Here is a 114,575-nt window from a genome sequence, read left to right on the forward strand (position 1 = left end):
CGAAGACAAACTCAACCGAGTGCTCAAGGAAATCGACAACGGCTTCCGGCCGATGGTGGTCGGCGACGGGATCAACGATTCGCTGGCGCTCAAGGCGGGCGTGGTCGGAGTGGCGATGGGCGCGGGCGGCGCAGACATCGCGCTGGCGTCCGCCGACATTGTGCTGATTGGCAGTGACCTGCGTCGGCTCGGCACCTGCGTGCGCCTGAGTCGTCAGTGCCGACGGACTTTACAAGTTAACGTAATCATCGGTCTGGGCTGGACGCTGGCCATCGTGGTGTTCGCTGCTTTCGGCTGGCTCGGTGCGGCGGGGGCGATGATCGCCGCATTGCTGCACAACCTGAGCACGCTGTTGGTGCTGGGCAATGCCGGACGCCTGCTGCGTTTTCAGGAACCACTGCTGAAGCTGAAAGCGTCGGACTGATCAATTTTCGAACTGTGCGCCGCTCTCGCAGTCATTTGAGAAGGCGCACTGAACCAGGGATGACAGCGCCATTACAGCCACTGCGGCTGATAGTCGGCGACTATCAAATCGATAGCCTGCTAATTTTCAAGGATGGTCTACCCTCAGATCAGACGTCTGAAACCAGGGGGATATTCCATGCTCGCGCAACTTCCACCGGCCTTACAGAATCTGCAGCTTCCGCTTCGCCTGCGACTCTGGGACGGCCATGAATTCAATCTGGGCCCGACGCCCAGCGTCACCATCGTGGTCAAGGACCCGTTGATGGTGTCCCAGTTGACCCATCCAAGTCTCGACGCGTTGGGGGCGGCGTTCGTCGAGGGCAAACTCGAACTGGAGGGCTCGATCAGCGAAGTCATCCGGGTGTGCGATGAGCTGAGCTCCGCGCTACTCGATGAAGACGATGACAGTCAGCCGGTGCGCACGCTCCACGACAAGGAAACCGACGCCAAAGCCATTTCCTACCATTACGACCTGTCCAACGCGTTCTACCAGCTGTGGCTGGACAGCGACATGGCGTATTCCTGTGCGTATTTCGAAACCGGCAGCGAATCCCTGGAGCAAGCCCAGCAAGCCAAGTTCCGGCACCTGTGCCGCAAGCTGCGTCTGCAGTCCGGCGACTATCTGCTGGACGTGGGTTGCGGTTGGGGCGGACTGGCGCGTTATGCCGCCCGTGAGTTCGGCGCCAAGGTCTTCGGTATCACCCTGAGCAAAGAGCAACTGGCGCTGGCCCGCGAGCGTGTCAAAGCCGAGGGGCTGGAAGATCAGATCGAATTGCAACTGCTCGACTACCGAGATCTGCCCCAGGACGGGCGTTTCGACAAAGTGGTCAGCGTCGGCATGTTCGAACACGTCGGCCACGCCAACCTCGCCGAATACTGCAAAACCCTGTTCGGCGCGGTGAAAGAGGGCGGTCTGGTGATGAACCATGGCATCACCGCCAAGCACACCGATGGCCGCCCGGTGGGACGCGGTGCCGGGGATTTCATCGAGAAGTACGTGTTCCCCAACGGCGAGTTGCCGCATTTGGCGATGATCTCGGCTGAGATCAGCGAAGCGGGTCTGGAGATTGTCGACGTCGAGAGTTTGCGCCTGCATTACGCACGCACGCTGGACCACTGGAGCGAACGGCTGGAGGACAACCTTGAAGCCGCCGCGAAACTGGTGCCGGACCAGGCGTTGCGTATCTGGCGTCTGTACCTGGCGGGCTGCGCTTATGCATTCGCTCGCGGCTGGATCAACCTGCACCAGATCCTCGCCGTGAAGGCCCATGCCGACGGCAGCCATGAACTGCCATGGACCCGGGACGACATCTACAACCCTTGAACCTATAGAATCGGTGAAATCAGCCGGGCGATCCGCATGCCGACCTGTTGCAGGCGGTGGATCTCCCGGCTTTCTTCTTTGGCGACCTCGTAGGCCTGGGCGAAGTCGTCGTTGAGCATCTGTTCCACGCTGGCGGCGAATTCGCTGTCGACGGTCAGCAGCATCACCTCGAAATTAAGCCGGAACGAACGATTGTCCAGATTGGCGCTGCCGATGGCGCTGATTTCACTGTCGATCAACACCACCTTCTGATGCAGAAAACCCGGTTCATAGCGGAATACCCGCACGCCGGCGCGTACCGCTTCGAAGGCGTACAGGCTGGAGGCTGCGTAGACGATGCGGTGGTCGGGACGCGAAGGCAGCAACAGGCGCACGTCGACCCCGCGCAAAACTGCGAGGCGCAACGCCGCGAACACGGCTTCGTCAGGAATGAAGTAGGGGCTGGTGATCCACACGCGTTCGGTGGCGGCGTGGATGGCCTCAACGAAGAACAGCGAGCAGGTTTCGTAAGCATCCGCCGGGCCGCTGGCGAGCAATTGGCAAAGCACGCCGTCCTCTGGGTACGCGTCCGGCAGGATCAGCGGCGGCAATGACCGCGCGGCCCAGAACCAGTCTTCGGCAAATGACTCCTGCATGCACGCCACCACCGGGCCGCGCACCTGAACGTGAGTGTCGCGCCACGGTGCCAGCGGTGGCTTTTCACCCATGTATTCGTCGCCTACGTTGTGCCCGCCGACAAACCCGATCAGCCCGTCGACCACCACGATCTTGCGGTGGTTGCGGAAATTCACCTGGAAACGATTGAGCCAGCCGCTGCGGGTGGCGAACGCCTTGACCTCGACGCCGCCGTCGCGCAGCGCCTGAACGTAGCTGTGGGGCAGGGCGTGGCTGCCGATACGGTCGTAGAGCAAATGAATCACCACGCCTTCGGCCGCTTTCTTCAGCAGCAAGTCACGCAGGCGCTGACCGAGACGATCGTCGTGAATGATGAAAAACTGGATCAGCACCGCTTCCCGCGCCTGGTCGATTGCATGGAAAATCGCCTCGAAGGTGGCTGCGCCATTGATCAGCAATCGCACTTCATTGTTGGCCAGGCACGGCATGCGCCCCAGCTTCGGCATCGCCCGTAACGAGTCATAAGCATTCGAGGCGCGGGCAGTCAGGGCTTCTTCCACCCACGGCCGCCAGTTGAGTTCGGAAATCGCCTGGCGCATCTGTTCGTTGGCCTGGCGGCGGGCCTTGATGTAGCCATCGAAGGTGCTGCGGCCGAACACCAGATAAGGGATGAGGGTGAGGTAGGGAATGAAGATCAGCGACAACGCCCAGGCGATCGAGCCTTGAGCGGTGCGTACGGTCAATACGGCATGGATCGCGGCGATCGAGCCGAGGGTGTGTATCAGGGCGATCAGATAACCGAAAATGTGCGGTCCGAAATAATCCATGGGGCAACCTTGCTCCTGAAGATTCAATGCTTAACAGACCATGTTCCATGGCGATTGTCGCTATTTGTTTTCAAGCTGCCAGCGCCGGTCATGAACCGAAACAGACGGCCGGCGTCTAACGGCCACTACTGATCAGGAGTTTTTCAATGAACGTTCGTCTGCTGGGTTTAGCGCTGGGCCTGGGTTTGGCCTTGCCGGTGGTTGCTCAGGCGCAAATGCTGCAGCCGGGATTGTGGGAAATGACGTCGAGCAATGTGAAGGTCGACGATCAGGTGATGGATGTGCAATCGATCCTCGGTCAGATTCAAGGCCAGATCACCCCGCAGCAGCGGGCTGAACTGGAGAAGCAGGGGATCAACATCGGCGGCAAGGGCATCCGCGCCTGCCTGACGCCGCAGCAGGTGGCGACCAACGATATTCCGCTGGCGGATCCGCAGTCGGGCTGCAAACAGCAGATCACCGAGCGTGTCGGCAACCAGTGGAAATTCCGCTTCAGTTGCCCGAAAGCCCAGGGCACCGGCGTCGCGACGTTCCTCAGTGACCGTGAGTTCACCACCGTCGCCAACGGTACTTTCAATGCCATCGGGATCAACCAGAAGGGCAGTCTGGAAACCCGGGCAGTCTGGTTGGGTCAGGATTGCGGCACAGTCAAACCGCGAGCGTAACGTCACTGTCGAAACCGCCTCCACATCGAGTGGAGGCGGTTTTTTTTCAGCGCATGAACCGCAGCGGCAATCCCTGGCAATTGTCATGGATCCGTTGGTCATGCCATGCAATCTGCCCCGACACTATCGTCGTGCTGACCCTATGCCGAAAGCTGCGCTGAGCGAACGGCGTCCAGCCGCATTGCGACAGAACCAGCTGGCGTGAAACCGCGACACCTTTTGGCTCCGGTTGAATCAACACCAGATCCGCCCAATACCCCTCACGCAAATAGCCTCGATCCGGAATGGCAAACAGATCCGCAACCCGGTGACTGATCTTGGCCACCAGCGTGGTGATCGGCAGCACGCCATCCGCCACCAGTTCCAACAACGCCGGCAGAGCGTGCTGCACCAGTGGCAGCCCGGACGGTGCCTGCTCATACGCTTGCTGTTTTTCTGCCCAGGTATGCGGTGCGTGATCGCTGCCGATCACGTCCAGTCGATTGCTCAGCAGTGCCTGGCGCAGAGCGTCACGATCGCTCTGGGATTTGATCGCCGGGTTGCATTTGATCAGGTTGCCGAGGTTCGGATAGTCACGGTCATCGAACAGTAAATGGTGCAGGCAGACTTCGGCGGTGATGCGTTTTTGCGTCAGCGGTTTATCTTCGAACAGGGCCAGCTCGCGGGCCGTGGTCAGGTGCAGGACGTGCAGGCGAGTGCCGTGACGTCGGGCCAGATCCACCGCCAGAGACGATGAACGAAAGCAGCTGTCGGCATTGCGGATCTGCGCGTGGGCATCGGGCGGCAGTTGGTTGCCGAAGCGTTCGCGCAGGTTTGTGGCATTCGCCTCGATGCTCGGTGTGTGTTCACAGTGGGCCAGCAGAACCGTCGGCACTTCAGCGAACAGGCGCTCGAGGGTGTGCGGGTCGTCCACCAGCATGTTGCCGGTGGACGCGCCCATGAACACTTTGACCCCGGCCACTTCGCTCGGGTTGAGTGCTGCGACCGTGTCCAGATTGTCGTGACTGACGCCAAAGTGAAAACCGTAGTTGGCCACCGAGCTGATCGCTGCCCGGCGCTTTTTGTCGGCCAGCGCGTCAAGGGTCAGGGTGGCAGGGTTGGTGTTCGGCATGTCCATGAAACTGGTGATGCCCCCGGCCACGGCTGCACGGGATTCGGTGTGGATACTGCCCTTGGCCGGCGCACCCGGCTCACGGAAATGCACCTGGTCGTCAATCATTCCCGGCAGCAGCCATTGGCCGTTGGCGTCGATTTCCCGGGTCGCGTTTTCACCTTCGATGCTGCCGGCGATCTTGACGATGCGCCCGTTGCTGACCAACAGATCGGCGTCGAACTCACGCCCCTCGTTCACCAGCCGCGCATTGCGAATCAGCACACTGCTCATGATTCAGAACTCGTTCTGCAGGGCTTTGTAGCCGCGCACCAGGTCGACGTTGGTGCGCGCCACGTCTTCGGAAAACTCCGAAGCGCTGACGCTCACTGGCGGGAATTGTGAGAGGTCGGTGCCCGGGCCGATGCGGGTGGTGGAGGGCACGTAGAACGCGTCCGGCAGATCCCGACCGTCGACCACCGAGTTGTGGCGCACTACGCAACCGTTGCCGACCACGCAGTTGAACAGAACGCTGTTGAAACCGATGAACACCCGGTCGCCGACCGTGCACGGGCCATGCACGATCGAGCGGTGGGCGATCGAGCTGAATTCGCCGATGGTCACCGCCGCGCCGGATTTGGAGTGGATCACCACGCCGTCCTGGATGTTCGAATTGGCGCCGATGGTGATCGGTTCCATCTCGCCCGTGGCGTCCACTTCATCAGCGCGGATCACCGCGTACGGGCCGACGAACACGTTTTCGCCGATCACCACTTTGCCGCAGATGATCGCGGTTTTATCGACGTAGGCAGACTCGGCAATCTGTGGCAAATCACCGGAAGGATTTTTACGGATCATGGTTGGCTCAGGGCTTGGTAAAGGGTGTTGAGGTTGTATTCGAACAGCCCGGTGAAGGTGCTGGCCGGGCCGCTGGCGGCGAGGGCGTCGGAGTACAGCGTGCCGCCGATGTGTGCGCCGCTTTCGTCGGCAATCTGTTTCAGCAGGCGCGCGTCCTTGATGTTTTCCATGAACACCGCTTTGACCTTGGCCTGGCGAATCTGGGTGATCAGCGCGGCGACTTCGGCAGCGGAGGGTTCGCGTTCGGTGGACAGACCTTGTGGCGCCATGAAGTCGATGCCGTAGGCCTGACCGAGATAACCGAAGGCGTCGTGGCTGGTAACGATCTTGCGGTTGCCCGGCGGCAGTGAACCGAGCTTGGCTTTCGCTTGGGCGAGGAGGGCGTAGATCTGTTTCAGGTAAGCCTGGCTGTTGCGCTCGTAGTCAGCTTTGTTGGCCGGGTCAGCAGCGATCAGCGCTTTGGTGATGTTGGCGACGTACAGCTCGGCATTCGCCAGGTTGTGCCACGCGTGAGGGTCGGGGACGGTTTCGCCGTCCTCATCCAGCGAGCGCGGAATCACGCCGCGACTGGTGCTGATCACCGGGGCTCTGGTGTCGGTGCTGGCGACCAGCCGATCCAGCCAGGGCTCGAAACCCAGCCCGTTCTTTACGATCAGTTTCGCCTTGAGCAGGGCCTTGGCGTCATCCGGCGTCGGTTCGTAAGTGTGGGCATCGGCGTCAGGGCCGACCATGTTGGTGATCTGGATATGCTCGCCGCCGACCTGATGCACCATGTCGGCAAGGATACTGAAACTGGTGACCACCGGCAGTTTTTCCGCCGCCGATAACGACATCGACAGCATCAGGCTGAACAGCACGAGTAGAGCGCGCATCGGGAAACACCTCATTGGGATGTGAGCAAAGGCGGGCGGCGCAACAGACCGTGAACCGGTCCGAACACCACGGACAACAAGTAGCCGGCACCGGCGACCAGCACGATGGCCGGGCCACTGGGCAGCGAGTAGTAGAACGACAGCAACAGTCCAAGCCATACCGAGGCGCAACCGATGAGCGCGGCGATGGCGATCAGGATCGGCAGGCGTCGGCTCCAGAAGCGAGACGCGGCGGCGGGCAGCATCATCAGGCCGACCACCATCAAGGCACCGATCGCCTGGAAACCGATTACCAGATTGAGCACCACCAGCGTCAGGAACACGCCATGGGCGACGGGGCCGAGTCGGCTGACCGTGCGCAGGAAAAACGGATCGAGCGTGTCGAGCAGCAACGGTTTATAGATCAGCGCCATGGCCATCAGGCTGAGCGCCGATACCCACAACATGCCGTGGAGGGTCGCGCCGTCCACCGCCAGTGCGGAGCCGAACAGCAGGTGCAGCAAATCGAGTCGCTTGCCGGCGATCCCCAGAATCAGCACACCGCTGGCCAACGAGATGGGATAGATCGCGGCGAGGCTGGCGTCTTCGCGCAGGCCGGTGCGTCGGGTAATCCACGCGGCGAGTCCGGCCATGCTCAGACCGGCACCGAGTCCGCCGAGGGTCAGCGCCGGCAGACTCAACCCGGCGAACCAGAACCCCAACGCGGCGCCGGGGAGGATGCCGTGGGCGACGGCGTCGCCGATCAGGCTCATCCGGCGCAGGATCAGAAACACGCCCAGTGGTGCCGTGCTGCACGCCAATACCAGACCGCCGAGCAGGGCGCGACGCATGAAGACGAACTCGTGGAACGGTTGCCATAAATGGCTGAGCGTCAGCATCAGGCTACCTGCGTGTGAGGCGTTTGCTGGATGAGATTGATGCTGCTGCCGTATGCGCAGCCGCTCGGTTTGATCAGCAAGGTCTGTGGAATGTGTTGGCGCACGGCGGCGAGGTCATGGCAAACCACGACCAGGGTTCGTCCTTGTTCATGCCAGGCGTGCAGGTGTTGCCACAACAATGTCTGACCCAGTTCGTCGAGCGCGGCATGGGGTTCGTCGAGCAGCAGCAACGGTGTGTCTGCCAGACTCAGTCGAGCGAGCAGGGCGCGTTGCAGTTCCCCGCCGGAGAGGGCCATCAGGGGACGATGTTCCAGTCCGCTCAGGTGCCAGTCTTCCAGTGCGGATTCGAGACGTTGGGCTCTCAGTTGCGACGACAGTCGGCGTCCCCAGAAACCGGCTGCCACCAACTCTTGAAGACTGATCGGGAACTGTCGATCCAGATGCTGTTGCTGAGGCAGGAAGGACAAACCGCTTTGGCGTGGGACACCCAACTCGACCTTGCCGGCCAACGGTCGCTGTAAACCTGCGATGACTTTGAGCAGGCTGCTTTTGCCACTGCCGTTGATGCCGATGATTGCCGTCATGCTGCCGCTTTCCAGCCTTAGGCTGAGCGGTGCAGTGAGCGGTTGGCCGGGTATTCCCCAGCTCAGGTTGTGGCAGCGAATCATGGCTGCTCCCGGCGCCAATGACTCTCGGCGACGGCGTCGTGAGCATGAAGGCTTTCGGCGTGGATGACTCGTACGTGGAATTGGCTGATACCGGGTGAGCCACGCAGTGCCAGGTTCAGGCGTCGTGCAGCGTCTTCGCAGAACATAAGGTTCTGGCCGTTGGCGAGGGCGAAGGCTTGTTCGTCGGCGCGTTTCACAGCGGTTTGCACGGCGGTGCCGAGGGCTGCTTCGGCGTCGTTGATGATGGACGTCAGCGGTAGTTCGTCGACGAATTCATCCAGGTGCAAATGTAGCTGGGCAGTACTGCGCTGGCTGTGAGGTGTGGCCACGATGCCTTGGGTCGAACCGAGCCACGCCAACACATCGGCGTGTTGCAGTGGTTTGTTGGCGAAGTCGTCGACGAATTGTTGCTGGATCAACTGCCTCGCCAATGCCGCAGAGCACGGGCAAGTTGAGGAATACGCGACGTCGATTTTCAGTTCCACGTGGAACACTTTGTTTTTTAGCTGGGCTGAAACAGTGACGGGATAGTTTTTCCATCCCGCCAAAGGGCTGACCAACGCGGGCCTTCTGAGGAGCAAATCAATATGGATATTAAGATAGGCGGCTTCGGACAGATCTTCGTGGCTGTCGAGAAAGCGCTGCAAAACTTGTCGTAAAAGGGCAGGAGAAAGGTTCTGCTGCTCCATCGCTTCCAGCCCCAGATAGAGCCGCGACATGTGAATGCCGCGTGCGTCTCCATCATCCAGGCTGACGCCTGCATCCGCTTTGGCAGCCAAGCGTTGGCCTTCGATAAACACAGGTAATGCGATGCCGCACATCCCCACCCATTCGAGAGGCAGGGCCTGGCGGGCGGCTTGAGCCGCGACATCCGGCAAAGTCAGCGCGTTCATGAGCAGTTCCATCATGGTAATTGAATTTGATGTTACATTATAACAATTCAAACCACGATGCCTTTTTCATGAACAGGCTTTCATATGCACAGACGTCACTTGCTCAACCTGATGCTGGCCAGCGCGGCCTTTGTTTTGCCTTTTTCGGTGTCCGCTACGCAGATACGCAATGCGCGGCTTTGGCGTTCGGATGACAAGCTTCGGCTGGTGTTCGATCTGAGTGGTTCCGTGAGCTACGAGACGTTTACCTTGAGTGCACCAGAGCGGTTGATCATCGATTTGAACGGCGCCAGCCTGATTGGGGACTTCAGCCAATTGACGTTATCCGGCACCCCTATTCATTCGATCCGCTCCGGCCATTTTGGCCAAGGGAACACACGGATCGTGCTGGATTTAAGCAGTCCGGTTCAGCTCAATTCATTCTTGTTGGCGCCTCAGGATGGGCAAGGACATCGCCTGGTTTTGGACTTGATGAGCGCATCAGCAGGAGTCCCGGCGAGCGTTCCACGTGAAACACTCCAGGAAAAATCTCACCCCAAGCGCGACATCATGGTGGTGGTCGACCCAGGTCATGGCGGGAAAGATCCGGGTGCAATCGGCGCCAAAGGCGAGCGAGAAAAGGATGTGGTGCTGTCCATCGCGCAACTGCTCGCACGTCGGCTTAAACGTGAGAAAGGCTTTGATGTGAAGCTGGTTCGTAACGAAGATTTCTTCGTCCCGTTACGCAAGCGTGTGGAAATCGCGCGTCAGCACAAGGCTGACATGTTCATCTCGGTGCACGCCGATGCTGCGCCGCGTCTGACCGCTTCCGGGGCGTCGGTGTATTGCCTGTCGGAAGGCGGCGCGACGTCCGCCACCGCGCGGTTCATGGCGCAGCGTGAGAACGGTGTGGATCTGCTCGGTGCAACCAGCCTGCTCAATCTCAAAGACAAGGATCCGATGCTCGCTGGCGTGATCCTCGACATGTGGATGAACGCAACCATCGCCGCCAGCTTGCAACTCGGAAACACAGTGCTGAGCAGTCTGGCTGGCATTACCACGCTGCACCAAAAGCGCGTGGAACAGGCTGGATTTGCCGTTCTGAAATCGCCGGATGTGCCGTCAATCCTGGTGGAAACCGGGTTTATTTCCAACGCACGGGACAGTCAGCGCTTGGTGACCGCGCGTCATCAGCAGGCCGTGGCGGACGGTTTGTTTGAGGGCTTGCAGCGTTACTTCCAGAAAAACCCGCCTGTCGACAGCTATATGGCCTGGCAACAAGAGCAAGAAGGATATCGGGTTTAGCAGCCGGTGATCCGGCTGCAGGTGAACTTTGCACTGCTGCCGCCTGAGCTGGAGAACCGATTGATCGTCGTCCAGCCCACACGGCGGTTGTAGCCAACCCAGGCTTCACCATCGGAAGCGATGCCGGTGAAAAAGGTCAGTTGCCCGTAGCGGCTGTTGGTTTGCGCCCAATAGCGGTTTCCCGCTTTCTCGAATCCGCGCAGGTAAATCGTGCTGCCGACGGTGTTGACGCTATACGCGTTGCCGTTGCCATCAATGCACGCCAACAGGTTTGCGCTGCGCGTGCAATTGGCGAGTCCCGGCACTTGTGCTTCGGCTTTCAGCGTCAGTAATGCCAGGCAGATAAACGAGTATTTCAGCGCGGTTTTCATGATGTGACTCGGCGATGAATTGATTGCAGCTTCCAGCCCTTTGTCACTTTGAGCAAGAAGAGAGTGGATTGATTTTGTTGTTATACTATAACATTAGTCGGACAAGGCTTTCCGTGGCTTCCATTTCAAGCGTCCGTTTCCCTGGTGACCCCATCGAAGCCCAAGAACGCTCGCCTCGAGAGCCTCCTGCGCTGTTTAGCGACCGTCTGATGAGGTTTATCCAATGTCTTCCCGACTTCCCGTGACCGTTTTGTCCGGCTTTCTCGGTGCCGGAAAAAGTACACTTTTGAATTACGTACTACGTAACAGAGATGATTTGCGCGTCGCCGTTATCGTCAACGATATGAGCGAGATCAACATCGATGGCAGCGAAGTCCAGCGTGATGTCAGCCTGAACCGTGCCGAAGAGAAGCTCGTGGAAATGAGCAACGGCTGTATCTGCTGTACGTTACGCGAAGACCTGCTTGAAGAGGTCAGTCAGTTGGCCCGCGAAGGCCGCTTCGATTACTTGCTGATCGAATCCACGGGAATCTCCGAGCCGTTGCCAGTCGCCGAGACGTTCACTTTCCGTGATGAACAGGGGCAAAGCCTTACCGACATCGCTCGCCTCGACACCATGGTCACTGTAGTCGACGGTATGAATTTCCTGCCGGACTACCAGGCCGCCGAAAACCTCGCCTCCCGTGGCGAATTTCTTGGTGAAGAAGATGAGCGCTCGATCACCGATCTGCTGATCGAGCAGATCGAATTCGCCGACGTCCTGTTGATCAGCAAGATCGACCTGATCAGCAGCCGCGAGCGGGAAGAGCTGATGGCCATTCTCAGACGCCTCAACGCTCAGGCCGAGATCATCCCGATGGTCATGGGTGAGGTACCGCTGGAGAAAATTCTCAACACCGGTCGTTTCGATTTTGAAAAGGCCGCCCAGGCCCCAGGCTGGTTGCAGGAATTGCGTGGCGAACATGTGCCGGAAACCGATGAGTACGGCATCGCATCCACGGCCTATCGGGCGCGCCGGCCCTTTCATCCGCAGCGTTTCTTCGACTTCATCGATCGTCCTTGGGTAAACGGCAAATTGCTGCGCTCCAAAGGCTTCTTCTGGCTGGCCAGCAAACCCACCGACGCCGGTAGCTGGTCTCAGGCAGGTGGCCTGATGCGCCACGGTTTCGCCGGGCGCTGGTGGCGCTTCGTGCCAAAGGAACAGTGGCCGCAGGATCAGGAAAGTACCGCCGCGATCATGGAAAACTGGATCGCCAGCGTAGGCGATTGTCGCCAGGAGCTGGTGTTTATCGGACAGAACATCGATTTCGCACAGCTGTCGTCGGAACTGGATGATTGCCTGCTGACCGATGACGAAATGGCGCTCGGTACTCAAGGCTGGCTACAACTACGCGATCCGTTTGGCTCATGGCACGACGAGGTCGCCTGATGCTCGCCCTGACATCGCTGCCAGGCAGCATTCGTCATCAGTCTTTCGGCAAGACCCCGCAGGCACTGGCGAACATTCTCGACGACGAGACCAACCTCGCGGTCTGGCAGCGCCAGCTTCCGATGCACATTGCCGAGTTCGCTGACTTGTTGTTGTCTCTGAACGAGCCTTACGCCGAGGCGCTTTGCCTGGAATTGCTGGACGAAGACGCCGAACCGGATCTCACTGGGCTGGCCAGCGGCTTTCGCGATCTGGAAGGCTACGAAGGGTTTATCAGCGACTTGAAATGGCTGGTCAGTGCCTTCGCCTGCTTGCTCGGCGCGCGGCGGATCGGCTTGCGCCTGCGTGTGCTGGACAAGGCCATGTGTCCGCGTTTTCACGTCGATCATGTGCCGGTGCGGTTGATCACGACCTATTCAGGCGTTGGCAGCGAATGGCTCAGGGAAGGGGAAATGGACCGTCGGCAACTGGGACAGCCGCAAGCCGAGCCGCAGGAAACTTCACGGATTCAGCAATTGAATCGGGGCGAAGTGGCGTTGCTAAAGGGCGAGAAATGGCACGGCAACGAAGGTTTCGGCCTGATCCATCGCTCGCCGCAACCGGCGCCGGGTGAGCGGCGGCTGATGCTGACCCTCGACTGGCTCGGATAGCGCCTCAGGGCTTGAGCCATTTCCCCTGGCTCTGAGTCTCGCAATAGGGCTGCAAATACGCCGCATCGGTGGCCACGCCGTAATAGTGGATATCTTGGCGATAAGGCATATTGGCGACTTGCGCGTTGCTGCACACGCCGAACGCGCCGGCGGGGCACTGCTCGACGTATTGAACCTCGACTTTCTGCCCGGCCAGGGTCGGCTGGCAGAAGCCGTCGCTGAACAGTTTTTCCGGGATGTTGCGGTTCTGCTGGCAGACCTTCACGTCGAGCCGCTCCGCCTGGCTGTGCACCACGCAGGCCTGTGCCAATGCCTGGCCAGATACCAGCGTCAGCAGCAACGACCATCCCATCCACCGCATCTTTGACCTCCAGAAACCTTGATCATGTTGCAGAACATTCCCACCCACGTCATCGCCGGCCCCTTGGGCGCGGGCAAGACCAGCCTGATCCGCCAGCTCATGGCCCAGAGACCGGAGGGCGAACGCTGGGCGGTGCTGATCAACGAGTTTGGCCAGATCGGTCTCGACGCTGCGCTGTTGACCTGCGAAGCCGATGGTATCGCACTGGGCGAAGTGGCCGGGGGCTGTTTGTGTTGCGTGAACGGTGCGCCGTTCCAGATTGGTTTGGGGCGATTGTTGCGCAAGGCACGGCCGGATCGCCTGTTCATCGAGCCCTCGGGGCTCGGGCATCCGGCGCAGTTGCTGAAGCAACTGAACGAGGCGCCGTGGCAAGGCGTACTCGCCGTACAACCTTGCGTGCTGGTGCTGGACGCCCAGGCCCTTTCCGAGGGCAAACCGCTACCGGACGCGCAGCAGGAAGCCTTGTCCAGCGCAGGCCTGCTGCTGTTGAACAAGGCAGAAAACCTCGACGAGCCCACGCGTGAGCGAATCGCCCGACAGTTGCCGCCTGTCCGACTGATCTGGACGCAGCAGGCGATGTTGCCGCTCAGCGAATTGCCGGGGCTGGCAGTACAGGCGCAGGCCGGTGTGGATAAGTTGATCGTGCCTCAGGGGCTGGCACAAATGCCGGCCATCTGGAGCGATCCGGCATTGCCGATCTGCCTGAGCCAGGCGCAGGAGAGTGGCTGGAGCATCGGTTGGCGCTGGCATCCGAGCCAGGTATTCGATGTATCGGGGATTACCCAATGGCTGAAAAGCCTGAACTGGCGCCGGGCCAAACTGGTGATTCACCAACCGGACGGCTGGCAGTCAGCCAATGCGCTGGATAATGCCGAGCTCAGCTGGCTGCCCAGTGAATGGCGCAAGGATTCCCGGATCGAGCTGATTTTCGACGAACCGCAGGCGGTCAGTGAATTACAGGCCGGTCTTGCCAGGTGTCGGCTTCACACAGGCTGATTCAAGGCTTCCACTTGGTGTGTTCCTGGCGCCACTGGCTCAGCTCGATCACTTCACCACGTGGCTTGGTCACTTCCACCACGGGCGGTGTGTCATCGAACGGTGCCGGGTAGGGCGCCAGTTCGATCTGCGCGCTGTGCGCACCGAACTGGGTGATGGTGCCGTTGTGCCGGGTTTCTCCGGTCACGGTAAATTCGAAATTGTAGACCCGGGCCAGGCGTCGCCGACCGCTGGCGTCCTTGATCAGGCCGATCTTCTTCAGCGCCACGTTACCGTCGAGCAACTCGACGCCGACATTCGCGCAATGTTGTTTGACCCGCTCCAGTGCCCGCTCGCGCAAGCCGTGGTTGTGCCAGAGCCACGCACCGGCGACGGCGAACAGCATCAGCACGAAAATGTTTTCCAGGGTGAGCATCAACACGAAACTCCAAATGATGGCGTCAGCTTAACTGCGTCGCCGGTCTGTCGTACAGGCTGCGTTTCGTCGCATACTGCGCGGCTTGAATTTCAATCGTTTTACGGAAAAACCCGAATGAAACGTACGCCTCATCTGCTCGCCATCCAGTCCCATGTGGTGTTCGGCCACGCCGGCAACAGCGCTGCGGTTTTTCCGATGCAGCGGGTCGGGGTGAATGTCTGGCCGCTCAATACGGTGCAGTTTTCCAACCATACGCAGTACGGTCAGTGGGCCGGCGAAGTGCTGGCGCCGCACCGGATCCCCGAACTGGTCGAAGGCATTGCCGCCATCGGTGAGCTCGGTAATTGCGATGCGGTGCTGTCAGGTTATCTCGGTAGCGCGGCGCAGGGCCGGGCGATTCTCAGTGGCATCGAGCGGATCAAGGCGGTCAACCCGAAAGCCCTTTATCTGTGCGACCCGGTGATGGGGCATCCGGAAAAGGGTTGCAGCGTTCCCGCCGAGGTCAGTGACTTCCTGCTGGAAGAAGCCGCTGCCGTTGCGGATTTCATGTGCCCGAACCAGTTGGAGCTGGACAGCTTCTCCGGGCGCAAGCCGCAGTCGCTGTTCGATTGCCTGGCGATGGCGCGGGCGCTGCTGGCGCGTGGGCCGAAAGCGGTGCTGGTCAAACATCTGGATTATCCGGGCAAACCGGCGGATGGCTTTGAAATGTTGCTGGTAACGGCCGAGGGCAGCTGGCATCTGCGGCGTCCGCTGCTGGCGTTTCCGCGTCAGCCGGTCGGTGTGGGCGATCTGACGTCCGGCCTGTTCCTGGCGAGAGTGCTGCTCGGTGACAACCTGGTGGCGGCGTTTGAATTCACCGCAGCAGCGGTGCATGAAGTGCTGCTGGAAACCCAGGCCTGCGCCAGTTACGAGCTGCAGCTGGTGCGAGCGCAGGACCGGATTGCGCACCCGCGGGTGAAGTTCGAGGCTACGCCGATCAGCCTCTGATCATTGCAGCACTCGCGGACCACGTCCGCGAGCGTGCTTTCACTCAGGCGTCGCCCTTGATTTCCTGATAGCGCTTTTCCAGCTCCTGACGGATCTGCCGGCGTTGTTGTGCCTGCATGTAGCGGCGCTTGTCTTCGCTGTTCTGCGGTTGCAGCGGCGGTACGGCGGCGGGTTTGCGTTGATCGTCCACCGCGACCATGGTGAAGAAGCAGCTGTTGGTATGGCGCACCGAGCGCTCGCGGATGTTCTCGGTCACCACTTTGATGCCGACTTCCATCGAGGTGTTGCCGGTGTAGTTCACCGACGCCAGGAAGGTCACCAGTTCGCCGACATGGATCGGCTCGCGGAAAATCACCTGATCCACCGACAGGGTCACCACGTAGCGGCCGGCATAACGGCTGGCGCAGGCGTAGGCCACTTCGTCGAGGTATTTGAGCAGGGTGCCGCCGTGGACATTGCCAGAGAAGTTGGCCATGTCAGGGGTCATCAGTACCGTCATCGACAGCTGGGCGTTTCCGGGTTCCATAACGTTCTCACGGGTCAAGGCAGGGTTGCTGGAAGAAACACCTCTGCGGGTGCCTGGTCGCTTTTCAAAAGCACCGATATCGGGACGCCAGGCAGCTGGTCGCCGTCACGCCCGAAGCGATCTGTTTCCATATATTGCACCGCCTTTCAGCCGGAAGTCGCGGTGTTACCCTGCAAAAGCGCCTCCCCAAGGGCGATTCCTACACCCAAAGCGGATTTTTACTCAGCTCGCCCAGACATTTCCCATGCCTGCGTGAGCCTCGTCATTCAAGGAGCCCACACCATGCATGCCATCAGCTTTATTCAGGATCTGGCGGTGATCATGCTGGTCGCAGGTGTGGTGACCGTGCTGTTCCACCGCTTCAAGCAGCCGGTAGTGCTCGGCTACATCGTCGCCGGTTTCATCATCGGCCCCCACACGCCGCCGTTCGGCCTGATCCACGACGAAGAAACCATCAAGACACTCGCCGAGCTGGGGGTGATTTTCCTGATGTTCTGCCTGGGTCTGGAGTTCAGCCTGCGCAAGCTGTTCAAGGTCGGCGCCACGGCCTTCATCGCGGCGTTCCTCGAAATTGTCCTGATGATCTGGATCGGCTACGAAATCGGCCGCTGGTTCGACTGGAACACCATGGATTCGCTGTTCCTCGGCGCGATCCTGGCGATTTCCTCGACCACCATCATCGTCAAGGCGCTCAACGACCTGAAGATGAAAAACGAGCGCTTCGCGCAGCTGATCTTCGGCGTGCTGATCGTCGAGGATATTCTTGGCATCGGCATCATCGCCTTGCTGTCGAGCATTGCGGTCAGCGGCACGGTGAGCTCCGGCGAAGTGTTTTCCACGGTCGGCAAGCTCTCGCTGTTCATGATCGTCGCCCTGGTAGTCGGCATTCTGCTGGTGCCGCGTCTGTTGGCTTACGTCGCCAGGTTCGAAAGCAACGAGATGCTGCTGATCACCGTGCTGGGCCTGTGTTTCGGTTTCTGCCTGCTGGTGGTCAAGCTTGAGTACAGCATGGTGCTCGGCGCGTTCCTGATCGGCGCGATCATGGCCGAGTCGCGGCAACTGCTGAAAATCGAGCGCCTGATCGAGCCGGTTCGCGACCTGTTCAGCGCGATCTTCTTCGTCGCCATCGGCCTGATGCTCGACCCAATGATTCTTCTGCAGTACGCGTGGCCGATCGCGGTGATCACTGTGGCCGTGGTGCTGGGCAAGATGCTGTCCTGCGGTCTGGGTGCCTTTATCGCGGGTAATGACGGACGCACCTCACTGCGGGTCGGGATGGGGCTTTCGCAGATTGGCGAATTCTCCTTCATCATCGCGGCGCTGGGGATGACCCTGCAGGTCACCAGCAACTTCCTGTATCCGGTGGCCGTGGCGGTTTCGGTGATTACTACGTTGCTGACGCCGTACCTGATCCGGGCTGCCGATCCGCTGTCGATCAAGCTGTCAGCCGCGATGCCGCAGCGCCTCGGTCGAGTGTTCGGAATGTACGGCGAATGGCTGCGTAGCATTCAGCCGCAGGGTGAGGGCGCGATGCTGGCGTCGATGATCCGGCGGATCCTGCTGCAGGTCGGGGTCAATCTGGCGCTGGTGATCGCGATCTTCTTTGCCGGCGCTTTCTTTGCCGGGCGCCTCTCGATCTGGATGCAGGAATGGATCATCGACCCAAGCTGGCAGAAGGCGTTGATCTGGGGCGGGGCGTTGCTGGTGTCGTTGCCGTTCCTGATCGCGGCCTATCGCAAGCTCAAGGCGCTGTCGATGTTGCTGGCGGAGATGGGTGTGAAGCCGGAAATGGCCGGGCGTCACACACAGCGAGTGCGCCGGGTGATCGCCGAAGTGATCCCGATCATCTCGCTGCTGGTGATTTTCCTGCTGCTGGCAGCCTTGTCGGCCAGTATCTTGCCGACCAACAAGTTGCTGGTGCTGATCGCCGTGGTCGCGGCCGCCGTGGCGGCGCTGCTCTGGCGCTGGTTCATCCGGGTGCACACGCGGATGCAGGTGGCCCTGCTGGAAACCCTCGACAACCACAAGGAGCCGTCGGGGCACTGACCACCCATGGAAGTGGGGCGTTTCAGCTTTCCAGCCAAACGTCCCGCGCCCAGTGCCAGACCGATTCCCAGGACTCTTCGGTGATCAGTTCTTCTTCGCCCGACCACAGCACCACGGTGCCGTCTTCTTCGACGCAGTAGTAGTCGTCACCGTCCTGGCAGATCGGGATCAGGTCCCGCGGCACGCCGGCATCCCAGGCGTTGGCAGCGACGTCCGGCAGGTAGGTGTGGGATTGCGGGTCGGTGACGGTCACTGGCTCCAGGCTGCCGTAAACCACGTCGCTGACGGTCAGCAGAAACTCTTTGAAGACGAACGGGATGTTGATGAAGAGTTCTTCTTCGATTTCCACCAACTGGTCTTCGTCGGGCAACTCCAAAGGAACCGGTACGGGTTCGTTGGCTTCGCGCAGTTGTTCGATGATTTCTTCCACGTCCGGGATCCTCTTGCTTGAATGGCGCGGTTTATATGGGGCGGTTTATACAGTAGCTCGCTATAGATGCAACCGCGAAATAGAAAACCCCGGCCGAGGCCGGGGTTTTCATTGCTACACGTAAAACGTCGTAGGTGATCAGCCGTTCTGGCGGATACCGGCGACCAGCCAAGGCTGGTTGTCGCCCTGTGGACGTTCCATGTTCCAGCTTTCGCTGAACACTTCGCCCTGCTGGTCGAAACGCGAGGTCTTCGACACGCCGTTGAAGGTCAGGGTGGCGATGGTCTTGTCCGCACGGTCATCCACGCCATCCAGTTGCACCTGGAGATTGTCGATGTAGGTGGACTGGAAGGCGTCACCCAGCTCCGCGCGTTCGCGCTTGAGGAACTCGAACATCTGCGGAGTCACGAACTCGGCGATCTTGTCCATTTCGTTGGCGTCCCAGTGCTGCTGCAGCGCCTGGAAGTGGCTGCGGGCAGCTTCGAGGAAGCGCTGTTCGTTGAACCAGGCCGGCGCGTTGATCACCGGACGGGTGGCAGCAGGCGCGGCCGAACCACCGAAGATCGAACCCATGGCTGCCGGTTTCTGTTCGAACACTTCACGCTGCATCGGCGCGCCGGCCGGAGCGAACTGCTCCTGCTGCTTGCGGCGACGGGCGGCGATGAAGCGGAAGATCACGAACGCGATCACGGCCATGATCAGGATGTCGAAGAACTGCATGCCTTCGAAGCCGCCGCCCATGAACATGGAAGCGAGCAGGCCACCGGCCGCGATGCCGGCCAGAGGGCCGAGCCATTTCGAAGCACCGCCGGCCTTGGCCGCAGCGCCCGCGGCACCGGCAGCACCAGCGGTCGCCGCAGCGCCGCCCATGCCTGGGGAAGAAGGAGCCATCTGGCTGGTCTGGTGCGTCGGCGCAGCGCCGGCGCTTTTGCCACCACCAAAGCGCTTGGCGTTGGCGTCGAGGCTCATCGTCAGGCCGATGCACAACGCCATGGCGATGCTAAGAAAACGTTTCATAAAGGGAATTCCCGTTTGTGGAGACACGCGCGCCATGTTGCACAGCTGAAGTGTTACTGGCTAGCGAGAGAGTGTTTCGGGCTTTTGCCTGACAGGTTACGTTCAGCTCGGTCAGGACAATAAGGCCATGTACTTTTGTCTGTAGGAAAAGGAGATAGGTTCAGCAGGAAATGGATCAGCGCCGCAAGGCCAGCATCACCACACCGGCGGTGATCAAGCCGATGCCGCCCCACTGGCGCAGGTCGAGTTTCTCGCCCAGCAGGATCACACCGAGCACCGCCACGAAGACCACACTGAGCTTGTCCACCGGGGCGACCAGCGATGCCGGGCCGACTTTCAACGCCCGGAAGTAGCACAACCATGAAGCGCCGGTGCCCAGGCCCGACAACAGCAGGAACAGGTAGCTCTTGGCGGAGATCGATCCCAGGGACTGATATTGGCCCGTGGCGTACAAAATCAAGGCCAGACTGACCAATACGACGATTGTGCGCAGCAGGGTGGCGAAGTCGGAGTTGACGTTTTCGATGCCGATCTTGGCGAAGATGGCCGTCAGTGCGGCGAAGGTGGCCGAGAGCAGGGCCCAGAATGTCCAGGAGGAAAAGAAGCCAGTGCCCATCGACGTTGCCTCCAGTGTTCGTTCCCGCGCCGGGGGCGGGAACGAACGGTGACTTATATGGCTTCCAGCTTCGCGTACCCGAGCATCAGCCACTTGCTGCCTTCGGCGAAATTCACCTGCACCCGGGCCTGGGCGCCGGCGCCTTCGAAGTTGAGGATCACGCCGTCGCCGAAGATCGAGTGACGGACAGCCTGGCCAAGGCTCAGGCCGGTTTCCGGAATCTCGCTGCCGCTGAACAGGTTGCTGCCGCCCATCGACTGGTTACCGCCGAACGGCCGGCTGACGCTGTTGGACAGGCGTACTTCCTGAATCAGGCCTTTCGGTACTTCCCGTACGAAACGCGACACCTTGTTGTAGGTTTCGCTGCCGTACAGGCGTCGGGTTTCAGCATAGGTCATCACCAGATTCTGCATCGCCCGGGTAATGCCGACATAGGCCAGGCGCCGTTCTTCCTCAAGGCGTCCCGGCTCTTCCAGGCTCATCTTGTGCGGGAACAAGCCTTCTTCCATGCCCACCAGGAACACGTAAGGGAATTCCAGGCCCTTGGCGCTGTGCAGGGTCATCAACTGAATGCTGTCTTCGTGCTCGTCGGCCTGGGTGTCACCGGCCTCCAGTGAAGCGTGGCCGAGAAATGCCGCCAGTGGCGTCAGTTCTTCGTCTTCTTCGGTGTTCTCGAAGTTGCGCGCAGCGCTGACCAGTTCCTCAAGGTTTTCCACCCGGGCCTGGCCTTTCTCGCCTTTTTCCGCTTCGTGGTAGGCGATCAGTCCGGATTGCTCGATGACGGTCTGGGTCATCAGGTGCAACGGCATCTCGGCGCACTTGGCAGCCAGGTTTTCGATCAGTTCGATAAACGCGCCCAGCGCACCGGCGGCGCGACCGGTCAGGCCTTTGTTGGCCACCAGCTGGCGCATGGCTTCCCACATCGACACATCGCTGTGACGGGCATGGTCGCGGATCGCTTCGACGGTTTTCTCGCCGATGCCGCGCGCCGGGACGTTGATCACCCGCTCCAGGGCCGCATCATTGCCGCGACCTTCCAGCAAACGCAGGTAAGCCATGGCGTTCTTGATTTCCGCCCGCTCGAAGAAGCGCTGGCCGCCATAGATGCGGTACGGAATGCGTTCACGCAGCAAGGCTTCTTCCAGAACGCGCGATTGGGCGTTGGAGCGGTAGAGAATCGCGATATCGCTGCGGGCCAAGCCGGTTTTCAGCGCGCTTTCGATGGTTTCGACAACGTAGCGTGCTTCATCGTGCTCGTTGAAGGCGGCGTAAAGATTGATCGCTTCGCCATCGCCGCCATCGGTCCACAGCTCTTTGCCCAGACGCCCGGTGTTGTTGGCGATCAGGGCGTTGGCGGCCTTGAGGATGCCGGCCGTGGAGCGGTAGTTCTGCTCCAGACGGATGGTCACCGAGTCCGGGAAGTCCGAAGAATACTGGTGGATGTTCTCGATTTTCGCGCCGCGCCAGCCGTAGATCGACTGGTCGTCGTCGCCGACCACCATCAGGCTGTCGCCGCCCTTGCCCAGCAGACGCAACCAGGCGTACTGCACGGCGTTGGTGTCCTGGAATTCGTCCACCAGAATGTGTCGGAAGCGCTTCTGGTAGTGCGCCAGCAGGCCCGGGTGGTCGCGCCACAGGTCGAGGGCGCGCAGCAGCAGTTCGGAGAAATCGATGACGCCGGCACGCTGGCATGCGGCCTCGTACGCTTCATAAATGCCGCGCATGGTGGCCAGGAACAGATCGCCGCTGGCTTGAATGTGTTGCGGACGCAGACCTTCGTCTTTCTGCCCGTTGATGAACCATTGGGCCTGACGGGCCGGCCAGCGTTGCTCGTCCAGCCCCAGCTCGCGGATCACCCGCTTGACCAAGCGTTGCTGGTCGTCGCTGTCGAGAATCTGGAAGGTCTGGCTCAGCCCGGCTTCCTGCCAGTGCGCCCGCAGCAGGCGGTGCGCCAGGCCGTGGAAGGTGCCGACCCACATGCCGGCCGGATTGATGCCCAGCAATTGTTCGATGCGGTGACGCATCTCGGCAGCGGCCTTGTTGGTGAAGGTCACCGACAGAATCGAGTGGGGCGAGGCGTTCTCGACCTGGATCAACCAGGCGATACGGTGCACCAGCACTCGGGTTTTGCCGGAGCCGGCACCGGCCAGGACCAATTGACGACCAACGGGAGCCGCTACGGCCTGGCGTTGGGCATCGTTGAGGGAGTTCAGCAGAAGGGAGAGATCATCGCGCATCGGGGCATTCTAGGGTGCGCCGCAGGCCCGGGCAAACCGAGCTTTGCATTAGCCGATGAAAGTGCTGCCGATGACGACCGGTCGGTCACCGGCTACAGGCGTTGGCCCGCCTGGCATCGGGGCTTTGGCGGGTGACGAGCGGTGGAAAAGTTTCGGTGAAATTATGATCTGGGGCAGTTTGGCAAGTGGTTCGGCTTGTGTATGCTCCGTCCACGTTTCCGGGCGCATGCTCACACTTATAAGAACAAGAACGTTGCCTATGACCCTCAGCTTCGACCTGTCGGGCCCCTCCTTGGAGCCTCGGGTGATCCGCAAGCTTTACGCCACCCAGATGGCGGTCGAGCGCACGCGCCTTCTTTATCAGGGTTCGCTGTTGCCCACCCTGTTCATGTTGATCAATGGTCTGGTCTGCGCCGGCCTGCTCTGGAGCCCGCAGCGTTACTTTGTGGTCAGCGTCTGGCTGGTGTGGCTGTTGTCGCTGGTGGCGTTGCGGGTGATTCAGGTCGCTGCGTTCGACTCGGCGATTCCCGATCGCCAGGCCCAGCCGATCTGGGGGCGGATGTTCCTGCTCGGCTCGACCATGACCGGTCTGACCCTGGCCGGTGCCGGCATCGCTTTGGTTCCGGCCGACAACTTCATGCAGCAGGCCTGGGTGTTCGGCCTGATCGGCGCCGCGACCCTGTCGGCCAGCGTGGCCTACGCCGTGAGCATTCCGGCCTTTCTTTCCTTTACCTTGCCGTGCCTGTTGCCGGCCATCGGCTATCTGTTCTGGGGCGGTGACGAACTGGCGCGCGGCTGGGGCTGGCTCGGGCTGATCCTGCTCGGCTCGCTGAGCGTGGTGGCGTGGCAGGTCAATCGGCTGATCGATCGCGGTTTGCTGCGGCGCTTCCAGAACCAGCACCTGATCGAACACCTGCAACAAGCGCAAACCCGCAGCGAACAGCTCAATCAGGAGCTGGCGAAGGAAATCGAACACCGGCGCTGCGCCGAGAGCAAGCTGCGCGAAGCCCAGGTCGAACTGGAAGACCGGGTCGCCCAGCGCAGCCGGGAACTGGACGTCGCCAACCAGGCCCTGAGCAAGAGCGAGGCGCGCCTGGCCCTGGCGTTGAAGGCCAGTGAGCTGGGGCTGTGGGACTGGAACCTGCAAACCGACGAAGTTCACCACACGCAGATTCAGGAACTGTTCGGTATTGATCCGGAATACGTCACCGGGCTGCTCAGGCACCTGCGGCCACGCCTGCACCCGGAAGACGTGCCGCCGCTCAAGCGAGCGTTGATCGAGCACTTGAAGGGGCGCACCGAGGACTATCAGATCGAGTACCGCGTGCGCCACGGCGACGGCCACTGGGTCTGGATCGAAGACCGTGGGCGGGCGGTAGAGCGCGACGAGAACGGTCGGGTCATCCGCATGGTCGGCACCCGCCGCGACATCAGCGTCAGCAAAAGCCTGGAAGCCCAGCAGCAGCTGGCTGCGACGGTGTTCGAGGCCGCCAGCGAAGGCATCGTGATCCTCGACCCGAATTATTCGCTGATCGCCATCAATCAGGCCTTCAGTCGGGTCACCGGCTATGACATCGGCGACATGCTCGGGCGCAACGTCGTCGAATTGCCTTGCAGTCGCGACGCCCGTCGGCACTACGTCGCGATCCGCCACGCGCTGGAGCAGCACGGCAGCTGGCAGGGCGAACTGGTGGAAACCCGCAAGAACGGCGAGCTGTATCCGCAGTGGCTGCAGCTGAATGCCGTGCGCGACAGTCGGGGCAATGTGAGCCATATCGTCGGCTTCTTCGCCGATCTGTCGGCGCGCCGCGAATCCGAAGAGCGCATGCGCTACCTGACCCACTACGACGAGCTCACTGGCCTTGCCAATCGCTCGCTGTTTCGCGAACGCCTGCACGAAGCCCATCAGCGCGTGCGACAGGGCGGGCGTCGGAGTCTGGCGTTGCTGCACATCAATCTGGATCGCTTCAAGCTGCTCAACGACAGCCTCGGTCACGAGATCGCCGACCAGTTGCTGCAAAAGATGTCCCGGCGTCTGGTCAATGCTCTTCCGGAAGCCGACACCATCGCCCGGCTGTCCGGCGATGAGTTCGCGGTACTGTTCGACGCCTACGGCAACCTGTCGAGCCTGGCGCGGGTCGCTACCCGGTTGTCGAGCAAGCTGCGACTGCCGTTGACGGTCGAAGGGCATGAACTGGTGGTCAGTGCCTCGATGGGCATCAGCATGCTGCCGGACAATGCGCGGGAGATTTCCGCGCTGGTCAGCCAGTCGAACATGGCCATGCAACATGCCAAGCACCTGGGCGGCAACAACTTCCAGTTCTACACCGACAGCCTGCAGGCCAGCACGCTGGAACGCCTGCAACTGGAAAACCAGCTGCGCAAAGCCATCGAGGACAAGCAGCTCAACGTCTTCTATCAACCGAAACTGTGCCTGGCGACCGGCCGTCTCAACGCGGCGGAAGCGCTGGTGCGTTGGGATCACCCGACCATGGGCCGGGTACCGCCGGGGGATTTCATCGGTCTGGCGGAGGAGACAGGGCTGATCGGGCCGATCGGTGAGTTCGTGCTGCGCCAGGCCTGCTGGCAGGCGTGCGAATGGCAGCGTCAGGGGCTGGCGCCGATCCGGGTTTCGGTGAACCTGTCGGTGCATCAACTGCGTCAGGGCAAACTGGTCAGTCTGGTGCGCCAGGTGCTGGAGGAAACCGGGCTGGCGCCGCACTACCTCGAACTGGAGCTGACCGAAAGCCAGTTGCTCGACAGCGTCGAACACATCATCGCCACGTTCCAGCAGTTGCGGGATCTGGGGGTGAAGCTGGCCATCGACGATTTCGGTACCGGCTATTCATCGCTGAGCTATCTGAAACGGATTCCGGTGGACTACGTGAAGATCGATCAGGCCTTTATCCGTGGATTGGGCGAGGGCAGCGAAGACGCGGCGATCACCCGGGCGATCATTGCGATGGCTCACGGGTTGTCACTGAAAGTTGTCGCCGAAGGTGTCGAGCGTTCCGAGCAACTGGCGTTTCTGAAAGCTGAAGGTTGCGACGAGGTGCAGGGCTATCTGATCAGCCGTCCGGTGGAGGCGGTCGGCCTTGCCGCGTTGCTGCGTGAACAGGAAAAACCGCTGTAAAGGGCTACATGCAGCGCATGTCGCCTGATCCGGGGGGATCCAGTTACGCATTGAGCAGGCAAAAAGCCGATTCATGTAGTATAACTACAAGCTTGCTACATCCCCGGCATCTGGCCAAAGCACATCTTTCCATAACAAGAGTCCAGCCCCTTGAATCTGCTGCAACACATCGCCCAGTCACGTCACCTGTTACGCAAGTCGGAGCTCAAGGTCGCCGACCACGTGCTGCTTGACCCTGCGGCGGTGATGCACAGTTCCATGGCCGACCTGGCCCACAGCGTCGGCATCAGCGAGCCGACCATCGTGCGCTTCTGCCGGGCCATTGGTTGCTCCGGTTTCCAGGATCTGAAACTCAAGCTCGCGCAAAGCCTCGCGGCCGGCGCCAGCTTCGGTCAGTTCGCGATCCATGAAGACGATTCCGTCGCCGACTACAGCCTGAAAATCTTCGACACCACCTTGCACACGCTGATGGAGGTTCGCGAAAAGCTCGATCCTCTGGAGCTGCAACGGGCGGTGACGCTGATGTCCCAGGCCCAGCGCGTCGAGTTCTATGGTTTTGGTGCGTCGGGCGCGGTGGCGGCGGATGCGCAGCACAAGTTCTTCCGTCTGCTGCTGACGGCAGCGGCGTATTCCGACCCGCACATGCAGGCGATGTCGGCGGTGACGCTGAAGCCCACCGACGTGGCGATCTGCATTTCCCAGTCCGGCCGCTCCAAAGACCTGCTGATCACCGCCAACCTCGTTCGCGAGAGCGGGGCGTCGCTGATTACCTTGTGCCCGAGCCAGACGCCGCTGGCCGAGCTGTCGACCGTCAACCTGGCGATCGACGTTCACGAAGACACCGAAATCTACACCCCGTTGACTTCGCGTATCGCTCACCTGGTGGTGATCGACGTATTGGCGATGGGCGTGGCCATGGCGCGCGGGCCGAGCCTGGTCAACCACCTCAAGAGCGTCAAGCGCAGCCTGCGCAGCTTGCGGCTGTCGCCAAAATCGGTAAAAGCGCTGGACGACTGATTGTCTTGGGGTGACGGCAATCTTCATCTGCCTGTAACCCCGACGAAGCTAAACCGTCATCCCCCAAGCCTATCGTGAAACTCCCGTAATCGCCTTGGGAGACTCGAAATGGCTCAGCCTTACGAAGAACGCAACAGCGCCGCGAAAACCCGTCGTCAGCAGGAAGACCAGCGCCGCATGGAGTTTCGCCGCGCTATCGAAGATCGCTTCGAACTCCGCCAGCTTCAGGCCGAAATCGGCGATTTTCCCGAGGACATCAATCACTGGCAGGCAGCACCGGCAGCTTCCCGTCGAAGCGCTCAACCAGCGCGCTGATCTGCACCCGTTCGCTGCGGATAAACGCCAGGAAGGCGTGCGCCACCGGTGACAGCCGTTTGGCTTTGGCTTGCACCAGGCACCAACTGCGAAACAGCGGCAACTCTTCGACTGGCAGCTCGACCAGGCCGCCGGTCGCCAGCTCCAGGTTCAGGGCGTGGCGTGTCAACAGCGCCAGGCCCAGACCCGCCACCACGCATTCACGCTGGGCTTCGGCTGACGCCACTTCCTGGGTCTGGGTGAAGTGCACGCGCTTCTCTTTGAAATACTCCTCGCAGGCCAGTCGCGTGCCCGAGCCGGGTTCGCGGATCAGCAAGGTATACGGTTCGAGATCCTGCAAGCGCAGCGGGCCCATGTGTGCCAACGGATGATCCGGACGCGCCACGGCGACGATCGGATTGTTGAGGAACGGCAGGAACTCCAGGCCCATGTCCTGTGGCACCATCGACATGATCACCAGATCGTCGCGGTTGTCGGAGAGCCGGCGGATGACCTGGCCACGGTTGACCACCGTCAGTTGCAGGTTTACTTCGGGATGCTGGCGCTTGAACGCCGCGAACAGGTGCGGCACGAAGTATTTGGCGCTGGATTCCACCGCCAGCTTCAACTGGCCCTGCAGTGAGCCCTGCATGTCCGACAGTTGCATGTCGAGGTTTTCCAGGCGGCCGAAAATGTCCCGGCTGGCGCGCTGAAGTGCTTCGGCCGCTTCGGTCATGTAGAGCTTTTTGCCGACGTAATCGAATAATGGCTGGCCGATCAGCTCTTCTAGCTGACGAATCTGTAGGCTGACGGCCGGTTGTGTGAGCGACATTTCTTCGGCAGCGCGGCTGTAGGAGCGCAAATCACACACTTCGTTGAAGATCTGCAATTGACGCAATGTCATACGCATCAAGGACTTACGCATTTTCTACCGACTCTGGCCGTTGGCTGATGCGCTGACTATAAGTCTTTACTTATGCCTGACCCAATTTTTATTCATTTTTGTTAATCCCTTGGCAGCGCTAGTGTGGAGCCGAGACCAGATTGAAACATTTGGTCACGTGCCGACCTGGTCTAGCAGGTCGTGGTGCCACCGGCTCAAGGGAACCTCCAAGTGATAACAAAGATCCTGATCGCCAACCGTGGTGAGATTGCCGTACGAATCGTGCGTGCCTGCGCCGAGATGGGCATCCGCTCGGTCGCGATCTACTCCGACGCCGACCGGCATGCCTTGCATGTGAAGCGTGCGGACGAGGCCCACAGCATTGGTGCCGAGCCGCTGGCCGGTTACCTGAACCCGCGCAAGCTGGTGAACCTGGCCGTGGAAACCGGTTGCGATGCGCTGCACCCCGGCTACGGTTTCCTCTCGGAAAACGCCGAGCTGGCAGACATCTGCGCCGAACGCGGGATCAAATTCATCGGCCCGTCGGCGGAAGTCATCCGCCGCATGGGCGACAAGACCGAAGCGCGCCGCAGCATGATCAAGGCCGGCGTGCCGGTCACGCCGGGCACCGAAGGCAACGTCTCCGGCATCGAGGAAGCATTGAGCGAGGGCGACCGCATCGGTTACCCGGTGATGCTCAAGGCCACTTCCGGTGGTGGCGGTCGCGGTATCCGTCGCTGCAACAGCCGCGAAGAACTCGAACAGAACTTCCCTCGCGTCATTTCCGAAGCCACCAAGGCCTTCGGTTCGGCGGAAGTGTTCCTGGAAAAATGCATCGTCAATCCCAAGCACATCGAAGCGCAGATACTCGGCGACAGCTTCGGCAACGTCGTGCATCTGTTCGAACGTGACTGCTCGATCCAGCGCCGTAACCAGAAGCTGATCGAAATCGCCCCGAGCCCGCAGCTGACCCCGGAACAGCGCGCCTACATCGGCGACCTGTCGGTGCGTGCGGCCAAGGCCGTGGGTTACGAGAACGCCGGCACCGTGGAGTTTTTGCTCGCCGAGGGCGAGGTGTACTTCATGGAGATGAATACCCGGGTGCAGGTGGAACACACCATCACCGAAGAAATCACCGGGATCGACATCGTCCGCGAACAGATCCGCATCGCCTCCGGGCTGCCGCTGTCGGTGAAGCAGGAGGACATCCAGCATCGCGGTTTTGCCCTGCAATTCCGGATCAACGCCGAAGACCCGAAGAACAACTTCCTGCCGAGCTTCGGCAAGATCACCCGTTACTACGCCCCCGGCGGACCTGGCGTGCGTACCGACACGGCGATCTACACCGGCTACACCATTCCGCCGTTCTACGACTCGATGTGCCTGAAACTGGTGGTCTGGGCACTGACCTGGGAAGAGGCGATGGACCGTGGTCTGCGCGCCCTCGACGACATGCGCCTGCAAGGCGTGAAGACCACCGCCGCGTACTACCAGGAAATCCTGCGCAACCCGGAATTCCGTAGCGGCCAGTTCAATACCAGCTTCGTCGAAAGCCACCCCGAACTGACCAACTACTCGATCAAGCGCAAACCCGAAGAGCTGGCCCTGGCCATCGCCGCCGCCATCGCCGCCCACGCAGGCCTGTGAGGAATAGAACAATGACTAAAAAGATTTTCGTAACCGACACCATCCTGCGCGACGCCCACCAATCGCTGCTCGCCACCCGCATGCGCACCGAAGACATGCTGCCGATCTGCGACAAGCTCGACAAAGTCGGCTACTGGTCACTGGAATGCTGGGGCGGCGCAACCTTCGACGCCTGCGTACGTTTCCTGAAAGAAGACCCGTGGGAGCGCCTGCGCCAGCTGCGCGCCGCGCTACCCAACACCCGTCTGCAAATGCTCCTGCGCGGGCAGAACCTGCTGGGCTACCGCCACTACAGCGATGACGTGGTCAAGGCGTTCGTCGCCAAGGCCGCGGTCAACGGCATCGACGTGTTCCGCATCTTCGACGCGATGAACGATGTGCGTAACCTGCGCGTGGCGATCGAAGCGGTGAAAGCTGCCGGCAAACACGCCCAGGGCACCATTGCTTACACCACCAGTCCGGTGCACACCATCGACGCGTTCGTTGCCCAGGCCAAGCAAATGGAAGCCATGGGTTGCGACTCGGTGGCGATCAAGGACATGGCCGGTCTGCTGACCCCGTACGCCACCGGTGAGCTGGTGCGTGCACTGAAAGCCGAGCAGTCGCTGCCAGTGTTCATCCACTCTCACGACACCGCCGGCCTGGCAGCGATGTGCCAGCTCAAGGCCATTGAAAACGGTGCCGACCACATCGACACCGCGATCTCCAGCTTCGCGTCGGGCACCAGTCACCCTGGCACCGAATCGATGGTTGCTGCGCTGAAAGGCACCGAGTTCGACACCGGTTTGAATCTGGAGCTGCTGCAAGAGATCGGTCTGTACTTCTACGCCGTGCGCAAGAAGTACCACCAGTTCGAAAGCGAATTCACTGCCGTCGACACTCGTGTTCAAGTCAACCAGGTGCCGGGCGGGATGATTTCCAACCTGGCCAACCAGTTGAAAGAGCAGGGCGCTCTCAACCGCATGGGCGAAGTGCTGGCGGAGATCCCGCGCGTACGTGAAGACCTCGGCTTCCCGCCGCTGGTGACCCCGACTTCGCAGATCGTCGGCACCCAGGCGTTCTTCAACGTGTTGGCCGGCGAGCGCTACAAGACCATCACCAACGAGGTGAAGCTCTACCTGCAAGGCGGCTACGGCAAAGCGCCGGGCACCGTGAACGAGAAGCTGCGTCGTCAGGCCATTGGCAGCGAAGAGGTGATCGACGTACGCCCGGCCGATCTGCTCAAGCCGGAAATGACCAAGCTGCGTGCCGATATCGGCGCATTGGCCAAGTCCGAAGAAGACGTGCTGACCTTCGCGATGTTCCCGGACATCGGCCGCAAGTTCCTCGAGGAGCGTGCCGCCGGCACCCTCACCCCGGAAGTGCTGCTGCCGATCCCGGAAGCGGGCAAGGTGGCTTCGGCCGGTGGCGAAGGCGTACCGACCGAGTTCGTCATCGACGTCCACGGCGAAACCTACCGCGTGGACATCACCGGTGTCGGCGTCAAGGCTGAGGGCAAGCGTCACTTCTACCTGTCCATCGACGGCATGCCGGAAGAAGTGGTGTTCGAACCGCTCAACGAATTCGTCGGCGGCGGCAGCAGCAAGCGCAAGCAAGCCTCTGCACCGGGCCACGTCAGCACTACCATGCCGGGCAACATCGTCGATGTGCTGGTCAAGGAAGGCGACACCGTCAAGGCCGGCCAGGCTGTGCTGATCACCGAAGCGATGAAGATGGAGACCGAAGTCCAGGCGGCGATTGCCGGCAAGGTCACCGCCATCCACGTTGCCAAGGGCGACCGGGTCAACCCGGGCGAAATCCTGATCGAGATCGAAGGCTGAGATAACAGCATCGATACAACGCTTTAAACCTCGGGGGAGCATGTGCTCCCCTTTTTTTATTCAGGTATCTGAAGTGCGGACTTGCACTGTTCCCAAAACGCGTTCTTCCGGCAGAGGGGAAGTCGTGCTGGCATACTTGCCTATGACTTCGTAGGCTCCCTTTGCCATGACTTTAGGAACGCTAAAGAACATTGTATCTGGCTCGAATCTACAGACCGAAACCGAATTCTCGACCTCTCCATTTTTGAAAAGAACGCGAAAAATCCCCGTCAGCGAGTGCGTATTTTCATTTTTCAGAACCAGAGCTTGCCCAGGTGTTACTTCCCCAGGAAGCGTGGGGTTTGCATCAGTGGCGTCGGAAGGTTTCATCGTCTGAACTCCTTGTGAGTGGAGCGGAATCTGCACCTTCAGCAGCGGATTCCACTCACTCAGGCTAAGTCTGCCCCTGACATCCGGTCTACTGTCAGATCTGACAGGTGCCATCGCCAAGTTGTATCAGAACGTCATTTGCCACCTGCCTGAGATGCTGTGGTTTCGGCTGTCGGTACCGATCTCGCCCGACAAGCCAATGCCGAATGTGTGGCTGGACGAGACGGCCAGATCAAGCCCGGTGTCCAGCGTCAGGCTATTGCGATCCAGCTCTGCGCCGTAAACGGTGTAGCCATGGCCGCCGGTGACCAGACGTTGTCGGGTGCTGGTGTAGGTCTCGCCGTAAACGTGTTTCCATCCCGCGCTGAATCGTGGCGTGAGGCGCATACCGTTATCCAGTGTGCTGACGTTCGCCATGCGCAGACCGACGGTAGTGTTGAAGTTACCCTGGGATTGAGCGTGAACCTTGAGTGCCGCCGCTCCGCCTTTCTCGGTGTAGCCGTTGCGCTGGTAGCGTTGGTAGCCGAGGCCGACAAAGGGCTCGATGCTGACGTTGGCCCGCCCCAGGTTGTATCCCGACTCGATGAACACTTGCTGGGTGCTGGCCTGGTAGTTGCCTTTGAGTCGGTCATGGAAGCGGCCGAACGCGACTTCGCGACGGGTACTGCCTTCATGGTTGCTCCAGGCTGCGCCGAGCCGAAGTGCCAACGGACCGGTCTGGCGCATGGCGTAGGCGCCGAGGTGCCAACTGTCGAGATCGCCGTCCAGTTCCTTGCTATCAATACGTGTGTCGGAGGTGCCGCCCATCAAGCCCAGTCGCCATTCTTCGTTGAGGCGCCAGTCCGCACCGAGCAGCAGTCCTTTGGTGGAATGCTGCATGGGCTCCACATCGCGATCCAGTTTGCCGCTATGACCGAGGGCTTGCAGCCAGATCCTGCCGCTCTCGGCGTTTCCGGCCGCGTGGCGGGGTGCGCTTGGCTGGTTGTCATGCTGGTCGTCGAGCTGAAGCATGGCCGACAGCAGGCTGGCGCTGACCGGTGTGACGCTGCTCAAGGTGGCCTTGGCGAGGTTGGCGTTGCTGCCGCCGGACAATTGATTGAGGGCGAGTGCTGCGGTGGTTTCGTCGGCAGCGAGCAGAGCCGCAATGGCTGAGTTGCCTGCTGGTGAAGGGGAGTCCGTTGACGGTGGCTGGTCAGCCAATGAGGCTTGTTGAGTCGCAGGCGTTTCGGCCAGAACCGGTTCCGGTAAGGGCGCTGGTTTTTCCAGGCTTTCTTTGAGTGCGCTGCCGCTCTCTGTCGTGGCAATTTTTTTGGATGAAATGTCGTCGGCTGTGTGAGCGGGGACCACGGGAATCTCAGTGCTGACGGGGATTTTTTCCAGGGGGGGAGCGATCTTTTCCTCACGCGTTGTTTCTTCAGCGAGCTTGAGCGGAGCAGGTTTGTCCTTAGGTTTGCGCGGGTTCTTGGGTTTCACCTCTTTCACGACAGACGTGTCTGGCTCAGTCTGCTCCGCAAGAGAAAACTCTACGCAACCGACTGCCAGCGCAACCGCGAGGACAAGATGTTGGAGCTTGTATTTGCATTGAATGGGCATTCCGTTTGCCTCAGGTGAAATGAGGCCAAACTGTAAAAGTCGATGCCGGTCCACCGATGCCGGGCAATTCCGAGCCACATGCAGGTGATCGCGTCTGCTTTTGTAGCCCGGTCGTCGGCGGGAGGCGAGCCCGCCATGATTACCCAACCATCCAGACGCCTTTACCTACAACTTCCGCTGAAATCCAGATTGGCGAAATCTCAAAAACTCATCTGCCATTGCCCGATCAACCCGTGATTACGGCTGTTGCTGCCAATCTCGCCGCTGTATCCCAGGCCCAGCGTATGCCGCGCGGAAATACCAAGATCCAGCCCTGCTTCCAGCACCAGACTGTCACGATCCAGCGAGCTGCCATCGACACTGAACGCCGTGCCGCCGACCACAAACGCCTGACGGGTCGAGCTGCTGACATCGCCGTAGGTGTGCTTCCAGCCGGCGGCCATTCGCGGGGTGAAGCTCATGCCATTGTCCAGCGAGCCGAGGTGCGCCAGGCGCAGGCCGAAGGTGCTGCTGAAGTTGTCCTGAGTCTGACTGTCAACTTGTAACGCCGCCGCACCGCCCTTTTCCTGATAGCGCTCGCGGTGATAACGCTGATAGCCGAGGCTGGCGAACGGTTCGGCGCTGAGCCGGCCAGTGCCCATGGCGTAGCCGAGTTCGGCGAAGGCTTGCTGGCTGTCGGCATCGTAATCGCCTTTGGGGCGGTCGCTGAAACCGTTGAACGCGATGGTGCGCTTGCTTTCGCCCTGATGACCGCTGTAAGCCGCGCCCAGGCGCAAGGCCAGCGGGCCGTTTTGATGCTGCGCATAAACACCGGCGTGCCAGCTCTCGACATTGCCGTCGACGCCGGTGGCATCCAGATCGGTCTTCGAATAGCCACCGAGCACACCCAGACGCCATTGCGGATTCAGTGCCCAGTCGGCACCGAGCACGCTGCCTTTGGTGCGTTGTTCCAGGCCGCTGCTGCCGTGTTCGCCATCGAGCTTGCCGTAGCCGCCGATGGCCTGCAGCCAGAGCCGGCCCCGGGCGTTCGGATCATTCAGGTTTCGCGCTTCGGACGGTACGCCGTTGGCTGCGAGGATCGGCGTATCACGCTGATCGAGGCCGACCATCAAGCCTGGGCTGCCACCCGTTTGCTGCATCGCCGAGAGCATGCTGCTGCCGATCTGGCTGCTGGCGCCGAGGGTGGCGCTGGTCAGGTTGGCGTTGCTGGCACCGGCCAGTTGCTCGATGGCCGCGCCTGCACTGCTTTGAGTGGTGTTGAGCAAGGCGTTGTACAGCGCATTGTTCTTGCCGATCGAGGCCAGGCTGTTGGCGGCGTTGCTGCCGTTGCCGGTGGCGGCGAATTCATTGAACGCCACGTCATTGCGGGTGTAGGTCAGATCGACCTGAGTCGGCGTGTAAGCGAGGGTCGGCGTGAGGAAGGCGTAGTCGCTGGTGACTGCACCGAATGTGCCGTTGACCCGCGCAGCCTGCAGCACCGTGTAATGGCTCTGCCACGGATAGGTGCCGCTGCCGGGATTGACCGCCAGCGTCGCGCCGTTGAGGTTGGCCGTGCCGCCGACCTGAACCGGCGCGCTGCTGCCATCGGCGTTGACGCCGTAGGCGAGGGTGGATGTGCTGCTCATGTTCAAATCGTGCACGACGGTCGCGGTGCCGAAGCGGGTGTCGGTGCGCAACGTGCCATTGACGCTGAGGTTGCCCACTGAACCACCCCCGGCGTACACACCACCGGCGTCCACGGTCAGATTGCCGGCGATGCCGCCCTGGTTGACCAAAGTGGCGCCTTTGCGCACGGCACCGCCGTCGCTGAAGTCGCCGCTGCCGGTGAGCGTCCAGGCGCCTTGTTTGATCTCGAGCCATTCGAAATTGCGGCTGGCACCGAAGCTGCCGCCCGCCGCGTCGTCCATCACCACGCGGTCATATCCGCTGCCACCGTCGACCACGCCGACAAAGCGGCTGCCGTTGCGCAGGGTCAGGCTGTCATCGCCGCCGCCCAGGTCAAGCGCCAGACCGTTGCTGCCGCTGATGGCGCCGCCGTTGATCACGCTGTCGGCGAATTCACCGACGAACTTCACGCCGAAACCGTCGAGGCCCTGGATCGTGCCGTAGTTCTCCAGCGTGGTGGCCGCCAGCCCTGAACCACCGCTGCCGTCGTCCACCAGAATCGCGCTGTTGGCGCCGCTGACCAGCGCATCCTTGGCGTTGAGAATGTAACCGCCGCCCAGCGCGATGCCTTCACTGCCATTGGCGAAACCGCCCTTGTCCACACCGCCGGCGCCGACGCCCTGAATGGTGCCGTAGTTTTCGATGTGAGCGATGTTGTCGATGTCTACGCCGTCACCGTCGCCATTGGCTTGCAACCCTGAATAGGCGCCGGTGATGGTGCCGTGATTGATCACCGTGCCGTCGCCGTCGGAACCGAAACCGGAGCCGTTGCGCCCGATGATCTGCCCGTAGTTGACCAGCGTTGCTCCGAGGTCGGTGGTGATGCCATGACGGCCGCCGGAAATCACGCCGTAGTTGGTCACGGTGACGCCGGTCGCGGTGTCGATATCGATGCCGTCGAACTTCTGATCGGCGTTGTGCGAGTCGCCAGTGGAAATCTCGCCGTAGTTGCTGATGGTCGCGTTGGCGCCGGTTTTCATGCCGTCGCTGGCGTCGCCACGAATCAGCCCGCTCGCGCGGTTGATGATCGTGGTTTTCACCCCGTCACTGCGCAACGCATCCAGATCCAGCCCCTGGCCGGTGGTTGAGCGAATGGTGCCGCTGTTGTCGATCAACAGACTGCCGCTGACGAAGTTGCTGTCGATGCGAATCGCGTCGTTGGAACCGAGAATCTGCCCGCCGCTGCGGTTATAGATGGCGTAGTTGCGTGCCTGGGTCAGGTCGCCGCTGCTGTCGATGGCCCGGCCGCCGCTGGAAATGATCTTGCCGGCGTTATCGATGATCACACCGACGCCGCTGGTGCCGTCCTTCAGGCTCACAGCCTTGCCGCTGTTGGTGATGCTGCCCGGCGCCGAAATCGTCAGTGTGTCTTTACCGCCCAATGTTTGCGACGCGGTGGTGGCGGTGTCGATCTGCACGGTCTTGCCGTGGGCGGCGCTGGTGGCGATCAGCAGGGCAATGGCAAACGACAGGCGCTGGGGCGGGAAGGGCATGGGCAGAACGTCCTTTTTGTTATAAGCGGGGCGTCCTGTATAGCGGAGGGTTTTTACAGAATGATGTACGGCCTATGTGCATTCTTTTGCAGTTCAGGCCTCAGATTTGGACGTTCATCTGCAATTCATTGCAGATCCGACGGTGGTGCAGAGTCGAAATCGCAGCCTTGGACATCGCTTGAATGAGATGCCGCAGGCTGCGCTCTTTTACGTTCACTGGCTCAACCGCGGCACTCAACCAACCCCTTCACCTGCCCATTCGCCGTCTGATTCTCATCGCTCAACCAGCGCTCGAACCCCGCCGCAATCGCCGGCCATTCCGAGTCCAGAATCGAGTACCACGCGGTGTCACGGTTCTGGCCCTTGACCACCATGTGCTGGCGGAACACGCCTTCGAAGCTGAAGCCCAGGCGCTCGGCAGCGTATTTGGAGCGGGCGTTGCCGTTGTTGCATTTCCATTCGAGGCGGCGGTAGCCGAGGGCGAAGGATTCTTTGGCCAGCAGGTAGACCGCCTCGGTGCTTTTCGGCGAGCGCTGCATCGGCGCGCCAAAGGTGACGTGGCCGATTTCGATGCGGCCCTGGGCCGGGACGATCGACATCAGGCTGAGGATGCCTTGCACCTGGCCGCTGGCGCGGTCGATGACGCTGAAGAAATAAGGATCGCTGTGGGCGGCGTGGTTGTTCAGCCAGTCATTGAAGGCGCTGCGCTCGGGAAACGGGCCGTAGGGCAAGTAATCCCAGAGTTTCGGGTCTGCGCCGGGGCCTTGCAGAGCGTTGAACAGGTCGTCGCCGTGCCGCGTCGGGTCGAGTTTTTCCAGGCGGATGAAGCGGCCTTCGATCAGGGTGGTGGAGGGCGGCGGTACGCCTTTCCAGTCAGCAAGAGAATTCGTCATGCACGTGGCTCCTTAAATGGCTTTGCGAAACTGGATGAAACCCGGGCGTTCGGCGATGCGCTCGTAGAGCTGGATCGCCGTGGCATTGGTTTCGTGGGTCAGCCAGTGCACTTTGCAGCAACCGTCGGCCTTGGCCGTGGCGTACACGTGTTCGATCAGCAGGCGGCCGACGCCGGTGCCACGGGTTTGCGGCTCCACCAGCAGGTCTTGCAGGTAGCAGGAGTTTTCGATGCTCCAGTTCGAACGATGGTAGATGAAATGCACCATGCCCACCGCTTTGCCGTCGGCCCAGGCGAGGGCGGCGTGGGTCGGCTCGTTCGGGTCGAGAAATCGCTGCCAGGTACTTTGGCTGACGGCGTCCGGCAATTCCGTGTTGTAGAAGCGCAGGTAGGCCTGCCACAGCGGTAGCCACGCCGCGTGATCGGCGGCGCTGACCGGGCGGATGTCGATCTGACTCATGGTGATTTCCTTAACGCATCAAGTGAGCGAGGGTTTGATCGTTGATGTCGGGGCTGGCGGCCAGGCCTTCGCGTACGCCGGCGATATCTTCGGCGCTGCGGTTCTGGCTGAGCTTGCGCTTGCCTTCGAGGCGGTCGATCGGAATGGCGAACCCGACGATGGCCTTGAGCATGCCGTCGATGTAATCCGCCGGAGCATCGTCGACCGACCAGGGCTGGTCGCGACCCGCTTCATGGCGGTCGGTGAGGGTGCTGACGATGTCCAGCAACCGACCGCCATCGCTGAAGGTTTCGGCGTGACCGTAGGCGTGCACAGCGACGTAGTTCCAGGTCGGCACGACTTTGCCGTGCTCGGCCTTGCTCGGGTAAAAGCCCGGGCTGACGTAGGCATCGGCACCGGGAAAAATCACCATCGCCTCGGCGCCGTCGCGCAGGTCTTTCCACTGCGGATTGGCCTTGGCCAGATGCCCGTACAGCGTGCCGTTCGGACCTTGTTCACGATGCAGCAGCACTGGCACATGACTGGCCTGCAAGCCTTGTTCGCCATGGGTGACCAATATGGCGAGGCGGGTGGCGAGGATCAGTTCGTGCAGTTGGGACAGGTCGTCGATGGCAAAGGCGCGGGGCGTGTACATGGAGAAAATTTCCTTGGCGAATGCCTGCATCGTAGGCAGGCTATTGGTCTGTTGTAAGAGCCATTGATGACCAATTTCATAGGTCCATTGTCATGCCCGATTCGACCACGCTGTCGCTGCCGTTCAACCCTGCCGGTATCGAGCTCGACCGCCGCAAAGGCCTGAGCCGTCAGCTCTATCAGGCCTTGCGCCTGCGGGTGCTCGACGGGCGCCTGGCCAGCGGCACGCGCCTGCCGGCCAGCCGCGATCTGGCGGCAGCGTTGGGGATTTCCCGCAACAGTGTGGTGCGTGCCTACGATCAACTGTATGCCGAAGGTTTCATTGAAGGCCGGGTCGGGGATGGCACTTATGTGGCGCAGTTACCGCAATCGGTGGCGCCCGCGAAAAAATTATCCACAAAAGTATCCACAGGGTTTTCAACAGGCTTACCCACAGCCTTATCCACAATTTCGGCCAATTCCACTGGGGATTTATCCAGCAAAGTTATCCACAGTGGTGCCTTGCAGCGGCTTGAGCAGAACCATTTACCGACGCCACCGAGCGGTCCGCCGCGAGCATTCCGGGTCGGGGTTCCGGCGTTCGATCTGTTCCCGTTCGACGTCTGGGCCAAGCTCAACGCGGCGTTCTGGCGCAAACCCGATTTGCAGCAACTGTGTTACGGCGACCCGGCGGGCGATGCGCGCCTGCGCGGGCTGATCGCCGCTTATTTGCGCAGTTCGCGCGGCATGCAGTGCTCGGCTGAGCAAATTGTGATCACCAGTGGCGCGCAACAGGGAATCAGCCTTTGTGCACAGTTGCTGGTGGAGCCGGGCGCCGGCGTGGGCATCGAGAATCCCGGTTATCGCGCAGCGGGTCATGCGTTCGCGCTGGCCGGCGGTCGATTGCACGGCATTGCGGTGGATGAGGAGGGCATCGACTGCGCGGCACTGGCGGCCGCCGAAGATTGCCGGGTGGCGTATGTCACACCGTCTCATCAATACCCGACCGGTGTGGTGATGAGCCTGGCGCGACGTCTGGAACTGCTGGCCTGGGCCGAGCGCACCGGCGGCTGGATCGTCGAGGACGACTACGACGGCGAGTATCGCTACACCGGCGCACCCTTGGCCCCGCTGGCGGCGCTCGACCGCCAGGGCCGCGTGTTGTATGTCGGCACCTTCGGCAAAGTCGCGTTCCCGGCGCTGCGCCTGGGGTATCTGGTGTTGCCGCCGACACTGGTGGAGGCGTTTGCGCAGCGGCGGGCGGTGGATGTCCGGCATTCCGAAGTGAGCACTCAAGCGGTGATGGCCGAATTCATGGCGGCCGGGCACTTCCAGCGGCACATCCGGCGGATGCGTCGGGCCGCACTGAGCCGGCGCAATGTACTTCTCAATGGCTGGCCCGAGGGGCTGGCGGGTGTCGGCGAACTGCCAGCCGTGTCGGCCGGACTGCATCTCACCGTGGCGGTCGACAGCGTGGCCCGTGAACAGCAATTGATCGAACAGGCCGCCAGGGTAAAGGTGGAAGTCAATGGCTTGAGCAAATATTGGCTGCCGGACTCGACGACGCCGCTCGATCAGCGCGCCGGTCTGGTGCTGGGTTTTGCGGCGGTGCCGGAGCCGGCGATCGAGTCGGCCCTGGCCCGTTTGCGGCAAGCCTGGGGTGAGTGAAGACGCAGTGTCGGTATCCAAAGACCCGCCGGGGCGGGTCTGGGTTGGATGAGCAGGTCTCAGGTGCCGGATTTGATCTTCGTCCACGCGCGCGTGCGTGCCCGTTCCGCATCGCGCGGCAATGGCTGCAGGGTGTACAGCGTATTCATCGCCGCATCGGTCGGGTACAGATTCGGATTGTTGCGAATCGCCGGGTCGACCAGTTCGGTGGCGTCCTTGTTCGGGTTCGGATAACCGACAAAATCGCTGACCGGCGCGATCACCTGCGGTTGCAGCAGGTAGTTGATGAAGGTGTAGGCGTCCTGCGGGTTCTTCGCGCCTTTCGGGATCGCGAGCATGTCGAACCAGATCGGCGCGCCTTCTTTCGGCAGACGCATGTCCACCACCACGCCATTCTTCGCTTCCTTCGCACGGTTGGCCGCTTGCGAGAAGCTGCCCGAATAACCGACCGCGACGCAGATGTCGCCGTTGGCGATGTCGGCCATGTACTTGGACGAATGGAAGTAGGTCACGTACGGGCGAATCTTCATCAACAGCGCTTCAGCCTTGGCGTAGTCCGCCGGGTTCTTGCTGTTGGGATCCAGGCCGAGGTGTTGCAGGGCCAGCGGCAGGATCTCCGACGGCGAATCGAGCAGGGCCACACCGCACTGCTTGAGCTTGCTGATGTTCTCTTCCTTGAAGATCAGGTCCCAGCTGTCCACCGGCGCGTTGTCGCCCAGCGCGGCCTTGACCTTGGCCGGGTTGAAGCCGATCAGGATGGTGCCGTACATGTACGGCACGGCGAACTGGTTGCCCGGATCGTTGGCTTCGATCAGCTTCATCAGTTTCGGGTCGAGGTGGTTCCAGTTCGGCAACTGGCTGCGATCCAGCGGCTGGAATACCCCGGCCTCGATCTGCTTGGCGAGGAACACGTTGGACGGCACCACCACGTCGTAGCCGGAGTTGCCGGTCAGCAGCTTGGCTTCCAGTGCTTCGTTGGTGTCGAAGATGTCGTAGACCAGTTTGGTCTGGCTGTTCTGCGCCTTGAAATCTTCCAGCGCCTTGGGGGTGATGTAGTCGAACCAGTTGTAGACGCGCAGGGTGCGTTCTTCGGCGTGTGCGGCGCCGCTCAGCAGCGCCGCGCACAACGCCGGCGCGATGAATTGCTTGAGTCTGCTCATTGTTCGAAACCTTCAAGCACGTTCACCGCGTTGATGCCGATTTCTTCCACCGCGTAGCCACCTTCCATGACGAACAGGGTCGGTTTGCCGAGGGCCGCGATGCGCTTGCCCATGGCCAGGTAGTCCGGGCTGTCGAGCTTGAACTGCGAAATCGGATCGTCCTTGAAGGTGTCCACACCCAGCGACACGACGATGATGTCGGCGCCGTAGTTGTCGATCTCCTGGCAGGCCTGATCCAGTGCCGCACTCCAGATATCCCAGCCGGAACCGGCTGGCAGCGGATAGTTGAAGTTGAAGCCTTCCCCGGCGCCTTCCCCGCGTTCGTCTTCGTAGCCGAGGAAGAACGGGAATTCCGCTTCCGGGTGGCCATGGATCGAGGTGAACAGCACGTCGCTGCGCTCGTAGAAAATCGATTGGGTGCCATTGCCGTGGTGGTAGTCGACGTCGAGGATCGCGACCTTCTTGTGGCCCTGATCGAGGAATGCCTGCGCGGCGATGGCGGCGTTGTTGAGGTAGCAATAACCGCCCATCAAATCACCGGCAGCGTGGTGTCCCGGCGGACGGCACAGGGCGAAGGCCCCACGGGCGCCACGCTGGATTTCCGCTTGTGCGGTCAGTGCCACTTGCGCCGCGCTGTACGCCGCTTGCCAGGTGCCGGCGGTGATCGGCGCGCCGCCGTCGAAGCTGTAATAACCGAGCTGGCCGTGCAGGCTGGTCGGCTTGACCTGACGCAAGGTGCGCGCCGGCCAGGTGTAAGGCAGCAAGTCGCCGTCGGTGTTGAATTCGGTCCAGCGTGCCCAGGCGCCTTTGAAAAAGTCGAGGTAGTCGCGGCTGTGAATGCGCTCGATCGGCCCGAGGCCGAAATCCTTCGGTGCTTCGACCGGGCCGAGGTTTTGATTTTTTACCCGTTGCAGCACGTGGTCGGCGCGCGACGGCATCTCGAAGCAAGGCTTGAGTTGCCCGTCGATCAATTCGCAGCGGCCATGGTGCAGGTGGTGATCGTCAGAGTAGATCGTCAGCATTTGTTGTTCTCCGCAGGGGCTGATTCGGTTGGCTCCAGTGTTGCGGCGCGAGGCGAATCGGAGAACGGCCAGAGAGGCCAAAAGGGGATCGATGTGGCCAAAAATACTGACCTGATATCGCCCCTCGACGGTTTAACCGTGTGGCCGGAATTGACTCGGTGCCACACCGCTCCAGCGCACGAAGGCATGGCGGAAGCTTGCGGTCTCGCTGAAGCCGAGGGTTTCGGCGATGCGATAAATCGGCAACTGATCCTCGCAAAGCATCTGCTTGGCCCGCTCGAAACGCAGTTCGTCGAGCAATTCCTGATAGCTGCAACCCATGTCCTTCAGATGCCGGCGCAGGGTGCGCGGCGAGCAGTTCATCTGTTGCGCCAGGCCTTCCAGCCCCGGTGCGGCGTTGAGTTGGGCGCTGAGCAACTGGCGGATCCGACCCAGCCATGCCTGGCGGCCGGTGAACTCGGTGTTCTGTTTGCGGCAACGCTCGGCCATGGCCTGGTGGGTGATGATGTCGGCCAGCGGCAGCGGCTGGTCGAGCCAGCGCCGGTCGAAGGCGAAGGCGTTGTCCTTGGCGCCGAAGTGCAGCGGCGCCTTGAAGTGTTCGGCGTAGCTGTCGCGGTAATCCGGCGCGGCGTGTTCGAAGCGCGCGGCCAGCAATGGCAGCGGATGGCCGAGCAGGTCGTCGCAGATGACTTTCAGCGACACCAGACAGAACTCGGCGTTGAATACGGCCATCGCCGGGCTTTCGCGGTAATCGGCGGCGACGAACCAGACGCGCTCGCCGTCGTCTTCCAGGCTCAGTTCGAAAAGTGTTCCCAGCAGCGCCGGATAACGGATCGCCAGCCGCAAAGCGTCACCGAAGGTGGCACAGGTCAGCAGCGCGTAACCGAGGATGCCGTAGCAGGAAACATGCATGCGCCGGCCCAGCTCCAGGCCGATGTCGTGCTTGAGCGCGACCGCATTGGCGCAGACCTGCATCTCCTGATTGGTGGTAATGCGGGTGTCGGCCCGGCTTAGATCCGCCGCGCTGATGCCGCTGCCGGCGAGCAGTGCTTCGCTGGACAGGCCTTGATCCCTGAAGGTGTTGAGCACCAGGGCGACGGCGTTGAGGGTGGTGAGGTGGGAGTGAAGCATAGGATCTTCCAGCCGGGCGGTGCCGGAAAGGCGAGCAAGTTATGTGCCGGCGACAGCTGTCGAAAATCAGCAAGATAACTTTGCCCGATTCGTTAGTTGGACGATTTGTTGTTTTTTAAATGCTCATCACAAGCAAAAATAGAAATTTGGCAGTAATAAGTTAGAGCGGCGCTCAATTAATTTATATTATTTGATATTTGCTGGCTACTGTCAGAAGTTACAGGTTTTTCCCGTAAAGTGTACCGTTTGTCGGGAGCGGTTTTTGGTTTGACTTGGTGCACTTCCGCATCTATTTTCGAATGGTCGTGTCACTGGATTCGGCCTGTTGGAGTACGATCAATCTGGAGTTGGCAATGGGTTGACGGCTTTCATTCTGGCAAATTCATAGACTGAACCATGGCAGTAACAGATGTGAAATCCAGTTTTATCCCTACGGAGAATCAGGCAATGAAATCTTTTGAAGATCTGAATAAAAAAATCGATCTAATCGCGAAAAACGCGCTTGAGGGCGAGATTAAGATAAATCGTGATGGGCAAGATGTCAGGCTCTCTGCCTACAGGCTTGACCCTGAAAGTAATATTTTGATTGCTTTCGCCATTTTGGGTCCTGACAATAAACTCGAGCAAACGATCGCGTTCTTCATTGATGCAAAAGATCTTGGAAAAAAGGTTCGTATTCCAGAAGAGTACGGGTCCATTCAAGCTATCTACAAAGATGAACATAATATTGCTACGAGCGGGGTCATCCAAATAAATCGGGATCCCATCGGCGGATATTTTTACGGAATCGTGGAGGCCGAGTTCGCTCATCCAGACAGCACGATCAAACAGTTAAAAGACGGCATTTTCAGCATCAAGTGATTAACGCAAATCTTCACGTATCGAGAGCGAGAAGCCTGTGGAGTTGTCCAGGTCTATTGACCCTGCCCCCTAACATCCATTGGGGCAGGGCCATATCTATCCGGCTGCAGGTTTGTACGTCGAATCAGATTAGCTCACTTCATAGATCGAGTTCGACCAGACGTCGTACTTCGGCCGTTTCAAGGCCTGCCCCCACCAGCAAGGCATTCAACTTGCCAAACGCTGCCTCACGATTCATCCCGCCACCGGACAGCATGCCCACACCACGCAAGCGGCTGCCCGCTTCGACTGCGTGACCGCAACCACGAAGATGCACGCCCGGCGCCAGGCCGTGGCCGAGGGCGACTCGTTCCGCCGCACCGATGCTGCTGCCGGCCAGCAGCGCTTCGCTGGACAGGCCCTGATCCCTGAAGGTGATGAGCATCAGGGAGACGGCGTTGAGGGTGGTGAGGTGGGAGTGGAGCATGGGAATGTCCTGAGCGAATACAACTTTGAAGGAGCAAATTACATGCCACCTGCCGGTTTCAGTTGTTTGCGCTAATTAAAGTTAACAGAGGAGACCAGATTGATTTGTTAGTTATAGGGTCATGGCTCCCGCCTGTTTAACTTAATGCGAGATTGCTCTTTTGACGAGTGTCAGAAGTAACAAGTTCTCAAATATAAGTGCACCGTTGGTCGTTTAGTTACTGGTTTTCTTGATTTTCGTTTTTTTATTTGATTTGTATTTTCTGGGGCTACGCTCAAGTTTGCAGTCGTAATGTCTGTGAAGTTTTTCAATAGAGGAGAATGGGAAATGAGTTCGAAAGATAGTGATGTCGAGGCTCAATGGGATGATATGGAAAATATGGGAAAAATATGGAAATGGAAAGAATCCTGCAACTGAGGGGCACGTTGAAGGGGCAGTAGGTAACAAACACTTACTCTCTGATGCCGACTCCTTTGTGGTAAATAATGGTCAACACGGAAGAAGTATAATTCTTATATTTAAGAGCAAGCATTCTGATTTTAACCTTGAGATCCCAGAGTCAGCGCTGAACTTGAGTACCTATACACTTCAAATGAGTAAGCGCGAATATTTAAATACGAAGCTAAGTGTTGGTGATGTGCGTTGGTGGGCGGACACAGCAATTATTTTAAATACAACGTTTGACAGCGTCACGGGAAAGTATGAATGCGACGTTAGAGCAACAGTTTATCGTGGTGATCCGCAAAATCCTGAAACGGAAAAATTGGCGGCGCATCTCTTTATTGTTCAGTCTGTGAAATAGTTGATACCCCTCCATTGGCAGTAAGGAGGGGTATTTTTGATCGTCATTGATCAGTTGACTGCAGAACGAACCAAGTTACAAAGACAGTTCTCCACAGAGATCCAGTTCCACAAGCTGCCGAATGTTTGTTACTTCGAGTCCTGCCCCCAGCAACCCGTGTAACTTGCCGAACGCTGCCTCGCGAGTCATGCCGCCACCGGACAACACGCCAACACCGCGCAAGCGGCTGCCGGCTTCATACACATCCAGTTCCACACCGCCTTCATGGCACTGCGTGACCGCCACCACGACCACGCCGCTGTCCCGCGCCCGGCCGAGGCTGGCGAGGAATTGCGGGTTGTCGCTCGGCCCGGTGCCGCTGCCGTAGCACTCCAGCACCAGACCCTGAATGCCGCTGTCGAGCAGGCCGTCGATGATCTCGGCGCCAATGCCCGGGAACAGCGGCAACACGGCAACTTTTGCCAGTTGCTTCGGTTGGTTGTAGTTCAGCGCTGCCGGCAGGGAAGTGGCTTTCACGCCGCCACCCTGGCGCTCCAGGCGTTTGAACGGGTGACGGCCGAAGCTGCGCACTTTTGCGCAACGGGTCGGCGCCAGCAGCTCGCCGTGGAAGTACAGGTGCACGCCCGGCGCCAGGCCGTGGCCGAGGGCGACCAGTGCGCCGCTGAGGTTTTCCCAGGCGTCGCTGTCGGTGACGCCGGCCGGCAGCATCGAGCCGGTGAAGCACACGCGGGCGTGCAGGCCGAGCAACTGGAAGCTCATGGCGGCGGCGCTGTAGGCCAGGGTGTCGGTGCCGTGCAGGATCAGCACGCTGTCGCAACCTTGCACATCGACGGCGTCGACCACCGCTTCACGCAGTTGCTGCCAGTACGCCGGGGTCATGTTGGCGCTGTCGATCAGCGGCGACATCTCGCGAAAGCGCCACTGCGGCACCACCAGCTCCGGCTGGCTGTGCAGGTAATCGCGCATCCGCGCTTCGAAACCGGAGGCCGGGGCCAGGCCATTGGCGCTGGCCTGCATGCCGATGGTGCCACCGGTGTACAGCACCATGACGTGCTGGGCGGCAGGGTAGGTCGAGGAATTCATGGGGAGTTCTCCTGAACGAGGACAGCATGCGGTCGAGCATGACGCCGACCGCTGCTTGTGTCACGCCGGGCGCAGGATCTGCGCCTGGTTTTTACCCGATCAGCGTTGCGCTGCCGGGATGCCTTGCGGCTGAGCGTTGGCCTGGGTGTCGGCCGACGGGTTGGCAGGCCAGGCTTTCAGGTCCAGATCCAGGTCGCTGAACTTGCTGGAGTCGAACACCGGTTGGTCGACGCCTGCGCGGCGCTGCGCATCGTAGTCGCGCATCACGCGCATGCCGACCTTGAACAGCAAGGCCAGGGCCATCAGGTTGACGAAGGCCAGGCAGGTCATGGTGATGTCGGCGAAGGCGAACACGGTCGACAGATCCTGCATCGAACCCCAGACCACCAGCGCCAGCACCAGACCGCGGAACGTCATCAGCGCAGCGCGGTTGCGGGTGAGGAACTGCAGGCTGTTTTCGCCCAGGTAGTAGTTGTAGAGGATGCACGTGAAGACGAACAGCGACAGCGCGACGCTGACGAACATGCGGCCCCAGTCACCCACCACGGCGGCCAGCGAGTTCTGGGTCAGGACGATGCCGTCACCTTCGAAGCCCGGGGTGTAGAAGCCCGACAGCAGGATCAGCAGTGCGGTGCAGGTGCAGATCACGAACGTGTCGAGGAACACGCTGAACGCCTGAACCACGCCCTGAGCGCCCGGGTGCTTCACGGCGGCCACGGCGGCGACGTTCGGCGCACTGCCCAGGCCCGCTTCGTTGGCGAACACGCCACGTTTCACGCCCATCACGATTGCGCTGCCGAGCAGGCCGCCGAAGGCCGGGTCGAGACCGAAGGCGCTTTTGAAGATGGTGACCAGCATGGCTGGCACGTGTTCGATCTGGGTGCCGATCACATACAGGGTCACGCCGATGTAGGCCAGGGTCTTGATCGGTACCAGCAGGTCAGACACCGAAGCGATGCGCTTGATGCCGCCGATGAAGGTGATGGCCAGCAGCACTGCCAGGACGATGCCGGTGTGTTGCGGGTCGAAGGCGAAAGCGTTTTGCAGCGAGTGGGTCACGGTGTAGGACTGCAGGCCGATGAAGGCGAAGCCGTAGGTGACCAGCAGCAGGATCGAGAACACCACCGCCATGCCCTTGAGCTTCAGGCCGTGCTGGATGTAGTAGGCCGGACCGCCACGGTACAGGCCGTCGCCATCGGCGCGCTTGTAGACCTGGGCCAGCGTACATTCGAAGAAGCTGCTGGACATGCCGACCAGTGCGGTCACCCACATCCAGAACACCGCACCCGGACCACCCAGGGTCACGGCGATGCCGACACCGGCGATGTTGCCTGCACCGACGCGGCCGGCGAGGCTGAGCATCAGGGCCTGGAACGAGCTGAGTTGCCCGGCGCTGCCTTTGAGGCTGTCGCGGAACACCGCGAACATGTGGAAGAAGTGGCGCAATTGAACGAAACGCGAGCGAATCGTGAAGTAGCTACCGAGCCCGACAATGAGCACGATCAGTACTTTCCCTGAGAGGAAGTCGTTGATGACTTCGAGCATGGATTTTTCCTCGCTGTTTATTGTTTAAGCAAATGCTGGATGGTCAGAAACATCGCGTTACACCGGTGTGCGTGCGGCACAACGGGCGAGGCGAGGGTTCGTCCCGGATCCATATCGCGGGTTTGTTATTAGTTCGGGTTTCGCATGGGTTATGGCCTCGTTACCGACGACCGCTCACGCGAAGAGGGGCGGCACTATACCGATCAGTGCGGCGCCCGTCTGCACGGTTGTGGTGCAAGCGACGAAACGAAGCTTTGAAACACCCGACGTTACCGGCGTCGGGTTTGTGTGAAAGCTGATTGGCGGTCAGTTTTCATACATACGGTTCTCAGGTTCAAACAGTTAAAAAAAAGGGCTCGGGGAACGATCCCCAAGCCCTCAAAAGGTGAGAGGTGTCTAGTCCCTCGACCTGGTGAGCGGTGCTACAAGTAACGCGTCGGATCAGGCCTTCAGAGGCACCAGACGCGGAGCAATCATGTTTTCCGGGCGCAGGATGTCGGCGAGCATGGCTTCGTCGAGCAGACCTTCTTCGCGCACCAGTTCCAGTACGCCGCGGCCGCTTTCAAGGGCGATACGGGCGATGCGGGTGGCGTTTTTGTAGCCGATGTACGGGTTCAGTGCGGTGACCAGGCCGATCGAGTGTTCGACCAGTTCGCGGCAGCGCGCTTCGTTGGCGGTGATGCCGACGATGCAGTGCTCGCGCAGCATGTCCATGGCGCGTTGCAGCAGGCGGATCGAGTCGAGGATCTTGAAGGCGATCAGCGGCTCCATCACGTTCAGCTGCAGCTGGCCGCCTTCGGCTGCCATGGTCAGCGCCAGATCGTTACCGATGACCTGGAATGCCACTTGGTTCACGGCTTCCGGGATTACCGGGTTGACCTTGCCTGGCATGATCGAGCTGCCTGGCTGACGCGCCGGCAGGTTGATTTCGTTGATGCCGGTGCGCGGGCCGCTGGACAGCAGGCGCAGGTCGTTGCAGATCTTCGACAGCTTGACCGCGGTGCGCTTGAGCATGCCGGAGAACAGCACGAAGGCGCCCATGTCGGAAGTGGCTTCGATCAGGTCAGCGGCTGGAACCAGCGGTTGACCGCTGATCAGCGCCAGACGCTGTACGGCCAGGGCCTGGTAGCGCGGGTCGGCGTTGATGCCGGTACCGATCGCGGTGCCGCCCAGGTTCACTTCAGTCAGCAGTTCCGGGGCCAGCGTCTTCAGACGGGCCAGGTCTTCGCCCATGGTGGTGGCGAAAGCACGGAACTCTTGACCCAGGGTCATCGGCACGGCGTCTTGCAGCTGGGTACGGCCCATCTTCAGGACGTGGTTGAATTCTTCACCCTTGGCCGCGAATGCCTGAATCAGGCTGTCGAGGCTGGCCAGCAGCGCGTCGTGACCCAGCAGCAGACCCAGGCGGATCGCGGTCGGGTAGGCGTCGTTGGTCGACTGCGCCATGTTCACGTCGTCGTTCGGGTGCAGGTACTGGTATTCGCCTTTCTGGTGACCCATCGCTTCCAGCGCGATGTTGGCGATCACTTCGTTGGCGTTCATGTTGGTGGAGGTACCGGCGCCACCTTGAATCATGTCGACCACGAACTCTTCGTGGAAATCACCGCGGATCAGACGGGCACAGGCTTCGCTGATGGCAGCGTGCTTGGCTTCGCTCAGGTGACCCAGCTCGCGGTTGGCGTCAGCGGCAGCCTGTTTGACCATCGCCAGACCGACAACCAGCTTCGGGTAGTGCGAAATCGGAACGCCCGAGAGACGGAAGTTGTTCACCGCTCGCAGGGTCTGGATGCCGTAATACGCTTGAGCAGGGACTTCGAGGGTGCCAAGCAGGTCGTTTTCTGTGCGGAATGATGCAGCGGAGGACATGATAGAAATCATCTCGATATGGACCCGGTCTGTGCCGGAACGCTGCGAATGCTAGGCTTGTGGGAATTTTTGGGCCAATGCTGTTAAACACTGCCCTATGCACATTCGGCATAATGCCCGTGTGACGCCGCGTGCGCGGCAGACGTGTGACCTGTTTTGGTGCGTGTCCGGGAGGATGTGATGAATCTGGAAAGCAAATGGCTCGAGGACTTCAGTGCTCTGGCCGCCACCCGCAGCTTCTCGCAGGCGGCCGAACGGCGCTTCGTGACCCAGCCGGCGTTCAGTCGGCGGATCCGCAGCCTGGAAGCGGCTCTCGGACTGACGCTGGTCAACCGCTCGCGTACGCCGATCGAGCTGACGGCGGCGGGACAACTGTTCCTGGTGACCGCGCGCACCGTGGTCGAACAGCTCGGTGAAGTGTTGCGCCATTTGCATCACCTCGAAGGTGGGCAAGGCGAAGTGATCCAGGTCGCAGCGGCGCATTCGTTGGCGCTCGGATTCTTCCCGCGCTGGATCGCTCAACTGCGCAACGAAGGCCTGAACATTGCCACGCGGCTGGTAGCGACCAACGTCGGTGACGCGGTGCACGCGCTGCGTGAAGGTGGTTGCGATCTGATGCTGGCGTTCTACGACCCGGACGCCGCCATGCAGATGGACCCGGAAATCTTCCCGTCGCTGCACCTGGGCCAGACCGAAATGCTTCCTGTGTGTGCGGCAGATGCCAATGGCAAACCGTTGTTCGATCTGGAAGGCGAGGGCAGTGTGCCGTTGCTGGCGTACAGCGCCGGGGCGTTTCTCGGGCGTTCGGTGAATGGCTTGCTGCGCCAGCGTCAGCTGCGCTTCACCACGATTTATGAAACGGCCATGGCCGACAGCCTGAAAAGCATGGCGCTGGAAGGTCTCGGCATTGCCTGGGTGCCGCAACTCAGCGTGCGGGCTGAACTGGCCCGCGGTGAACTGGTGGTTTGCGGCGGCTCGCAATGGCATGTGCCGCTGGAGATTCGCCTGTACCGCTGCGCGCTGGTGCGCAAGGCCAACGTGCGGTTGTTGTGGCGCAAGCTTGAAGGTGGTGCGGCGGGCTCCTCATCTTGATGGAGCACTGATAGCGCGTAACGGAAAGCCGGGAATGAAGCAGGCGTGTATCTGCTTCAGTCCTCTTCATCATCATATTCGGGGCGCGGGACTGCTCGTGTCGGACCTGATGTTTTCTTTGCGTCCAGATAGGCTCGGATGTTCTCTCGGTTTTTATCACTGAAGCGATCGGCATCGTGGCGAAGTTCAGAAAAATCATCAGTCGGTTTCATGACTGTTTCACTCCACCAACCGTTGTATAAGACTTCGCTGTCTTGGTGTACTGCATTGAACATATGGCCAACTTCGTGAGCAGCAGTGCGACGTTTTTCTATTGAGGCTATACCCGCGTAGCCTGGCAAATCGGCAATTCCTAGTACTTGGCTATTGATAGCGCTGCGCGTCAGTAGCAAGAATTTGTTGAAGCGCGGGTTCAGATCTTTCCTCGGACGGTTGCGTCGGTAGTTGTCGACGGCGATTTTCCAGGCGCTCAGCGAAGTGCTGGCATCACTGTTTTTATACGGATGATTGGTCAGACCTGGCGCCTCTTCCGGGCTGATCAGGCGAATCAACATCTTGCGGCCGGAAATACTCTCCATTTCCTCGGAGAGCCACGAGAAACAATTTTCGTAAAGGTCGTCTTTACTGTAATCAGCCAAGTCCTGGTGGATGAAGACAAGTAGTGCCAGTGGTTCCTTGAACATGGTTATCCTTTTTATGATTTTGGTGCTTCGTCAGTTGGAATGACGTAGCCGGTTTGTATTGGGTTTTGTGGTAAAGATGTGCTGTTGAATGTTTTTTGGATGCCCGGTTATTCAATTGAGTAGTGAGCGTCGGGAGTGGGTTGAATATAAACTATTAATCGTTGATTACTTTCTGGAGTGTTTTTGTTTTTATTGCGTGAAGTTAAGGGAAGTGTCGAAGTGCAGTCGCCATGCAATCAAGCGGGTGTTTTTTAAGTTGGGAAAATCCAAGGTGTATTCTTGATTTTTGAGTCAGTAAAGTCAGGTATTCAAGGCAGATGACAGATGGTCGCAACGGGGGCTGTTTATTGCTTTCTTTGCGGTATACTGCGCGGCCTTCGGCCGGTTCGTCCGGCCATTTTTCCTACAACAAGCCACGCATCCTGCGTGGCTTGTTGTTTTTGACGCGCCTGCGGGCGCCCAGAGAGAAGAGGCGCGACGATGAGTGCACTGGTTGGCGTGATCATGGGCTCCAAGTCCGATTGGTCCACCCTTAGCCACACCGCCGATATGCTGGAAAAGCTCGGCATCCCTTACGAGGTCAAGGTGGTTTCCGCCCACCGCACCCCGGATCTGCTGTTCCAGTACGCCGAAGAGGCTGAAGGCCGCGGCATCGAGGTGATCATCGCCGGTGCCGGTGGCGCAGCCCACCTGCCAGGCATGTGTGCGGCCAAGACCCACCTGCCGGTGCTGGGCGTGCCGGTGCAGTCAGCCATGCTTTCGGGCGTCGACTCGCTGCTTTCGATCGTGCAGATGCCGGCCGGTATTCCGGTTGCCACTCTGGCCATCGGCAAGGCCGGTGCGATCAACGCAGCCCTGCTGTCGGCGAGCATCCTGGGCGCCAAGCATCCGCAATTCCACGCGGTACTGAAAACCTTCCGTGCCGAGCAGACAGACAGCGTCCTGGACAATCCAGACCCACGTATTGCCTGAGGTTGTTGAGATGAAAATCGGTGTAATCGGTGGCGGCCAGTTGGGTCGCATGTTGGCCCTGGCGGGCACCCCGCTGGGCATGAACTTCGCTTTCCTCGACCCTGCGCCGGACGCTTGCGCCGCTGCGCTGGGCGAACACCTGCGGGCCGATTACGGCGATCAGGATCACCTGCGTCAATTGGCCGATGAAGTCGATCTGGTGACCTTCGAGTTCGAAAGCGTCCCGGCGGAAACCGTGGCGTTCCTTTCGCAATTCGTGCCGGTCTACCCGAGCGCTGAAGCCCTGCGCATCGCCCGCGACCGCTGGTTCGAAAAGAGCATGTTCAAGGACCTGGGGATTCCGACCCCAGCGTTCGCCGACATCCAGTCGCAAGCCGACCTGGACGCCGCCGTTGCGTCGATCGGCCTGCCGGCCGTCCTGAAAACCCGCACCCTGGGTTACGACGGCAAGGGCCAGAAAGTCCTGCGCAAGCCGGAAGATGTGGTCGGTACCTTCGCCGAACTGGGCAGCGTGCCTTGCCTGCTGGAAGGCTTCGTGCCATTCACTGGCGAAGTGTCGCTGATCGCCGTGCGCGCCCGCGATGGCGAGACGAAGTTCTATCCACTGGTGCACAACACCCACGACAGCGGCATCCTCAAGCTGTCGGTCGCCAGCTCCGATCACCCGCTCCAGGCCCTGGCCGAAGATTATTCCAGCCGCGTGCTCAAACAGCTGGATTATGTCGGTGTGATGGCGTTCGAGTTCTTTGAAGTCGACGGCGGCCTCAAGGCCAACGAAATCGCACCGCGCGTGCACAACTCCGGGCACTGGACCACCGAAGGCGCCGAGTGCAGCCAGTTCGAAAACCACCTGCGGGCCGTTGCCGGTCTGCCGCTGGGTTCGACCGCCAAGGTCGGCGAGAGCGCGATGCTCAACTTCATCGGCGTTGTTCCGCCGGTTGAAAAAGTCATCGCCATCGACGATTGCCACCTGCATCACTACGGCAAGGCCTTCAAGGCCGGGCGCAAGGTCGGTCACGCCAACCTGCGCTGCAAGGACAAGGCGACCCTCGAGCAACAGATTCTCAAGGTCGAAGCGCTGATCGCCGAGTAACGACAGTTTCATCTGGCAGCGGCGGAACCATTAAGGGGCCGCCGTTCTCTGATGGCAGGATGCGAAAGTCTGGCTAGGCTTCATCGCATATCTACCATTCAGAGGGAAATGCCATGGGAATTATCGGAACCATCTTTATCGGCCTCATTGTCGGCCTGCTGGCGCGGTTCCTGAAACCGGGCGATGACAGCATGGGCTGGATCATGACTATCCTGCTCGGTATCGGCGGTTCGCTGGCAGCCACCTACGGCGGCCAGGCCCTGGGCATCTATCAGGCCGGTCAGGGCGCAGGCTTCATCGGCGCACTGGTCGGCGCGATCGTGCTGCTGGTGATCTACGGCCTGATCAAAAAGAACTGATCCAAAGCGACAAAACCCTCTCTGCCAATCCGGCGGGGAGGGCTAAAATGCTCGGCGATTCAGCGTTTCCTCCTTACTTCGAGCATCCTTTACCGAGCACCTTCATGCGCCGTTTTCTGTTGACTCTCCTTTTGCTGGGCAGCGGTCTGGCCCACGCCGGCGATCTGCCGGAAACCGACTGGCTGGAACTGATGCCCAAGTCGGATCAGAAAGCCCTCGAGGCCATGCCTGAAATCGATCACAACTCCCCGGAAGCCACCGGCACCTTCACCCAGAAGGGCGGGATGAAGCAGGCCAAGGGTTTGCCGGCGGTGATGTATTCGACCAAGACCGTGGCGTCGATGAACGACAAACACATCCGCATCGGTGGGTATCCGGTGCCGCTGGAATCCGACGCCAAGGGTCGCAGCACGCTGTTCTTCCTGGTGCCGTACCCGGGCGCCTGCATCCATGTGCCGCCACCGCCACCGAATCAACTGGTGCTGGTGCGTTATCCAAAAGGCTTGAAGCTGGATGACATCTATACGCCGCTATGGGTGACCGGCACGCTGAAGATCGAAAAGGTCAGCAATGATCTCGCCGACGCGGCCTATGCGCTGGAGGCAGACAAGGTGCGGGTGGTGCAGGAATCGGATCTGTAATTCAGACCCGCAAAAAAAATCGCAGCCCCAGGGCTGCGATTTTTGTTTTCAGAGTGGCTGGCTGCCGACGCTGACACCCATGGTGTGGCTGGCATCCGGCGCCAGGTTCATCACATCACTCATCACGTTCGCCGTCTCGATGCAGAGCATGCGCTGCCAGCCATCGTTGTCCATGTCGCTGAGCGCAGCGGCGCGGTCGATCCACGGGTTCCAGATCACCGCCGTGCGGGAGCCGGTGGTGGTCAGCACGATGCGCCGTTCCCAGGCCGGGTCGACGATGCTCAGTTGCGCAGGGGCGTCGAGGTAGATGCGGTCGGTTTCCCCGGCAAAACGCAGATCACCCTGCTGGGTGAAGGTTTTCCAGTCGTCCAGGGTCTCGATGTAATCCAGGCCATCCACGCCTTCGACGCGCACGTTGCGCACATCGCTGACCGCGAAATAGCTGTGCAGCGCCTGACTGATGCTGACGGTGTCGGTGCCACGGTTGTGGCTGGTCAGACTGATGTGCAACTGATCGTCGAGGCGCAGGGTCAGGGTCAGGTCGACCTGATGCGGCCACTCCGGAAAACCGCCCTCGGGGTAGGGCAGCTTGAATTCCACTTTCAGGCTTTCGCCTTCGGTTTCGATGCCGCCCAGTTCCCAATCCATCGCCCGGACAAATCCGTGGGCACCGGCCGGTTCTTCGCTCGTGCGCATCGCCTGCACGTTCTGCGGGTTGCGTTCGAACTTGCCGAACCACGGCCAGCACACCGGCACACCGGCGCGGATGCTCTTGCCGGTCTTGAACACGGCCTTGTCGTTCAGCCAGATCAGTGGCGGCTGGCCGTCCACCTGATAACTGAGGATGTGCGCGCCTTGCTGGGCCACCAGCACTTCGGCCTGACCGTGGCGGATGCGCCAGCAGTTCAGTTCATCCAGTTTCACGGCTTCAACGTTGGGCGTGTTCATGGGACAACTCTCGATCAGCAACTTGGACGACTATCGACCGTGAAACGGCCGCGAGGTTTAACGTGCGCGTGGCGGAACCGAGCGGGTGCGACCGCTGCCATCGATGGCAACGAACACGAACACCGCTTCGGTCACTTTACGCCACTCGCTGGACAGCGGGTCGTCGCTCCACACCTCGACCATCATCTGGATCGAGCTGCGACCGATTTCCAGGGTCTGGGTATAAAAGGACAATTGCGCGCCGACAGCCACCGGCACCAGAAACGCCATGCGGTCGATGGCCACGGTCGCGACACGGCCACCGGCAACACGGCTGGCCATGGCCGTGCCGGCCAGGTCCATCTGCGCCACCAGCCAGCCGCCGAAAATATCGCCGAAGCCGTTGGTTTCGCGGGGAAGCGCGGTGATTTGCAAGGCCAGGTCGCCTTGCGGGATCGGATCTTCTTGTTCGAGCTCTATCATGCCGGGGGGCCTCTGACCCGTGACTCTTCGTTGGGTATTGCTGGTGGTAGCCGTCTTCGGGAAAAACGATTCAGCACCGAACATACTACGTTCGTCACGTTTTCCATCAGGCGCCTAAGGAGAAACTCTGCGAAACCGGCTAATCCCGAGCAAGGGTCGGGCCAACGGCGTTTTCGCACAGCAACCCCTTACAAACCGGAGCAAGGTGGCGAGTATATCGATCGGTAGACTCCGCGACGACCGTCCGGTTCTGATTTCGACCGGCAAATACGCACCTCTATGTGCTTTTTCGAACAATTTGCTATGGTGCCGAACCTGCCCGAGCCACAGCCAGCGTTGTTGTGGCGGCAGATCCGACTATAAGAGAAGACCTTGCCATGACCACAGCGCCCTCGAGCCTCGCGCAGCCCGACCAACCCGCACGACCGTTGACCCGCAATGACTACAAGACTCTGTCGCTATCGGCCCTGGGGGGCGCGCTGGAGTTCTATGATTTCATCATCTTCGTGTTCTTTGCCACCGTGGTCGGCAAATTGTTCTTCCCGGCCGACATGCCCGAGTGGCTGCGCCTGATGCAGACTTTCGGCATCTTCGCCGCCGGTTACCTCGCGCGGCCGCTGGGCGGGATCGTGATGGCGCACTTCGGCGACCTGCTGGGGCGCAAGAAAATGTTCACCCTGAGCATTTTCATGATGGCCGTGCCGACCCTGATCATGGGCCTGCTGCCGACCTACGCGCAGATCGGCCTGTGGGCGCCGATTCTGTTGCTGTTGATGCGCGTCATTCAGGGCGCGGCGATTGGCGGTGAGGTTCCGGGGGCGTGGGTCTTCGTTTCCGAACACGTGCCCGGCAAGCACATCGGCTACGCCTGCGGCACTCTGACCAGCGGCCTGACGGCGGGTATCCTGCTCGGCTCGCTGGTCGCCACTGCGATCAACAGCATCTATACCCCAACGGAAGTCTCGGATTACGCCTGGCGGATCCCGTTCCTGTTGGGTGGCGTGTTCGGTCTGTTCTCGGTCTACCTGCGTCGCTGGCTGCACGAAACCCCGGTGTTCGCCGAACTGCAACAGCGCAAGGCGCTGGCCGAAGAAGTGCCGCTGCGCGCCGTGCTGCGTGACCACCGCGGGGCGATCGCGGTGTCGATGCTGCTGACCTGGCTGCTATCCGCCGGCATCGTCGTGGTGATCCTGATGACCCCGACCGTGCTGCAGACGGTCTATCACTTCTCGCCGACTACCGCGCTGCAATCCAACAGCCTGGCGATCGTGTTTCTGAGCTTCGGCTGCATCATTTCCGGTGCGCTGGCGGATCGCTTTGGCGCCGGTCGCGTGTTCGTATTCGGTTGCCTGGGCTTGCTGGCCAGTTCCTGGACGTTCTATCACAGTCTCGCCGATCACCCGGACTGGCTGTTCCCGCTGTACGCGCTGACCGGTTTCCTGGTCGGCACCATCGGCGCGGTGCCATATGTGATGGTGAAGGCGTTTCCGCCGGTGGTGCGCTTCAGTGGTCTGTCCTTCTCTTATAACGTCGCTTACGCGATCTTCGGCGGCCTGACCCCGATGGTCGTCAGCCTGCTGCTGAAAGAAAGCGCGATGGGGCCTGCCTACTATGTGGCGGTGCTGTGCGGGATGGGGATCCTGGTCGGCGCGTGGTTGTGGAGCAAAGGTCGCTAAGCCATCTTCACACTTGCCGTTACAACTGAAAGGCCAGCCTTCCGACAGGGATGCTGGCCTTTCATCCAATTGTCATATTTCAGCCATAGAGTGTTCACACGGCCTGCTGATACTTGGCCCCGACTTAACACACCCTATCTGCTAGGAGTAAGGCATGAAACTGAAGCGTTTGATGGCGGCAATGACTTTTGTCGCTGCTGGCGTTGCGACTGCCAACGCGGTTGCCGCTGTTGACCCTGCTATCCCGAGCTACACCAAGACCACTGGTGTGTCGGGCAACCTGTCCAGCGTCGGTTCCGATACCCTGGCCAACCTCATGACCCTCTGGGCTGAGAACTACAAAAAAGAATACCCGAACGTAAACATCCAGATTCAGGCCGCTGGCTCCGCCACCGCGCCACCTGCGCTGACTGAAGGCACCTCCAACCTGGGCCCGATGAGCCGCAAGATGAAGGACACCGAACTGGCGGCCTTCGAACAGAAATACGGCTACAAGCCAACCGCTATCCCGGTTGCCGTGGACGCCCTGGCTGTTTTCGTGCACAAGGACAACCCGATCCAGCACCTGACCATGGAACAGGTTGACGCGATCTTCTCGTCCACCCGTCTGTGCGGCGCCAAGGCCGACGTGAAAACCTGGGGTGACCTGGGCGTGACCGGCGACCTGGCCAACAAGCCGGTTCAACTGTTCGGTCGCAACTCGGTATCCGGCACCTACGGCTACTTCAAGGAAGAAGCCCTGTGCAAAGGCGACTACAAGCCTAACGTCAACGAACAACCAGGCTCGGCTTCGGTCGTGCAGTCGATCAGCTCCTCGCTGAACGGCATCGGTTACTCGGGCATCGGCTACAAGACCGCCAGCGTGAAAACCGTTGCTCTGTCGAAGAAGGGCAGCACTGACTTCATCGAAGACACCGAAGAAAACGCCCTGAACGGCAAATACCCGCTGTCGCGTTTCCTGTACGTGTACGTCAACAAGGCCCCGAACAAGCCTCTGGCCCCGCTGGAAGCCGAGTTCGTGAAACTGGTTCTGTCGAAACAGGGCCAGGAAGTGGTCGTGAAAGACGGCTACATCCCGCTGCCAGCCAAGGTTGCTGCAAAAGCACTGGCTGACCTGGGTCTGCAGGAAGGCGGCGCTGAAGTCGCAAAAAAGTAACAAACTGAGTCAGGGGTGAACCACGCCTGACTCCCGTGTGGGGCCCGGCCCGCAAGCGGCCCGGCCCCCACACTCCCCGAATTCTTCTATCCACTGCCAGTGCCCTGCTGGCGGCGGATTTGGTGCGTCACTGCATTGTCATCTTTCTGTCATACAGGATCGCTAGGGTGTGCGCATGAATGATCTGGCCAATTCCAAAATGACTACGAACCCTCCCAAGCGCATTGACTTCAATACGCCTGAGTTGCAACGCAAGCGCCGCATTCGCGCGCTCAAGGATCGCTTCACCCGCTGGTACGTCCTCGTCGGCGGTCTGGCGGTGCTGGCAGCCATCACCCTGATCTTCTTCTTCCTCGCCTACGTGGTCGCGCCGCTGTTCAAAGGTGCTGACCTGACTGCGAAAGATGTAATCACCCCGGCCTGGATGCAGGACGCCGGCAAGCCGCTGATGATTTCGCTCGAAGAGCAGAATCAGGTGGCCATGCGCGTTTCCGACAAGGGCCAGGCGCTGTTCTTCGACATCGACAGTGGCGCTGAATTGAAGCGCGTCGATCTGCCCCTGCCGGCAGGCGCCAGTGTGACCTCGATCGGCGAAGACCAGCCGGGCCATCCGCTGGTGGCCGTGGGCCTGTCCAACGGCCAGGCGCTGGTGTTCCGTCACACTTATAAAGTCAGCTACCCGGATGGCAAGAAGACCATCACTCCGGCCATCGAGTACCCGTACGGCGAGACACCGATCGCACTCAACGAAAGCGGCGGTGCGCTGGAGCATGTCAGCCTCAATGCCACCGATTCGACCCTGATGCTGGTCGGCTCCACCGGTTCGCAACTCAATGTGCTGTCGCTGACCAGCGAAGAAAACATGATGACCGGCGAAGTCACCAACGAGCAGAAGCGGATTGATCTGCCGCAGATGACCGAGCCGGTGAAAAACATCTTCGTCGACCCGCGCCAGCAATGGCTGTACGTGGTCAACGGGCGTGCCCAGGCCGACGTGTTCAGCCTGCGCGACAAGAGCCTCAACGGACGCTACAAGCTGCTGGAAAACGCCGACGCCGAAGTCACCGCCGCCACGCAACTGGTGGGTGGCATCTCGCTGATCGTCGGTGACTCCAAGGGTGGTCTGGCCCAGTGGTTCATGGCCCGCGACACCGATGGCGAACTGCGCCTGAAGCAGATCCGCACCTTTCAGATGGGCACCACGCCGATCGTGGAAATCTCCGCCGAAGAACGTCGCAAGGGCTTCCTGGCCCTGGATGCCAGCGGCAAGCTCGGCGTGTTCCACAGCACCGCGCACCGCACCTTGCTGGTCGATCAAGTCGTCGAAGGCCAGGGCCTGTTCGGCCTGTCGCCGCGCGCCAACCGCGTGATCGTCGAAGCCGGCGGCAAGCTGCAACCGCTGCTGCTCGACAACCCGCACCCGGAAGTTTCGTGGAGCGCGCTGTGGAGCAAGGTCTGGTACGAGAACTACGACGAGCCTAAATACGTCTGGCAATCGACTGCGGCCAACACCGATTTCGAACCGAAACTGAGCCTGTCGCCACTGACCTTCGGCACCCTGAAAGCCGCGTTCTACGCGATGCTGCTGGCTGCACCGCTGGCCGTCGCCGCTGCGATCTACACCGCGTACTTCATGGCCCCGGGCATGCGCCGCAAGGTCAAACCGGTGATCGAGCTGATGGAAGCGATGCCGACGGTGATCCTTGGTTTCTTCGCCGGTCTGTTCCTCGCGCCGTATGTGGAAGGGCACCTGCCGGGCATCTTCAGCCTGCTGATGCTGCTGCCGATCGGCATTCTGATCGCCGGTTTCACCTTCAGCCGCCTGCCTGAATCGATCCGCCTGAAAGTCCCGGACGGCTGGGAAAGTGCGCTGCTGATCCCGGTGATCCTGTTCGTGGGCTGGCTGTCGCTGTACATGAGCCCGTTCATGGAGAACTGGTTCTTCGGCGGTGACATGCGCATGTGGATCTCCCACGACCTGGGCATCACCTACGACCAGCGCAACGCTCTGGTGGTCGGTCTGGCCATGGGTTTTGCGGTGATCCCGAACATCTACTCGATCGCCGAAGACGCCGTGTTCAGCGTGCCGCGCGGCCTGACCCTGGGCTCGCTGGCCCTCGGTGCCACGCCTTGGCAGACCATGACTCGCGTGGTGATCCTGACCGCCAGCCCGGGCATTTTCTCGGCACTGATGATCGGCATGGGCCGTGCAGTCGGCGAGACCATGATCGTGCTGATGGCCACCGGCAACACCCCGGTCATGGAAATGAACCTGTTCGAAGGCCTGCGCACCCTGGCCGCCAACGTCGCGGTGGAAATGCCGGAGTCGGAAGTCGGCGGCAGCCACTACCGCGTGCTGTTCCTCTCGGCGCTGGTGCTGCTGTTGTTCACCTTCGTCATGAACACCCTCGCAGAACTGATTCGTCAGCGTCTGCGCAAGAAATACTCGTCGCTTTAAGAAAGGTAGAAGTCTGTGAAACAGAACTCCCTGAAAGGATGGTTCAAGAGCGGCGCCCCGGGCGTCTGGATCAGCGGTGGCGCGGTGTCCATCGCGGTCATCATGACCATTGGCCTGCTGGCGGTGATTGCCGTGCGCGGTCTGGGTCACTTCTGGCCGGCGGATCTGATCCACGCCAGCTATGACGTACCGGGCCAGGGCCAGCATCTGGTCGTGGGCGAGGTGGTGCAGAAAGAAGAAGTGCCGCGCGCCCGTCTGAAGAGCGCCGGCCTGCCGGTGCCGGACGAAGGTCCGGAATTCATGACCCGCGAGCTGATCAAGGTCGGTAACCGTGACCTGAACGGCAACGACTTCACCTGGATCGTCGGCGAGTGGCTGACCGACCAGAAGAATCCGCCGGAGCTGATGGCGCTGGAGCGTCGTGAGTGGGGCAACTTCTACGGCTACCTGGTCAACGTCAAACAGGACGGCAAGGTGATCGCCGAAGGCGAAGCCGCCTGGCCTGAGCTGCAAGCGCGGATCGATCGCGTGAACAAACTTGCCGCCCAGCTCAAGACTCTGGAAAAAGTCGATATCGGTGCGATCAACGCCGGCCTCGAGCGCATCCGTCTGCACGGTCGCAAGCTGGAACTGGAAGGCAAGCTCGACGCCACCGCGCAAGCGGACATGGAATCCGAGCGCGCCGAGCTGAACGCCCGCTATCAGGACATCGAGGCTCGTCTGGCCGACCTGCACGCGCAGTTCAACCGTGACGCCTTGACCGCTCGTGATGCGAACGGCAAGGAAATTGAAATCGGCCTGGGCAAAGTGGTTCACGCCTACCAGCCGAACGCGATGGGTACGTTCACCAAGATCGGTTTCTACTTCAGCAAGGTCTGGGAATTCCTGTCCGACGACCCGCGTGAAGCGAACACCGAAGGCGGGATTTTCCCGGCGATCTTCGGCACCGTGATGATGACCCTGATCATGGCGATGATCGTGACCCCGTTCGGCGTGCTGGCGGCGGTATACCTGCGTGAATACGCCAAGCAGAACACCCTGACCCGGGTGATCCGGATCGCGGTGAATAACCTGGCGGGTGTTCCGGCGATTGTTTACGGCGTGTTCGGTCTGGGCTTCTTCGTCTACGTGCTGGGTGGCTCGCTCGACCGTCTGTTCTTCCCTGAAGCGCTGCCGGCACCGACCTTCGGTACGCCGGGTCTGCTCTGGGCTTCGTTGACCCTGGCGCTGCTGGCGGTGCCGGTGGTGATCGTGGCCACTGAAGAAGGTCTGGCGCGGATTCCTCGCACCGTGCGTGAAGGCTCGCTGGCTCTGGGCGCGACCAAGGCTGAAACCCTGTGGAAGATCGTTCTGCCGATGGCCAGTCCGGCCATGATGACCGGCATGATCCTCGCCGTGGCCCGCGCCGCCGGTGAAGTGGCGCCGCTGATGCTGGTGGGTGTGGTGAAACTCGCGCCGTCGCTGCCGGTGGACGGCAACTACCCGTACCTGCACCTGGATCAGAAGATCATGCACCTGGGCTTCCACATCTATGACGTCGGCTTCCAGAGCCCGAACGTCGAGGCCGCGCGGCCGCTGGTGTACGCCACGGCGCTGTTGCTGGTGCTGGTGATCGCCACCCTGAACCTGTCGGCGGTGTACATCCGTAACCACCTGCGCGAGAAGTACAAGGCGCTGGACAGCTGATCGCCGTCACAAGAATTGAAGGGCTGCCGGCCTGTATCCCGGCAGCCAACCGAACCGAATTTGTTAGCACAGGGGATCTCCCATGCAGCACGAAACACATACCCACGGCATCAACATGTCTGCCCTGGGCCGCGACAAGCAGAGCCTGAACCTCGAGCAGGAAACCGTGGCCATCGAAGTGCCGGGCCTGAGCCTGTTCTACGGCGAGAAACAAGCGCTGTACGACGTCAGCATGAACATCCCGAAACAGCGCGTGACCGCCTTCATCGGCCCGTCAGGCTGCGGCAAGTCCACGCTGCTGCGTACCTTCAACCGCATGAACGATCTGGTGGACGGCTGCCGCGTCGAAGGCGCGATCAACCTGTACGGCAACAACATCTACCGCAAGGGCGAAGACGTGGCCGAGCTGCGTCGCCGGGTCGGCATGGTGTTTCAGAAGCCTAACCCGTTCCCCAAGACCATCTACGAGAACGTGGTCTACGGCCTGCGCATCCAGGGCATCAACAAGAAGCGCATCCTCGACGAAGCCGTCGAGTGGGCGTTGAAAGGCGCGGCCTTGTGGGACGAAGTGAAAGACCGTCTGCATGACTCGGCACTCGGCCTGTCCGGTGGTCAGCAACAGCGTCTGGTGATCGCCCGCACCATCGCCGTGGAACCGGAAGTGCTGCTGCTCGACGAACCGTGCTCGGCGCTTGACCCGATCTCGACCCTGAAAGTCGAAGAGCTGATCTACGAGCTCAAATCCAAGTTCACCATCGTCATCGTGACCCACAACATGCAGCAGGCGGCGCGGGTGTCCGACTACACGGCGTTCATGTACATGGGCAAACTGGTGGAATTCGGCGACACCGATACCCTGTTCACCAATCCGGCCAAGAAGCAGACCGAAGACTACATCACCGGTCGTTACGGCTGACAGTTGCGGGTTATTCACAGAATTGACGCTGCGGCCCGCCGCACCTTACCGGACGCTCCAAGGACGCCAACATGATTAGTAAAGAAGGCCTTACCCATCACATTTCCGCGCAGTTCAACGCCGAACTGGAAGAAGTGCGCAGCCACCTGCTGGCCATGGGCGGGCTGGTCGAGAAGCAGGTCAATGACGCGGTCACCGCGCTGATCGAGGCCGACTCGGGCCTGGCCCAGCAAGTGCGTGAGATCGACGACCAGATCAACCAGATGGAACGCAACATCGACGAAGAATGCCTGCGCATTCTGGCCCGTCGTCAGCCTGCGGCCTCCGACCTGCGTCTGATCATCAGCATCTCCAAGTCGGTGATCGACCTTGAGCGCATCGGCGACGAAGCGACCAAGATCGCCCGCCGCGCGATTCAGCTGTGCGAAGAAGGCGAAGCGCCGCGCGGTTACGTCGAAGTGCGCCACATCGGTGACCAGGTGCGCAACATGGTCCGCGATGCGCTGGACGCGTTTGCCCGCTTCGACGCCGATCTGGCGTTGTCGGTGGCGCAGTACGACAAGATCATCGACCGCGAATACAAGACCGCCCTGCGCGAGCTGGCGACTTACATGATGGAAGACCCACGCTCTATCTCGCGGGTCTTGAGCATTATCTGGGTGCTGCGTTCGCTGGAGCGGATCGGCGACCACGCCCGCAACATCTCCGAGCTGGTGATCTATCTGGTGCGCGGCACCGATGTGCGCCACATGGGCCTCAAGCGCATGAAGGAAGAAGTTGAAGGGACAAGTGGTGAAACCGCTAATGTTCCGGGCGATGCTGACGATAAGTAAGATTGCCTGAGAAAAGCGCCCGGCCCTTTGGCCGGGCGTTTTTGTTTCTGCTTTTCATGGGCAGAACCGAATTAAAAAGCAGCACCCGCGAACGAAAAGTCCCGGCGTGACTGAAGAGTTTTGGCAATGTGCCATCAGCCAGCGTTATGCTTGCCGGGATTTTAATAGGGGTGTTGGATGAGCAAGATCAGTGTGTTGGTCGTGGACGATGCATCGTTCATTCGTGACCTGGTGAAAAAGTGCCTGCGTAATTACTTCCCGGGGATTCGCACCGAGGACGCCATCAACGGCAAGAAGGCCCAGGCCATGCTGGCCAAGGAAGCCTTCGACCTGGTGCTGTGCGACTGGGAAATGCCGGAAATGTCCGGCCTCGAACTGCTGACCTGGTGCCGTGAGCAGGACAATCTCAAGACCATGCCGTTCATCATGGTTACCAGCCGTGGCGACAAGGAAAACGTCGTGCAGGCGATCCAGGCCGGCGTCACCGGTTACGTCAGCAAACCGTTCACCAACGAGCAACTGCTGACCAAGGTCAAACAGGCTCTGAACAAGGTCGGCAAGCTCGACACCCTGATGAACAGCGCCCCGACCAAGATGAACTCGGCGTTCGGCAACGACTCCCTGAGCGCGTTGACCGGTGGCAAGGCTGCCGTGGTCGGTTCCGCACCCGCTGCTGCTGCGGCCAACCCGTTTGCCAAGCCTGCCGCGGCGGCCCCGGCACCTGCCGCCGCGCCACAGCGTGGCCTGCTCAACAGCCCGCCGGTGAAAGCTCCGGCAGCCTCCAGCGCTCCGGCCGGTGGTCGCGGTCAGGGCCAACTGCGCTTGCCGAGCGGCACCCAGCAATGCGTGATCAAGGCCCTGAGCATCAAGGAAGCGCTGCTGGTGGTGAAACGCACCGACACCCTGCCGCAGATCCTCGACAGCGCCGTGCTCGATCTGGAGCAGGGCGACAACGCCGAAATCGCCCGCCTCAACGGCTACCTGCACGCCGTCGTTGCCCACGAGCCGAAACCCGACAGCGACTGGCTGCAACTGACCTTCCGCTTCGTCGACCAGGACGCGCAGAAGCTCGACTACATCTCCCGCCTGATTGCTCGCGGTACGGCGCAGAAGCACTTCGTACCGGGCGCTTGATCTTCGTCGACTGACCGTCCGCCATCGCCAGCAGGCTGGCTCCCACAGGGTTCACACCGAACCTGTGGGAGCCAGCCTGCTGGCGATGGGACCATCAAAAGCACCACCCATCTCTCGCGCTGCCCAATTTGAAACATCTGTCGACTAGCCTGGTCTGCTTCAGCTGCTAGGCTCATTCCCAGGCCTTACTCGACAGAATTTTTGCCCATGCCCCTGCGCCTGCTGTTTTTTTGTGGTCTGTTCATGGCCTCCACCTCGACTGTGGCCATGACGATCTACAAATCCACCGATGCCAACGGAGTGGTTTCGTACAGCGACCGTCCGAGCAAAGGCTCCCAGGTGTTCGTGTTTCAGGACCGGATGGTCGAGCGCCTCGAGCGCCAGGTCTATCTCGACATCAAGAAGCAGAAGGGCGCGGACGTGGTGTTCGTGCGCAACGACCTGTACGCGCCGGTCGAGGTGGCGTTGGCGTTTACCGGGATGAGCAACGTGCGCGGCGCGCCGGCGCAAACGATCCGCCGGGTGTTGCCGGCGCGCAGCAATACGCGGCTGGCGCTGCTGACGGCGGTGTCCGGTGGCAAGCCGCTGGTGTACACGCCGCAGTTCCATTATTCCCTCGGTGACCCGGCTGGCGCGGCTCAGGGCTATCGCTATCCGTTTCCGTGGCGTGGCGGGCCGTTTCGCCTCAGCCAGGGCGCCAACGGCGATTACAGCCACTTCGGGCCAAAGAACAAGTACGCAATGGACATCGCCATGCCGGTCGGTACGCCGATCATTGCGGCGCGTGCCGGGGTGGTGGTGAAGACCGAGAACTCCCAGAACGGGCGTGGCACCGATCCGTCCGGCAACTTCGTGCGGATACTGCACGACGACGGCACGATGGGTGTGTACCTGCATCTCAAGCAAGGATCGGTGAGTGTCCGGGAGGGGCAACGGGTTACGGTGGGCAGCCCGCTGGCGCTGTCAGGCAATACCGGCAACAGCAGCGGCCCGCACCTGCACTTCGTGGTGCAGCGCAATACCGGGATGGGGCTGGTGTCGATTCCGTATCAGTTCAACCGGCCGCTGGGGGCGTTGCCCAACTTTGCGTTGGGCAAGCAGTAAACCCCGTCAGTCGAGCATCAGCACCTTGGCCAGAATGATCTTTGGACCTTTCATCTTCTTGATGATGATCCGCAGGCCTTCGACTTCCAGCACTTCTTCCTCTTCCGGCACCCGTTTCAGGGTTTCGTAGATCAGCCCGGCGAGGGTTTCGGCTTCAATGTGATCCAGGTCGATCCCCAGCAGGCGCTCGACCTTGAACAGCGGCGTATCGCCCCGCACCAGCAACTTGCCCGGCTGGTAGGCGAGGATGCCGCGCTCGGCCTTGCGGTGTTCGTCCTGGATATCGCCGACCAGCACTTCCAGCACGTCTTCCATGGTCAGGTAGCCGATGATGTTGCCGTCGGCTTCTTCGACCACGGCGAAGTGCGAGCCGCCCTTGCGGAACTGCTCCAGCAGTTGCGACAGCGGCATGTGCCGCGATACGCGCTCCAGCGGGCGGGTCAGTTCGGCGAGGTTGAACGACTCGGGAATGTGGTCCAGCGCTGCCAGTTCCAGCAGCAGATCCTTGATGTGCAGCAGGCCGACGAATTCCTTGCGCTCGCTGTCGTACACCGGATAACGGCTAAATTTGTGGCGGCGGAACATCGCCAGGATTTCTTTCAGCGGGGCGTTGAACTCGAGGGTGATCAGGTCTTCCCGGGAGTTGGCCCAGTCGACCACTTCCAGTTCGCCCATTTCCACCGCCGAGGCCAGCACGCGCATGCCCTGGTCGCTCGGGTCCTGGCCACGGCTGGAGTGCAGGATCAGTTTCAGTTCTTCGCGGCTGTAATGGTGCTCGTGATGCGGCCCGGGTTCACCTTGACCCGCAATGCGCAGGATGGTGTTGGCGCTGGCATTGAGCAGGTAGATCGCCGGGTACATGGCCCAGTAGAACAGGTACAGCGGCACCGCCGTCCACAGCGACAGCAGCTCGGGTTTGCGGATCGCCCAGGATTTGGGTGCGAGTTCGCCGACCACGATGTGCAGGTAGGAAATGATGAAGAACGCGGTGAAGAACGAAATGCCTTTGACGACTTCGGCCGACTGCACGCCGACTGCGCTCAGTAGCGGTTCGAGGATGTGCGCGAACGCCGGCTCGCCGACCCAGCCCAGGCCCAGGGAGGCGAGGGTGATACCGAGCTGGCACGCCGAGAGGTAAGCATCGAGCTGACTGTGCACCGTGCGCAGGATGTGCCCGCGCCAGCCGTGCTGTTCAGCGATGGCTTCGACCCGGGTCGAGCGCAGTTTGACCATGGCGAACTCCGCCGCAACGAAGAAACCGTTGAGCAGAACCAGGATCAGAGCGAAAAGAATCATGCCGAAATCGGCGAATATGGTTGCGAGGGACAAGCCAGGGGAAGGGTCCATGATGGAGTTTTGCGGGTTCCGTGTGATTCGAAAGAAAGAAAAATCCGCACCTGAAAGGCAGGCGCAAGTCAGCCAATGTAGCGGCTGACCTGGCGATTGCCTAGTCCGGCATTACTCAGTGGCGCTGATGACCCGTGCCTGAGCGACCTGCGCCGGGGCGAAATGGCAGGTGAAGGTGCTGCCATGACCGGGCACGCTGCTGATCTCCATCCGTGCGCGATGGCGCAGCAGTACGTGTTTGACGATGGCCAGACCCAGGCCCGTGCCGCCGGTGTTGGAGTTGCGGCTGGAGTCGACGCGGTAGAAGCGTTCGGTCAGGCGCGGCAGGTGTTTGCTGTCGATGCCGATCCCGGAATCCTGCACGCTGAGGTGTGCGCCTTGATCGTCGCCCCACCAGCGAATGCGGATATTGCCTTCGGCCGGGGTGTATTTGACCGCGTTGAACACCAGGTTGGAAAACGCACTGCGCAGTTCCGCCTCGCTGCCCTTGAGCAGAATGCGGGTGTCGGCTTCCAGGGTGATTTTCTGATTCTTCGAGCCGGACAACTGCTGCGCATCGCTCTTGATCGACTGCAACAGGGTGTCGATGTGCACCGGCTGGTTGTCCGACGGGTAATCGGTGGCTTCCAGTTTGGCCAGCAGCAGCAAGTCATTGAGCAGGGTTTGCATGCGCCCGCCCTGTTGCTGCATCTGCTGCAGCGCGCGGCTCCAGCGCGGGTTCACTTCCTCGACGTTGTCGAGCAGGGTTTCCAGGTAGCCGCAGATCACTGTCAGCGGGGTGCGCAGCTCATGGGAGACGTTGGCAATGAAGTCTTTGCGCATCTGTTCCAGCTGATGGATGCGCGTGACGTCGCGCACCAGCATCAGGTGTTCGTTGTTGCCGTAGCGCGTGAGGTACAGCTGGATGCGTACGCGATCGTTGGTCGGCGAGGGGATTTCCAGCGGTTCGGCGTAGCTTTCCTGCTCAAAGTACTCCTTGAAGCGCGGATGCCGGACGAGGTTGGTCACCGGTTGGCCGCTGTCTTGCGGGGTCTTGAGACCGAGCAGGGTTTCGGCTGCGCGGTTCCACCATTCCAGGTTGCCGTCGCTGTCGAGCATGATCACCGCGTCTTTCAGCGCGGCGGTGGACTCCTGAACGCGGTCGATCACCGCTTGCAGGCGTCCGCGTACCCGTTGGTCGCGGCGTTGCAGGTGGTAAATGCTGTCGAACACCTCGCCCCACAGGCCATAGCCGTCGGGCGGTGCTTCATCGGGTTGGTGCAGGCGCAGCCATTCGTGCAGACGCAGCAGTTGCTTGAGCGTCCAGGCCAGGTACAGGCCCAGTCCCGCCGCCAGACTCCAGCCGTAGTAGCCGGTGATCAGGCCGATCACCAGGCAGCCGGTGACCAGCAACAGCATGTGGCGAATCAGGGTGCCATGCCAGTTTTGGTTCACGGAAAATGCGGTCCTTGTCTACGGGGCTGGCGCTCGGCTCAGGCCTTGGTGGAGAACCGGTAGCCGGTGCCGCGCACGGTTTGTACCAGATTTTCGTAGGCGTCGCCGAGGGCCTTGCGCAGGCGCCGGATGTGCACGTCGACGGTGCGCTCTTCAACATAGACGTTGCCGCCCCAGACCTGGTCCAGCAACTGGCCACGGGTGTAGGCGCGTTCCTGGTGGGTCATGAAGAACTGCAGCAGACGGTATTCGGTCGGGCCCATTTCGGCCGGACGGCCGTCGATGGTCACGCGGTGGCTGATCGGGTCGAGCAGCAGGCCGCCGACTTCGATCGGCGCTTCGCCATCGGTCGGGCCGGCGCGACGCAGCACGGCCTTGAGGCGTGCCACCAGCTCGCGTGGGGAAAACGGTTTGGTGATGTAGTCGTCGGCGCCGACTTCCAGGCCCTGGATCTTGTTGTCCTCTTCGCCCTTGGCGGTGAGCATGATGATCGGGATGTCCCCGGTCAGTTCGTCACGCTTGAGGCGGCGGGCCAGCTCGATGCCGGAGGTGCCGGGCAGCATCCAGTCGAGCAGGATCAGGTCCGGCTTGCGGTCGACGATGATGGCGTGGGCCTGCTGCGAGTTCTCTGCCTCGAGGCAGTCATAGCCGGCCATTTCCAACGCAACGGCGATCATTTCGCGAATGGGCGCTTCGTCGTCGACGATCAGAATGCTCCTGCCAACCATGCCTTAATCCTCTTGTCATTTAACTGTCTTGCGCCGCATTAGATAACGGAATTATTGCAGTCGTGTGACAGTATTTTAGTCCGGCGGCGATTGTGCGAATCCTGAACTAAGCTCTAAGTCCGAATCCTGACAACCACAAGAGAAGGTTTCCATGACTCAAATGACTGCTTCCTTTAAGGCTTTGCTGATGGCTGCCGCCCTGACTCTGCCTGGACTGGCGATGGCGGCCGAGCCGGCCATGATGAAAGATGGAATGATGGTCGACCACAACGGCATGACGCTTTACACGTTCGACAAGGACAGTGGCGGCAAGTCGATGTGCAACGGCGACTGCGCCAAGAACTGGCCGCCGCTGATGGCTCCCGCAGGCGCCAAGGCCGAAGGCAAATGGACGGTGATCAAGCGCGATGACGGCATGATGCAGTACGCCTACGACGGCAAACCGCTGTATACCTTTGTGAAAGATGCCAAGCCGGGCGATATGACCGGCGACAAGATGAAGGACGTGTGGCACGTGATGCGCGAGCACAAATAAACGCAAATGCCCTGTGGGAGCGAGCAAACTCGCTCCCACAGGTTCTGTGGATCAGCGCAACGCGTAATCCAGCACGATCCCGACGAAAATCGCCAGCCCGGCCCAGTGGTTGTGCAGGAACGCCCTAAAGCAACGCATCCGGTCCCGGTCGCGGGTGTACCAGAACTCCCAGGCATAGCACCCGGCCGCCACCAGCAGGCCGAGGTGGAACCACATCCCCAGCTCGAATTTCGACCCCGCCAGCACCAGGCAACCCAGCGACAGTACCTGCAAGGTCAGGATGATCACCCGGTCGGCATCACCGAACAGGATCGCCGTGGATTTCACGCCGATCTTCAGGTCATCGTCGCGGTCAGTCATCGCGTAATAAGTGTCGTAACCCACCGTCCACAGCAGATTGGCGATCCACAGCAGCCAGGCCGTTGCTGGCAGCTCACCGGTTTCGGCGGTGAACGCCATCGGCATCCCCCAGGAGAACGCCGCCCCCAGCACCACTTGCGGGTAGTAGGTGTAGCGCTTCATGAACGGATAGGTGAACGCCAGCGCCAGACCGCCCAGCGACAGCCAGATGGTTGCGGCGTTGGTGCACAGCACCAGCAGGAAACTCACGCCCATCAGCAGCGCAAAGAACACCAGCGCCTCTTTCGAGCTGATCTTGCCGGCAGCAATAGGTCGCTGCGCAGTGCGTTTGACGTGGCCGTCGACCTTGCGGTCGGCCCAGTCGTTGATCACGCAGCCGCCGGCACGGGTCAGCACCACGCCGAGGACGAAAATCACGATATTGGCCAGCGATGGCGAGCCTTTACCGGCAATCCACAGGGCCCAGAGGGTCGGCCACAGCAGCAGGTAAATGCCGATCGGCTTGTCCATCCGGGTCAGCTGGATGAAGTCCCAGGCGCGCGGGTTCAAGCGATTCAGAGATTTGAGCAGGCTTTGATACATCAGCAGTTCTCCGGACGGGCGCGGACGGCTTCCCACAGCGTAGGCAGGAAAATCTCCGCCACCAGTACGCTCAATGCGCCACGGTCGAAACGCGAACGCCGTCCCCACAGGCCGGCAGCCCGGGAACCTTCGGGCAACCAGTGTTCCGGGTAATGGCAGACTTCAATGGCGCGGCGCTGAAACGCGTGATCGCAGAACAGCAGTTCGCCCAGCGAGCGGCTGCCCAACTCATCCATGTGCAAGCCGTCGCCCTGCAAGGCACTGCGCGACGCCACGCTGCGGGCGAACACCCAGGCCTGGCCATGCCCACGCAGATACACCTCGCGCACCCAGCCCTCGCTGCCTTCGGCCAGGTCCAGCGCGGCGCATTCGTCGTCGCGCAGGGTCTGCCAGCCTTCGAACAGCGGCGTCACGCTGAAGCCGTCATCGGACAGGTGCGTCAGCCGGCGGGTCAGGGAGCCTTCGTCGAACAGCCAGTCGAGCGTGGATGTGTCGGGCAGGGGTGTCAGTTCGCTTTGCGGGCGCCACAGCGGAGCGTTTGTGTGTTGCACAATGAGTCATTATTGGCAGCAAATGAGGCGGCGAGCTTACCATGCTGCACCGCGAGTTTGATTGATCCGGGTCGCCGCTGCGCCGAACAGGCTTGCATCTGCCCGGCACGATCAGTACAAAACGCCCTGAGCCGGACGGCAGCGCTGCACCATCGACCGTCCGCGCCGGTTAAAGCCTGAACCCTGAGGAAGTACCTGAATGAAAAAGTGGCAATGTGTGGTCTGCGGCCTGATTTACAACGAAGCCGACGGCTGGCCGGATGACGGCATTGCGCCGGGCACCCTGTGGCAGGACGTGCCGGAAGACTGGCTGTGCCCGGACTGCGGCGTCGGCAAGATGGACTTCGAAATGATCGAAATCAACTGAGAAAACACTGAGGAGTAGGGCATGAGCGCACCTGTCGTAATCGTTGGCACCGGGCTTGCGGGTTACAACCTGGCCCGCGAGTTTCGCAAACTCGATGGCGAAACCCCGTTGCTGCTGATTACCGCCGATGACGGTCGCTCCTACTCCAAGCCGATGCTGTCCACCGGCTTCGGCAAGAACAAGGACGCCGACGGCTTGAGCATGGCCGAGCCGGGCGCGATGGCCGAGCAGTTGAAGGCCGAGATCCGCACCCATACCCGCATCAGCGGCATCGATCCGGGCCACAAGCGGCTGTGGATCGGCGAGGAAGCGGTGAGCTATCGCGACCTGATCCTCGCCTGGGGCGCCGAAACCGTGCGCGTGCCGATCGAAGGCGACGGCGGGGATCTGGTGTTCCCGATCAACGATCTCGAAGACTACGCGCGCTTTCGCGCCGCAGCGGCCGGCAAGCGTCGGGTGTTGCTGCTCGGCGCCGGACTGATCGGCTGCGAGTTCGCCAATGACCTGATTCTGGGCGGCTACGAGGTGCAGCTGGTCGCGCCGTGCGAACAGGTCATGCCGACTCTTCTGCATCCCGCGGCGGCGGCTGCGGTGCAGGCCGGGCTGGAAAGCCTCGGTGCACGTTTCCACCTCGGCCCGGTGCTGACCCGCCTGCAAAAAGTCGCGGATGGGCTGGAAGCGCACCTGTCCGACGGTCAGGTTGTCCCGTGCGATGTGGTGGTCTCGGCCATCGGCCTGCGCCCGCGGATCGACCTGGCGGCAGCCGCCGGCATCCAGACCAATCGCGGCGTGGTGGTCGACCGTCATCTGCAAACCTCGCACGCCAACATTTACGCTTTGGGCGACTGCGCCGAGGTCGACGGGCTGAATCTTCTGTACGTCATGCCCCTCATGAGTTGTGCGCGAGCGCTGGCACAAACCCTGGCCGGCAACCCGACCGTGGTGAACTATGGACCGATGCCGATCACCGTGAAAACCCCGGTCTGCCCACTGGTGGTTTCCCCGCCGCCTCGGGGCCGCGAGGGTGTTTGGACCGTTGAGGGGCAGGGCGCCGATATCAAGGTGTTGTGCCACGACGCAGAAGGGCAATTGCTCGGTTACGCCCTGACCGGCGCGGCGGTGATGGAAAAACTCGCACTGAACAAACAGCTTCCGGCCTTGCTGGCGTAAATACCGGTCGTTCTGTCGGAATCACCCCGCTTTTGCCCCCACAAACGTCGCGGGGAGACTGGCGCCGCCCTTAACCGCGTGCCATCCTCACTCCCGTCTGCCGCAGAGTAGAGCCTGCGGCGCCTTGGGCGCTGTTCCAACGAGAACAGCACGGACATAACAACAAAAAACCGTCAAAGGGGCTTCACTAATGCGTAAACCAGAACTCGCCGCTGCAATCGCTGAAAAAGCGGATCTGACCAAAGAGCAGGCCAACCGCGTTCTCAACGCCGTTCTCGAAGAAATCACCGGCGCCCTGCACCGCAAGGACAGCGTCACGCTGGTGGGCTTCGGCACCTTCCTGCAACGCCACCGCGGTGCCCGCACCGGCAAAAACCCGCAAACCGGTGAACCGGTGAAGATCAAGGCCAGCAACACCGTTGCGTTCAAGCCAGGCAAATCGTTGAAAGACAGCGTTAATCCGTAATCGCGGCGAATGCCCGGTCAGCTGGGCGCGCTGCATGAAAAATGGGCATACCGATTGCGGTCGGATGCCCATTTTTTTGGCTGATGGCGAGCCGAGCTGGTCTTGGTGGATCGTTATGGGATTCGTCTAGCCGGTTACCCGTAGGTGGCCAGCACCATTCTGGCGAACTCGTTCTTGCTTGGCTGGTGTCCATAAGATTTCAGGTATTTACGCCACTCGGATTCGAGTATGGGACTTTCGTATTCGCCCTCCGTCGCCAGATGTGTAGCTGCATCATCTATCAGGGCTTGGGTGTAATGTTTCGAGGATTTGTTTGCACTGGCTTCCGAAGTTGAAATGAACGGTCCCGCCACTGTGAAAAGCAAGCCGATACCCGTCAGCATTGAGAACTCCAGGGGACCACCGTTCACCAGGCATCCAATACCGACGCAGCCTTCCGCTCGAACAGAGGTGCTGGTTGTGAGCGTCAGCATGACAACCAGAGCGCATCCAAATCCCGATATTGATTGTTTATTGTGTCTACCGCTCATGATGCTTTTAACGCTCCCTATATTGATTACGGAATCCTTTGTACAGCGATTGCACATGACAAGTGACTGGAGGGTGTTTGTGATGCCTTACCAGCTCCCGAAGGGGATGCCGTATTTTTCGATGTAGGTTTTGGACTCCGGTGAAAGAGGTAGCGCGTAGCGTCCTCCATTTTTCCCTTGATACGGCCCCTGCTTGACGATGCTCCCTTCAACCCGAGCAATCTCGACAGGCTTGAGACAAGGCCCACGCTGCCAAACCTTGGCAATGCCGCCGGGCGCCAATCCAATAGTTACGCGATCGCGGTAATCCGTGATCCATTTGCCATCCAGTCTGCAGTACGCCTTTTCCGGTTTGTGCATGATTTCCCGCGCAGATTCGGGAATCACAATGTAGGCCTCATAGGTTTGAGGCTCAGCCAGTGATTGCCATCGCACATAGATCAAGCGGGGAAGATCGGCACCAGTGACGTCACGTCCGCCGCCACTACCGGGGCTGTCAGGCCAGCCTGCGGGCTTGCCCTTGTTGTCGGCGGGTGTGTTCACCGAGGCAATCCCGGCTCCGGCGCGTTTGAACACACGTTCACGGATATCCACCACGTCGGCCGTTTCAATCCAGACCTCCATGTAGGCGGGTGCTCCGAAGCCGAGATACCAAGGCCGTTTGGTGATCGGTTGTGCATGACTTTGAGTGCAAAGCACCAACAGCAATCCGAAGACGAACCCCGTGTGTTTTTTGACGGGCCGAGTGAATTTATTCATGGGGGTGCACCACTCGTTGTTTGTTCTTTGTTGGGCGGTTGATAAAAACAACGCTCCAGTCGCTGTTGTTGAAATCTTTGGCTGCGTTCCAGTGCGCAGATAGGTGGATATAGCGACTGCGTAACAAAGCCCGTTCTTTGATAGTCAGCCCTTCAACAGATGACTCACCCAAGGCGTAAGCCTGAAGTTTTTTGTGAATGGGTACTAACTCTGCGGGCAAATTTAGCGCTGACCTGTCGGGAATCAGCTTGAGCGGCACCCCGGCTCTTACCGCCAGCTCACGCATGATGCGTAAATACACCAGCGACAACTCACCGTGTACCGGGCGTTCAATCATGGCCGCAGCATAAACCCGCTTCTGGGGCTCCGGTGTGGATCTGCCCCTTTCCAATCGTTGAATGACAGGGGCTTCCCAGAGTGCAACCCGCAGTTGATTGCCTGGAGCGTCATCTTCGATGACGCCTTTCGTATACCAGGCAAACGCCTCCTTTTCGGCAGAGACATAGGCTGCGCTACGGGTCGCTTCCTTGCTTTGGCTGATGGTGCTGGTGATCGGACTGCTCAACAGAAGTTTCTCCCTGGCCCTGGGCAGATAGCCACCTCCCAGATCCGAGTGGGCGCCGGGTAATACCAGATCAATCTCACCCAGGCTATTAAGGGCAAAGTTCTCGCGATGTTCATCACGCGCCACCAGGTGCACCACTTTGTTGGCGCAACCCTCCGGCAGCTTCAAGTTCAGTCCCGGATTTCTGCTGTTGGCGCCAGTGAAGTCGAGCAACCATGGATTGGCGATTGCCGCGACGGTATCAAACAGACCAATGAAATTGATGCTGATACTGGATTGTGAAACCCAGTCAAAGCTACTGACCAAGAACGGAGAGCCTGCTGGCAACGCCTTTGCGAGAATGCTGCGCTTGCCTTTTAGCACCTCGTTTGCGAAGTGCCGTGCAGCGGCGGCGCCTCGACTGAAACCGAAAATATCGAATTCGATTCTTTCTATTAGCGTGTTGGGGTTGCTATCAATCAGTGACCGAATTTGCTCCATGATTTTTTCAGGGCTCTGCTCCACACGAGCCAGAACACCCGTTTCGCCTCGGCCGGTTGCCTGTGCGTAAAGTGAGTCGTCTACGTCAGCGGTTGTACCGATGCCTTCGATGTATACGCGCAAAGAAGCCTGTTTCGTGTTCTCTGGTAATACGTCAAAGGCATGGTCTGTATACAGCTCATGCAACCGCACGATATTGCTTACATCATTGCCGTAGCTGTTATCCGGCGAGTTGCCATTTCCGTCATAGCCATAAGCGGCGCAGTGCTTCTGAATCTCTTCGGCTGCCTCCGCCAGATTGGCATCTGGCGCATAGCAAGCCGCGACCGTTTCGCTGTTGGCCTTGTTGTTCCCCGTCCCATCGAAAAACACGCCGATCCGCAAGGTGATGCCAGCAGGTAACTCGTCTTCCAGTTCGACCTCTTCCTCCTCTTCTTCGAGTTCGGCGTCTTCCGGGTCTTGAGTGGATGAGGCCGTCAGTCCGGCCGCCAAGGCTCCCGCCATTGCGGCTTCTGGATGATCAGCGGCTCCGCTGGCGGACGTCTTTCCTCCCGCCACGATCTCGGTACTGCTGAAGATCCCGCCCCTGTCGATCACGATATGGTGACCGCCCGCCTTCAGCGTGATGCTGGCGCCTGCATCCAGCACCACGCTGGCACCGGCCTTGATCTGCACCTGCTGGCCCGCCTCGACGGTAATGATTTTCCCGGCCGTCGTCTGGCTGCTGCCCTGAATGCTTTCCCATCGATCGCGCCCGACCGCCAGCCGGCTGTCATGGAGAACCTGCCGCTCCATGTCGCGCTGGGCACGCAGGTAGACCAGTTCCAGTCCGGCGCGGTCTTCAATCATCAATTCGCTGTAGCCGCCGGTGTCAGGCGAGCTGCGACTGCGCAACACGGTTCGGGTCTTGTGCTCGGGAAGTTTGTAGGGTGCAGGGGTGACCTTGTTGATCACGCAGCCGGTAATCAGCGGCTTGTCGGGATCACCTTCCACGAAGGTCACCACCACTTCCATCCCGATGCGGGGGAGGGTGACGACACCGAAACCGTTCCCGGCCCAGCTCGACGAGACCCGCACCCAGCAACTGCTGCGCTCACTGTTTAATTCGGCTCGGTCCCAGTGGAATTCGACTTTTACCCGACCGAACTCATCGCAGTAGATCTCTTCGCCTTTGGGGCCTGTCACCCTGGCGGTCTGGCTGACCAGCGGGGGCCGGCGTGCGGGCAGTGGCGGGCGGAACACTACTTCGGCAGGAATGGCGCAGAAGGTGTTGCGATAGCCTTGGGTAAAGCCGTCCGCCGATTGAGTTTCGCTGCTGGCCGACTCCTCCAGAACTTGCGGCTGCCGTCCGGTGTGGGTGACACCGAGCAGCAGCCACAGACCGTTGTAGTTCTGACGAGGGTGTTCGGTCAGTTCAAGCAGATGGCCACAGCGCAGGGTCGTCTGGTTGCTTTGACCCTCGGCTATTTCATAATCGGCGCGATGGCGTTCCAGGGCCTGACGGGCCAGATGCTTGCCGCGCTTTTCGTTGTCCAGCAGCAGCGGGTATCGGTAGTCCTCAAGCGTCGGTGTGAATCCGGCGCTGAAGCGGCTTTCGAGTAAAAGCGTCGGTCGCTTCAGGTCGTAACCACGCCGGGTGACCCGGCTTGTCCGAGTGGCGGCGCGCAAGGAAAAGCTGCTGACCACCGGATATTCCGGGACCATCCCGTTTTCCCGCCGGAAGGGCGTGGGACGCAATGTCGGGAGGAAAACCGCATCATCGGTGAACACCAGCAAATGGCCTTGCGCCGAGTGCTGATGATGCCAGGCGATTCCCTCCTCGGCACACAGGCGCTGGATGAACTCGAAATCGCTTTCGCCGTATTGGGTGCAGTACTCCCGTGCCACGAGGGGCTGGACATGAAAAGTGAACGCATCGACGAGGATGCCGTGTCGCTTGAGCGTTTGCGTGATGATCTGCGGGACGGTCTGACTCTGGTAAATCCGTTGATCGTGACTGAACTGCAAATAGTGGAGGCTCGGCACCAGTGTCAGGCGATAGCGGGTCAGGCGTTTGTCGGATTCACCCGCCAACACATCGTCGATGCATCCATGAATGCCTTCATCGTTCAGGCCGAACTGCAGGAAGGCAGTCTGACCGAGCAGGCCTTCCATATCGAAGTCGGGATCTTCACTGACCAGTTCGACGTGAATGGCATAAAGGGTGCTGACGGTCTCGGTGCCCTCGAAGGCCAGCACCTTGAAGTCATTGCGAACAGCAGAAATCTGCAGAGTGAAGTGCGCAGAACTGACAGCTCCAGGCATACGCTTGTCCTTAAGCAGAGAGAGAAATCGGCGTGATGTCGAAACCCTCCCTGGTCAGCGCACGCGAACATTGGCCGGCACGCTAACAAGGCGTTAAACAGATTTATGTAAGAAGGATCGCTTGTTTAAGTCGGAGCTTTCCGGGTTGTAAAACAACGTGGAAATTGTGGGAAAAGGCTGTGAGAAAGTGACAGCGGATGATTGGAATTCTGCGTAATAGTCTTGTGCAGCCAAGGATTCATGACTATTAAATATATAAAATGCCATCAAATTGATGGCACTTTTAATATTGTCTGTTGTCGCCAGTCATTTGTTAATAAATGGCGGTGTATTTTCGGAAGCGTCCTACTTCAAATTTTTTCGGGGTTTGTCATGCTTTCTCCGCTTACTTGTGGAACGAGCGTGCAGATGTTCCAGACGCCGCGCTCCGGCCGCTCTGGCCCAATGCTTCCGGAAGGGATAGGCTTAAAAGTGAAATATAAAGGCACATCAGGGAAACCCCTGGCACATATAGGGCGATCTCCTACAGCGCCCAATGAACAGTTCGTCTTGTTGTTTAATCAGATGCTTGCTAGTGGCCATCATAGTGATTACGATGCGCGCACTTGAAAGAGCAAACACTCAATTGGATGAGTCTTCCGACTGCTCTTCGATACTGTCCCGCGCCGCTGCAACTCCAATAGGCGCACGACCGTAATCCTAATAAAGGCCATGGATGTCCTACTCAAGCAAACTTTCCGCCCATTACCTCGAACTCGCTAAAGTCTCTGTTTCCAAAGAGAATTTTGCGGGCGAAGACGTTCGCTTTTCGAGCGAATTCGAGGCGCTGGAAAGCGAGCTGGCCAAAGCCTCGTCGATGCACGAAAGCGGGCAGATCGACTGGCTGAAAATTCGCGAAAACAGCGAAAACCTCCTGCGTACCCAATCCAAGGATTTGCGTGTCGGCGCCTGGCTGACGTGGTCGCTGTACCAGCGTGAATCCTTCCCCGGCCTGCTGGCCGGCCTCGGTCTGCTGCACCACTTGTCGGAAAACAATTGGGCCGAAGTTCACCCGCTCAAACCCCGCACCCGGGCCGCCGCCATCGGCTGGCTGGTGCCGCGTCTTGAGCAGGTCATCACCGAGAACATCGCGATCAAGGAACAGCTGCCGATGTTCCGGCAACTGTCCGAGCATCTGTCCGGTCTCGACGCCGCCTGCACCGAGCATCTGGGCGATGATGCGCCACTGCTGCTGCCGCTTTCCCGCCGTCTGAAAACCATGATCCAGCGCGCCGCCGACAACCAGCCGGCACCCGGTGTTGTGGGCGCGGCGGTGGCGCAGGTCAAGCAGGCCGCCAGCCAGTTGCTGGCGCCGGGCGCGCCGATCGACAACGAGAAAGAAGCCCACAAGGCCCTGCGTGCACAGCAGGAAAGCGCCCGCCCGTTGTGCGCCTGGTGGCTCAAGCAGAAAGCTACCGACCTGCGCGCCCTGCGCCTCAACCGCACCTTGCTGTGGATGACGATCGACGCGGTGCCCGAGCGCAACGCCGAGCAGATCACCGTGCTGCGCGGGTTGCCGGTCGACAAGCTCAAGCAGTATCAGGACCGTTTCGATCAGGGCAAATACGCCGACCTGCTGGTGGAACTGGAGGCGAGCCTGGCGAAGGCGCCGTTCTGGTTCGATGGCCAGAGGATGGTCTGGGAATGTCTCCAGAACCTCAACGCCGAGCTGGCCATGCGCGAAGTGGAAATCCACTTCGCGCTTTTGATTCAACGCCTGCCCGGCATCATCGAGCTGCGTTTCCATGACGGCGCGCCGTTCGCCGATCCGTCCACCCGGGCTTGGATCGCCGGCAACGTCATGCCGCACCTGCAAAGCGCCAGCGCGCCGCGCAAGGTCGAAACCGAGAACGTCGAAACCCAGCCAGCCTGGGAAAAGGCCCTCGAAGAAGTCCAGCCGATCCTGCGCAAGGAAGGCCTCAAACCGGCGGTGCAGATCCTCAAGCAGGGCCTGCAATCGGCGCACGGCGGCCGCGAACGCTTCTTCTGGCAGTTCGCCCTCGCGCGGCTGTGCTTCCTGGCCAAGAAATACGAACTCGCCAAGAACCAGCTCGAAACCCTCGATCAGACATTACAGGACTCAGGCCTGCACGCCTGGGAGCCCGATCTTGCATTGGAAGTGCTGCACCTGCTGCACAGTTGCTGCGAGTTGTTACCGCAGAACCATGCCGTACGTGAACGCAAGGAAGAGATTTATCGCAGGCTGTGCCACCTCGACCTCGAAGTGGTACTCGAATAGGCCCCAGGGCCACAACCGCAAGGAGAAAAGCCATGGCCAAAGAAGGCTCGGTAGCCCCCAAGGAACGCATCAACGTCACCTTCAAACCCGCCACCGGCGGTGCTCAGGAAGAGATTGAACTGCCGCTGAAGCTGCTGGCAATCGGTGACTACACCCACCGCAAGGACGATCGCAAGATCGAGGATCGCAAGCCGATCAGCATCGACAAGATGACCTTCGACGAAGTGCTGGCCAAGCAAGAGCTGGGTCTGACGCTGAGCGTGCCGAACCGTCTGCAGGAAGATGGCGAGGCCGACGAGCTGGCTGTGCAACTGCGCGTCAACTCCATGAAGGACTTCAACCCGGCCAGCCTGGTCGAGCAAGTGCCTGAGCTGAAAAAACTGATGGAACTGCGCGACGCGCTGGTGGCCCTCAAAGGCCCGCTGGGTAACGCACCTGCGTTCCGTAAAGCCATCGAAGGCGTGCTCGCCGACGACGAATCCCGCGGTCGCGTACTCGGTGAGCTGGGCCTGAACGCCGCAGCCCCGGACGCCTGAGACTCCAGCAGCCAAGGAAGCCAACACAATGAGCACTAGCGCAGCACAACAGAACGCCGCAGAAAACGGCGAGTACAGCATCCTCGACAGCATCATCGCCGAAACCCGCCTGACGCCGGACGACGAAGCCTACGACATCGCCAAACGCGGTGTGTCGGCGTTCATCGAAGAGCTGCTCAAGCCGCAGAACAACGGTGAGCCGGTCAAGAAAGCCATGGTTGACCGCATGATCGCCGAGATCGATGCCAAGCTCAGCCGTCAGATGGACGAAATCCTGCACCACCCGGACTTCCAGGCCCTGGAATCGTCGTGGCGTGGCCTGCAACTGCTGGTCGACCGCACCAACTTCCGCGAAAACATCAAGATCGAAATCCTCAACGTCTCCAAAGAAGACCTGCTGGACGATTTCGAAGACTCGCCGGAAGTGATGCAGTCGGGCCTGTACAAGCACATCTACACCGCTGAATACGGCCAGTTCGGTGGTCAGCCGGTTGGCGCGATCATTGCCAACTACTACATGTCCCCAAGCTCGCCGGACGTGAAGCTGATGCAGTACGTGTCCAGCGTAGCCTGCATGTCCCACGCACCGTTCATCGCCGCCGCCGGCCCGAAATTCTTCGGCCTGGAAAGCTTCACCGGCCTGCCGGACCTGAAGGATCTGAAAGATCACTTCGAAGGCCCGCAATTCGCCAAATGGCAGAGCTTCCGTACCTCGGAAGACTCCCGCTACGTCGGCCTGACCGTGCCGCGTTTCCTGCTGCGTAACCCGTACGACCCGGAAGAAAACCCGGTCAAATCGTTCGTGTACAAGGAAAACGTTGCCAACAGCCACGAGCACTACCTGTGGGGCAACACCGCTTACGCGTTCGGCACCAAGCTGACCGACAGCTTCGCCAAGTTCCGCTGGTGCCCGAACATCATCGGCCCACAGAGCGGCGGCGCGGTTGAAGACCTGCCTCTGCACCACTTCGAAAGCATGGGCGAAATCGAAACCAAGATTCCTACCGAAGTTCTGGTTTCCGACCGTCGTGAATACGAACTGGCCGAGGAAGGCTTCATCTCCCTGACCATGCGCAAAGGCTCCGACAACGCGGCGTTCTTCTCCGCCAGCTCGGTGCAGAAGCCGAAGTTCTTCGGCATCAGCGCAGAAGGCAAGGCGGCAGAGCTGAACTACAAGCTCGGCACCCAACTGCCGTACATGATGATCGTCAACCGCCTGGCTCACTACCTGAAAGTGCTGCAGCGCGAGCAACTCGGTTCGTGGAAAGAGCGTACCGACCTCGAGCTGGAACTGAACAAGTGGATCCGCCAGTACGTGGCCGACCAGGAAAACCCGAGCGCCGAAGTACGTGGCCGCCGTCCGCTGCGCGCTGCGCAAGTGATCGTCAGCGACGTTGAAGGCGAGCCGGGCTGGTACCGCGTCAGCCTGAACGTGCGCCCGCACTTCAAGTACATGGGTGCCGATTTCACCCTGTCGCTGGTTGGCAAGCTGGACAAAGAGTAAGAGCGACTCATGGACGGATACGGCAGCCTCTTCGAACGCCTCAACGGCGACGCGGAACTACGCAAGGGCAGGAGCCTCGAGGCTTCGGCCATGGCGTCGGTGGCTGCCCATCTGGCCAAAATGCTCAGCACCCGGGCCGGCAGCGTGCAAACGCTGTCCGACTACGGGTTGCCCGATCTCAATGACATGCGCCTGAGCCTGCACGACTCCCTGAGTCAGGCCCGCCTGGCCATCGAAAGCTTCATCGAAGCCTACGAACCGCGCCTGAGCAACGTGCGTGTCATTTCCCTGCCGCGTGACCACGACCAGCTTCGCCTGGCCTTCAGCATCGAAGGCCTGCTGGAAGTCGAGGGTTTCAAGCGTCAGGTCAGTTTCGCTGCGCGCCTGGATGGCAGCGGTCAAGTGAAGGTCAACTAAGGAGAACCCCGATGTCTGGCAAACCAGCAGCACGCGTATCCGACCCCACCGCTTGCCCGCTCCCCGGCCACGGCACCAACCCGATCGCCGCCGGTTCCGGCGACGTGTTCTTCGACGGCCTGCCAGCGGCCCGCCAGGGCGATGCCTCGGCGTGTGGCAGTGCATTGGTCGGCGACCTTGCGACCACGGTTCTGATCAATGGCAAGCCGGCCGCCACCGTAGGTTCAGTCGGGGCCCATGGCAACAAGGTCACTGCCGGCTCCGGGACGGTAATCATCGGGAATTCGCATACGCCTGCACCGTTTTCGGGGCTTGCTGCCCTGGCGGTCGCCGCTGCTCTGGAATACCGACTGGGTCTGAAGTCGGGTGGCAACTCGGTTTTGACCCCGCTGGAAATACCGGACTTCGATGAACTGAAGTCCGGAACATCGAAAAACCGCGAACTGGTCGACTTCGTCGTCGAGAACCGGATGGACGCGGCAGACAGTGTGAAGCTGGAAGTGCTGGACGGCGAAAAGCCGGTCTACACCGAAGCCAATACCGCCCCGTTCTTGCCCCCTGGCAAGCACCCGTGGCAATGGGATGGGTACGACACTGCCGGCATCCTCGACACCAAAATCCTGAAAAGCCCGAACCTCAAAGTTCGTCTGACCGCGACCGGAGCGGGCAAGCAGCAAGTCACCGAAGTGAAGCTCACTTGTTCGGCTGAAGAGGTGAAGTGGGTCGATGCGCGTATTGATCGCAATGCCAAGACCGTGGAAGTGACGCTGCGCCCGAGCTTCTCGGAGGGTGGCAGCACTGGTTCCACGCCTGGCCTGGTGCCTACGCCGCTCAGCACTTTGCTGGGTTGGGCCAAGGAGGGCATCGAATTGTATTGGTCACGCAATGGTTCGCGCGGTGGTGGCATTGCCGAAGGAATCGCGACCAGCAAAGGGGTCTACAAAGTCACGGTCAAGGCCGAGGTCAACGTCGAGCCAAAGGCCGGGAACTTCCCGTTGATTGACTCGTTGTCAGCGGACTTCGGTCGTTCGACCAGCCTGGCAATTGCCCGTAAGGTTTACCACAACGCTGGCTACGCCTTTGACCAACTCGTCAAGCGTCAAGGCCTTACGGCTGCGGATGCTGCCAACTATGCGCAGGAAGAGTTCAAAGAGACCTCGGCCCATGAATTCGGGCATCTGATTCTCAACGAATACGGTGGTGGGCTGATCCCGAACTACTCGTGGACGCACAAAGAAACCTCAACGTTGATGCAAAACCCCAAGGCAAACCACCCGACACCGAGCACGGGTGAGGTGGATGTCATGCATTACTTCAGCAGCTACACCCAGACGTCCACCAACCTGCAGAAGCGCATGGCCGCTTCTGAACAGGACGTGAAAAGCCTGCTTTGGTTGGCCAGGGTTGAATTCAATGACTAGGTTCGCCGGTTTCATCCTGCTGTTTGTTTCCTTGTACGGCTGTGCGGCGCAGCAGGTCTACAACAACCATGTGTACATGGAGAACCGTTGTGGCCAGCCACTCGAGATGAAGGTTTCCAATAGCTCAAACATGCACTCACTGGATCGCACCCTGACAGTTGCAGCAGGCGCTCGTGCGCTCGTGGCGAGTTTTGCCTCGTACGGTGAAGACGTGATCGAACAGATCCCGAGCAACTATCAGCTGACCATCGACGACGCTGCGGGCAGTAAATCCATTGACGCCACTCAGTTGAAACAGCGCCTGGCAGTTGTCGAGAAAGTTACTGAAGGAACCCAGCGCGAGTGGACGATCCGTGAGGCTTCGATCTGCCCATGAAGCTGTCAGGAATCATCTGCATGTTGGGCTGGTCCGGGCCTTTCGCGTTTTTGGCCACGTTGACTGCCTGCGCTGCTCAACGGGTCTATCGCAATGACGTGTACCTGCAGAACACTTGTGGAGTACCGCTGGAGCTGACGTTGGCAAACGACTCCAACTACGACGATCAACCACGCAGCTTCACGTTGGCTCCGAATGAGCGCAGCTCCGTCGCCAACTATAAATCCTTCGGCGAAGACGTATCAGGTCAGATCAGCGACCGATACAGCCTGAAGCTTAAAAGTCCGGCCGCGACTAAAACCATCGACGCGCAGACATTACGAAAAGCCTTGGCGAGCATAGAAAAAACTGAAGAAAGGGGTGTTCGCTCATGGACGGTCGATAACGGGGCTTTCTGCCCATGAAGCGCTTTTTTCGGATCGGCTCCAAGAAGCTCAGTGCCTGGCAATGCCTTGTAGCTTTTCTCAGCTCGGTCGGTTTGCTGGCGATTCTGATCGGCCTTGCGTTGCTGTTGCGAATGGAACACTCCACCGAGCCCAAGCTGTTCGCCCATCCCAATGCTCTGTGGATCGGTGCCGAAGATGGCGGGGTATTCGTTGAAATTACCAGGAGCGAGGCACCGGACTACTACGTTGAGATCCGCCACGAGGGTGGTGGAATGTGGACCGAAGGTTGGATTCGTTATGGCACACGGGACAGTTATCCGCTCAGCGCCGCAGCTGTCGGCGGCTACGATGGCGTCGAGCTCTATCTGTACACGGGCGTCGCGATCACGTCGCAAAAACAGGGAATTGCGCAGCAATGAATATCTACGTGCGCCTTGCTCTGTGTCTGGTGATTCACGCGGTGGGATGCGTGTCCTACGTATTTCTGAACAACGCAGTCGTTGTGGCCTACAAGGCGTTTAACGGCGGATTTACTACCCGTGGGGTGGCGATCGGTATTGCTCACTACATGTTCATTTACATCTTTTTCGGGGTGAACGCGCTGGCCGCGATTATCCCGAAACTGTGGGCCAAGCTCGGCCTGCTCACACTAATGGTTGCCTGGATTCTATTCATGATGGTGCCCGACAACCCGTTGCGGGCGCTGTTCTACACCGTGGCTCAGGGCGGGGTGACGTTGCTGGCGATTCTGGCCACGCAGCTCATTGAGCTGCGCCTGGAAAAGCGCGCGTTGATGCGGCAGGCAATGCCTGCGATTGCTTCGCAGAACGTGCTTTCGAAGATGAGGACCTGCCCGTGATCGGTGTATCGAATCAGATGCCCATCCTCAGCCGCGCGCAGCTGAGTTTTTTCATGGGTGCCTTGTGGACGCCATTCTTGGCCATGCTGGCGTTTTCATCCTATGGCCTGTGGATTGGCGATTATTCGACATTCGATTCGTCCGAGACCCACTGGGTGTATCTGTTGTGGTTTGGCATGCCCGGACTGTTGTTATTTGCGCTGTGGGTATCGCGAACCGCGAAGAGCCGCAATGAGCAGCAGGCGCTGCGAATGGTCTGGCTGGCGCCGTTGAAGATCATCCCTTTCTACGCGGTGCCCTGGATGCTTTATGGCTTGTGCAGCCTGGTCATCGGGCCGTTCGACAATGCTTTCATGGCCTATGGCTGGATCCTGCTTGTGCCGTACCTCCTGATCGCCGGTTACTTCTGCGCCGGCGTGACGGTTGCGCTCTACAGGATATTTTTTTGATGAGTTCCACTACCAGGCAGGTAACCCGTGTCCTTTAACCACTACTACCAAAGCGAACTCACCGCACTGCGCCAGCTGGGCCGCCGTTTCGCCGAGCGTAGTCCGGCGTTGGCGCCGTTCCTGGGGCAGGCCGGGCGGGATCCGGATGTGGAGCGGTTGCTGGAAGGCTTTGCGTTTCTGACCGGGCGGCTGCGCCAGAAGCTCGATGACGAGTTGCCGGAGCTCAGCCATTCCCTGATGCAGTTGTTGTGGCCGAACTACATGCGCCCGCTGCCGGCGTTCAGCATTCTGCAGTTCGATCCGCTCAAGCGTTCCGGGCCGGCGCTGAAGGTCGAGCGTGACACGCCGATCGAGAGCGTGCCGATCGAAGACGTGCGTTGCCGCTTTCGCACCTGCTACCCGACCGAAGTCATGGCGCTGGATCTGGCCGCGCTGAACTACTCGGTGAAGGGCGACGGTTCGCTGCTCAGCCTGCGCCTGGAGATGAGTGCCGACGGCCACCTCGGCGAGCTTGAGCTGAGCAAGCTGCGCCTGCACTTTGCCGGCGAGCGCTACATCAGCCAGATGCTCTACCTGAGCCTGCTGCGCAACCTCGACGGCATCGAACTTATCCCGCTCGACGGCGCCGGCAAGCCGATCGATGGCGTGAGCGGCAAGCCGATGGCGTTCAAGATTCCGGGCGACCGGGTCAAACCGGTGGGCTTTGCCGAAGAAGAAGCGTTGATCCCGTATCCGCTGAACACTTTCCGCGGCTATCGCTATCTGCAGGAATACTTCGCCTTCCAGGACAAGTTCCTGTTCGTCGATGTCCACGGCCTCGACATCCTCAAGGCGCTGCCGGAAGACACCCTCAAGCAGATGCGCGGCCTGGAATTGCGCTTCGACATCCGCAAGAGCGGCATCATGCGCATGCGTCCGACCCTTGATAACGTGAAGCTGTTCTGCACGCCGATCGTCAACCTGTTCAAGCACGACGCACTGCCGATCCGCCTCGACGGCAAACAGGATGAATACCTGCTGCTGCCGGCCGAATACGATCTGGAAAACTGCGGCGTGTTCTCGGTGGAAACCGTGACCGGCTGGAAACCCGGCGGCCTCGGTTATCAGGAGTACGTGCCGTTCGAATCCTTCGAGCACGACCCAAGTTTCGACGTGCCCAACAGCCGTCCGCATTACAGCATCCGTCAGCGTTCGTCGCTGCTGCACGACGGCCTCGACACCTACCTGAGCTTCGGCATCCGCCACACCGAAGCCCATGAAACCCTGTCGATCGAGCTGGTCTGCACCAACCAGAACCTGCCGCGCAAACTCAAGCTCGGGCAGATCTGCATGGCCTGCGAAGAGACCCCGGAGTTCCTGAGTTTCCGCAACATCACCCCGGCCACTTCGAGTTTTGCGCCGCCGCTGAACCGTGACTTCCTGTGGAAGCTGATCAGCAACATGTCGCTTAACTATCTGTCGCTGGCCGACGTCAATGCATTGAAGGTGATTCTCGAAACCTACGACCTGCCGCGCTACTACGACCAGCACGCGGAGAAGGTCAGCAAACGCCTGCTCGGCGGTCTCAAGCACATCAAGCATCACCACGTGGACCGCTTGCACCGTGGTTTGCCGGTGCGCGGTCTGCGCACCGAACTGACCATCGACCCGGAAGGGTATATCGGCGAAGGCGACCTGTTCGTCTTCGCCTCGGTTCTCAACGAGTTTTTCGCGCTTTACGCCAGTCTCAATTCATTCCATGAGCTGCGGGTAAAAAGCACACAGGGAGAGGTGTACCAATGGACACCACGTATGGGCCTGCAGCCCCTGCTTTAAGCGGGCTGACGAAGGTAATACGCGAGTACTCGCTGTTTCAGGCCGTGCTGCTGGTGATCGACCGGCTGCGCGATGCGCACCCGTACCTGAGCGAAGACGATTTGTACGACCAGCTGGAATTCCAGGCCAACCCGAGCCTCGGATTTCCGCGCAGCGACGTCGATCGCGTGGAGTTTTTCGAAGAGCACGGGCAGATGCGCGCGCGCCTGCGGTTCAACCTGATCGGTCTGGTCGGTTCCGGTTCGCCGCTGCCGGCGTTCTACGGCGAGCAAGCCCTGGGCGACAGCGAAGACGGCAACCCGACGCGCAACTTCCTCGACCTGTTCCACCATCGCCTGCAACGGCTGATGCTGCCGATCTGGCGCAAGTACCGCTATCGCGCGAGTTTCCAGAGCGGCGCGGTCGACCCGTTCTCGTCGCAGCTGTTCGCCCTGATCGGCCTCGGCGGCGACGAGATCCGCAAGGCCAAGGAACTGAACTGGAAACGCCTGTTGCCGTACCTCGGCCTGCTCAGTCTGCGGGCGCACTCGGCGGCGCTGATCGAAGCGGTGCTGCGTTACTACTTCAAGCACGAAGACCTGGTCATCGAGCAGTGCATCGAGCGCCGCGTGGAAATCCTCGAAGAACAACGCAACCGCCTCGGCTTCGCCAACAGTGTGCTGGGTGAAGACCTGGTGCTGGGCGAACGCGTGCGCGATCGCAGCGGCAAGTTCCGCATTCACATCACCGAACTCGACTGGGAGCGATTCCACGAATTCCTGCCCATCGGTTTCGGTTACCAGCCGCTTTGCGCGCTGGTGCGGTTCACCTTGCGTGACCCGCTCGATTACGACATTCGCCTGGTGCTGCGCCCGGAAGAAATCCGCGAACTGCGCATTGGCGAGAAGAACGACTGTCGCCTGGGTTGGACCAGTTGGCTGGGCTGCGAGAAAGCAGACGGCGTGGTGACCCTGGGCAGCAAAATTCATTAAGGACGTGAGCCATGATCAACGTAGACCTGCAACAACTCATCCAGGCGCTGGACGCCGAAACCCGTCGCGATCTGGAGCGTTCGGCCGAGCGCTGCGTGGCCCGTGGCGGCAGCAAGATTCTGGTCGAAGACTTGCTGCTCGGCCTGCTGGAGCGCCCGAACGGTTTGCTCTCGCGGGCACTGCAGGATGCCGACGTTGATGCCGGCGAACTGAGCGCCGCCCTGCAATCGCGGGTCGAGCACAGCGCTTCGCGCAACCCGGTGTTCGCTCCGGAACTGGTGCAGTGGCTGCAAGACGCGCTGCTGGTGGCCAACCTTGAACTGGGCCAGACCTCGGTCGAAGACGCGGCGCTTATCCTCGCGCTGCTGCGCAACCCGATGCGCTACGCCGGCAGCCGCTACCAGCCGTTGCTGGCCAAACTGAACATCGATCGCCTGAAGGAATTTGCGCTGTCGCAACAGCCTCAGGCAGCGGCCAACGGTAAGCCGGCCGCCCAGGGCGAATCGCTGCTGGAGCGCTTCACCCATAACCTGACCCAACAGGCCCGCGACGGCAAACTCGACCCGGTGCTGTGCCGCGATGGCGCGATCCGCCAGATGGTCGACATCCTCGCCCGTCGCCGCAAGAACAATCCGATCGTGGTCGGTGAAGCCGGTGTCGGTAAAACCGCCATCGTCGAAGGCCTGGCCTCGCGCATCGCTGCCGGTGAAGTGCCGCAGGTGCTCAAGGGCGTCGAGCTGCTGTCGCTGGACATGGGCCTGTTGCAGGCCGGCGCCAGCGTCAAAGGTGAATTCGAACGTCGTCTGAAAGGCGTGATCGACGAGGTCAAAGCCTCGCCGAAGCCGATCATCCTGTTCATCGACGAGGCCCACACCCTGATCGGCGCGGGCGGTAATGCCGGCGGTTCCGATGCGGCCAACCTGCTGAAGCCGGCACTGGCGCGCGGCGAACTGCGCACCATCGCCGCGACCACCTGGGCCGAGTACAAGAAATACTTCGAAAAAGACCCGGCGCTGGCCCGTCGTTTCCAGCCGGTTCAACTGCACGAACCGACCGTGAGCGAAGCCGTCACCATCCTGCGTGGCCTGGCTCAGGTCTACGAAAAGAGCCACGGCATCTACCTGCGTGACGACGCGGTGGTTTCCGCAGCCGAGCTGTCTGCTCGTTACCTGGCCGGTCGGCAACTGCCGGACAAGGCCGTCGATGTGCTCGACACCGCGTGCGCCCGCGTTCGCATCAGCCTCGCTGCTGCCCCGGAAAGCCTGGAACGCCTGCGTGGCGAACTGGCTGAAGGCGGTCGTCAGCGTCAGGCCCTGCGCCGCGATGCCGAAGCCGGTCTGCTGATCGACCACGAAGCGCTGGAGGCACTGGAAGCGCGCCTGGACGAAGCCGAAGCCGAAATGGTCGCACTGGAAACCCAGTGGACCGAGCAGAAACAACTGGCCGAGCGCCTGCTGGAACTGCGCCAGCAACTGGCCAAGGCCCGTGAAGCCGCTGCGGTCGAGCCGGTGGTGACCGTTGAAGAAGACGCCGAAGGCACCGTGATCGAAACCCACGCCGCCGAAGTTGACGAAGCTCTTAGCGTCGAAGCGCTGGAAGCACAACTCAACGAAACCCACAGCGCCCTGACCGCCGCTCAGGTCAAGGAGCGTCTGGTCAGCTTCGAAGTCTGCCCGCGTCTGGTGGCCGAAGTGATCAGCGCCTGGACCGGCGTGCCGCTGGCGCAACTGGCCCGCGAGCACAACGCCAAGGTCGCCAGCTTCGCCACCGACCTGCGCACCCGCATCCGGGGTCAGGAACAAGCCGTGCACGCCCTGGATCGCTCGATGCGCGCCACCGCAGCCGGCCTGAACAAGCCTGACGCACCGGTCGGCGTGTTCCTGCTGGTCGGCCCGAGCGGCGTCGGCAAGACCGAAACCGCACTGGCACTTGCCGACCTGCTGTACGGCGGCGACCGTTTCATCACCACCATCAACATGTCCGAGTTCCAGGAGAAGCACACCGTTTCCCGCCTGATCGGTGCACCGCCAGGTTACGTCGGTTACGGCGAGGGCGGCATGCTCACCGAGGCCGTGCGCCAGAAGCCGTACTCGGTGGTGCTGCTCGATGAAGTCGAGAAGGCCGACCCGGACGTGCTCAACCTGTTCTACCAAATCTTCGACAAAGGCGTGGCCAACGACGGCGAAGGGCGCGAGATCGACTTCCGCAATACGTTGATTCTGATGACCTCGAACCTGGGCAGCGACAAGATCAGCGACCTCTGCGAAGACGGCGCGCGTCCGACTGCCGAAGTGCTGGAAGAAACCATTCGCCCGGTGCTCAGCAAACACTTCAAACCGGCGCTGCTGGCGCGGATGAAAGTGGTGCCGTACTACCCGGTCGGCGGCCCGGTGCTGCGCGAGCTGATCGAGATCAAGCTCGGTCGCTTGGGCGAGCGTCTGAACCGTCGCCAGCTGGATTTCACCTGGTGCCAGAACCTCGTCGATCACCTGTCCGAGCGCTGCACCCAAAGCGAAAGCGGTGCACGCCTGATCGACCACTTGCTCGACCAGCACGTGCTGCCGCTGGTGGCCGACCGCTTGCTCGACGCCATGGCCACCGGTGAAAGCCTCAAGCGCGTGCATGCGACGCTCGACGGTGAAGCCAGCGTGACCTGCGAGTTCGCCTGAGGTGAGTGTGATGTTCACTCAAGTGCCGCAGCCACTGCTCTATGCCGAAGCCTTGCTGGCGCAGTTCGCCAGCCTGTCGCGCGCGGCGGACGGTGCTGCGCTGCTGGGTGACTTCGTGCGCGGTCTGGCCGGGCTGAGCGGTTGCGAACTGACGCAGCTGTACTTGCTGGACGCCACGCACACGTCGCTGGGAATGAACGCCGAATGCCTCGACGGTGTGCTGCAACCGCGCAGCGCGGCGAGCCTGCCGGCGGACTACAACGGCGAGCAACTGTTGCAGTTCGCCCTGTGCCAGAACCGCGTGGTGAGCTTCGACGACCTGGGCGGCAGCCTGCACGAAACCAGTTTTCTGCCGGCGTCGTCCACGCCGTGGCAGTCGCTGTTGTGCGTGCCGCTGGTCAATCAGCAGAAGGCCGTCGAAGGCCTTCTGCTGTGCGCAAGCCGTCGCCACATCGACCTGCAAGGCTTCGCCGATTCCCTCGGCCAGCTCGGCTCGTTCGTGCTTGGTCAGCTGCATCTGCTGCAGCGTCTGCGCCAGCCAGTGGATGCGGCCGCGCCGGTCGTGCGCAGCCTGCCGAGTGCCAGTGGCTATGGCCTGATCGGCAAGAGCGCGGCGATGCGCCAGACCTACTCGCTGATCAGCAAAGTCCTGCACAGCCCGTACACCGTGCTGTTGCGTGGCGAGACCGGCACCGGCAAGGAAGTGGTCGCGCGGGCGATCCACGATTGCGGCCCGCGCCGGTCCCAGGCGTTCATCGTGCAGAACTGCGCGGCGTTCCCGGAAAACCTGCTGGAAAGCGAGCTGTTCGGCTACCGCAAAGGTGCGTTCACCGGCGCCGATCGCGACCGCGCCGGGCTGTTCGACGCGGCCAACGGCGGCACTCTGTTGCTCGATGAAATCGGCGACATGCCGCTGTCGCTGCAAGCCAAATTGCTGCGTGTATTGCAGGAAGGCGAGATCCGTCCGCTGGGTTCCAACGACACCCACAAGATCGACGTGCGAATTATCGCTGCGACGCACCGCGATCTGTCGGTGCTGGTCAGCGAAGGCAAATTCCGCGAAGACCTGTACTACCGCCTCGCGCAATTTCCGATCGAGTTGCCGGCCCTGCGTCAGCGTGAAGGCGACATCCTCGACCTCGCCAAACACTTCGCCGACAAGGCCTGCACTTTCCTGCAACGTGATCCGGTGCGCTGGTCGGACGCAGCGCTGGAACACCTGTCCGGTTACACCTTCCCCGGCAACGTGCGTGAACTCAAAGGTCTGGTCGAACGCGCGGTGCTGTTGTGCGAGGGCGGCGAGTTGCTGGCCGAACATTTCTCGCTGCGCCTGGAATCGGCGCCAGCGCCGGAAGACCACTGCGGCCTCAATCTGCGCGAACGACTGGAAGCGGTCGAACGCAATCTGTTGCTCGATTGCCTGCGCAAGAACGACGGCAACCAGACGCTCGCCGCCCGGGAACTGGGCTTGCCGCGCCGCACGCTGCTGTACCGGCTCGGCCGCTTGAACATCAATCTGGGTGATTTCGATGGGTAGGCGAAAGTCCGTCGGATTCACCTCGAACACCTATTTCAGCGCCGCCCGCAAGGGTCGGCGCTTTGTGCTTTGTCTACACCTGGAGACCCTCTGATGTCTGTTCGTCACTGGCACGCTGTCCTGCTGACCCTCGTCGTTCTATGCGGCCTCGGCGGTTGCAGCGGCAATTACAAATTCAACGATAACGATTACCGCCCGCTGGGTGATCCGCAGGCGGTCAATCGCGGCAAGTGACCGCAAGGAGCATCAAACATGGAATTGGTTTTCGAAATGCTGAACACCAAGCAGTTCGTGCCCACCGAGCTGTGCCAGCGGACCTTCAAACAGGCCGGTGGCGTGATCGGGCGGGGCGAGGACTGCGATTGGATCATCCCTGACCGCAAGCGTCACTTGTCCAACCACCACGCGATCGTTAGCTATCGCGAGGGTACGTTTTTCCTGACCGACACCAGCAGCAACGGTGTTCAGGACGGCGACAGCGGCGCACGCCTGCACAAGGGCGAACCGGTGCGCATCGAGCACGGCAGCACCTACGTGCTGGGCGACTTCGAGATTCGTGCGCGACTGGTGCGCGATCCGGCGACGTTCGACGGTGAAGTCGGCCTGCCACGTGCCGCCGGCAGCATCATCCCGGACGACGCGTTTCTCGACCTCGATCCGTTGAAGTCGCTGGAGCAGCAAGAGCGCGTGTACTCGGAATTCGAGGAAATGCTCGCGCCGGTGACCGACCCTGAAGACTCCCGTCAGCGCGCCGACTATGCGCGTATCGACATGGAAAGCCTGATGGTGCCGGAGCTGATCGTCGAACCCAAGCCTGAGCCTGCACCGGCACCGAAAGCGGTCGAGCGTCAGAGCGAAACCTTCTGGGACAAATTCGGCGCGGCCCTCGGCGTGAACGTGAAGAACCTCAGCCACGACGAGCGTGAAGCTCTTGCGCTGAACGCTGCACGTCTGCTGCGCCAGAGCATCGGCGGTCTGCAACAGAGCCTGCGCACCCGTTCCGAGCTGAAGAACGAACTGCGTCTGGCCCAGACCACCGTGCAAGGCACCAACAAGAATCCGCTCAAATTCGCCGTCGATCCGAGCGAAGCGCTGGACATCCTGTTGCAGCCGCACAAGCCGGGCCACTTGCCGGCCGAGCAGGCGATTTCCCGCGCGTTCCGCGATTTGCAGGCGCATCAGGTGGCGCTGCTGACCGCCAGCCGCGCGGCGGTACGCGGCACTCTGGAGCACTTCTCGCCGGAGCAGTTGACCCTGCGTTTCGAGCGCGACAACAAGCCGTTGCTCGCCACCGCTGGCGGGCGCTGGAGAGCGTTCAACCGTTACCACCACGCGCTGCGTCAGGACGACGACTGGAGCGAGCGCCTGCTGGCCCGCGACTTCGCCCAGGCCTACGAAGAACAGATCCGCCTGATCTCCACCCTCCACACCGACCACCAAGGATGATGCGCATGTCTCGCCGCTCGACCGCTTTTTTCAAGACGCTGACCGCGCTCACCCTGTTGGTGCTGCTCGCCGGTTGCTCGTCGCTGTCGCCGTATTCGAAAGTGACCAAGATCAACCTGAAGCTGACCGGCAGCGATCAGTTGAACCCGGACCTCAACGGTCGTCCGTCGCCGATCGTGGTGCGCCTGTTCGAACTCAAGCACCCGGTGACCTTCGAGAACGCCGATTTCTTCAGCCTCTACGAGCGCGCCAAGGAATCCCTCAACCCGGATCTGGTGGCCAGCGAAGAACTCGAACTGCGCCCGGGTGAAACCGTGGAGCTGAAACTCAGCGTGGAGGAGGGCAGTCGCTTCATCGGCATCCTCGCCGCGTACCGCGACCTGCCGGAAACCAAATGGCGCCACACGTTCCCGATCACACCGCTGGAAGTCACCGAAGCCGATCTGACCCTGGATCAGGCCGGTATCCGCAAGACCAACGAAGTGCTCGCCAAGGCGGATGACTGACCATGAATACCCATAAAGTCATCTGGCAGGAAGGCATGCTGCTGCGCCCGCAGCACTTCCAGCACAACGACCGCTACTACGATCACCAGATGAAGACCCGCACCCAGTTGCTGGGCGGCTACACCTGGGGTTTCCTGAATCTGGAGATCGACCTGCAGTTCCTCAACATGGGCAAACTGGTGATCAGTGAAGCCTCGGGGATCCTGCCGGACGGCAGCCTGTTCGAACTCGGTGGCAACACCGAGCCGCTGGCGCTGGACGTACCGCCGAACACCGGCAACATGCCGATCTACCTGGCGCTGCCGCTGGTCACCGGTAACCACATCGAGGCCCGGCGCCCGGAGCAGTCCGATGTGCTGGCGCGCTACACCGCATATGACGCCGAAGTCGCCGACTCCAACGCCGGTGATGATTCCGCCAGCCAGGTCAGTTGCGGCCGCCCGGACTTCAAGCTGTTGCTCGGCGAGCAGCAGAGTGACCAGGCTTACGTGAAGCTGAAGATCTGCGATGTGCTCGACACCACGCCGGACGGCGTGATCAGCCTCGATCCGGATTTCGTGCCGACCTACATTCAGGCCCACGCCTCCAGCTACCTGCTGTCGTGCCTGAAAGAAGTGATCAGCATGCTCGGCCACCGGGGCGACACCATTGCCGAGCGCATTCGTTCGAACGGCAAGGTCGGCGGCGCGGAAATCGGCGACTTCATGATGCTGCAACTGATAAACCGCACCGAACTGCTGCTGCGCCACTACCTGGGCCTGGAGCAGGTTCACCCGGAAGAGTTGTATCGTACGCTGCTGACCATGCTCGGCGATCTGGCGACGTTCTCCAGCGACAGCAAACGCCCGCGTCTGGACAGCCGCTACTCCCACGCCGACCAGGGCGCGAGCTTCCGCAAACTGATGGAGTCGATCCGTCAGGTGCTGTCGATGGTGCTGGAACAGCACGCCATCGAACTGATCCTGCAAGCGCGTCAGTACGGGATCATCGTGTCGCCGCTGCACGACCACAAACTGCTGGGCTCGGCGTCGTTCGTGCTGGCAGCCAGTGCCAACTGCGACTCCGAAGAACTGCGCAACCGCTTGCCTGCGCACCTCAAGGTCGGCCCGGTGGAGCGCATCCGCCAACTGGTCAACCTGCACCTGCCGGGGATCAAGGTCAAACCGTTGCCGGTGGCCCCGCGGCAGATCGCGTTCCACTCCAACAAAACCTATTTCATCCTCGAACTCAGTTCCGAAGACCTGGCACAACTCGAGCGCTCCGGCGGCTTCGCGTTCCATGTGTCCGGCGAATTCGCCGAGCTTGAACTGAAATTCTGGGCCATCAGGAACTGACCGACATGATCAAGGACATGGAACACAACCAGGACGACAAAACCGTCCTGCTCGACCGTCAGGGCCATGGCCCTGCGGCGAGTCCGCTGACCGACTTCGCCGCGCCGCCGCGCTTCGAACAACTGGAAGAACGGATGATCTACGCCGCGCGCCTGCGCCCGGCGGAGGCCTTCAATATCAGCCTCAATTCGCTGGTGGCCGCGTCGTCCGAACTGCTGTCGGAAGTGGTGCGCCTCAAACACAGCGAAACCCGCGAAGACCTCTACGCGCTCAACGAGCGCCTGACCGCCGGGCTCAAGCTGTTTGAAGTGCGCGCCCTGCACAACGGCGCCGAAAGCAGCCAGGTGATGGCCGCCCGTTACGTGCTCTGCACCGTGGTCGACGAAGCCGTCGTGACCACGCCGTGGGGCAACGAGAGCGAGTGGTCGCAGATGAGCCTGCTCAGCAGCTTCCACAACGAAACCTTCGGTGGCGAGAAGTTCTTCCAGCTGCTCGATCGGCTGTCGAAAAACCCGGTCAAGCACCTGCCGATGCTGGAGCTGATGTACCTGTGCCTGTCCCTCGGTTTCGAGGGCAAGTACCGCGTGCAGGCGCGCGGCATGCTGGAACTCGAAGGCATCCGCGACGCCCTGTACCGGCAGATCCGTCAGTTGCGTGGCGATGTGCCGCGCGAATTGTCGCCGCAGTGGGAAGGCCTCAACGATCAGCGCCGCAATCTGGTGCGCATCGTGCCGGCGTGGATGGTGGTGCTGTTCACTTTCGTCTGTCTGGTGATGATGTATTCGGGCTTCGCCTGGGTCTTGGGCGAGCAGCGCGACACCGTTCTGCAACCTTATCAGCCGCTTGATCCGGCCGCGGCCCAGCCGCAGTCGCAGCCGTAAACAGGGACGTGTGATGAAAAAGTTTTTCAAGAAAGTCGGCGCCTTCCTGCGCCAGACCTGGGTCTGGACCTTGCTGCTGGTGCTGTTCGTGGCGCTGCTGGTGTGGTTCGTCGGCCCGTTGTTGGCAGTGGATGACTACAAGTTCTGGGAAAGCGCGACCTCGCGTCTGCTGACCATCAGCGTGCTGTTCCTGATCTGGGGCCTGACCATGGTCTTCGTCAGCTGGCGCGCCGGGATCCGCAAGAAAGCCGTCGAAGAAACCGAAGACGGCCAGGACCGTATCCGCCGCGAAGAGTTGATCGACGAAGAGCAGAAAGAGTTGAAAGAGCGTTTCAAGGACGCCCTGAAAACCCTCAAGACTTCGAGCCTGTACCGCGGCCGCAGCGAGCGCTGGCGCAATGACTTGCCGTGGTACTTGCTGATCGGCCCGCAGGCCAGCGGCAAGACCAGCCTGCTGGACTTCTCCGGGCTGGAATTCCCGATCAACAAGATCGACCGCAAGCTGACCCGCGACACTCACGGCACCCGTCATTGCGACTGGTACTTCGCCGACCACGGTGTGCTGATCGACACCGCCGGCCGCTACCTGACCCAGCCGGATGCGGAAGTCGACGGCAGCGCCTGGACCACCTTGCTGGAACTGCTGCGCAAGCGTCGTCGCGGTCGTCCGCTGAACGGCGTGCTGGTGACCATTCCGGTGGAAACCCTGACCGGTGGCAGCGAACAGGACATCGAAACCCTGGCCCGCCAGGTGCGTGCGCGTCTGCAAGACGTCTATCAGAAGCTGCACGTCGATGTGCCGGTGTATCTGGTGCTGAGCAAGGCCGACAAGCTGCTGGGCTTCGACGAGTTCTTCGATCAACTGACCCGCGAAGAAAGCGATCAGGTGCTGGGTACCAGTTTCCGCAAGGATCAGGTCGGCACCGACGTGACGGTACTGCGCAACGAGTTCGAAGAGCTGCTGCGTCGCCTCAACAGCCAGGTGATCATGCGCATGCACTCCGAGCGCGACACCCAGCGCCGTGGCCGCATCCTCGACTTCCCGCACCAGATGGGCCAGATCGGCGAGCGTCTGTGCCTGCTCGTCGATATGGCGTTCACCGGCAACCGCTACCAGCGTGCGACACAACTGCGTGGTTTCTACCTGACCAGCGCACCGCACCTGACTCAGGAAATGGATTCGACCACCGCCGGCATCGGCGCGAGTCTGGGCATGAGCGCCGGCGTGTTGCCGACACTGCGCAGCGGTCGTTCGCGTTTCATCCATCATTTGCTCAGCCGGGTGATTTTCCCGGAGGCCGATCTGGCCGGTCTGGACAAGCGCGAACGCAGCCGCATCCACTGGGGCCAGCGTGCGTTGTACGTCGGCGCGCTGGGTGCTCTGGTTCTGTTCGGCATGCTCTGGGCCGGTGGATTCTCGGCCAACTACGAGCGTCTGGAAAACCTGCGCAACCTGGCGCAGAACTGGACCCAGCAACGCACGGCACTGTCGCCGCGCGATGACGCGATGGGCGCGCTGAAAACCCTCGACACCAGCTACGCTGCCACCCAGGTGTTCCCGAAAAAAGGCGACGCGGCGTACCACGAACGGATGGGGCTGTATCAGGGCCAAGACGTCAATCCGGTGGTCAAGGAGGCTTACGAGCGCGAGCTTGAAAAGCAACTGCTGCCACGCGTCGCGACGATGCTTGAAGGCCAGATCCGCGCCAACATGAAGGACCGCGAAAAGCTGATCAACAGCCTGCGTGCGTACCTGATGCTGAACATGAAGGATCGTCGTGACGCGGCATGGCTCAAGGACTGGATCGCGGCTGACTGGTCGCAGCGCTACACCGGCAACACTGCGGTGCAGAACGGTCTGAACACGCACCTTGAGCGTCTGCTGCAGCAGCCGTTTATCTACCCGCTCAACGAGCAACTGGTGACCCAGGCGCGTCAGGTGCTGCGCAGCGAATCGCTGGCGACCGTGGTTTACCGCATGCTCCGCGAGCAGGCGCGCAACCTGCCGGATTACCGTTTCAGCCAGCACCTCGGGCCGCAAGGCTCGCTGTTCATCGGTACCGAATACGTGATCCCGGGCTTCTACACCCAGACCGGTTATCAGCAGTATTTCTCGGTACAAGGCGCGTCGCTGGTGACCGACATCCTGCGTGACAACTGGGTGCTGGGCGAAGGCGCCGGCATCAGCGACATGGACTTGCGTCGCCTGATGGTCGAGCTGGAGCAACTGTACTTCCGCGATTACGCCAACTACTGGAGCGAGGCCGTTGGCCAGGTGGCGCTGCCGCCGATCAGCGATGCCGGTGAAGGCGCCGAGCAACTGGCGGGCCTGACCTCGGCCAACTCGCCGGTGCTGGCGCTGCTGACCGAAGTGCGCGAGAACACCCGTTTCCCGGCTGCTCCTGAGCCGGTGGACGAAGCCGGTGACGCTGCCGATGCGCTGGCGGGGCAGAAGGGCAAGCTGGGCAAGGTCGGCAAACTCGCTTCCGCTGTCGCCGACAAGGCTTCGGCGATGAACGTAGCGAAAAACCTGCCGGACACCGCCAAGAAGTCCCTGCAACGTCGCTTCGAGCCGCTGCACAAATTGCTCGACGACAACAACGGCCCGGCCGCTGACCTGACCCCGGCCTTCACCGCGCTCAACGACCTGCAACTGCAACTGGCGGGCCTCGCCCGTTCCAGCACGCCGGAGCAGGCCGCGTTCGAACTGGCCAAGACCCGCATGAGCGGCCAGCGTGATGCGCTGACCAACCTGCGCAATGCATCGGGTCGTCTGCCGCGTCCGTTGAGCGTGTGGTTCAACGTGCTGGCTGAGGACTCGTGGCGCCTGGTGCTCAACGATGCCTACCAGTACCTGAACGGCCGTTATCAGAACGAGCTGTACAGCGTGTATGGCAAGACGATCAACAAGCGTTACCCGTTCAGCGCCTCGAGCACCAGCGATGTGGCGATCAGCGATTTCCGCGAGTTCTTCCGGGCTCAAGGCACCATCGACCGCTTCTTCGACAGCTACATGCGTCCGTTCGTCAGCGGTGATCCGGGCAACTACCGGATGCGCAGCATCGACGGTCGCAGCCTGCCGGTGTCCAAGGTCTTCCTCGACCAGATGGCGGCGGCCCTGAACATCCGTCAGAGCTTCTTCTCGATCAATCCGGCCGAGCCGACCGTGCAGTTCAAGCTGGAGCCGTACACCCTCGATCCGGCCGTCAGCCGTTCCGAGTTCAAGTTCGGTGACAAGACCATGGAATACCGCCACGGTCCGATCCTGCCCATGACCTTCAAGTGGCCGACCGATGCTGAAGACGGTCGCACCAGCCTGGTCATGGACAAGATGGCCGGGCGCCCGATCGGCATCGAGAAGAACTCCGGCCCGTGGTCGCTGTTCCGTCTGTTCGACCTGATGCAGACGGAGTACCTGACCGGTCGCGACGTGCTGGTGCTGAAAGCCGATGTAGGTGGCCTGCGCGCCAACTACCTGCTGACCAGCCAGCGCACGCCGAACCCGTTCGACATGGGCGTAATGCGTACCTTCCGTATGCCGGTGCAGCTCTGATGCTGGTGGCCAGTCCCTGGCGCAGCGCGGCGCGAACCGACCCGGGCAAGGTGCGGTCGCGCAACGAAGATGCCTTCCTCGACACCCCGCAGCATGGGCTGTGGGTGGTCGCGGACGGCATGGGCGGTCATCAGGGTGGCGACATCGCCAGCCAGTTGATCGTCGCCAGCCTGGCTGAACTGCCGCAACACGAGGACTTCGACGAACGCCTCAAAGCCATCCGCCAGTGCCTGCACTGGCTGAACCGGCGGCTGGGGCAGGAGTTGACCGTCACCGCCGGGCGTCACGACAGCATCATGGGCAGCACCGTCGTGGCGCTGCTGGTGGACGGCAATCGCGCGGCCTGCATCTGGGCCGGCGACAGCCGTTGCTACATGTGGCGCGGGCAGCGGTTATATCAGCTGTCGAAGGATCACTCGCTGCAGCAACAACTGATCGACGAACAGCAGATGAGCGTCGAACAGGCAGCGGCGCACCCGGCGGCCCAGGCCCTGACCCGGGCGGTCGGCGCGGCGGAACAGTTGACCCTGGATGTGCTGGAACTCGAGGTCTATCCCGGTGATGTGTTCCTGCTGTGCAGCGATGGTTTGTATCAAGGCCTGAGCAGCGATGCCCTTGGCAACGCCCTCAGCCTGGCGGCGCCGCATGTGGCGCTGGAACGTCTGTTCGACGGCGCCCTGCGGGGTGCCGCTCGCGACAACCTGACGGCCGTGGTGATCCGCCAATGACTGAAATCGAATCCTCAGTCGACGACTTGCTGATGAGCGAAGAGCAGGCCAACAACCTGACTTATTTCGCCTTCGCCAAGCAACATAATGCCGAACCCGCGCTGGCGCCGACCAAGGCCAGCGTCGGCGCACTGCCGGATGTTCTGGCAGGCCGCTACCACCTCGAGCGTCTGCTCGGGGCCGGTGGCATGGGAGCGGTTTACCGGGCCCGGGATCTGCTGCACGAGCAGTTCGGCGATCCCGATCCTTACATTGCGCTGAAAATCCTCAGCGAAGAATTTGCCGAGTCGCCGGACGCCAGTGCCTTGCTCTACAGCGAGTTTGCCCTGACCCGACGCCTGCGCCACGACAACGTGCTGCGACCGCACACGTTCGAAGTCGACACCGATTGCCAGCGGGCCTTCATCACCATGGAACTCATGCGTGGCCTGACTCTGGACAAACTGCTCTGCGAGCGGCCGCTGGGCCTGCCGTGGAAAGAACTGCGCGACATCGTGCTGCCGCTGCTTGACGCGCTGGCCTACGCCCACCGTCGCGGCGTGCTGCACGGTGACATGAAACCGAGCAACGTCATGCTCAGCGAAGACGGCGTGCGCCTGTTTGACTTCGGTCTCGGGCAGGCCGAGGAGGGCATCCTGCCCGGCCTGCCGCACCTGAGCCGCGAGCGTTTCAACGCCTGGACCCCGGGCTACGCCGCCCCCGAACTGCTTGAGGGCCAACCGCTGTCGGCCAGCGCGGACGTGTACGGCGTGGCCTGCGTGATCTATGAACTGGCGGGCGGCAAACACCCGTTCCGCCGCTTGCCGTCGACTCAGGCCCGTGACGAACACCTGGATCGCGAGCTGCAAGCCCCGGCAAATCTGCCGACACACTGCTGGCCCGCGCTGCGCACCGCGCTGGCCTTTGACGCGGCAGAGCGCACCATCACTGCCGACCAATTGCGTGACGCCTTGGGCGCCACTTCGTCCTGGCTGCAGCGTTTGCGGCTGAGGGCGTAACGGATGACATTCGAACAGGGAGCACTTTATGTTCAACCCAGCTAACGAAACGCACTTCAGCCTGACTGTTGAAGATTACGTAGGCGACCTGCAAGTCCTGTCGTTCACCGGCACCGAAGGCATCAGCCAGCCGTTTCGTTTCGACATCGAACTGGTCAGCGAAAACCCGGATCTGGACCTGGAAAAACTCCTGCACAAACAGGCATTCCTCGCCCTCGATCCGCAGGGCTCGGGCATCCACGGCCAGATCTACCGCGTGGCCCAGGGCGATGCCGGCAAGCGCCTGACCCGCTACAAGGTTTCACTGGTGCCGCAGCTGCAATACCTGCATCACCGCACCAACCAGCGCATCTACCAGCAGATGTCGGCGCCGAAAATCATCGCGCTGATCCTCGACGAGCACGGCATCAAGGGCAACGCCTACAGCTTCCAGCTCAGCCAGCCGTGCCCGGATCGCGACTACTGTGTGCAGTACGACGAAACCGATCTGCACTTCGTCCAGCGCCTGTGCGAAGAAGAAGGCATTCACTACCACTTCCAGCACAGCAAGAAGGGCCATCTGCTGGTGTTCGGCGATGACCAGACCGTGTTCCCCAACCTCGGACAACCGACCGCGTATGTACAGGGCAGCGGCATGGTCGCCGAAGAACCGGTGATCAAAGGCTTCAAGCTGCGCCTGGAAACCCGCACCAGCCGCACCACCCGTCGCGACTACGACTTCGAAAAACCGCGCCTGCAAATGGAGGCGGCGTACAGACCTGATGGCGAGAGCACTGAGCCGGATCTCGAAGACTACGACTACCCCGGCCGCTTCATCGACCGGGCGCGCGGCAAGTTCCTCAGCCAGCGCGCCCTCGAACGCCATCGCGCCGACTACCGCCAGGCCGAAGGTCGCGGCGACCAGACCAAACTCGTCAGCGGCCACTTCATGGAAATGTCCGATCACCCGCGCAGCGAGTGGAACGACCTGTGGCTGCTCACCGAAATCTTCCACGAAGGCAAACAGCCGCAAGTCCTCGAAGAATCGGTGACCAGCGACACCACCGACAACAAGGATGACTTCCACCAGGGCTACCGCAACCGCTTCCTCGCCACCCCGTGGGACGTGTTCTACCGCCCAGCGCTGGAGCACCCGAAACCGCGCGTGCTCGGCAGCCAGACCGCCATGGTCACCGGCCCCAAAGGCGAAGAAATCCACTGCGACCAGTACGGCCGCATCAAAGTGCAATTCCACTGGGACCGCGAAGGCCTGGCCGACGACAAGACCAGCTGCTGGCTGCGCGTCTCCAGCAGTTGGGCCGGCGATCGCTACGGCGCCATCTCCATCCCGCGCATCGGCATGGAAGTCCTCGTCACCTTCCTCGAAGGCGACCCCGATCAACCGCTGGTCACCGGCTGCCTGTACCACAAGGAAAACCCGGTGCCGTACGCCTTGCCGGCAAACAAAACCCGCAGCGTCTTCAAAACCCTCAGCTCCCCGGGCGGCGGTGGCTACAACGAACTGCGCATCGAAGACAAAAAAGGCGCCGAACAGATATTCATCCACGCCCAGCGGGACTGGGATGAAAACGTTGAGCACGACCAGAAGATTCGCGTCGGGAATGAACGTCACGACACGGTGGTGAAGAACAGCTACACCGAGCTCAAGGCAGAAGAACACCGCACCACCATAAGCGACCGCAAGATCGAAGCGAAAGCCGACGATCACCTGACGGTAGGAGAAAGCCAGCACATCAAGCTCGGTACCGCCCAGTTGACCAGTGTGGGGAAAGAGATCCACCTGAAGTCTGGCGACAAGATGGTGATTGAGGCTGGCACCGAACTGACCATTCTGGGCGGTGGGAGCTTTATCAAGCTCGATGGCGGTGGTGTGACGGTGGTTGGACCGGTGGTGAAGATCAATGCCGGAGGCTCGGCGGGAAGCGGTACGGGGATTGGCATTCTGGCACCGGTCATTCCGCTGATTGCGGATCAGGCTAGGGCGGGGAACACACTGAAGTCTGGTACTGCCAATAGTCCGAAGTATGACGAACAAATCCGTTTTGTGACCGGGCTCGGTCAACCCATAAAGTCTGTGAAGGCAGCGATTATTGTCCCTTCGTCGGTCGCTCCTAAAATCTCCAAAAGCAACGCAGATGGTCTGCATCCGCGTGTGGTGACTGACAGCGAGGAAACCGCTGAGGTCCATCTGATGTGGGACGAACTCATCGTGCCGGAAGGCTCCGACGATTACGAAGCGAGTAGAAATAAATGAGCGCACCCGTTGCTACATTCAAAACCAATAACCAAAGCTGCTCCGTTCAAGACATCACGTTGAAATGCGACAAGCTATGGACGATGGGGCAGCAAGAGGCTATCAGCCGACTGAGTGTCTCAGAAAAGAGCTGGTTTTCTTCGTCGAGCAAAATGGTATTGGTGGGTGACTTCAGCGCGCGAGCCGCGCGCATTGCAGCAGCCTATGCTGAGTTTTATCTAGAGCGTGGTGAGGACGGCAAACCTGACTTGAAGGGACGCTTTTACTGGATGGGATTGGCAGCTTTCGCGAGCAAGCAAGTCATGTGTGGTCTCGATTACATTCCTTCGGAACCGTACCTGACAGGCATAGTGCCGTTGCCATTTCAGATCCCCTACAAAATAGGCAAAAATGGCCTCGGCATGGGCAACTTTTGGCTGTTTCAGGATATTTTTGTCTGGCATTGGTTCTATAAAAAATATCCGGAGCAATTTAATGACTGTGCCCCGAAGCGAAACGCGAAGAGCTGCGATGCGCAAGTTCAGATGAATATCGATGAGTTGCCTTGGGCGGATAAAGCACTACCTGTTCTGAAAAATCTGGGACTGACTCCTGACATCACTGCAGGCTTCAACCTCATAAAAAAATCCGAGACGACATCTGATCCGGTTGCGAAACGAAATATTCAACAGCAATCACTATTGGCAATTGCTGATCATGAACAAAGAAGAATTCTTCAACCGCTTATCTATAACGGCTTTTTGTTTCAGAAAGTTCTGCAGACACAAGCTGCCGCTGAGGGTGCGCCGTTTGTACCGTTGCGGGTTGCTTCTTTCAGTTCTGCCTGTGATGTAAACAATAAGGAGTTGCGGGTTCAGATGACTAAAGGGGACTTGTTTAACGAATCTGATCGAATGGAGTTTATTCTGGAAATTGCAAAGCAATACCATAAAATGATGGGGCAAAAGAAAGATTATATGGAGCAGCAAATAGAGACGATTTCTACCTGGAAAAGCCGAAAATGAAATTTTACGGGTTGTTGATTTTTTTATTGCTCGCTGCATGCGGTGACTCAGACAAAGTAGGGACTGTTTCCATGGCAAACAAAACCCAGTTAATCAATGTTGAGATTGGTGAGGAGATAAGCAATCTACTTTCTAGTTCTCCTGTGTCTTTTTCAAAAGAGTGCATTTCTGATGTGGATATGTGCTGGTATAAAGTTAAAAAGTCATTCGGTGATGAAGACCTTCCATCAGTCGAGGTGAATAAATCTCTGCGTCTAGACCAGGTTGCGAGTGTCAGTACTGCAGTAGATGGTGAGGTAGGCACTACTGTGGAGAACCTCGACTTATCAGTTCGGAGTCTCCCGGATGGAAGCAAGCATGATGAGTATCGAGCGTTTCTATACGATCTCATAAAAGATATAAAGAAGGCGGGCTGGGTACACTATTACGCACCTTCTGATCCTAGAATTTCCGGTAGTCAAATTGGCAAGATTAATTCAGCTGATGAAGTCATGGGTGATAGCGTATTAAGTCATCCGTGGCTGGATCCGAACTATAATCTGGATCATGAGCGATGGTTGAAAGTCGGTAAATTCTACAATTGGCATTTTTATAAGGATGGCAATCATCTTACGTTGCAAGCATGGCGGCGAGACTCTGATGCTGCTCCTGATGAGCGCGGAACGTATTTGGTAAGTTTGAGCTTCACCACCGAGCGTGAATACTGGAGTGCTGCTTTCACCGAGGCTGAAGATAAAAAGCGTTGGAAAGAGCTGCTGCCAGCCAAGATGAAAGAATATGCTGCTATTCGGAAGTCCCGAGAAGACAAGGCGGAAAAGGCGGGTATTAAAATTGACTCAAGCTATCAAGATCCAACCATCAAAGCATTGAAGTAAGTTGGAAGGAGACGGGTTGTATTCTTCCTGTCTCCTTTAAACTCCCCGCCCTCAAGGAACGCGCTCAGGACACGGAATGCCAGCCCCCTCTTTCTCTCTTCGCCCCGTGATGGTGCTTTGGCTGTACGCCGCGGCAATCGTGCATGTGCTCGCCGGTCTCACGCTGACCTGGGCCGGTCATTCCGGATTACTCGACGGCTATTTGCACACCCTCGAACTCGCGTTCTGGGGCGCCGATGCGGTCCCTGCCGCCGGTCACGAGCTGCAGGTCTGGTGGCTCGCACTGTTCGGCGCGACGCTGCAAAGTTATTCGCTGTACATGCTTGCGTTGGTGCACCTCGGCAACCGTCTTAAAACTCCCGCAATTTGGGGATGGTTGATGGCGGGCGTGCTGTTATGGGCGCCGCAGGACATGTGGCTTTCAGCTCAACAACAGGTCTGGTCGCATCTGTGGCTCGACGGTTTTGCGCTGCTGGTGCTGTTGCCGCCGCTGGTCTGGTTGCTGCTCCATGATCGTCGGAAGTCTCCGCCAGAAAGGGCCGTGAGCAAATCCAACCCGTTTGCCGGCGGCGCCTACAAGCGTGTGCTGATCACCGGGGGTACCGGGTTTATCGGTGAAGCCGTGGTCAATCAGTTACTCGACGCCGGCCACACGGTCAGCGTGTTAGCGCGTGATCCGTTGAAAGCGGCGAACCTGTTCGACGGTCGCGTCCGCTGTGTGCGGTCGTTGAGCGAACTCGACCGCGACGAACCATTCGACGTAGTGATCAACCTCGCCGGCGCACCGGTCGCCGGTCCACGCTGGAGCCCCGAGCGGCAGGCGCAATTGCTCGCCAGTCGGGTCAACACCACTGAAGCGTTGATGACCTGGCTGAAAAACGCCAGGCACAAACCCGCGCTGTGGATTCAGGCCTCGGCCATCGGTTTCTACGGCGTGCGCGATGCCAGCGAAAGCCTCGATGAACAGGCGAGCAAGGGTGACGGTTTCATGGCCGAGCTCTGTGCGCGTTGGGAGGCTTCGGCGCAACCCGCCACGCAGTTTGGCGTGCGCCAGGTGGTGCTGCGCCTCGGCGTGGTGTTCGGGCCGGGCGGTGCGCTGCTGCCGTTGCTGATTCCGTTTCGCCTAGGTTTCGGCGGGCGGATGGGCGATGGTCAGCAGATCATGAGTTGGGTGCATCGCGACGATGTGATTCAGGTGATCGCTCGATCCTTCCACGATGAAAATTTGCGCGGCACCTACAACATGGTCGCGCCTGAAACCGTCAGTCAGGCAGCGTTCGCCGAGAATGTTGGCAAGGTCCTCAAACGTCCGGTGTGGTTCCACATTCCGGCCGCGCCAGTGCGTGCGTTAGCCGGGGAAATGGCTCAGTTGTTCTTCGACGGTCAGCGTGTGGTGCCGCAGCGTTTGAGCGAGGCGGGCTACACGTTCCGCTATCCGACCCTCGACGCCGCGCTGCGCGATCTGGTCTGAGGATCGTCCATGAGCAAGCCTTTGATGTACCTGCTGGCCGGCAACGGCAGCGCCGCCGATTGGTGGGATGACGCGCTGCCGCATTTTCAGCGTTACGACGTGGTGCCGCTGGAGCTGCCGGGCTTCGGCGCCAACCCGCAGCCGCCCTGCGAGGATCTGGCGGATTACGCCCAGACCTTGTTGGCGATGACGCAAAAGGGCAGCGCGATCATGGCCGTCGGGGTCAACGCGTTGCTGGTGCTGCATGCGCTGCAACGTCGGCCCGGGCACTTTTCTCGCAGTGTGTTGCTGGCGCCGGTGGGCGCCTTTGTGTGGCAGCGCCGATTGCCGGCGCTGATGTCACCGCCGCCGATCCGCAAGTCCATTCATTGGCTGCTGTCGAACAGACCCACACTGTTCGCGCGCAAGTTTTCCAACCAGACCTGGACGCCCGCGCAGTACCAGCGCATGGGCGCCGGTTATGCGCGCTGCCGTGCGTTTGTGCCGCACTGGGATCTGATCCGTGCCGACACCGCGCTGCCATTGCTGGAGTGGATCACCGACCCGGTCGAGCTGGTCTGGGGCGATCAGGACAAGGTGCTCGGCATCGAACAAGCGGCCGCATGGTCGGCGATTCTTGCGCGCGCAGATCTGACCATCAGCCTGAAACCCGGTTGGGGCCATTACCCGTGGATCGACACGCCCGCGCAGTTTGCACAGTGGCTGGAGTCGGGCGAGCGCGGGTTTGTCGCGCACACCAAGGGCGGGCGTTTGCGTCTGGCGGAACTGGCCCGGCAACCGGTGCCTGCGGCGCTGACCCTCAACGATTGCAACGATCCGCGACTACTGACCTTCCTCGCCAACCAACCACAGGCGACCTGGGCGGTGCGCTCCTCCAGTTATGGCGAAGATCAGGCCGACTCGGCGAATGCCGGTTTGAGCACGACCTACCTGCGCGAGCCTACCGCCAATGTGCCGGCGCGCATCGCCGCGCTGACTGCCGAAGGTGTCGAGGAAGTCGTGGTGCAGCGCTTCATCACGCCGAAGGTGTCGGGCATCGCGTTTGTGCGTCATCTGTCGGTGGAACTCGAATGGGTTGAAGGTCATCTCGAGTCCCTTGCCGACGGTCAGATCAGCCCGGAACGGGCGACGCTTTCGCGGCTCGGCGATGCCTGGCGCAGCGGCACATTCACATCCACCCATGGGTTGACCGAAGACGTGCTGTGGCGCTTTCTCCAGGACGTCTTGCGGGTGTTTCACTATGTGCCGGGCGATGTCGAATGGGCCTGGGACGGAACACAGCTGTGGCTGCTGCAATACCGGCCGATCAGCGACTACGGCTGGCGCCGGCACCTGACGGCCGCCAACATCGCCGAGATCTTGCCGCCGCAACCCAGTGTGCTGGTGGAGTACGCCCAGCGCCGGGCCGCCGCGAGTATTCCGGCGATCATGGCCCGTTGGGATGCGCGGGTGTTGCAGGACAACGAGCCGTTCACGGCGGTATTTGGCGGCGCGTCCTACATCAACAACGACCTGTTTCTCGCACGCTTGGCCGACTGGGGCATCAGCGCCAGCAACTATGCAGGTGAAGTCGGCGGCGCGACTCCGCATCTGCCGTGGCGACCGCTGCGGATGTTGCGTTCGCTGCCATTGTTTCTGCGCATGCAGCGTATCGCTCGCGGGCATTTGCTGAGCCTTGAGCACGGCTTGCAGCGCTTCGACCGGGAGCTGACGGACCTCGTCGCCCAGGGTGCGGACGGGCAACAACTCGCCGACTGGTTTACCCGGTTCTATGTGTTCGTGGTACAGGGCAATCTGTGCATCGCCACGGCGCTGGCCAGCAGCGGCGGGGACTGGCTTGGCCGACCACCCACCGCTTACGACAACCTGGAAAACAGCCCCCATCGACTGCCATGGGAGACCGATCCGGCCACACCTCGACCCGTATCGAGCGCGTTGCCATTACAGGCCTTCCCGCAATGGTCAGGGCTGATTCGCCTCGCGCATTCGACCGGCCTGCCGGGCCTGCGTGGTTACTACCTGCAAGTGCGCGAGTGGTATCGCGACAACCTGATGCGCATCTTCTTCCGCCTGCATCACGCCATGCCGCTGGCGGATCGCGAACACTGGTTTGCGCCGCACCCGGACATCCGCACGCGCGACGGCAGCTTCTGGCAGGACGGCCGCGAAGGTGCCGAACAGGCCACCGGATTCATGATTTACCCGGGGCAGGTGCGGGGCATTCTTGGCGAAGACATCTTGCTGGAAGACACCCTCGATCCGGGGCGTCACGCGCACTATCAGGCCGCGCGGGCAGTGATTGCGCGGATGGGTGGGCGGTTGTCGCATGGTTCGACGTTGTTGCGGGAACTGCGCAAGCCTTCGGCGGTGATGCCGCAGGTGGATCTGGCGTGGATCGGGTGCGAAGTGTTGTATCGGGATGGTGAGCTGGAATTGATGAATTCGAAGGATGTGAAGTGAACGCCCGATACTTCCATGGGTTGATGTCTGGTTTGCTCGTGCTTGCTCAGGTGGGCCATGCCGCCGATGCCGTGATAGTCGGCAATTCAATGGGTCAGTCACAGGTCCTTCACGGCCCGGCGGCGGCAGTTGTAGACATGGAGTCATGTCGGTTCTCAATGCCGCTGCTGCAAGACCAATGGTTGACGTTCGATGATTTCTATCCGGTCTTCGTGGCAGCCAAACAGTTGCCCAAATCGTCCAGCGCGCCTCGCTTGTGGCAAGCGCCAACGTCGAGTGGCTCCGATTGGCACTTCGAGAAACCCTCCAACCTGAGCCAGCCGTGGTTTGGTTTGATGTGTGAAAGTACGGAATTCTTTTCCCGCCTCACCGCCTGGAAACCTCCGGAAGACGATGCGTTTGCGGTGCAAGTCCTGCGTGATGACAACGACCGAAGGTGCCCGGCGACCCTCACTGATCACGGTTGGGTGCCCAACGAGTTGGCGGGTCGCGGGAGCACCTACACCTTCGAGCAATGGGCTGGGGAGGCTTCTTCAGGGTTCATCTTCGGCTTCCACGACAAGTCACGACGGCACATTACCCGCGTCGCTTTTTGCCTGCTGCGGGGTAAAGACGTGCTGATCGGCTCGGCGGAATCAGGCTCGGCCAAACCGTTGGCGATCAGCACCGAAGGATTTGAACAAATCAAAACAGCGGTGCGCAGCATCGCCTTCGAATGAATACCCAGACGATGAATGTCAGAGATGGAGTTACAGCGTGAAAGGATTTTCGATTGTTCTCGGCAGCTTGCTGTCAGCTGCCACTTCCATCGCATTCGCCGCTGATCCCGACTTCAAGGATTACGCCGTCACCCCCGTTTTCAGCGGCCCCAACCATGAGCCGGTGCAGCAAGAGCAAAGCAACGCGGTCATGGACAGCACCCGGGCGAAGGCCCTACAAGGCAAGGTCAACTTCGCCGGCCATTACATCCTGTACAGGTTCGGCTGTGGCGGCGGCGCCATTTGTGGCGAAGTGCTGGACGCCCAGACCGGTGATGTCGTTGGTGGTCTTCCGAATGCCTACGACGGCAGCACTTTCGACACGACGTACCTGCCCGATAGTCGCTTGATCATCATTTCCGGCGTCACGCTCGATGGCGAAGAAGATGCCCAAGGAAATCCTCTGGAAAACCGTAACCGGGATCGGTACTACGAATTCGTGAACAACGAGTTCCGGCTGCTTGGCATGACCGACGTGGAATCACCGTCGATTGATGAGGAATGAGTGGATGAACCGTCTACTCGCGGGCAGCCTTAAGTGGGTGATGATTGTCATCAGCCTCTTCGCTTCCGCCAATGCCTTGGCTGAGAGCATTCAGATCGTCGGGGTTGGCGGGCACATGTTGACGCTGAAGGATAAGAAATGGAGCAGGCCTGCTGCGGAGTTGGCGATCGCCTCGTTTACCGCGAATGGCAAGACTTTCCCACTCTATGTTTCCGACGTTGGTACCGAAACGCATGACAGTTGGCTAAGCCCTGACAAAAAAACAGTGCTGCTTCTTCAGACTCTGTATGGCGTTGTCATTGGTCAAGAGGCTGAAGAAATTCCAACAGAGGAGACTGGTTGCGGTGTCGTTTCGATGGAGACCGGTTGCGTACTGAGTCAGCACGCAGCCACGTTTTGCTACGGCAAGTGGGAGGGCAATCGATGGACCTCCGGTGAAGGGGAAGTTCTTGACCTTGCCTTGACGACACCGTCTCCAAAGGATTTGTTGAATCGAGTCGCAAGTATTGAGGTGCCGCAATCTCGCGTGGAAGAACTCGAATTCAATCTTCGCACTATAAGTCCAGACGCCTATATGGCTTGTCACCCACCGGCGCGCAATGTTCAAGCTCTCAACGACCTAGCCTTCTACCTGGCCGAGGGCGGTAACGATGAACTTGCATTGAAGTTTTATCGAGGCGTTGAGGCCGTCGGCAAACGCACGGTACTGATGTTGAACATCGCCGACTCACTCTGGCGCCTTGATCGCAAAGACGAAGCGCAGCGCTATTACAGCGAGTACCGCGACGCGATGAGCGCGGACGGTAAGGCGCAGAAAATACCTCAACGTGCAGTTGAGCGATCCGTTATTCAGGGAATGAAACATTGAACATGTTTGTGCGCTGTATCGCGTTGTCCTTAGGCCTGCTGTCCGCTTCAGCCGTGCTCGCTGAGGACACTTGCAAAGTCATCACCGTGAGCTGGCAGTACGATGAGTGTGTGGAAGCCGACCGCAAGAGTGCCGACGCAAAACTCAATTCCAGCTACAAAAAACTGATGGCGCGATTTGAATCTCGATGGAAGCCTGAGCCTGAACAAGGAAAGGCTTACATGGCTATGGCAAAAGACTCGCAGCGCGCCTGGATCAAGTTGCGCGATACCACTTGCCCCCTCGATGCCACGGATGTCGAACCTGGTTCGCAGGCATAT

104 protein-coding genes and 2 pseudogenes (2 of these 106 running past the window's edge) are annotated in these 114,575 nt (G+C 60.5%); 66 read left to right on the forward strand and 40 right to left on the reverse strand.

What is annotated here, in order from left to right:
* On the forward strand, window positions 1-424 hold the 3' end of the coding sequence (locus QRN46_RS03010; RefSeq protein WP_285354266.1) for a heavy metal translocating P-type ATPase. 1,484 nt of this gene lie to the left of the window's left edge; 424 of the gene's 1,908 nt are visible here — the last part of the coding sequence; the start codon falls outside the window, past its left edge; the stop codon is at window positions 422-424.
* A 177-nt stretch (window positions 425-601) separates the two neighbouring features.
* Window positions 602-1,789: a C17 cyclopropane fatty acid synthase CfaB gene (cfaB, locus tag QRN46_RS03015; protein ID WP_285354267.1), complete on the forward strand. Its 1,188-nt coding sequence runs from the start codon at window positions 602-604 to the stop codon at window positions 1,787-1,789.
* 2 nt (window positions 1,790-1,791) lie between these two features.
* Here cfaB and cls read toward each other — a convergent pair whose 3' ends face one another.
* The gene (cls, locus tag QRN46_RS03020; protein ID WP_011336657.1) at window positions 1,792-3,231 is read right to left on the reverse strand and encodes a cardiolipin synthase; all 1,440 of its coding nucleotides are present in this window, start codon (window positions 3,229-3,231) and stop codon (window positions 1,792-1,794) included.
* A gap of 146 nt (window positions 3,232-3,377) precedes the next feature.
* Here cls and QRN46_RS03025 point away from each other — a divergent pair, with 146 nt between their 5' ends.
* Window positions 3,378-3,896, forward strand: a complete 519-nt coding sequence (locus tag QRN46_RS03025; protein ID WP_007954220.1) for a DUF3617 domain-containing protein — start codon at window positions 3,378-3,380, stop codon at window positions 3,894-3,896.
* A 46-nt stretch (window positions 3,897-3,942) separates the two neighbouring features.
* On the opposite strand, the gene QRN46_RS03030 is transcribed toward QRN46_RS03025, so the two are convergent.
* From QRN46_RS03030 to folE2, 6 genes are read right to left on the reverse strand one after another with little or no spacing between them, the layout of a single operon-like run.
* Window positions 3,943-5,280 carry a dihydroorotase gene (locus QRN46_RS03030; RefSeq protein WP_285354268.1) on the reverse strand — a complete coding sequence of 446 codons (1,338 nt, stop codon included), beginning with the start codon at window positions 5,278-5,280 and terminating at the stop codon, window positions 3,943-3,945.
* Window positions 5,281-5,283: 3 nt separating this feature from the next.
* Window positions 5,284-5,844: a gamma carbonic anhydrase family protein gene (locus QRN46_RS03035; protein WP_011336655.1), complete on the reverse strand. Its 561-nt coding sequence runs from the start codon at window positions 5,842-5,844 to the stop codon at window positions 5,284-5,286.
* Entirely contained in the window at window positions 5,841-6,716 is an 876-nt protein-coding gene (locus QRN46_RS03040; RefSeq protein WP_285354269.1) for a metal ABC transporter substrate-binding protein, read from the reverse strand. The genes QRN46_RS03035 and QRN46_RS03040 overlap by 4 nt, the downstream gene beginning before the upstream one ends.
* 11 nt (window positions 6,717-6,727) lie before the next feature.
* Window positions 6,728-7,594 (reverse strand): metal ABC transporter permease, encoded by an 867-nt coding sequence (locus QRN46_RS03045; protein WP_201819735.1) that lies wholly within the window; start codon window positions 7,592-7,594, stop codon window positions 6,728-6,730.
* Window positions 7,594-8,262, reverse strand: a complete 669-nt coding sequence (locus QRN46_RS03050; protein ID WP_011336652.1) for a metal ABC transporter ATP-binding protein — start codon at window positions 8,260-8,262, stop codon at window positions 7,594-7,596. Before QRN46_RS03050 ends, QRN46_RS03045 begins: the two co-directional genes overlap by 1 nt.
* Entirely contained in the window at window positions 8,259-9,155 is an 897-nt protein-coding gene (gene folE2 / locus QRN46_RS03055; RefSeq protein ID WP_011336651.1) for a GTP cyclohydrolase FolE2, read from the reverse strand. The genes QRN46_RS03050 and folE2 overlap by 4 nt, the downstream gene beginning before the upstream one ends.
* Window positions 9,156-9,239: 84 nt before the next feature.
* Between folE2 and QRN46_RS03060 the strand changes: the two genes are divergently transcribed.
* On the forward strand, window positions 9,240-10,439 hold the full coding sequence (locus tag QRN46_RS03060) for an N-acetylmuramoyl-L-alanine amidase (RefSeq protein WP_285354270.1): 1,200 nt from the start codon (window positions 9,240-9,242) through the stop codon (window positions 10,437-10,439).
* Here the strand turns inward: QRN46_RS03060 and QRN46_RS03065 are convergent.
* Window positions 10,436-10,810: a hypothetical protein gene (locus QRN46_RS03065; protein WP_011336649.1), complete on the reverse strand. Its 375-nt coding sequence runs from the start codon at window positions 10,808-10,810 to the stop codon at window positions 10,436-10,438. The two genes, QRN46_RS03060 and QRN46_RS03065, sit on opposite strands and share 4 nt — an antisense overlap.
* A gap of 223 nt (window positions 10,811-11,033) precedes the next feature.
* On the opposite strand from QRN46_RS03065, the gene zigA reads away from it, so the two are divergent.
* Both zigA and QRN46_RS03075 read left to right on the forward strand, forming a co-directional pair.
* Window positions 11,034-12,239: a zinc metallochaperone GTPase ZigA gene (gene zigA, locus QRN46_RS03070; protein ID WP_285354271.1), complete on the forward strand. Its 1,206-nt coding sequence runs from the start codon at window positions 11,034-11,036 to the stop codon at window positions 12,237-12,239.
* Window positions 12,239-12,889: a DUF1826 domain-containing protein gene (locus QRN46_RS03075; RefSeq protein ID WP_285354272.1), complete on the forward strand. Its 651-nt coding sequence runs from the start codon at window positions 12,239-12,241 to the stop codon at window positions 12,887-12,889. The genes zigA and QRN46_RS03075 overlap by 1 nt, the downstream gene beginning before the upstream one ends.
* Before the next feature lie 4 nt (window positions 12,890-12,893).
* Here QRN46_RS03075 and QRN46_RS03080 read toward each other — a convergent pair whose 3' ends face one another.
* Entirely contained in the window at window positions 12,894-13,250 is a 357-nt protein-coding gene (locus tag QRN46_RS03080) for an NADH:ubiquinone oxidoreductase (protein ID WP_201819750.1), read from the reverse strand.
* 24 nt (window positions 13,251-13,274) lie between these two features.
* Between QRN46_RS03080 and QRN46_RS03085 the strand changes: the two genes are divergently transcribed.
* The gene (locus QRN46_RS03085) at window positions 13,275-14,246 is read left to right on the forward strand and encodes a CobW family GTP-binding protein (protein ID WP_201819753.1); all 972 of its coding nucleotides are present in this window, start codon (window positions 13,275-13,277) and stop codon (window positions 14,244-14,246) included.
* 1 nt (window position 14,247) lies between these two features.
* Here the strand turns inward: QRN46_RS03085 and QRN46_RS03090 are convergent, their stop codons facing one another.
* Window positions 14,248-14,661 carry a DUF3301 domain-containing protein gene (locus QRN46_RS03090; protein WP_011336644.1) on the reverse strand — a complete coding sequence of 138 codons (414 nt, stop codon included), beginning with the start codon at window positions 14,659-14,661 and terminating at the stop codon, window positions 14,248-14,250.
* 117 nt (window positions 14,662-14,778) lie between these two features.
* On the opposite strand from QRN46_RS03090, the gene pdxY reads away from it, so the two are divergent.
* The gene (pdxY, locus tag QRN46_RS03095; RefSeq protein ID WP_011336643.1) at window positions 14,779-15,651 is read left to right on the forward strand and encodes a pyridoxal kinase PdxY; all 873 of its coding nucleotides are present in this window, start codon (window positions 14,779-14,781) and stop codon (window positions 15,649-15,651) included.
* 43 nt (window positions 15,652-15,694) lie between these two features.
* Here pdxY and QRN46_RS03100 read toward each other — a convergent pair whose 3' ends face one another.
* Window positions 15,695-16,177: an acyl-CoA thioesterase gene (locus QRN46_RS03100; RefSeq protein ID WP_003229693.1), complete on the reverse strand. Its 483-nt coding sequence runs from the start codon at window positions 16,175-16,177 to the stop codon at window positions 15,695-15,697.
* Between the two features lie 282 nt (window positions 16,178-16,459).
* On the opposite strand from QRN46_RS03100, the gene QRN46_RS03105 reads away from it, so the two are divergent.
* Window positions 16,460-18,223 carry a cation:proton antiporter gene (locus QRN46_RS03105; protein ID WP_285354273.1) on the forward strand — a complete coding sequence of 588 codons (1,764 nt, stop codon included), beginning with the start codon at window positions 16,460-16,462 and terminating at the stop codon, window positions 18,221-18,223.
* 22 nt (window positions 18,224-18,245) lie between these two features.
* Here the strand turns inward: QRN46_RS03105 and QRN46_RS03110 are convergent, their stop codons facing one another.
* The 4 genes from QRN46_RS03110 to uvrD all read right to left on the reverse strand — a co-directional run bounded on the left by QRN46_RS03110 (window position 18,246) and on the right by uvrD (window position 22,523).
* Window positions 18,246-18,653, reverse strand: a complete 408-nt coding sequence (locus tag QRN46_RS03110; protein WP_007954245.1) for an SMI1/KNR4 family protein — start codon at window positions 18,651-18,653, stop codon at window positions 18,246-18,248.
* Between the two features lie 138 nt (window positions 18,654-18,791).
* Window positions 18,792-19,670, reverse strand: a complete 879-nt coding sequence (locus QRN46_RS03115) for a Tim44 domain-containing protein (protein WP_285354274.1) — start codon at window positions 19,668-19,670, stop codon at window positions 18,792-18,794.
* Window positions 19,671-19,845: 175 nt separating this feature from the next.
* Window positions 19,846-20,286, reverse strand: coding sequence for an EamA family transporter (locus QRN46_RS03120; RefSeq protein WP_011336641.1), 441 nt, complete (start codon window positions 20,284-20,286; stop codon window positions 19,846-19,848).
* A gap of 53 nt (window positions 20,287-20,339) precedes the next feature.
* Window positions 20,340-22,523, reverse strand: a complete 2,184-nt coding sequence (gene uvrD, locus QRN46_RS03125) for a DNA helicase II (protein WP_007954248.1) — start codon at window positions 22,521-22,523, stop codon at window positions 20,340-20,342.
* 259 nt (window positions 22,524-22,782) lie between these two features.
* Here uvrD and QRN46_RS03130 point away from each other — a divergent pair, with 259 nt between their 5' ends.
* From QRN46_RS03130 to QRN46_RS03140, 3 genes are all read left to right on the forward strand, one after another.
* Window positions 22,783-25,656: a putative bifunctional diguanylate cyclase/phosphodiesterase gene (locus QRN46_RS03130; RefSeq protein WP_041475470.1), complete on the forward strand. Its 2,874-nt coding sequence runs from the start codon at window positions 22,783-22,785 to the stop codon at window positions 25,654-25,656.
* Between the two features lie 150 nt (window positions 25,657-25,806).
* Complete coding sequence (hexR, locus tag QRN46_RS03135) at window positions 25,807-26,673, forward strand: transcriptional regulator HexR (protein WP_007954250.1); 867 nt, start codon at window positions 25,807-25,809, stop codon at window positions 26,671-26,673.
* A gap of 108 nt (window positions 26,674-26,781) precedes the next feature.
* The gene (locus QRN46_RS03140; RefSeq protein ID WP_007954251.1) at window positions 26,782-26,988 is read left to right on the forward strand and encodes a PA3496 family putative envelope integrity protein; all 207 of its coding nucleotides are present in this window, start codon (window positions 26,782-26,784) and stop codon (window positions 26,986-26,988) included.
* Here QRN46_RS03140 and QRN46_RS03145 read toward each other — a convergent pair.
* Window positions 26,930-27,892: a LysR family transcriptional regulator gene (locus QRN46_RS03145; protein WP_007954252.1), complete on the reverse strand. Its 963-nt coding sequence runs from the start codon at window positions 27,890-27,892 to the stop codon at window positions 26,930-26,932. The genes QRN46_RS03140 and QRN46_RS03145 overlap by 59 nt on opposite strands.
* A gap of 189 nt (window positions 27,893-28,081) precedes the next feature.
* Between QRN46_RS03145 and QRN46_RS03150 the strand changes: the two genes are divergently transcribed.
* Both QRN46_RS03150 and oadA read left to right on the forward strand, forming a co-directional pair.
* Window positions 28,082-29,497 (forward strand): acetyl-CoA carboxylase biotin carboxylase subunit, encoded by a 1,416-nt coding sequence (locus QRN46_RS03150; protein ID WP_007954255.1) that lies wholly within the window; start codon window positions 28,082-28,084, stop codon window positions 29,495-29,497.
* 11 nt (window positions 29,498-29,508) lie between these two features.
* Window positions 29,509-31,317 (forward strand): sodium-extruding oxaloacetate decarboxylase subunit alpha, encoded by a 1,809-nt coding sequence (oadA, locus tag QRN46_RS03155; RefSeq protein WP_011336637.1) that lies wholly within the window; start codon window positions 29,509-29,511, stop codon window positions 31,315-31,317.
* A 60-nt stretch (window positions 31,318-31,377) separates the two neighbouring features.
* Here oadA and QRN46_RS03160 read toward each other — a convergent pair whose 3' ends face one another.
* From QRN46_RS03160 to QRN46_RS03185, 6 genes are all read right to left on the reverse strand, one after another.
* Window positions 31,378-31,686, reverse strand: a complete 309-nt coding sequence (locus tag QRN46_RS03160; RefSeq protein WP_064379747.1) for a hypothetical protein — start codon at window positions 31,684-31,686, stop codon at window positions 31,378-31,380.
* A 126-nt stretch (window positions 31,687-31,812) separates the two neighbouring features.
* Window positions 31,813-33,279 (reverse strand): autotransporter outer membrane beta-barrel domain-containing protein, encoded by a 1,467-nt coding sequence (locus QRN46_RS03165; protein WP_350310491.1) that lies wholly within the window; start codon window positions 33,277-33,279, stop codon window positions 31,813-31,815.
* A gap of 200 nt (window positions 33,280-33,479) precedes the next feature.
* On the reverse strand, window positions 33,480-36,437 hold the full coding sequence (locus QRN46_RS03170) for an autotransporter outer membrane beta-barrel domain-containing protein (RefSeq protein ID WP_285354275.1): 2,958 nt from the start codon (window positions 36,435-36,437) through the stop codon (window positions 33,480-33,482).
* 221 nt (window positions 36,438-36,658) lie between these two features.
* Complete coding sequence (locus QRN46_RS03175) at window positions 36,659-37,330, reverse strand: GNAT family N-acetyltransferase (protein ID WP_011336634.1); 672 nt, start codon at window positions 37,328-37,330, stop codon at window positions 36,659-36,661.
* 12 nt (window positions 37,331-37,342) lie between these two features.
* On the reverse strand, window positions 37,343-37,789 hold the full coding sequence (locus tag QRN46_RS03180; RefSeq protein WP_011336633.1) for a GNAT family N-acetyltransferase: 447 nt from the start codon (window positions 37,787-37,789) through the stop codon (window positions 37,343-37,345).
* 10 nt (window positions 37,790-37,799) lie between these two features.
* Window positions 37,800-38,423: an FMN-binding negative transcriptional regulator gene (locus tag QRN46_RS03185; protein WP_041475468.1), complete on the reverse strand. Its 624-nt coding sequence runs from the start codon at window positions 38,421-38,423 to the stop codon at window positions 37,800-37,802.
* Between the two features lie 92 nt (window positions 38,424-38,515).
* Between QRN46_RS03185 and pdxR the strand changes: the two genes are divergently transcribed.
* Window positions 38,516-40,069 (forward strand): MocR-like pyridoxine biosynthesis transcription factor PdxR, encoded by a 1,554-nt coding sequence (gene pdxR / locus QRN46_RS03190; protein ID WP_285354276.1) that lies wholly within the window; start codon window positions 38,516-38,518, stop codon window positions 40,067-40,069.
* Between the two features lie 59 nt (window positions 40,070-40,128).
* On the opposite strand, the gene QRN46_RS03195 is transcribed toward pdxR, so the two are convergent.
* The 3 genes from QRN46_RS03195 to QRN46_RS03205 all read right to left on the reverse strand — a co-directional run bounded on the left by QRN46_RS03195 (window position 40,129) and on the right by QRN46_RS03205 (window position 43,382).
* Window positions 40,129-41,229, reverse strand: coding sequence for a polyamine ABC transporter substrate-binding protein (locus QRN46_RS03195; protein WP_011336630.1), 1,101 nt, complete (start codon window positions 41,227-41,229; stop codon window positions 40,129-40,131).
* Complete coding sequence (locus QRN46_RS03200) at window positions 41,226-42,251, reverse strand: histone deacetylase family protein (protein ID WP_011336629.1); 1,026 nt, start codon at window positions 42,249-42,251, stop codon at window positions 41,226-41,228. Before QRN46_RS03200 ends, QRN46_RS03195 begins: the two co-directional genes overlap by 4 nt.
* A gap of 132 nt (window positions 42,252-42,383) precedes the next feature.
* Window positions 42,384-43,382, reverse strand: coding sequence for an AraC family transcriptional regulator (locus QRN46_RS03205; RefSeq protein ID WP_011336628.1), 999 nt, complete (start codon window positions 43,380-43,382; stop codon window positions 42,384-42,386).
* 396 nt (window positions 43,383-43,778) lie between these two features.
* Between QRN46_RS03205 and QRN46_RS03210 the strand changes: the two genes are divergently transcribed.
* The gene (locus tag QRN46_RS03210) at window positions 43,779-44,243 is read left to right on the forward strand and encodes a hypothetical protein (RefSeq protein WP_011336627.1); all 465 of its coding nucleotides are present in this window, start codon (window positions 43,779-43,781) and stop codon (window positions 44,241-44,243) included.
* A 139-nt stretch (window positions 44,244-44,382) separates the two neighbouring features.
* Here the strand turns inward: QRN46_RS03210 and QRN46_RS03215 are convergent.
* Window positions 44,383-44,529 (reverse strand): annotated as a pseudogene (locus tag QRN46_RS03215) (asparaginase); the annotation flags it as partial.
* 526 nt (window positions 44,530-45,055) lie between these two features.
* On the opposite strand from QRN46_RS03215, the gene QRN46_RS03220 reads away from it, so the two are divergent.
* Window positions 45,056-45,511, forward strand: a complete 456-nt coding sequence (locus tag QRN46_RS03220; protein WP_285354277.1) for a hypothetical protein — start codon at window positions 45,056-45,058, stop codon at window positions 45,509-45,511.
* A gap of 75 nt (window positions 45,512-45,586) precedes the next feature.
* Here the strand turns inward: QRN46_RS03220 and QRN46_RS03225 are convergent, their stop codons facing one another.
* The 3 genes from QRN46_RS03225 to aspA form a co-directional block, all read right to left on the reverse strand.
* Window positions 45,587-46,594, reverse strand: coding sequence for an asparaginase (locus tag QRN46_RS03225; protein ID WP_011336626.1), 1,008 nt, complete (start codon window positions 46,592-46,594; stop codon window positions 45,587-45,589).
* Window positions 46,595-46,693: 99 nt separating this feature from the next.
* Window positions 46,694-48,139, reverse strand: coding sequence for an alanine/glycine:cation symporter family protein (locus QRN46_RS03230; protein WP_011336625.1), 1,446 nt, complete (start codon window positions 48,137-48,139; stop codon window positions 46,694-46,696).
* Window positions 48,140-48,580: 441 nt separating this feature from the next.
* Window positions 48,581-50,005, reverse strand: coding sequence for an aspartate ammonia-lyase (gene aspA / locus QRN46_RS03235; protein ID WP_039765095.1), 1,425 nt, complete (start codon window positions 50,003-50,005; stop codon window positions 48,581-48,583).
* Between the two features lie 180 nt (window positions 50,006-50,185).
* Between aspA and QRN46_RS03240 the strand changes: the two genes are divergently transcribed.
* Window positions 50,186-51,097 (forward strand): LysR substrate-binding domain-containing protein, encoded by a 912-nt coding sequence (locus QRN46_RS03240; RefSeq protein WP_011336623.1) that lies wholly within the window; start codon window positions 50,186-50,188, stop codon window positions 51,095-51,097.
* Window positions 51,098-51,153: 56 nt separating this feature from the next.
* Here the strand turns inward: QRN46_RS03240 and QRN46_RS03245 are convergent, their stop codons facing one another.
* The gene (locus QRN46_RS03245) at window positions 51,154-51,780 is read right to left on the reverse strand and encodes a zinc metalloprotease (RefSeq protein ID WP_285354278.1); all 627 of its coding nucleotides are present in this window, start codon (window positions 51,778-51,780) and stop codon (window positions 51,154-51,156) included.
* A gap of 480 nt (window positions 51,781-52,260) precedes the next feature.
* Here QRN46_RS03245 and purE point away from each other — a divergent pair, with 480 nt between their 5' ends.
* The 4 genes from purE (at window position 52,261) to QRN46_RS03265 (ending at window position 54,845) form a co-directional block, all read left to right on the forward strand.
* Window positions 52,261-52,752: a 5-(carboxyamino)imidazole ribonucleotide mutase gene (gene purE, locus QRN46_RS03250; RefSeq protein ID WP_007954291.1), complete on the forward strand. Its 492-nt coding sequence runs from the start codon at window positions 52,261-52,263 to the stop codon at window positions 52,750-52,752.
* A 10-nt stretch (window positions 52,753-52,762) separates the two neighbouring features.
* Complete coding sequence (locus QRN46_RS03255; RefSeq protein ID WP_011336621.1) at window positions 52,763-53,845, forward strand: 5-(carboxyamino)imidazole ribonucleotide synthase; 1,083 nt, start codon at window positions 52,763-52,765, stop codon at window positions 53,843-53,845.
* A gap of 113 nt (window positions 53,846-53,958) precedes the next feature.
* Entirely contained in the window at window positions 53,959-54,204 is a 246-nt protein-coding gene (locus tag QRN46_RS03260) for a GlsB/YeaQ/YmgE family stress response membrane protein (RefSeq protein WP_003229635.1), read from the forward strand.
* Between the two features lie 104 nt (window positions 54,205-54,308).
* Window positions 54,309-54,845: a DUF3299 domain-containing protein gene (locus tag QRN46_RS03265; protein ID WP_201819780.1), complete on the forward strand. Its 537-nt coding sequence runs from the start codon at window positions 54,309-54,311 to the stop codon at window positions 54,843-54,845.
* 48 nt (window positions 54,846-54,893) lie between these two features.
* Here QRN46_RS03265 and QRN46_RS03270 read toward each other — a convergent pair whose 3' ends face one another.
* Window positions 54,894-55,793: a D-hexose-6-phosphate mutarotase gene (locus tag QRN46_RS03270; RefSeq protein ID WP_011336619.1), complete on the reverse strand. Its 900-nt coding sequence runs from the start codon at window positions 55,791-55,793 to the stop codon at window positions 54,894-54,896.
* 57 nt (window positions 55,794-55,850) lie between these two features.
* Window positions 55,851-56,255 carry an acyl-CoA thioesterase gene (locus QRN46_RS03275; protein WP_003229628.1) on the reverse strand — a complete coding sequence of 135 codons (405 nt, stop codon included), beginning with the start codon at window positions 56,253-56,255 and terminating at the stop codon, window positions 55,851-55,853.
* 377 nt (window positions 56,256-56,632) lie between these two features.
* On the opposite strand from QRN46_RS03275, the gene QRN46_RS03280 reads away from it, so the two are divergent.
* From QRN46_RS03280 to QRN46_RS03315, 8 genes are all read left to right on the forward strand, one after another.
* The gene (locus QRN46_RS03280; RefSeq protein ID WP_011336617.1) at window positions 56,633-57,931 is read left to right on the forward strand and encodes an MFS transporter; all 1,299 of its coding nucleotides are present in this window, start codon (window positions 56,633-56,635) and stop codon (window positions 57,929-57,931) included.
* A gap of 154 nt (window positions 57,932-58,085) precedes the next feature.
* Window positions 58,086-59,087 (forward strand): phosphate ABC transporter substrate-binding protein PstS, encoded by a 1,002-nt coding sequence (locus QRN46_RS03285; RefSeq protein ID WP_011336616.1) that lies wholly within the window; start codon window positions 58,086-58,088, stop codon window positions 59,085-59,087.
* A gap of 424 nt (window positions 59,088-59,511) precedes the next feature.
* Entirely contained in the window at window positions 59,512-61,545 is a 2,034-nt protein-coding gene (locus tag QRN46_RS03290) for an ABC transporter permease subunit (protein ID WP_170928910.1), read from the forward strand.
* A 15-nt stretch (window positions 61,546-61,560) separates the two neighbouring features.
* Window positions 61,561-63,231 (forward strand): phosphate ABC transporter permease PstA, encoded by a 1,671-nt coding sequence (gene pstA, locus QRN46_RS03295; protein ID WP_011336614.1) that lies wholly within the window; start codon window positions 61,561-61,563, stop codon window positions 63,229-63,231.
* 82 nt (window positions 63,232-63,313) lie between these two features.
* Complete coding sequence (gene pstB / locus QRN46_RS03300; RefSeq protein WP_065258233.1) at window positions 63,314-64,147, forward strand: phosphate ABC transporter ATP-binding protein PstB; 834 nt, start codon at window positions 63,314-63,316, stop codon at window positions 64,145-64,147.
* Between the two features lie 71 nt (window positions 64,148-64,218).
* Entirely contained in the window at window positions 64,219-64,980 is a 762-nt protein-coding gene (gene phoU, locus QRN46_RS03305; protein WP_007954334.1) for a phosphate signaling complex protein PhoU, read from the forward strand.
* 177 nt (window positions 64,981-65,157) lie between these two features.
* A complete protein-coding gene (locus QRN46_RS03310; RefSeq protein ID WP_011336612.1) occupies window positions 65,158-66,114 on the forward strand; it encodes a response regulator in 957 nt (318 codons plus the stop codon).
* A 207-nt stretch (window positions 66,115-66,321) separates the two neighbouring features.
* Window positions 66,322-67,218 (forward strand): peptidoglycan DD-metalloendopeptidase family protein, encoded by an 897-nt coding sequence (locus tag QRN46_RS03315; protein ID WP_285354279.1) that lies wholly within the window; start codon window positions 66,322-66,324, stop codon window positions 67,216-67,218.
* 6 nt (window positions 67,219-67,224) lie between these two features.
* Here the strand turns inward: QRN46_RS03315 and QRN46_RS03320 are convergent, their stop codons facing one another.
* From QRN46_RS03320 to phoB, 3 genes are all read right to left on the reverse strand, one after another.
* Window positions 67,225-68,565, reverse strand: coding sequence for a hemolysin family protein (locus tag QRN46_RS03320; protein ID WP_007954342.1), 1,341 nt, complete (start codon window positions 68,563-68,565; stop codon window positions 67,225-67,227).
* A gap of 111 nt (window positions 68,566-68,676) precedes the next feature.
* Window positions 68,677-69,963 carry a phosphate regulon sensor histidine kinase PhoR gene (gene phoR, locus QRN46_RS03325; protein ID WP_285354392.1) on the reverse strand — a complete coding sequence of 429 codons (1,287 nt, stop codon included), beginning with the start codon at window positions 69,961-69,963 and terminating at the stop codon, window positions 68,677-68,679.
* Window positions 69,964-70,037: 74 nt separating this feature from the next.
* Window positions 70,038-70,727 carry a phosphate regulon transcriptional regulator PhoB gene (gene phoB, locus QRN46_RS03330; protein WP_003229608.1) on the reverse strand — a complete coding sequence of 230 codons (690 nt, stop codon included), beginning with the start codon at window positions 70,725-70,727 and terminating at the stop codon, window positions 70,038-70,040.
* A gap of 151 nt (window positions 70,728-70,878) precedes the next feature.
* Between phoB and QRN46_RS03335 the strand changes: the two genes are divergently transcribed.
* Window positions 70,879-71,262, forward strand: a complete 384-nt coding sequence (locus tag QRN46_RS03335; protein ID WP_011336608.1) for a COG4315 family predicted lipoprotein — start codon at window positions 70,879-70,881, stop codon at window positions 71,260-71,262.
* Between the two features lie 51 nt (window positions 71,263-71,313).
* On the opposite strand, the gene ubiA is transcribed toward QRN46_RS03335, so the two are convergent.
* Together ubiA and QRN46_RS03345 are read right to left on the reverse strand one after the other, a co-directional pair.
* Window positions 71,314-72,204: a 4-hydroxybenzoate octaprenyltransferase gene (gene ubiA, locus QRN46_RS03340; protein WP_011336607.1), complete on the reverse strand. Its 891-nt coding sequence runs from the start codon at window positions 72,202-72,204 to the stop codon at window positions 71,314-71,316.
* Window positions 72,204-72,755: a chorismate lyase gene (locus tag QRN46_RS03345; RefSeq protein ID WP_011336606.1), complete on the reverse strand. Its 552-nt coding sequence runs from the start codon at window positions 72,753-72,755 to the stop codon at window positions 72,204-72,206. Before QRN46_RS03345 ends, ubiA begins: the two co-directional genes overlap by 1 nt.
* Window positions 72,756-72,954: 199 nt before the next feature.
* On the opposite strand from QRN46_RS03345, the gene QRN46_RS03350 reads away from it, so the two are divergent.
* From QRN46_RS03350 to QRN46_RS03360, 3 genes are all read left to right on the forward strand, one after another.
* Entirely contained in the window at window positions 72,955-73,122 is a 168-nt protein-coding gene (locus tag QRN46_RS03350) for a rubredoxin (RefSeq protein ID WP_007954349.1), read from the forward strand.
* Window positions 73,123-73,143: 21 nt separating this feature from the next.
* The gene (locus QRN46_RS03355; RefSeq protein ID WP_011336605.1) at window positions 73,144-74,292 is read left to right on the forward strand and encodes an NAD(P)/FAD-dependent oxidoreductase; all 1,149 of its coding nucleotides are present in this window, start codon (window positions 73,144-73,146) and stop codon (window positions 74,290-74,292) included.
* 190 nt (window positions 74,293-74,482) lie between these two features.
* Window positions 74,483-74,758, forward strand: coding sequence for an HU family DNA-binding protein (locus QRN46_RS03360; protein ID WP_003213368.1), 276 nt, complete (start codon window positions 74,483-74,485; stop codon window positions 74,756-74,758).
* 134 nt (window positions 74,759-74,892) lie between these two features.
* Here QRN46_RS03360 and QRN46_RS03365 read toward each other — a convergent pair whose 3' ends face one another.
* The 3 genes from QRN46_RS03365 to tssI all read right to left on the reverse strand — a co-directional run bounded on the left by QRN46_RS03365 (window position 74,893) and on the right by tssI (window position 79,396).
* A complete protein-coding gene (locus QRN46_RS03365; RefSeq protein ID WP_232253745.1) occupies window positions 74,893-75,141 on the reverse strand; it encodes a hypothetical protein in 249 nt (82 codons plus the stop codon).
* Between the two features lie 234 nt (window positions 75,142-75,375).
* Window positions 75,376-76,047 carry a DUF2931 family protein gene (locus QRN46_RS03370; RefSeq protein WP_011336603.1) on the reverse strand — a complete coding sequence of 224 codons (672 nt, stop codon included), beginning with the start codon at window positions 76,045-76,047 and terminating at the stop codon, window positions 75,376-75,378.
* The gene (tssI, locus tag QRN46_RS03375) at window positions 76,040-79,396 is read right to left on the reverse strand and encodes a type VI secretion system tip protein TssI/VgrG (protein WP_011336602.1); all 3,357 of its coding nucleotides are present in this window, start codon (window positions 79,394-79,396) and stop codon (window positions 76,040-76,042) included. Before tssI ends, QRN46_RS03370 begins: the two co-directional genes overlap by 8 nt.
* Before the next feature lie 240 nt (window positions 79,397-79,636).
* Here tssI and QRN46_RS03380 point away from each other — a divergent pair, with 240 nt between their 5' ends.
* The 32 genes and pseudogenes from QRN46_RS03380 to QRN46_RS03535 form a co-directional block, all read left to right on the forward strand.
* Window positions 79,637-80,005 carry a hypothetical protein gene (locus tag QRN46_RS03380; protein ID WP_151208271.1) on the forward strand — a complete coding sequence of 123 codons (369 nt, stop codon included), beginning with the start codon at window positions 79,637-79,639 and terminating at the stop codon, window positions 80,003-80,005.
* Between the two features lie 106 nt (window positions 80,006-80,111).
* Complete coding sequence (gene tssA / locus QRN46_RS03385; protein ID WP_007954369.1) at window positions 80,112-81,674, forward strand: type VI secretion system protein TssA; 1,563 nt, start codon at window positions 80,112-80,114, stop codon at window positions 81,672-81,674.
* 32 nt (window positions 81,675-81,706) lie between these two features.
* Window positions 81,707-82,210: a type VI secretion system contractile sheath small subunit gene (gene tssB, locus QRN46_RS03390; RefSeq protein WP_003229587.1), complete on the forward strand. Its 504-nt coding sequence runs from the start codon at window positions 81,707-81,709 to the stop codon at window positions 82,208-82,210.
* 28 nt (window positions 82,211-82,238) lie between these two features.
* The gene (gene tssC / locus QRN46_RS03395; protein WP_011336600.1) at window positions 82,239-83,714 is read left to right on the forward strand and encodes a type VI secretion system contractile sheath large subunit; all 1,476 of its coding nucleotides are present in this window, start codon (window positions 82,239-82,241) and stop codon (window positions 83,712-83,714) included.
* A gap of 9 nt (window positions 83,715-83,723) precedes the next feature.
* A complete protein-coding gene (gene tssE, locus QRN46_RS03400; protein WP_007954373.1) occupies window positions 83,724-84,131 on the forward strand; it encodes a type VI secretion system baseplate subunit TssE in 408 nt (135 codons plus the stop codon).
* A gap of 11 nt (window positions 84,132-84,142) precedes the next feature.
* Window positions 84,143-84,436 (forward strand): annotated as a pseudogene (locus QRN46_RS29010) (PAAR domain-containing protein); the annotation flags it as partial.
* 1,108 nt (window positions 84,437-85,544) lie between these two features.
* The gene (locus QRN46_RS03410; RefSeq protein ID WP_011336598.1) at window positions 85,545-85,928 is read left to right on the forward strand and encodes a hypothetical protein; all 384 of its coding nucleotides are present in this window, start codon (window positions 85,545-85,547) and stop codon (window positions 85,926-85,928) included.
* Window positions 85,929-85,948: 20 nt separating this feature from the next.
* Window positions 85,949-86,332, forward strand: a complete 384-nt coding sequence (locus QRN46_RS03415) for a hypothetical protein (protein WP_011336597.1) — start codon at window positions 85,949-85,951, stop codon at window positions 86,330-86,332.
* On the forward strand, window positions 86,329-86,733 hold the full coding sequence (locus QRN46_RS03420) for a hypothetical protein (RefSeq protein WP_011336596.1): 405 nt from the start codon (window positions 86,329-86,331) through the stop codon (window positions 86,731-86,733). The genes QRN46_RS03415 and QRN46_RS03420 overlap by 4 nt, the downstream gene beginning before the upstream one ends.
* Window positions 86,730-87,173, forward strand: coding sequence for a hypothetical protein (locus QRN46_RS03425; protein ID WP_011336595.1), 444 nt, complete (start codon window positions 86,730-86,732; stop codon window positions 87,171-87,173). Before QRN46_RS03420 ends, QRN46_RS03425 begins: the two co-directional genes overlap by 4 nt.
* A 17-nt stretch (window positions 87,174-87,190) precedes the next feature.
* Window positions 87,191-87,622 carry a hypothetical protein gene (locus tag QRN46_RS03430; protein ID WP_011336594.1) on the forward strand — a complete coding sequence of 144 codons (432 nt, stop codon included), beginning with the start codon at window positions 87,191-87,193 and terminating at the stop codon, window positions 87,620-87,622.
* A 27-nt stretch (window positions 87,623-87,649) separates the two neighbouring features.
* Window positions 87,650-89,437, forward strand: coding sequence for a type VI secretion system baseplate subunit TssF (gene tssF / locus QRN46_RS03435; RefSeq protein WP_011336593.1), 1,788 nt, complete (start codon window positions 87,650-87,652; stop codon window positions 89,435-89,437).
* Window positions 89,401-90,408, forward strand: coding sequence for a type VI secretion system baseplate subunit TssG (gene tssG / locus QRN46_RS03440; RefSeq protein WP_039765146.1), 1,008 nt, complete (start codon window positions 89,401-89,403; stop codon window positions 90,406-90,408). Before tssF ends, tssG begins: the two co-directional genes overlap by 37 nt.
* An 11-nt stretch (window positions 90,409-90,419) precedes the next feature.
* Window positions 90,420-93,077, forward strand: a complete 2,658-nt coding sequence (gene tssH / locus QRN46_RS03445) for a type VI secretion system ATPase TssH (RefSeq protein WP_011336591.1) — start codon at window positions 90,420-90,422, stop codon at window positions 93,075-93,077.
* Between the two features lie 10 nt (window positions 93,078-93,087).
* A complete protein-coding gene (locus QRN46_RS03450; RefSeq protein ID WP_011336590.1) occupies window positions 93,088-94,614 on the forward strand; it encodes a sigma-54 interaction domain-containing protein in 1,527 nt (508 codons plus the stop codon).
* A 93-nt stretch (window positions 94,615-94,707) separates the two neighbouring features.
* On the forward strand, window positions 94,708-94,848 hold the full coding sequence (locus tag QRN46_RS03455; RefSeq protein ID WP_003229566.1) for a hypothetical protein: 141 nt from the start codon (window positions 94,708-94,710) through the stop codon (window positions 94,846-94,848).
* An 18-nt stretch (window positions 94,849-94,866) separates the two neighbouring features.
* Complete coding sequence (tagH, locus tag QRN46_RS03460) at window positions 94,867-96,060, forward strand: type VI secretion system-associated FHA domain protein TagH (protein WP_221615816.1); 1,194 nt, start codon at window positions 94,867-94,869, stop codon at window positions 96,058-96,060.
* A gap of 5 nt (window positions 96,061-96,065) precedes the next feature.
* Window positions 96,066-96,566 (forward strand): type VI secretion system lipoprotein TssJ, encoded by a 501-nt coding sequence (tssJ, locus tag QRN46_RS03465; RefSeq protein WP_011336587.1) that lies wholly within the window; start codon window positions 96,066-96,068, stop codon window positions 96,564-96,566.
* A gap of 2 nt (window positions 96,567-96,568) precedes the next feature.
* The gene (tssK, locus tag QRN46_RS03470) at window positions 96,569-97,900 is read left to right on the forward strand and encodes a type VI secretion system baseplate subunit TssK (protein WP_011336586.1); all 1,332 of its coding nucleotides are present in this window, start codon (window positions 96,569-96,571) and stop codon (window positions 97,898-97,900) included.
* A gap of 5 nt (window positions 97,901-97,905) precedes the next feature.
* Window positions 97,906-98,781 (forward strand): type IVB secretion system protein IcmH/DotU, encoded by an 876-nt coding sequence (gene icmH, locus QRN46_RS03475; protein ID WP_011336585.1) that lies wholly within the window; start codon window positions 97,906-97,908, stop codon window positions 98,779-98,781.
* 13 nt (window positions 98,782-98,794) lie between these two features.
* Window positions 98,795-102,334, forward strand: a complete 3,540-nt coding sequence (gene tssM, locus QRN46_RS03480) for a type VI secretion system membrane subunit TssM (RefSeq protein ID WP_201819813.1) — start codon at window positions 98,795-98,797, stop codon at window positions 102,332-102,334.
* Window positions 102,334-103,062: a PP2C family protein-serine/threonine phosphatase gene (locus QRN46_RS03485; RefSeq protein WP_011336583.1), complete on the forward strand. Its 729-nt coding sequence runs from the start codon at window positions 102,334-102,336 to the stop codon at window positions 103,060-103,062. The genes tssM and QRN46_RS03485 overlap by 1 nt, the downstream gene beginning before the upstream one ends.
* Window positions 103,059-104,060, forward strand: coding sequence for a serine/threonine-protein kinase (locus QRN46_RS03490; RefSeq protein WP_221615814.1), 1,002 nt, complete (start codon window positions 103,059-103,061; stop codon window positions 104,058-104,060). Before QRN46_RS03485 ends, QRN46_RS03490 begins: the two co-directional genes overlap by 4 nt.
* A gap of 28 nt (window positions 104,061-104,088) precedes the next feature.
* A complete protein-coding gene (locus QRN46_RS03495) occupies window positions 104,089-106,314 on the forward strand; it encodes a type VI secretion system Vgr family protein (RefSeq protein WP_285354281.1) in 2,226 nt (741 codons plus the stop codon).
* Entirely contained in the window at window positions 106,311-107,318 is a 1,008-nt protein-coding gene (locus QRN46_RS03500) for a DUF2515 family protein (protein ID WP_011336580.1), read from the forward strand. Before QRN46_RS03495 ends, QRN46_RS03500 begins: the two co-directional genes overlap by 4 nt.
* Before the next feature lie 71 nt (window positions 107,319-107,389).
* Window positions 107,390-108,193: a hypothetical protein gene (locus QRN46_RS03505; RefSeq protein WP_285354282.1), complete on the forward strand. Its 804-nt coding sequence runs from the start codon at window positions 107,390-107,392 to the stop codon at window positions 108,191-108,193.
* 76 nt (window positions 108,194-108,269) lie between these two features.
* Window positions 108,270-109,664 carry a TIGR01777 family oxidoreductase gene (locus QRN46_RS03510; protein ID WP_011336578.1) on the forward strand — a complete coding sequence of 465 codons (1,395 nt, stop codon included), beginning with the start codon at window positions 108,270-108,272 and terminating at the stop codon, window positions 109,662-109,664.
* Between the two features lie 9 nt (window positions 109,665-109,673).
* A complete protein-coding gene (locus QRN46_RS03515; protein WP_285354283.1) occupies window positions 109,674-112,124 on the forward strand; it encodes a PEP-utilizing enzyme in 2,451 nt (816 codons plus the stop codon).
* Window positions 112,121-112,843 (forward strand): hypothetical protein, encoded by a 723-nt coding sequence (locus QRN46_RS03520; RefSeq protein WP_285354284.1) that lies wholly within the window; start codon window positions 112,121-112,123, stop codon window positions 112,841-112,843. Before QRN46_RS03515 ends, QRN46_RS03520 begins: the two co-directional genes overlap by 4 nt.
* 37 nt (window positions 112,844-112,880) lie before the next feature.
* The gene (locus QRN46_RS03525) at window positions 112,881-113,387 is read left to right on the forward strand and encodes a hypothetical protein (protein ID WP_285354285.1); all 507 of its coding nucleotides are present in this window, start codon (window positions 112,881-112,883) and stop codon (window positions 113,385-113,387) included.
* 4 nt (window positions 113,388-113,391) lie between these two features.
* On the forward strand, window positions 113,392-114,255 hold the full coding sequence (locus QRN46_RS03530; RefSeq protein WP_201819821.1) for a tetratricopeptide repeat protein: 864 nt from the start codon (window positions 113,392-113,394) through the stop codon (window positions 114,253-114,255).
* Window positions 114,256-114,257: 2 nt separating this feature from the next.
* Window positions 114,258-114,575: the beginning of a lysozyme inhibitor LprI family protein gene (locus QRN46_RS03535; protein WP_201819846.1), read on the forward strand. 438 nt of this gene lie beyond the right edge of the window; 318 of the gene's 756 nt are visible here — the first part of the coding sequence; its start codon is at window positions 114,258-114,260; its stop codon lies off the right edge, out of view.

This window comes from Pseudomonas sp. lyk4-R2A-10 (assembly GCF_030209075.1).
GTDB classification, from domain to species: Bacteria; Pseudomonadota; Gammaproteobacteria; order Pseudomonadales; family Pseudomonadaceae; genus Aquipseudomonas; species Aquipseudomonas glycinae.

Coding starts and splice junctions, on each gene's coding strand:
- QRN46_RS03270 (WP_011336619.1), bottom strand. CDS start 55,793: ATGAACACGCCCAACGTTGAAGCCGTGAAACTGGATGAACTGAACTGC.
- QRN46_RS03175 (WP_011336634.1), bottom strand. CDS start 37,330: ATGACGAATTCTCTTGCTGACTGGAAAGGCGTACCGCCGCCCTCCACC.
- QRN46_RS03200 (WP_011336629.1), bottom strand. CDS start 42,251: ATGCTGACGATCTACTCTGACGATCACCACCTGCACCATGGCCGCTGC.
- QRN46_RS03165 (WP_350310491.1), bottom strand. CDS start 33,279: ATGCCCATTCAATGCAAATACAAGCTCCAACATCTTGTCCTCGCGGTT.
- tssB (WP_003229587.1), top strand. CDS start 81,707: ATGGCCAAAGAAGGCTCGGTAGCCCCCAAGGAACGCATCAACGTCACC.
- QRN46_RS03425 (WP_011336595.1), top strand. CDS start 86,730: ATGAATATCTACGTGCGCCTTGCTCTGTGTCTGGTGATTCACGCGGTG.
- QRN46_RS03120 (WP_011336641.1), bottom strand. CDS start 20,286: ATGGGCACTGGCTTCTTTTCCTCCTGGACATTCTGGGCCCTGCTCTCG.
- QRN46_RS03030 (WP_285354268.1), bottom strand. CDS start 5,280: ATGAGCAGTGTGCTGATTCGCAATGCGCGGCTGGTGAACGAGGGGCGT.
- tssI (WP_011336602.1), bottom strand. CDS start 79,396: ATGCCTGGAGCTGTCAGTTCTGCGCACTTCACTCTGCAGATTTCTGCT.
- QRN46_RS03265 (WP_201819780.1), top strand. CDS start 54,309: ATGCGCCGTTTTCTGTTGACTCTCCTTTTGCTGGGCAGCGGTCTGGCC.
- QRN46_RS03180 (WP_011336633.1), bottom strand. CDS start 37,789: ATGAGTCAGATCGACATCCGCCCGGTCAGCGCCGCCGATCACGCGGCG.
- tssH (WP_011336591.1), top strand. CDS start 90,420: ATGATCAACGTAGACCTGCAACAACTCATCCAGGCGCTGGACGCCGAA.
- tssM (WP_201819813.1), top strand. CDS start 98,795: ATGAAAAAGTTTTTCAAGAAAGTCGGCGCCTTCCTGCGCCAGACCTGG.
- QRN46_RS03530 (WP_201819821.1), top strand. CDS start 113,392: ATGAACCGTCTACTCGCGGGCAGCCTTAAGTGGGTGATGATTGTCATC.
- pdxR (WP_285354276.1), top strand. CDS start 38,516: ATGCCCGATTCGACCACGCTGTCGCTGCCGTTCAACCCTGCCGGTATC.
- folE2 (WP_011336651.1), bottom strand. CDS start 9,155: ATGAACGCGCTGACTTTGCCGGATGTCGCGGCTCAAGCCGCCCGCCAG.
- QRN46_RS03220 (WP_285354277.1), top strand. CDS start 45,056: ATGTCGAGGCTCAATGGGATGATATGGAAAATATGGGAAAAATATGGA.
- QRN46_RS03355 (WP_011336605.1), top strand. CDS start 73,144: ATGAGCGCACCTGTCGTAATCGTTGGCACCGGGCTTGCGGGTTACAAC.
- aspA (WP_039765095.1), bottom strand. CDS start 50,005: ATGTCCTCCGCTGCATCATTCCGCACAGAAAACGACCTGCTTGGCACC.
- QRN46_RS03185 (WP_041475468.1), bottom strand. CDS start 38,423: ATGTACACGCCCCGCGCCTTTGCCATCGACGACCTGTCCCAACTGCAC.
- QRN46_RS03370 (WP_011336603.1), bottom strand. CDS start 76,047: ATGAATAAATTCACTCGGCCCGTCAAAAAACACACGGGGTTCGTCTTC.
- QRN46_RS03450 (WP_011336590.1), top strand. CDS start 93,088: ATGTTCACTCAAGTGCCGCAGCCACTGCTCTATGCCGAAGCCTTGCTG.
- QRN46_RS03420 (WP_011336596.1), top strand. CDS start 86,329: ATGAAGCGCTTTTTTCGGATCGGCTCCAAGAAGCTCAGTGCCTGGCAA.
- QRN46_RS03285 (WP_011336616.1), top strand. CDS start 58,086: ATGAAACTGAAGCGTTTGATGGCGGCAATGACTTTTGTCGCTGCTGGC.
- QRN46_RS03130 (WP_041475470.1), top strand. CDS start 22,783: ATGACCCTCAGCTTCGACCTGTCGGGCCCCTCCTTGGAGCCTCGGGTG.
- purE (WP_007954291.1), top strand. CDS start 52,261: ATGAGTGCACTGGTTGGCGTGATCATGGGCTCCAAGTCCGATTGGTCC.
- icmH (WP_011336585.1), top strand. CDS start 97,906: ATGATCAAGGACATGGAACACAACCAGGACGACAAAACCGTCCTGCTC.
- pstB (WP_065258233.1), top strand. CDS start 63,314: ATGCAGCACGAAACACATACCCACGGCATCAACATGTCTGCCCTGGGC.
- QRN46_RS03140 (WP_007954251.1), top strand. CDS start 26,782: ATGGCTCAGCCTTACGAAGAACGCAACAGCGCCGCGAAAACCCGTCGT.
- QRN46_RS03060 (WP_285354270.1), top strand. CDS start 9,240: ATGCACAGACGTCACTTGCTCAACCTGATGCTGGCCAGCGCGGCCTTT.
- QRN46_RS03225 (WP_011336626.1), bottom strand. CDS start 46,594: ATGAATTCCTCGACCTACCCTGCCGCCCAGCACGTCATGGTGCTGTAC.
- QRN46_RS03320 (WP_007954342.1), bottom strand. CDS start 68,565: ATGGACCCTTCCCCTGGCTTGTCCCTCGCAACCATATTCGCCGATTTC.
- QRN46_RS03025 (WP_007954220.1), top strand. CDS start 3,378: ATGAACGTTCGTCTGCTGGGTTTAGCGCTGGGCCTGGGTTTGGCCTTG.
- QRN46_RS03205 (WP_011336628.1), bottom strand. CDS start 43,382: ATGCTTCACTCCCACCTCACCACCCTCAACGCCGTCGCCCTGGTGCTC.
- uvrD (WP_007954248.1), bottom strand. CDS start 22,523: ATGCGCGATGATCTCTCCCTTCTGCTGAACTCCCTCAACGATGCCCAA.
- QRN46_RS03245 (WP_285354278.1), bottom strand. CDS start 51,780: ATGTTCAAGGAACCACTGGCACTACTTGTCTTCATCCACCAGGACTTG.
- tssE (WP_007954373.1), top strand. CDS start 83,724: ATGGACGGATACGGCAGCCTCTTCGAACGCCTCAACGGCGACGCGGAA.
- QRN46_RS03260 (WP_003229635.1), top strand. CDS start 53,959: ATGGGAATTATCGGAACCATCTTTATCGGCCTCATTGTCGGCCTGCTG.
- cfaB (WP_285354267.1), top strand. CDS start 602: ATGCTCGCGCAACTTCCACCGGCCTTACAGAATCTGCAGCTTCCGCTT.
- cls (WP_011336657.1), bottom strand. CDS start 3,231: ATGGATTATTTCGGACCGCACATTTTCGGTTATCTGATCGCCCTGATA.
- QRN46_RS03160 (WP_064379747.1), bottom strand. CDS start 31,686: ATGAAACCTTCCGACGCCACTGATGCAAACCCCACGCTTCCTGGGGAA.
- QRN46_RS03080 (WP_201819750.1), bottom strand. CDS start 13,250: ATGCGGTGGATGGGATGGTCGTTGCTGCTGACGCTGGTATCTGGCCAG.
- QRN46_RS03455 (WP_003229566.1), top strand. CDS start 94,708: ATGTCTGTTCGTCACTGGCACGCTGTCCTGCTGACCCTCGTCGTTCTA.
- tssA (WP_007954369.1), top strand. CDS start 80,112: ATGTCCTACTCAAGCAAACTTTCCGCCCATTACCTCGAACTCGCTAAA.
- QRN46_RS03360 (WP_003213368.1), top strand. CDS start 74,483: ATGCGTAAACCAGAACTCGCCGCTGCAATCGCTGAAAAAGCGGATCTG.
- QRN46_RS03515 (WP_285354283.1), top strand. CDS start 109,674: ATGAGCAAGCCTTTGATGTACCTGCTGGCCGGCAACGGCAGCGCCGCC.
- QRN46_RS03275 (WP_003229628.1), bottom strand. CDS start 56,255: ATGATAGAGCTCGAACAAGAAGATCCGATCCCGCAAGGCGACCTGGCC.
- QRN46_RS03195 (WP_011336630.1), bottom strand. CDS start 41,229: ATGAGCAGACTCAAGCAATTCATCGCGCCGGCGTTGTGCGCGGCGCTG.
- QRN46_RS03490 (WP_221615814.1), top strand. CDS start 103,059: ATGACTGAAATCGAATCCTCAGTCGACGACTTGCTGATGAGCGAAGAG.
- QRN46_RS03240 (WP_011336623.1), top strand. CDS start 50,186: ATGAATCTGGAAAGCAAATGGCTCGAGGACTTCAGTGCTCTGGCCGCC.
- QRN46_RS03485 (WP_011336583.1), top strand. CDS start 102,334: ATGCTGGTGGCCAGTCCCTGGCGCAGCGCGGCGCGAACCGACCCGGGC.
- QRN46_RS03350 (WP_007954349.1), top strand. CDS start 72,955: ATGAAAAAGTGGCAATGTGTGGTCTGCGGCCTGATTTACAACGAAGCC.
- QRN46_RS03065 (WP_011336649.1), bottom strand. CDS start 10,810: ATGAAAACCGCGCTGAAATACTCGTTTATCTGCCTGGCATTACTGACG.
- phoR (WP_285354392.1), bottom strand. CDS start 69,963: ATGCTGTTGCTGGTCACCGGCTGCCTGGTGATCGGCCTGATCACCGGC.
- QRN46_RS03050 (WP_011336652.1), bottom strand. CDS start 8,262: ATGATTCGCTGCCACAACCTGAGCTGGGGAATACCCGGCCAACCGCTC.
- QRN46_RS03085 (WP_201819753.1), top strand. CDS start 13,275: ATGTTGCAGAACATTCCCACCCACGTCATCGCCGGCCCCTTGGGCGCG.
- tssG (WP_039765146.1), top strand. CDS start 89,401: ATGGACACCACGTATGGGCCTGCAGCCCCTGCTTTAAGCGGGCTGACG.
- QRN46_RS03040 (WP_285354269.1), bottom strand. CDS start 6,716: ATGCGCGCTCTACTCGTGCTGTTCAGCCTGATGCTGTCGATGTCGTTA.
- phoU (WP_007954334.1), top strand. CDS start 64,219: ATGATTAGTAAAGAAGGCCTTACCCATCACATTTCCGCGCAGTTCAAC.
- QRN46_RS03115 (WP_285354274.1), bottom strand. CDS start 19,670: ATGAAACGTTTTCTTAGCATCGCCATGGCGTTGTGCATCGGCCTGACG.
- QRN46_RS03280 (WP_011336617.1), top strand. CDS start 56,633: ATGACCACAGCGCCCTCGAGCCTCGCGCAGCCCGACCAACCCGCACGA.
- QRN46_RS03510 (WP_011336578.1), top strand. CDS start 108,270: ATGCCAGCCCCCTCTTTCTCTCTTCGCCCCGTGATGGTGCTTTGGCTG.
- oadA (WP_011336637.1), top strand. CDS start 29,509: ATGACTAAAAAGATTTTCGTAACCGACACCATCCTGCGCGACGCCCAC.
- phoB (WP_003229608.1), bottom strand. CDS start 70,727: ATGGTTGGCAGGAGCATTCTGATCGTCGACGACGAAGCGCCCATTCGC.
- QRN46_RS03335 (WP_011336608.1), top strand. CDS start 70,879: ATGACTCAAATGACTGCTTCCTTTAAGGCTTTGCTGATGGCTGCCGCC.
- QRN46_RS03505 (WP_285354282.1), top strand. CDS start 107,390: ATGGCAAACAAAACCCAGTTAATCAATGTTGAGATTGGTGAGGAGATA.
- QRN46_RS03170 (WP_285354275.1), bottom strand. CDS start 36,437: ATGCCCTTCCCGCCCCAGCGCCTGTCGTTTGCCATTGCCCTGCTGATC.
- QRN46_RS03075 (WP_285354272.1), top strand. CDS start 12,239: ATGCTCGCCCTGACATCGCTGCCAGGCAGCATTCGTCATCAGTCTTTC.
- tagH (WP_221615816.1), top strand. CDS start 94,867: ATGGAATTGGTTTTCGAAATGCTGAACACCAAGCAGTTCGTGCCCACC.
- QRN46_RS03415 (WP_011336597.1), top strand. CDS start 85,949: ATGTTGGGCTGGTCCGGGCCTTTCGCGTTTTTGGCCACGTTGACTGCC.
- QRN46_RS03255 (WP_011336621.1), top strand. CDS start 52,763: ATGAAAATCGGTGTAATCGGTGGCGGCCAGTTGGGTCGCATGTTGGCC.
- QRN46_RS03045 (WP_201819735.1), bottom strand. CDS start 7,594: ATGCTGACGCTCAGCCATTTATGGCAACCGTTCCACGAGTTCGTCTTC.
- QRN46_RS03430 (WP_011336594.1), top strand. CDS start 87,191: ATGCCCATCCTCAGCCGCGCGCAGCTGAGTTTTTTCATGGGTGCCTTG.
- QRN46_RS03500 (WP_011336580.1), top strand. CDS start 106,311: ATGAGCGCACCCGTTGCTACATTCAAAACCAATAACCAAAGCTGCTCC.
- QRN46_RS03365 (WP_232253745.1), bottom strand. CDS start 75,141: ATGCTGACGGGTATCGGCTTGCTTTTCACAGTGGCGGGACCGTTCATT.
- QRN46_RS03315 (WP_285354279.1), top strand. CDS start 66,322: ATGCCCCTGCGCCTGCTGTTTTTTTGTGGTCTGTTCATGGCCTCCACC.
- QRN46_RS03290 (WP_170928910.1), top strand. CDS start 59,512: ATGCAGGACGCCGGCAAGCCGCTGATGATTTCGCTCGAAGAGCAGAAT.
- tssJ (WP_011336587.1), top strand. CDS start 96,066: ATGTCTCGCCGCTCGACCGCTTTTTTCAAGACGCTGACCGCGCTCACC.
- ubiA (WP_011336607.1), bottom strand. CDS start 72,204: ATGTATCAAAGCCTGCTCAAATCTCTGAATCGCTTGAACCCGCGCGCC.
- tssK (WP_011336586.1), top strand. CDS start 96,569: ATGAATACCCATAAAGTCATCTGGCAGGAAGGCATGCTGCTGCGCCCG.
- QRN46_RS03035 (WP_011336655.1), bottom strand. CDS start 5,844: ATGATCCGTAAAAATCCTTCCGGTGATTTGCCACAGATTGCCGAGTCT.
- QRN46_RS03090 (WP_011336644.1), bottom strand. CDS start 14,661: ATGCTCACCCTGGAAAACATTTTCGTGCTGATGCTGTTCGCCGTCGCC.
- QRN46_RS03100 (WP_003229693.1), bottom strand. CDS start 16,177: ATGGAACCCGGAAACGCCCAGCTGTCGATGACGGTACTGATGACCCCT.
- QRN46_RS03410 (WP_011336598.1), top strand. CDS start 85,545: ATGACTAGGTTCGCCGGTTTCATCCTGCTGTTTGTTTCCTTGTACGGC.
- QRN46_RS03310 (WP_011336612.1), top strand. CDS start 65,158: ATGAGCAAGATCAGTGTGTTGGTCGTGGACGATGCATCGTTCATTCGT.
- zigA (WP_285354271.1), top strand. CDS start 11,034: ATGTCTTCCCGACTTCCCGTGACCGTTTTGTCCGGCTTTCTCGGTGCC.
- QRN46_RS03105 (WP_285354273.1), top strand. CDS start 16,460: ATGCATGCCATCAGCTTTATTCAGGATCTGGCGGTGATCATGCTGGTC.
- QRN46_RS03495 (WP_285354281.1), top strand. CDS start 104,089: ATGTTCAACCCAGCTAACGAAACGCACTTCAGCCTGACTGTTGAAGAT.
- QRN46_RS03145 (WP_007954252.1), bottom strand. CDS start 27,892: ATGCGTAAGTCCTTGATGCGTATGACATTGCGTCAATTGCAGATCTTC.
- QRN46_RS03380 (WP_151208271.1), top strand. CDS start 79,637: ATGACTATTAAATATATAAAATGCCATCAAATTGATGGCACTTTTAAT.
- pdxY (WP_011336643.1), top strand. CDS start 14,779: ATGAAACGTACGCCTCATCTGCTCGCCATCCAGTCCCATGTGGTGTTC.
- QRN46_RS03230 (WP_011336625.1), bottom strand. CDS start 48,139: ATGCTCGAAGTCATCAACGACTTCCTCTCAGGGAAAGTACTGATCGTG.
- tssC (WP_011336600.1), top strand. CDS start 82,239: ATGAGCACTAGCGCAGCACAACAGAACGCCGCAGAAAACGGCGAGTAC.
- QRN46_RS03210 (WP_011336627.1), top strand. CDS start 43,779: ATGGCAGTAACAGATGTGAAATCCAGTTTTATCCCTACGGAGAATCAG.